Genomic DNA, 114,620 nt, shown 5'->3' with positions numbered 1-114,620 from the left:
GGACTTTTAAATCGCTTGGCGCGATTTCGAATCTCGCCCGAACCGCCAGTTATACAAAATTCCTGAAGCGAGGTAAGTTAGTTCGCCAAAATAATTTCAGGTGGCTTCCACTCCCCCTCACCTGGCGGCAAGATGGATGGAGGAGTCTCTTTTGGCCAGTAAAGTCGCATAACAATATAGGTTGGACCATTGGGTGCTGGCAGCCAATTTGCTTCTTTCGACTTACCTGGCGATTTATTTTGAATGTAGATCGTTACCGATCCATCAGCATTCTTCCTTAACCCCGGCAGCATTGGAGAGTTAATTAGATAGCGATTGATTGGATTTTTGATTAAGAGTTGCGTCTTGCCATCGTAGATCGTGATAGACCAAAATGCATTCACGGGTGGAAGCTGATCCTTTGCAAAAGTGAGCGTGTAACTGTGCTTACTGCCATCAAGTATTTCTCCCCGGCTATCCATCCGAGTCAATGGATACATGGCTTCAACTGAATCGTTTGCATAGATGCCGGCTTTTGCAACAGCAGCGCGTTTTAGCCAATCTCCATTGAAGAAAGCACGATCCCCACCAGCTAGGCCACCTACTCTCCAGCCATTAAAGTCTTTACCTCCATTTGCAGCCATTTTTTCAATCTTCTCTTCGCCCTCTTTCATGGCTAAAAGAATTGCAGCTTTGTGTTCGGACGAGAGGTCTTTGAACTCAAACTTTCTGCCAGGTCCAATACCAATGCTTGCCAATTTTTCGCGGATGGTATTTTCCTCTGGACCAGCAGGTGCGTACTGAAGCGCAAAGCTTAAATATTCAAAGAAATTAGTTTTTACCATCTCCTTATTGACCTTTGGAAAATCAATCGCCGGGGCAGCAGCTAGAGCAGGTTGTTTGAGATAATCAGAAAGTGGTTGTGCTTTATATCCACTTTGTACCTTAACTACATTGGGCATATCTGCTGCATTGAAAAGTTGAGTGCGATAGATTGCTGCAGAAAATTGGGTTGATGAACGAAAGACTTTTTTAATACCCGCGGGTGCTTCACCCTGCCAATCGGGCCCAACTACCATATAGTCGCCAGCCTCATTGCCAGTAGCACGGCTACCGATATAACCATAATTAAAGGTATTGCCATCACATAACATCACTGCGTAATAACGCTTTTTATCAACTGCAGGAACCGATAACACCATCGGCTCTGATCTCAAATCCATAAAAACAATCGAATACGGAGTATCGCTATTGGGTGAAACTACTGTTGTATCTTTATAGGTAAAGACACGCGCCTCATTATTGATTTTATTAAAGGGGGCTTTGAACTGTCCTGAATCACGATCAATCGCGTAGTCATACATGACTGCATAGTTCATGACGATCGGAAGTCCGTAGATGAACCCTTCTTCCGCAATTACCTTTGTCTCTTCAAGACTTGGCACAGGAATACCCGCTACGGTATCTTTCTTTTCTGCTTGAGAAACGGCATCACTCTTATTGCCGCATCCAACACTCATTGCAGCCACGATGACCGTAATGACTAATCCAATAAAAGCTGAAATTTGGCGATTTTTCATGATGCCATCCCTCTTTTTCTCAAGCCATCTGCTTGATACCTCTGCATATAAGCAGCGTCACCCACCCTCATAAAGCGGTGGGTAGACGCAGAAGAAACCTAAATCACTACCGCTAGTCAGTAACACACTACTTTTTAGCGCTAGCGCCAGCGTTGTACTGATAGTTACCTTCCAACTGATCGAGAACGATAGTGTTAGGTGGGCTGGAATCAGCAGTCGACGTCAGAGTCATATCCTTGTCCAACTTGCGCGATCTGAATTTCCATCCCTCCGGCAAGGTCAGGCGTTTGCCAAGGGTTGGCAGGCTTTCGATGGTGTTCTTGGGGTCAATTTTCAGAGACAAGCTAAACATGGTGTACACAGCGCCCTCTGGAGTGACCAACTCATACACTGTTTCGCCTGCATTGAAGAAAAAGGCATTGGTTCGCTTAGAGATCAGCGGTTTATAGGCAGGGAGCGTTCCGGTGACGGCCTTGCTCAGGTCAGGAGTTTCGAAGAGGCCGAGCACGCGCAAGGGGATCGTGGAGATCACTCTCTCTTTGCAACCATCCCAGGCTGTCCCCGTGATGCTGTTCGCTACGAGGCGGCGCGGACCATTAAAGAGGACTCCATCACTCCCGTATTTCTTTTTCAATTCATCTGCATTCAGCGCACGAAAGCGAGCATCCATTACATCGTTGGGCGCCTCCAGGTCCTTGCCAAGAGAATTGTAGTAATAGCCGATCCCACTGCCGTTAGCCTGGCGACTCATGAATAGTATTTCGTAGAATGCCTTACCGCGCCAATTCTCAATCTTGATTGGGCAGGGATCCGTCAGGCCAACTTTCTGGTCTGCCAAGGCCGGCGTCATACCAACTAGCAGCATAAGCATCAGGGCAACTACTTTTACAGTCATGTCTGTAATTATCTTCATTTAGCTCTCCCGTAAGAAGGTGATGTAGCGCTGGATGTGATAGGTACATATTACTTAAAATCAGAAATAAATCCACCCTTTTAATGCTAATTGGACTTGGCGGAAGAGGTGGTACAAAAAACTAATGATGGTCGCTTATTGGCCGATAGCGGTCCATTGACACCAAAAGAAAAGCCATCCTACGGGATGGCTTTGGTAACGATTGTGGCATTAATTACCGCCATTACTTACTTTTTGGCGGTGTTCATACCCAGTATTGAGTAAGCCGGGCAATTACCGATCACTCCAGTGATGAGAGGAATGATACCAATCCATGCCCATGGGCCAGTAATACCAAAGCCAGCTAAGCCCATTAGCGTTACGCCAACAGTCATTCGCAGAACGCGATCAGTGTGTCCGATATTGCATTTCATAAGAATCTCCTTGCTTTACTTGGCAGCTTTGTCGTTTGTTTTAGCTAGGCGCTGTCTTAATGCCTCATATAAGCATACGCCACTTGCAACAGATACATTCAAACTGGATACAACGCCTTGCATCGGTATTCGAACCAATTCATCACAGTTTTCTTTGGTGAGGCGACGCATGCCCTCGCCTTCAGCTCCCATCACAATGCCAATAGGGCCTGTGAGATCGATGTCATAGATTGATTTAGTAGCTTCGTCATCCGTTCCAATCAACCAAACACCCGCTTCTTGCATTTCTTTCATGCTGCGAACGAGGTTGGTCACCGTAATAACTGGCATCACTTCTGATGCGCCACTAGATACCTTGCTAACGGTGGCATTAACCGATGCAGAACGATCTTTAGGAACTACTACGGCATCTACGCCTGCACCATCTGCTACACGCAAACAAGCACCAAAGTTATGGGGATCAGTAATGCCATCTAAAACAAGGAACAGCGGCTTCTTCTGAGCACTCTCAGCATCTTCAACTACTTCAGTAACTGTACGTGCCACAGTCATTTTTTCAGCCAAAGCAACAACACCCTGGTGGCGATCATGGCCTGTCAACTTATGCAGACGCTCGGCATCAGCTGCGTGCAAGCGCTCACCAAGAACTTCTTCTGCTTGCTTTAAAAAATCACCCATACGTCTATCGCGACGGCCAGAGTCAAAGTACACAGACTTCAAGCTATCTGGGTCGACTCGTAAACGCGCTTGTACAGCATGAAAACCTACTAATATTTGTTTCATCTTATTTTCTTGATCTTATTGTTCTATTTAATTTTTACTTGCGGCGCGCTTTAGTGCTGCGAACTGGAGGCTTACTGCCTGCAGGTTTACCGACTGCCCTGCCTGGCTTGGCGGATTTACTACTCTTACCGTTTTTACTATTGGCTTTACTCTTAGACTGGTTAGCCCCCAGAGTCCCGGCAGATTTGGCTGCATTCACATTGATGCCGCTTGGCTTTTGTGGAACCTTGTTGTCAGAGCGGCCTCTTTGAGGGGCTGCTTTTTTATTAGGTCTACCTGTATCGGTTGCCAATAGCAATTGACGGCGATTGGAGGAGCCGCCTGGCTCTGCGCCAACGGATTTGACAAGACTAAATTCAATCTTGCGCGCATCGAGGTCAACCCGGCTGACCAATACATGCAAACGATCACCTAAGCGATAACGAATACCAGTCCGCTCTCCGCGTAACTCTTGGCGCGCTTCGTCATACTGGAAGTAATCTCCGCCGAGCTCAGTGACATGCACCATGCCTTCGACAAAGAGATTCTCTAACTGAATAAATAAACCAAAGTTCGCAACGCCGGTGACAGTACCAGCATATTCTTGACCTAAATGGTCGCGCATGTAGTAACACTTGAGCCAAGCTTCTACATCACGTGAAGCTTCATCAGCACGACGCTCATTAGATGAGCAATGAACGCCCAATTGACCCCAGATTGGTAATGCGGCATTAGCCCCTTTAAGTGGCTTAGAGCCTTTGGCTGCCCCTGCTTTAACATCGCTTTGGGATTTCTTGGCATTGACTGCATTCTCACGACCTTTACCTTTACGTGGCAAGGTGAGATTGAGTGGAACTTTCGGTGGCAATACGGGTACGTATGGTTTTTTCTGGAGAATCGACTTAATCACGCGATGCGTTAGCAAGTCTGGATAACGACGAATCGGGCTAGTGAAATGTGAGTAAGCTGGGTAAGCCAAGCCAAAGTGGCCTTCATTATCCGGCTGGTACATCGCCTGCTGCATAGAGCGCAATACAACTGACTGCAGCATATTGGCGTCAGGTCGATCTTTAATTTCACGCATTAATTTAGCGTAGTCACGTGGCTTAGGCTTTTCACCACCACCCAATGACAGGCCTGAGGTTCTCAGGACTTGGCGCAATGTCACCAACTTCTCTTCTGATGGCTCACCATGCACACGATAGAGACTCAGGTGCTTATTTTTTTCAATAAAGTCAGCCGCACAAACGTTAGCAGTCAACATACACTCTTCAATTAAGCGGTGGGCATCGTTACGAAGACGGGGCTCAATGCGCAGAATCTTACCAAGCTCATTACTAATGATTTGTGTTTCAGTTGTTTCAAACTCAATCGCACCCCGCTTCTCACGAGCAGCCAACAGAATCTTATAAAGAGAATATAGATTACCCAGTAATGGGCGGAACTGAGCGAAGCGGGTTGCCTCTGGACCCTTACTATTGGAAAGAATCTCCCAAACAGTATCGTAAGTAAAGCGTTGTGCTGAGTGCATTACCGCTGGATAAAACTGGTAAGCCAAAACAATACCGTTGTTATCTACAACGGAGTCGCACACCATACACAAACGGTCTACACCCGGATTCAGCGAGCAAAGACCATTCGAGATCTTCTCTGGAAGCATAGGGATTACGCGTCTGGGGAAATACACTGAAGTAGCGCGTAATAAACCCTCGTCATCCAATGGCTGACCTGGCTTAACGTAATGAGACACATCGGCAATCGCCACAATCAAACGCCAAGCCTTAGTTTGGCCGTACATAACTGGCTCGCAATAGACGGCATCATCAAAGTCTCGAGCATCAGCGCCGTCAATAGTGACTAAAGGCACATCACGTAAATCAACGCGACCTTCTAGATCGGATTGCTGGACTGTATCTGGCAATGCCGCAGCCTCTTTCATGGCAGCAGCAGAAAATTCATGGGGCACGCCGTACTTACGGACTGCGATTTCGATTTCCATACCAGGATCATCGATCTCGCCCAAAACTTCAACTACGCGACCAACTGCTTGGCGATAGCTATCTGGGTAGTCAATAATTTCAACGCTAACAACCTGACCCAACTTGGCCTGCCCTTGACCTTTTGGCGGAATCAAAATGTCATGACCGATGCGCTTATCTTCTGGCGCAACAATCAGAACACCATTTTCATTTAAGAGACGACCGATCACTACTTTGTTAGCGTGCAGAACTACCTCGACAATTTGCCCTTCTGGGCGACCACGTCGATCCGTTCCCAATACTCTGACATTGACTCTGTCGCCGTGCATGACGCGTGACATTTCTCTTTCTGACAGAAAGATATCCTCGCCACCATCATCGGGAATGACAAATCCAAATCCATCTCGATGCCCCTGAACTGTTCCTAAGCGGTCAGCCTCACGTGGCATCAAGTCTTTTGCTTTACGCATTTAATTCCTTCGGCAATACATGCCCTGTATATATCAACTGATATCTATTTTTGTTATGAATAAGGCTACTGTATCAAACCACCAAGCCTGAAGGGGAAAAGCCAAATGGGGGTGGAAATAACCTCAAAACGCTCATCCCCCTATAATAAGGGCATGCCCAGGTGGCGAAATTGGTAGACGCACCAGCTTCAGGTGCTGGCGATCGTAAGGTTGTGGGGGTTCGAGTCCCTTCCTGGGCACCAAATACACCTACAAAGACCTATATGGGGCCTATAGCCCCATTTTCAATAGTCAGACGCTTTCTAGCATCCAAAGAAAAACCGCCCGTAGGCGATTTTTTAGTGACCCATTGAATGATTAATGACTATGAATGGTTTTCAGGGTTGCATCACCTAAATTTTGATGCTCACTGGGATCAATTGCAGAAACCTCTTGAATAAATTTAGCAAGGTCAATTTTTTTACCACCAACCCAAGTCCCTTGAACTTTAACCTTTTCCAGAATTTCACTGGGCTTAACAGTAGTTAAATCAGTAGAGAGCTCAACAATATCTGCGAACTTCCCAACCTCTAGAGATCCAACCTCCCGATCACGTTTTAATTGATAAGCCCCATTAATCGTCACCGCTTTGAGCGCTTGATCCATCGTGGCTGCTTGATTTTGGCCATGGACCCTTCCTGAATCTGTCGTGCGGGTAACCATACTCTGGATATTAAGCAGAACGTTAGGAGGGGTAACAGGGCCATCATTATGAAATGATGGGTGAACATCTGCTTTAAACGCATCCGCAACGCGCACCCACTCGGAACCATGCGCTGAATCAAACATAGTGCCATCGAGCAAATCCCCCCAGTAAATATATTGAAATGGTCCTAGGGAGACCGTAACACCCAGATTCGCTGCCCGTTTAAATTGATCTGCTCGAGCAGCACCAAGATGCTCCACTCTCCAGCGATGATCCGTGCCTGACAAATTGTATTTTGTAAGGGCATATTCATATGCATCCAATACAACATCAAACCCAATATCCCCATTGCAATGAAAGGACATCTGATAACCTAGCGGCGCATATTTATCAAGAATTTGATCTAACTGTAAGCGGGTATAGTTCATGCCTTTTTCGCCAAGCGGCCCAAGAATGATATCCGCTTGACGGGTTGTTGGATTATCCAAATAACCAAAGCTTTGAGCGACATTACCGAGCCAAGGAGTCCCATCAGCCCAAAGCTTAATTCCATTCTTACGCACCATATTCGCGTCAGGCCAAGTAACTTGGCTAGCAGCATCAGGCTCTGTAGACATATGGTAGACACTTAAACGAAGTGGTGCATCGGGAACTGATCCAAGCGCTTGGTAGGCTTTGTACTGGCCAGTGCTATAAGTCATCTCCGAGGAAGATGTAATGCCAAATGAGGACATGTAGGCATACCAATTCGCACCAGAGAGTAATGGATGAGGAATTGCCTTTGGTATAAAAGGAACCCCCACTGCAACCATGCCCGGCACTTCATTGGCAACACCATTAGAGGTGCCATCTTTATTGCGCCCAAAACTGCCGCCCACTGGATCTTTTGGTGGCTTACCGCCGGTCCACCCCAATGCTTTCATAACTGCAGTATTAAAGTAAACAGCATGGCCGGAGTTATCAAACACGAGGATTGGGCGACCACTTGGAGAAAGGGAATCCAAAATTTTATTTGTTGGAATTGGCGCCTGTTGCAATAAGCGATCAACACCGTTAAATATCAATGGAATCCCAGGCTTCGCTTCTCTATCTTCCTTGATAATTTTTGCTTGAACGCCTGCCCAGGTTTTATAGCCGACATACGGAGCCACCCAATATGCCGGTGACTGAGTGAGAACACCACCCAATAAAGGGTGGCTATGTGGCTCAACAAAACCCGGCATTAATACTGTAGCGCCCAAATCTTTAACATTAGCGCTGGGTGCCGAAGCTTGGACATCCTTAAGCGATCCAATAGCTGTGATCTTTTTAGTGCTGGTATCGAAGGCAATTGCTTCTGCGCGTGGTTTTTTATCATCCATGGTGATGATGTTTGCAGCTTTAAGGACCACAACCTCTGCACAAGCAAACAATGGAACCGAACATGCCACAAGAGCAGCAATAGATTTTGAAATACTCTTACGATTGGCTGTTTTCACGGAAACTCCATTTGTTTATTTTTGTTCGGAAATTATGCCAGTTAGAAATCCTTTATATAACCCTCCATAAGCCTAAATGGCTTTAATATAGGGTACTTACTAATAAGTCTTTCCCACATTGACCAATCAATTAAACCCCTCCCTACTCAAAAAAGAGAGCAAGAAAGCCAAAGGCATTAGCCTCTTTTCAGCAACTGCTCTGGGCATCGGCGGAATGATGGGTGCTGGGCTATTTTCTCTCTTGGGCACTGCTAGCGCTCATGCTGGCTCATACATTCCCCTGGCATTTTTGTTGGGGGCTATTGCTGCCTCATTCTCAGTCTACTCATACGCCAAATTGGGCGCTACTTTTCCTAGTAGTGGAGGCGCTGCTACTTTTACAGTAATGAGCTTTGGGCCTGGAGTTCTTTCTGGTGGCCTCAATATATTTCAATACGTTTCCTATCTGATTGCAGCCGCACTCTATGCCGCTGGCTTTTCTGAATACGCCAATACTTTGCTAGGCGGAAATTTATCTCCACTTGAAGTCAAGCTTATGGGTGCCGGTATTGTCATTTTTTGTGCCGGCATTAATTTGCTGGGTACCGATATTGTTGGTACTGTAGAAACTCTGGCTATTGGATTTGTGACACTTGCTCTTTTGCTGTTTTCCGCTGAGGGCATTCATGTGGCTGATGTTGGCGCGTTCAAAATGTCTAGTTGGTCTATCAATGGGATAGCTATTGCCACTGGCATCTTGTATATCAACTATCAAGGCTTTGGGGTTGTGACTAACTCTTCTAATGCTATGCATGCACCCCATAAAGAATTACCTCTTGCCATGTTTTCAGCCCTGATTTTGGTAACGATTGCCTATGTACTAGTGAGCACCGCAGCAATACTGCTGCTTTCCCCTGCTCAAATGGCGCTATACAGCGGTCACGTTTTGGCCGATGCAGCCCAAATCGTCGCTGGCAAAGCAGGCTTTGTTGTGATTGGTGTATCTGCCCTTCTGGCCTGTGCAGCTGCACTCAACGCCACCATCTTTGCTGCATCCAATATTGCGGCCGATATGACACGCAAGAGTTCAGTCTCAAAGGTCTTAAGTGACGAGGTCTTAAATACAGAGTTTCGTGCATTAACCATATCAGCGATCTTGGTGATTGGTTTGGCTCTGGCATTTCCATTAGATGTTGTTGGCAAAATGGCCAGCCTTGCCTTTTTATTGGTATACGCTGCTATTACTTATGGGCACATTCGCGTACGAAACCAAACAGGCGCCAAGCTTTGGCCACTCTGGGCGGCAATCATCATTAATTTGAGTCTGTTTGCTACTTTATTTATCAATGTGATCGAGACAGCTCCGAATAGCGCAATCGCTTTAGTAATTGCCTTAATAGGATCTTTTGCGATTGAAGCAACTTCTCGTAAATTTCTGAGGAAGAAATTAAAGCCCCATTGAGCGGTGCAAGATTTTAGATTTCATCTCCGCCCACAGGCTCTCAAAATCTTCAGTCTTGTCTTCTGATAGCTGAATATGCTTAAAGAGGCCTCCAAAGATAATGGAGCCCTTCTTCACCAAGGTCTTATCAAACTCACCTAAGGATATCGGCTTATCGTCCATATCCCTGGTCAGCTCAGCTGAGCAGACAATCGCATCTGCATCATCCCGGTCAATGACTGCAAACTCAATGAACTGTTGATTCTTTTCAACGATTACTAAAGTGCCACGCGCATAGCAAACCGCCTCATGTGCTTGCGCAATATATGCAAGAAATTGATTCTGTTCATCGTCACTCTTCATGGGGAGATCATCAATAAAGAATAGGTATTGATCTCCCTCGCTGTTTACTAAAGTAAATACCTTTGGAACAACTCCATGCCCTAAAGCTAAATTACGGTAATAAGAAGAAATTTCTACGGCGAGATTTTCAGAAAATAAGTGCATATTGATTCAGGTAAAAATTACTCTTTACGAGTTTTGATAGATTCGATAATTTTATAGAATGCATCTGGTTGAACGGAGTTCTGCCCTTTAAAAGGCTGATCTGTTATCACCAATAGGGAGATTAAGGCCCCCATCGTGATCGGCAGAATCTTTAAGCCCAGGAAGAAGGAATCCGAAGGCATAAATAAAGTGTTAATCCCCATCAATGCAAACATACATATCAGAATGACCACCCAAAATAGTCCAGGCAAACGAATATTCGAGCGCTCAATACGAGCCTCCCTACTCTCGGCCACTTCTTCAGACTTTTTGATGATGTCGGTGTACATTGCAGTCTGACGATTGGTGTGAGGCTCAATCGACATTAGCTTCCTAGAAATCCCCCGCCAGAGCATATGGGTTTTAGAGCTACCCCCACCTTTTTGCAATAGAGGCCATTCCTCATTAACGATAGAGTTCATGTACTCAAACAACTCCACACGAATAGGTGCTATTGATGGGTCACCGAATCGAGTCAACAGGCGATCTAAGTTGTTAATACGGCCAGCTTCTTGCGAAACCAAAGTCTGAACTTCGCGAAAATTACTTTGCGCCTGATTCAACAGGAAACCAATGAGTAAGCCGCTTAAAGTAATGATAGACCCGAAGAGACTTAAACCCAGTCTCGTACTGTCCTGCGTTGGCGCAAAGATAGGTAACGATTGCAATAAGCGCGGCATCGAATCTAGCAACCCAACAAAAAAGAGAATGAGCAACAGTAGAATTTGGACATTACTTCTCCGGTATATCCAATTAAAGAATGCGTCTTGGTAGGAGGTGTTTTTCATTGGGCCTAGCTAGCTATATATTTCTTCAAGAAATTAAGAGTTCGCTCCCAAGCCAACTGTGCTGCATCAGCATTGTACTTAAGAGGCGCTAAGCCACGGGCATCTGATTTGGGATTAGCAAAAGCATGTTTAGTGTCATGGCGATGAAATTCAAAATTCACACCAGCTTGTTTTAGTTTTTCCTCTAGCTGATCCACGCCCGCTATTGGAAAGAACTCATCATGCAAGGCCCAGTGTCCCAACATCGGCTTTGTAATAGCTTGAGCATTCACATACTCCAATGGAGGGTTGCCGTACCAAGCAATAGAAGCATCCAGCTCAGGCACATTACATGCCGCAAGAACTGTTAAGGCGCCTCCCATGCAAAAGCCAGTCACGGCAACCTTTGCACTACCAGTAGCTTTTAAGTACTGAACGGCCCCGCGAATGTCTTGTCCAGCAGCATCGCTAAAATTCAGGTCGCCCATTAAATGTTCTGCTTCATTAGCCTCTAGAGCCAATTTACCGCGATACAAGTCAGGCACTAACGCACGGTAACCTGCATCAGCGAAACGATCCGCTACAGCCTTTACCTCCTCATCAAGACCCCACCACTCCTGAATGACAACGATGCCAGGGGCGTTCATCCCATTGCTTGGCTCAGCCAAATATCCTTTGAGAATCTGTCCATCAGGTCTTTTAATTTCAATCATGAGATCACCTTATATTATTTAGTTCTTATGCTTTTTTCTTGTCAGAATGAATATATCCCACCAGCCAGAATGTCAGCAATCCACACATTACCGCACCATAGCCCACCAAGTTGTAATGCTCCATCTTGCCGTCTGGCGTAATCGTAACAACCAAGCCGGCCAAAACAGAGGCAATTCCAGAGGCCAACATCTGAGTAGAGCCCACTAGGCTCATAAAGGTTCCCCGGATCTTAGGCTCCACAAGCTGACTCACAATCGCCATTGCTGGAATCATACGTCCTGAAATCAGAATGAAAAATGATGTTGAGTTGATCAGGACAACCCAAAGCGGGACTGGCACAAGATTGGTTGTCACTATCAGAGGAATTAAGCTCACAATCGCCAGAATTCTAAATACCCGCACTTTGCCGTATTTGTCAGCCATATGGCCTATCAATCTTGAGCTCATTAAGGTGGCAATACCACCACATAGATAGATCAATGAAATATAGGAATTAGCCACGCCGACATTGGAGGTGAGATACAGAGCAATATATGGAATCACAGAGAATCCGGTGATCATAATGAGGCCCATAAACACAAAAGCGCGTGCATGTTGGTGAGCAATCAGAATGTCATAAATTTGTTTAAAACGACTACCCTCTTGAACATGATGCAAGTGTCCAGAAATTTTAGGGATATAGCGATATCCAATGAATAGAATCAATATGGAGATCACGCCAATAAACATAAACGGAGCGCGCCAACCTAGAAAGCTAATATGGTTTGCCAAGAACAAACTCAAGGGCACACCTGCAACAGTTGAAACTGAGAAAGCAGCCATGACCGTGCCCAGTGCCTTACCTCTGCGCTCAAAAGGAATGGAATCAGCCACAATCGTCTGCACCAAAGACCCTAGAATGCCTCCAAAGGCACCTGCGCATGCACGGGCGATAAATAGCATGTGGTAGTTGGGAGCAAATCCACAAGCTATTGTTGCAATGATGAAGCAAACATATAAACGCAGAAGTAATTGCCTCCGCTCAAATCGGTCGATGTAATAGGTGGCAAATACTCCAGCGATCGCAGCAGCAAAAGTATACGAAGACAGCAGCAAACCAAATTGATGCGTATTAATGGAAAGCGCCGTAATGAACTGGGGTCCCAAAGGCATCATGATCATGAAATCTAAGATGTGGGTGAACTGAATACCCGCCAATGAAAACAAAAAGAAGCGCTCTTGCTTCTTCGTTTCGGCTGTGTGAGGGGCGCTATTCAAGGGGTGCTTTACTAGAGATAATCAATATGACATTATCAACCTTGACAGGAAAATCTGCTTGTCTTGAACCGACTAAAATCTTACTAAATACATGTCAATTACTATCGATCTCATAACTCAATCGAATTTAGCAGGAATCCCACTGCTTCCGCTATTTAGGGATTCTCTTTATGGAATATTTGGCCTCATCATGATTCTTTTTTTTCATGGGGGCAGCATTAACTTCATCATCATGCGCTTTGAGAGATTGACCGATCAGAACCTGTCTAAAAAGCAATTTAACCGCGTATTTTTTCACTTCTATTTCACTTTTTTCTTTATTGCCTTGGTTCACATGATAGAAATTATCATTTGGACGATCTATATTCTTGAGCTCGACCTAATACACGAGGGCATTAAAACCCTCATCTTTGTCGGGAGTTGCTACACAACAATTGGCTTTATTGAAGATATCTTGCCAGCAGGCTGGAAAAGTCTTGCCTTCTTCATCTCCTTCTCAGGATTATTTTCTATGGCTTGGACTACCTCAGTCATGATTGGGATGACCAACTCGTACAAAACAGCCTGGAATCTAAAGCATCATCAGAGAGATCCTAGCGCCTCTTAATGTAGTACCCATATACACAACGATTCCCACCCCTTGAGGGATCGTGCGTATCGTGAATCACGCCATCAATAATTGCGGTGAGATGTTTAGAAACCTTAGCAATCAGTATTGCTTTGGGTAACTCCTCGGGGCGTAGGTGAACCTGACAGCCTGCTCCCACCTTCATAGTGGGCACCCACTCAAAGCCCTGGGCTAGGATGTAGTCATGAAATACATTACGGTGATTTCCATTCCTGGGTGATGAACCTTTGGCATTTAGCCTTTTTGCAAGGCGATCATTTCTTAGTTGTGCGTAACTCTCATTTGCCAATCTTAAATCCTCATAGATGCGCATATAAGGCAGACTTGTAGCAATGGCAATAGATCTCACAACACAGTCCCCTGCACCACCTTTAAAGCCAGCCGCCTCCCTCCCGCCATCATCAAACTGAAATGGGAACCTAGAATGCGGCTTGGAGAATGGGTTTAAAAATGAAAACATTTGACGGTGCCCAATAAAAAATGGATTTGCTTTTTGGGCAAATCCATTCTTACTTAAAGCATCAGCTAAATTACTTGGCGTGTGCCTTCTTTACCTCTAAGCGCCATGCATGCAACAAAGGTTCTGTGTAGCCGTTAGGCTGCTCAAGACCTTTGAAAATCAGATCGCTAGCTGCTTTATAGGCATATGAATCTTGGTGGTTAGGCATCATTGGCTGATACAAAGCATCGCCAGCGTTTTGACCATCTACTACCTTAGCCATACGTTGCAAGCTCTCGTTAACCTGATCAGCAGTCACAATGCCATTGAGTAACCAGTTAGCGATATGCTGGCTGGAGATACGCAAAGTCGCACGGTCTTCCATCAAGCCTACGTTATGAATATCAGGAACCTTGGAGCAACCAACACCTTGATCAATCCAACGAACCACATAACCCAAGATACCTTGGCAATTGTTATCTAACTCTTGCTGAATTTCCTCCTTAGTCCAGTTAGCCTTTTCAACCACTGGAATAGTCAACAAATCATTGATTAGCGCTTCAGCCTCAGCAGCCGTATCAAGCTTTTCCATTTCTTTTTGGAGTTCAGCCACGTTTACTTGGTGGTAGTGAAGCGCATGCAAAGTTGCCGCTGTTGGTGATGGCACCCAAGCAGTATTTGCGCCTGCTTTAGGATGAACGATCTTCTGTTCAACCATGGCCTTCATCATGTCTGGCATTGCCCACATACCTTTACCGATTTGAGCGCGGCCACGCAAGCCACAATCCAAACCTGCAAATACGTTACGACGCTCATAAGCGGATAACCACTTGCTGGTTTTCATATCGCCTTTGCGCATCATTGGGCCTGCATACATCGCTGTATGCATTTCATCGCCAGTACGGTCTAGGAAGCCAGTATTAATAAAGGCTACGCGCGCACCGGCAGCAGCAATAGCTGCCTTGATATTGGCGCTCATACGACGCTCTTCGTCCATGATGCCCAGTTTGACGGTGTCGGCTGGTAGGCCGAGTAATTTCTCAACACGACCAAAGAGCTCGCCCGCAAAAGCCACTTCTTCTGGGCTATGCATTTTTGGCTTCACAATGTAAACAGAACCCTTGCGAGTATTACCAATAGCTTGGCTTGCTGGACGATTGATGTCGTATAGGGCAATCAATACAGTCACTACCGCATCCAAGATACCTTCGTAGATTTCTTTACCTTCGCCAGTAATGATGGCTGGGTTCGTCATTAAATGACCAACGTTACGGAGGAATAAGAGTGAACGGCCATGCAAAGTTACCACGCCGTCTTTTGCATCAACAGCACCGATACCAGCTTTGTACTTGCGGTCTGGGTTCAATGAGCGAGTAATAGTCTTGTCACCCTTCTTCACTTCTTCAACTAAAGTACCCTTTAAGATGCCTAGCCAGTTTTCATAAGCAAGAACCTTGTCGTCACCGTCAACGGCAGCAATAGAGTCTTCCAAATCCAAAATAGTGGAGAGCGCAGCCTCGAGGACAACATCATTGATGCCGGCAGGATCACTAGCACCAATAGTTTTGGTCTTATTGATTTCAATATCAATATGAACACCGTTATTACGCAACAAGATAGAGCTTGGAGCTGCCGCCTCACCCTGGTAACCAACAAATTGCTTCTCATCCGCCAAACCTGTTGTAGTGCCGTCTTTTAACTTAACGGACAGCTTATTGCCGTCAACAGAGTAAGCAACTGAATCACGGTGAGAACCCTTAGCCAAAGGTGTAGCCTGATCCAAGAAATTGCGAGCGTATGCAACTACTTTTGCGCCACGAATTGGGTTGTAAGCGCCAGTCTTGGTTGCGCCATCCTCTTCTGAGAGAACGTCAGTGCCGTAGAGGGCGTCGTATAAAGAGCCCCAACGTGCATTAGCAGCATTCAACGCATAACGTGCATTAAGTACTGGAACCACTAATTGAGGGCCAGCTTGCAGAGCCAACTCATCATCTACATTCTGGGTTGTCGCAGTAATTTTTCCTGGCACATCAACTAAGTAGTCGATCTCCTTCAAAAACTTACGGTACGCAGGCATATCCTTTATTGGGCCTGGATTGGCTTGGTGCCATTTATCCAAATCCAACTGAATGCGATCGCGCTTTGCGAGTAAGGCATCATTTTTTGGCGTGAGGTCTTTAACGATCTCATCAAAACCTTTCCAAAAATCGGCACTCTTAATACCAGTACCCGGAAGAACTTTGTCTTCGATGAATCGATATAAGGGAGTTGCCACCTGGAGGCTATTGCAAGTAGTACGCGCAGTCATGTTGTAAACCTTTGTCTCTAAAGCGAAAGTTAATAAATATAGTTAATTGAATATTTTCCATCAATCCTGGAAAGGATGCTGGAGGAGAATGGTTTCGTCACGCTCTGGGCCTGTAGATACCATTGCAATCGGCTTACCAGCCACTTCCTCGATACGTCGGAGAAACTTTTGAGCCTCAGCAGGCAACTTATCCCACTCGCGAATACCAAAGGTTGTACCCTTCCAGCCCGGGAAATCCTCATAGATAGGCTCGCAACGGGCTACTGATTCCGCGCCACGCGGCAATACATCTAACTTCTTGCCGTCAAGGTTGTATCCAACGCATAAGCGAATAGTTTCAAAACCATCAAGGACATCTAGCTTAGTAATACAAAGGCCGGATAAGCCATTGATCTGAATTGAGCGCTTCAATGCAGCAGCATCTAGCCAGCCAGTACGACGTGGACGACCGGTTACCGAGCCAAATTCTTTACCCACTTCAGCCAAACGCACGCCAATCGGATCCTGTCTTGCAGGATTGTCATGGTCATACAGTTCACTTGGGAATGGACCTGCACCAACACGCGTGCAATACGCCTTAGTAATACCTAAGATGTATTGCAAGGAGTCTGGGCCTACGCCTGAACCAGCAGCAGCATTACCTGCTACACAGTTACTAGAAGTCACATAGGGGTAGGTGCCGTGATCGATATCGAGCAATGTGCCCTGCGCACCTTCGAATAGAAGGTTTTGACCAGATTGCTCGGCAGCATACAAAGCACTGGACACATCCACCACCATTGGTTTGAGACGCTCTGCATATGACATTGCTTCGGCTAAAGTCTTCTCATAGCTGACTGGCTCCGCGCCATAGTAATTCGTGAGCATGAAATTGTGATATTCCAAGTTCTCACGCAACTGCTCAGCAAATTTTTCTGGGTAGAACAAGTCTTGCACACGCAAAGCACGGCGAGCCACTTTATCTTCATACGCAGGTCCGATGCCACGACCAGTGGTGCCAATCTTTGCCTCGCCGCGCTTCTTCTCGCGAGCATGATCAATGGCTACGTGATAAGGCAAAATTAAAGTGGTTGCTTCAGAAATTTTGAGTCGAGACTGGACATCTAAACCAGCGGCCTCGAGCTCGCCGATCTCTTTAAAGAGCGCCTCTGGCGAAAGCACCACGCCATTACCGATATAGCAAATAACATTTTTATGCATGATTCCGGAAGGAATCAAACGCAGAATAGTCTTCTTGTCGCCGATGATTAATGTATGGCCAGCGTTGTGTCCACCTTGAAAGCGAACTACTGCTTGCGCATGGTCAGTCAACCAATCCACTACCTTACCTTTGCCTTCATCACCCCACTGGGTGCCAATGACAACGACGTTACGACCTTTTGCTTGCTGCTTTGAAGACATATTGAAATCCAAAAAGATAATTACAAAATAAGTTAATTGTTTACTGCTTTATTCGCTGCTTTAATTCATTTTTTACTGCTTTTTCTTCACTTCCCAAGAGCTAGCTTGCTTCACAAGCTCTCGATCACATTCATATTCGGCAGCTTCTAATTTCATACCTGCTGGAGCCTGAATAACCACCTCACCAGACTCACGCAATCTTGCAATTGCTTGGCTCAAAGCTTCATCCTCAACCCATGGGGCAATAATTGCCATCTTGCGCACATTCATGGGTGACAGGTTTGCTAAAGTTAAAAGGTCTAAAGAAAATCCAGTTGCAGGACGAGAACGACCAAAGGCCTGACCAACATGGTCATAGCGACCGCCTCTAGCAATCGGTTGAGGTAATTGGTCAACATAAGCTGCGAACATCACACCACTGTGATATTGATAGCCACGAAGATCCGCCAAATCAATGCTGAGCTCTAGGTTGACAGATAACTTCGCTGCAGCTAAAACCAAACGCTCCAGGTCTGCCAAAGCTTGGTCAATTGCTACGTGCTTAGGCAAATCTTTCTTAGCCTTTGCCAATACTTCAGCACAAGGGCCATTTAACTCGGTCAAGGCCATCAGTGCTTTAGCAACATTTGCAGGTAAGCACGCCGCCCACTTACTTAAGCGAGGACGATCTTTGCTTTGCAACAATCCATATAAGGTCTCAATGGTTTCTTTATCTAAGTTCTGACCATCTAAGATGCCCGCAAGAATGCCAGCGTGGGATAAATCCAGATAGACTTTCTTTAAACCCGCAACTGAAAGCGTTTTGAGCAATAAGGTAATAGCTTCTAGATCCGCTTCCCAAGTCGCGCAACCATAAATCTCGGCGCCCAACTGCAACTCTTCGCGCGCTGAACTCCCAACTGGTGTGCGAGCGTGCGCAACAGATCCGGCATAACAAAGACGAGTAACGCCATCACGATTTAAGAGGTGCGCATCAATGCGGGCTACTTGAGGAGTTATATCTGCACGCAGACCTAAAGTACGACCAGAGAGTTGATCCACTAATTTAAAGGTCTGCAAATTAAGATCGGAACCAGTACCGGTCAACAGAGAATCTAAAAACTCCAGAATCGGAGGTGCAACTAACTCATAGCCATAGGATTGGTACAAATCCAAAATAGCACGACGCAATGACTCAACTTTGCGAGCCTGCGCAGGCAAAACGTCTGCAATATCTTCAGGAAGTAACCAGCGATTCATGATGTGGACTATTCGCTTTCTTATTTTTTGTGCAGGAACTTGAAGAACTCACCATTGGGCTCAACCACCATAATGTCCTTCTTGTCCTTGAAAGAACTTCTATAGGCTTCTAGGCTTTGATAGAACTGGGCAAACTGAGGATCGCGCCCAAATGCTTCCGCATAGAGTGCTGTCGCTTTAGCATCTCCAGCACCTTTAATCTTTTGGGCATCGCGATAGGCTTCTGCCAAGATCGTATCGCGTTGACGCTCTGCATTCGCACGAATCTTGTCGGACTCTGCAGCACCCGTGGAGCGGAGCTCATTGGCTACACGCTTACGCTCTGCTTCCATACGACGATAAACAGAATCACTGATTTCTGCCAAGAGGTCAACACGCTTTAAGCGCACATCCACAATCTCTACACCGATATCATCAGCATCATCGGCGACTTTTTTACGAATACCCTGCATCACCTCTTCACGCTGATCAGAAATTAACTCACGCACAGTGCGTTTGGTGAATTCTTCATTCAGGGCAGAACGAACCAATTGGGTTAAGCGGTCCTGAGCTAAGCGCTCGTCACCTTTGAAGCTAATAAAGAACTTACGTGGGTCAACAATGCGCCACTTCACATAAGAATCTACTAATAAGTTTTTCTTCTCAGCAGTAATGAAACGCTCTGCTTCTGGATTATCGATTGTCAAAATACGGCGATCAAAGAAGCGCACGTTTTCAAATGGCGCTGGGAACTTTATTTGTATGCCCGGCTTCTCAATCACGCGAACAATCTGTCCGAATGAGAACACCACGGCGAACTTACGTTGATCAACGACAAATATGCTAGAAGACAAAACATAAATCAGCGCAATGAAGCCAATACCTGCTGCAATTAAACGATTGGCATTCATTATCTGGACTCCCGATCACGACTACGGAGACCATCACGTTTATCGGTAGAGTTATTCATAGCTGGCGCTGGTGTTGCAGGAGCAGCACTCGAAGTTTGGGCTGGAGTATTTACTCCCGTGGCACCACCAACTGTCACGCTACCAGTTGGAGTATTGGCACCAGACTGATTTGCTTGTGTATTTGCTGCTTGAGCGCTCTCAGCGCTCACCTGTGCAACGATCTTGTCGAGCGGGAGATATAAGAGACTGTTGCTCTTAGTGGTATCAACCAGGATTTTGGTAACGTTGTTATACATCTCGCGCATGCTATCGATATACATACGATCACGCGTTACTTGTGGTGCCTTTGCGTACTCCACCAGGATTTGCTTAAAGCGTGTGGCATCGCCCTCTGCGGTAGCAACTACACGAGCCTTGTAGCCTTCTGCCTCCTGAATCAGACGGGCTGCAGTACCTTTAGCACGCGGAATAATGTCATTGGCATAAGCCTGGCCTTCGCTCTTCAAGCGCTCTTGGTCTTGACCTGCTTTTACTGCATCATCAAATGCAGCTTGAACTTGTTCTGGTGGCTGAACATTTTGCACAGTCACACTGGTCACATAAATGCCAGTCTTATAGCTATCCAAAATCTTCTGAATCGAATTAGCCAAATCAATACCAATCTTTTCGCGACCCTCATACAACACGGTATCCATTTTGCTGCGGGCAACAATCTCACGTACCGCAGTTTCTGCCGCTTGCACAACTGCAGTATCAGGATCACGATTATTAAATAAATAATCCGTAGGATCCTTGAGGCGGTATTGAACAGCAAAACGCACATCAATGATGTTTTCATCTTCTGTGAGCATGGAGGAATCTTTTTGGTTGGTAGCCTTGATCAATACAGGGCGACCCACTTCTACAGAGCGAACACCTGAGAGATTGACAGTCTCTTCAGCCTGAATCGGCCAAGGCATGTGCCAATTAATACCAGGCTTAGCGGTGTAATCGTATTTACCAAAAGTTAAGATAACGCCGGCCTGCCCCTCTTGAATAATGAAGAAGCCGCTGCAGATCCACACAAATAAGACCAGCGCCCCAGCAACCAGAATGCTTGCTTTCGATCCAAATGGATTGCTGAAATTAAAGTTAGGCGTATTGATGCCGCCATTACCGCCATTTCCACGTTGCGAAGGTGGAGGAATATCAGTGCTGTTTGGTTTATTTGCTGGCTTACTAGCGGGACCGCCTGTTGTACCTGGGGTTTTCTTGCCGCCAAAGATGCCGGCAATTCTGTCGTTGAAGTCGCGCCATAGCTCGTCCAAGTCTGGTGGACCGTCAGGCTTAGCTGGCTGATTCGTTGGTTGAGTATCTACCGGCTTATTAGTTTCTGGATCCGCTTTTGGAGCTTGTTCATTTCCCTGCCCATCTTTGGCATCTTTAGATCCACCAGAATTGTGGCTATTGCCCCAACCTGGATCATTGACCGAAAAGAGGTCGAGAAATTTACGCATCATTAGAAAAATAGCTTCGCTTGGCAATCGGATTAAATTCAGAAGTTTCTGGTCGTTCGGGTAAGGGCTCTAAAAACTCATCCGGGGCCAATTGCTTCTTGGCACGGTTGTGCTCGACCCTTATTCTATCAGTCATTTGGGAGCATTCGGCCAAGGCTGAACGGAGTAAATCAAGGCCCAAGCCCGTCTTGGCCGACAGGAAAACCTGGCTCGGAAAGCCCTGCCCATCCCGCTCTAAAACGGCCCCACGGGTGAAGGTTTGAGGCATCTGGTCAATCTTATTCATGATCTCGATACGGGGGATATCATCCGCCCCAATTTCCTCCAAAACCGCCTCAACTTCGGCTTTTTGCTCTCTGGCGACAGGGCTACAGGCGTCAATGACATGCAAAATGAGGTCGGCATGGATGGTTTCATCCAAAGTAGCCCTAAAAGCCTCTACCAGCTGGTGAGGCAAATCCCGGATAAATCCCACTGTGTCCGAGACCACAATGGAGCCAACTCCGTCCAAATGGACTCTTCTTGAGGTGGTATCCAGGGTCGCAAATAACTGGTCAGCGGCATAAGTCCCGGCTTTGGTTAGAGCGTTAAATAATGTCGATTTACCAGCATTGGTATATCCCACCAAGGAGACTGAAAATACATCCCGACGATTTCGGGAACGTCTTTGGGTTCTTTGCTGACGCTGCAGCTTTTCAAGCTCATTTTCCAAGCGCTTCGCTTTAGTGGCTAACATCCGGCGATCCAACTCCATCTGCGTTTCACCAGGGCCGCCACGCACACCAATACCGCCACGTTGACGCTCCAAGTGACTCCAAGCTCTCACTAAGCGTGACATGCGATAGCGGACTTGTGCAAGCTCAACTTGAGTCTTACCAATATGACTTTGCGCTCTTTGACTAAAGATATCCAAAATCAAGCCTGTGCGATCCATCACATGAAAGCCAATGTGGCGCTCTAAATTACGTTGCTGAGTTGGGGATAGCGGGTGATTAAAGATGGCAAGTTCTGCGCCTTGCTCCTCCATCACCCTCTTGAGTTCGTTAGCCTTGCCCGAACCAATAAATAAGGCGGGGTCAGTTTTGCCCTTGCGTCCAATAATACTGGCTGCAGGTATAGAGCCGGCGCTGTCAGCCAAAAGACTGAGCTCAGCCATGCTATCCGCAAAATCCTCGCGTCCTGTATCTACTCCAACCAGAACGGCGCGCGCCGCATCTACTCCAGTTTTATACAGGGCTAGCTTCTTCCAAACGGAAATCAATCGCACGAGCAGGAACGATCGTGGAGATTGCATGTTTGTAAACCATCTGTGTCACGGTATTACGCAAGAGGACAACATATTGATCAAAAGATTCAATATTGCCCTGTAACTTAATACCGTTTACAAGATAGATCGAAACAGGAACATGCTCTTTACGTAAAGCATTGAGAAAAGGATCCTGAAGTAATTGAATTTTGTTGGGGTTGCTATTACTCATACTGCTCCTTAATTATTTTTTGCTTAATTACTTTTTTTGGGAGTCTTGCTTTTTTTATTAAATACCAATTCACTACAAACCTGCACTGCAAATCATTTATTACAAACTAATCACTCAGCCCTCTATATTGGGCTGATTTTCAAAAAAATCAAGCCCATTTCGAATGAAAGATAAAACTCAGCTCAAATTAACGCTTTTTGCCTTTTTTACCCTTATCCGCTTCTACGTAGGGGTTTTTGGCGGTATTCATCTGAATACGCAGAGGCGTACCGCGTAATTTAAAGACATCCCTAAAGCGACCTTCTAAGTATCGCTTGTAGCTATCCGTCACCCCGCTCAAGGATGTGCCATGAATGACCACAATTGGAGGATTCATGCCCCCTTGGTGGGCATACCGCAATTTAGGACGGCCCATACCAACGCGTTTAGGCTGTTGATGCTCAATTGCCTCTTGCAAAATACGGGTTAAGCGTGGGGTTGGTAGTTTTGCCATTGCAGCTGCATAAGCAGAATCCACATCCTTAAAGAGCTCCTTAAGGCCTGTACCCTTTTTAGCGGAGATTGGGTGCACATTTGCAAAATCGAGGAAGCGTAGCTTTTGTGCAATCTCTAATCGAGCACGCTCTTTTACATAGGCATCCAAGCCATCCCACTTATTCACTGCAACCACTAAAGCGCGGCCAGCTTCCACAATAAATCCAGCGATGTGCGCATCTTGTTCAGAAATATCTTGCTGAGCATCTAACATCAAGATCACCACATTACAGTCAGCAATCGCTTGCAATGTTTTAACAACAGAAAACTTTTCAATTGCTTCAAAAACTTTTCCACGGCGACGTAAACCTGCAGTGTCAACCAAGATGTAAGGCTTGCCATTCCGTTCAAATGGAACTTCGATCGCATCACGAGTGGTGCCCGGCATATCAAATGCAATGACGCGCTCTTCACCGATTAATTTGTTAATCAATGTTGATTTGCCAACGTTAGGGCGCCCTACTACGGCGATCTTCATTGGACGATTTGGATCGTTAGCCAATTCATCTTCATCTGGCTCTGCAATACCAAGGGAATCTAATGCGTCGTCGATCAAGCCACGCACACCATCACCATGCGCTGAAGAAATTGGGAACGGCTCGCCTAAACCAAGCTCATGGAAGTCGGCTGTGACAACGCCAGCCTGCATGCCTTCTGTTTTATTAACTGCGAGGATGACTGGTCGGCCAGTCTTACGTAAGAAATCCGCGATGACGCGATCTTGTGGCGCCATACCGAGGCGACCGTCAACCAAGAAAATCACAATGTCAGATTCAGCAACGGCTTGCTTAGTCTGCTTTGCCATCTCAGCAACGATACCGGTCTTGGCTACTGGCTCAAAACCACCGGTGTCTACGCAAATGAAAGCGCGTTCGCCGATACGGCCTTTGCCATAGTGTCGATCCCTGGTTAAACCAGAAAAGTCCGCCACCAATGCATCACGTGAACGCGTTAAGCGATTAAAGAGAGTCGACTTTCCCACATTGGGACGGCCGACGATAGTGATAACTGGATTCATTTTGGACTGTACGCCGCTATTTTTCCACCTTGAGATTGAACCAAGATGAGGCCACCTACCGCAATGGGGGCAGCCGAGATTGGACTACTGTCGTGACGAATACGCGCAACCATCTCGCCATTCGCCTGTGAAAATGCATGGATATAACCTTGAGCATCGCCCATAAGCAACACCCTACCCACCGCAAGCGACTCACCAACATCACGGAATGTCAGCTGTGTGTTTTCCCAAACTTGAGTACCGTCTTTTGTTGCAAAGGCGGTGACATAAGACTTATCGTTTGCTGAGAAAACCATGTCGGTGCTTTGTGAGGTACCGGTATAACTTGAATAGTCTTTGAACCATAAAAGGTTGCCTGTACGAGCCTGCCCGCAACCAATGCGTCCTTGATAAGAGACTGCGCAGAGGATATCGCCTTCCATACTTGGTTTAGCGGTGACATCATTCAAGCGCTCAATCTCTGAGAAGCCCTTTGGAAAAGAAACGGGTGTCTCCCACACTAAGCCGCCATTAGCAATAGCAATCATGCCAAAGCGCCCACCAGTGAAACCAGTAACGATGACTTCATTGCCAATAGCCAGCATGCCGTAGCCGACACGTAATGACAATGCAGCCTGTTGACGCTGATAAGTCCATTTTTTAGCGCCCGTTAGCGCATCCAGTCCAATGAAGCGATTGTCTAGCGCACGCACTACGACAACACCACCGGCTACCACTGGCTCACTTAATACTTCGCTACCAACACTGACATTCCACATCGGCTTGCCAGTGTCGTCATAGGCGTAGACCATGCCTTTGGTGCTCACGGCTACAGTAGTGCGGCCATCAGAGCCAGGACCAATAGCCAAACGTTCAGGAACGGATACTGACCAGACCTTATTGCCGGTTGCTAAATCAATCTTTGCCAAGTTCCCACCATGAGAGGCTACATATACCGCGTCGCCAGCAACAATAGGATGAAAGTTAAATGATTCAGATGAACCAATGCTGGTTGACCATACGGGCTGCAAATCAAATTGATTAGTAACGGTCACTAAATCAGCGGGTTTCCTTACCCTGGAGCCACCAGAGCATGCAGCTAAAGCAATTACCACGGCACCCAATACCAAGGCGGCGCCTAAGCGCATCGGTAAACGCTTCATTTCTTTAGTCATCACTGAGCAACTCCTCCAACCGCATCTAATTTAACCTTGAGAAGACGACGCGCCTCTTCAGGAAATTCTTTTGCTTGGTCTAATTTTTTCCAGGCTTCTTGATAGCTTACTTTAGCTTGCTCATTTTTCTTTTGCGCCAAATACCAATCACCACGACGCTCAAGCCATAAAGATTCAAAACCAGCAATCGGTTTCTCATTCAAAATTTGATCGGCCTCTGCAAAATCTTTTTCACTGCCCTGCTCAATCAATAGAGTTACTAGGCGTAATTTCGCCAATCCAAGATAACCATCATTGGATGCATTTTTTGCCGCCCAACGCAAATACTCCAAAGCTTTTGCGCTATCGCCTGCATCCGATGCAATTCGTGCAGCGATCAAACTAGACATGGCTGCGTAAGGAGTACGGCCAAAATCTTTTTGTAAATCATCTGTTGCGCGCAGAGTCTGGTCTTTATCACCTTTAGCAATGGCACCTACCATCGTTTCATAAAGCTTAGAGGCTTCGAGTGCCTGACTATTACGCCACCATTGATATCCACTGTAAGCAGCATACGCAAACAAGGCAACCGTAACGACCCCAGTAATGAGGTTACGGTACTTTTGCCAAAACGCTTTGAATTGGTCTAATTGTTCTTGTTCTTCTAGATCTAAAGGCATGTCAATCCAAACTCATTTAATAGGTAATTAGTGTGTATTAGCTTAATTCTATTCGGAGGCGCCTACTAAGGCATCAATTGCCGCCCCCAAGACATCATCCAGAGGCACGGACTTTTGCTCACCCGTACCGCGCAAGTCCTTGAGTTGCGCCTCATTCTTGGCTAATTCATCAGGCCCAATAATGACCGCAAAGGCGGCCCCACTACTATCCGCCTTCTTCATTTGGGACTTAAAGCTGGCCGATTGACCGTCAGGGGGACAGAATAAGATGGTATCGATTCCAGCGCTCCGCAAGCGTTCGGCGATGATCATGGCAGCGGTCAAAGTATCGCCACCTTGATGCAATACAAAAATATCGCATTGGGCCTGAGCTTCTGGCAATGATCCAGAAATCTTCATGAGTTCCAGAACCCGCTCCATACCCATAGCCCAACCACAAGCTGGCGCAGCTTTGCCACCCATACGCTCAATCAATGGATCATAGCGTCCACCGCCAGCAATAGTGCCTTGAGCACCTAATTCATCAGTCACCCACTCGAATACAGTGAGGTTGTAGTAATCAAGACCGCGAACTAAACGAGGATTAATTTTACAGGGGATGTTATTCGCTTTAATTAATGCCTGTACTGCATTGAAATGCTTCAGCGACTCTTCGCCCAAGAAATCCAATAATTTTGGTGCGCCTTCAATCAATGCCTGCATCTCTGGATTTTTAGAATCCAATATACGCAAGGGATTGGTAGTGAGACGACGCTGTGAATCTTCATCGAGCTGCGATTGATTTTTCTCAAAGTAAGCTACCAATGCGGCGCGGTGCTCGGCACGCTCAGGAGCCTGGCCTAGGGAGTTTATTTCTAAACGGACGCCCTTCAAACCTAACTCATCCCATAAGCGCTGACCCATGAGAATGATTTCAGCATCAATATCAGGTCCGGCAAACCCTAAGGCCTCAATACCAAACTGGTGGAACTGGCGATAGCGACCACGCTGTGGGCGCTCATGACGAAACATCGGTCCGGTATACCAAAGACGCTTAGGTCCTTCGTATAGCAAGTTATTTTCAATTACAGAACGTACTAAAGCGGCAGTACCCTCAGGACGTAAGGTGAGTTGCTCGCCATTTAAGCGATCCTCGAACGAGTACATTTCTTTTTCGACAATGTCGGTAACTTCTCCGATACCACGTTGAAATACTGCAGTTGCCTCAACAATGGGTGTTCGCAAAAACTCATAGCCGTAAGCACGAGTCAAATCACGTAATACATGCTCAAGATGAGCCCACTGCGCAGCATCTGCTGGCAGTAAATCATTCATACCGCGCACGCCATTTATCTTTTGCGTTTTCTGGACTTTGGTTTGCTTGTTCTCATCAGTCATTTTTATTATTCGTCTTGTTAAAGCTTGGCAGCGTAGTTTTGTTTGACATAGTCATCTACGATCACCTGAAACTCTTCGGCAATTTTCTCACCACGCAGCGTTTTGACTTTAATTCCATCGACAAACACTGGCGCCGCAGGGGTTTCACCCGTTCCTGGCAAGGAAATACCAATATTGGCATGCTTACTCTCGCCTGGGCCATTCACGATACAGCCCATCACGGCGACGTTCATATTCTCTACGCCAGGATGGGTTTTCTTCCAAACAGGCATCTGTTGACGCAAATAAGACTGGATATTCGCTGCCAACTCCTGGAAGGTAGTGCTGGTAGTTCTTCCGCAACCTGGACATGCAATCACCATCGGCGTGAAATTACGCAAGCCCATGGTTTGTAATATTTCTTGGGCAACGATAACTTCATTTTCACGAGGAGCGCCTGGATCAGGCGTCAATGAAACACGGATCGTATCGCCAATACCTTCTTGCAACAAAATACCCATTGCTGCTGTTGAAGACACGATACCTTTGCTGCCCATACCTGCTTCAGTTAGACCCAAGTGCAGCGGATAGTCAGAGCGACGAGACAAATCACGATACACAGCAACTAAATCTTGAACATTGCTGACTTTGCAAGAAAGCAAAATTTGGTCAGGATTCATACCAAACTCAACCGCTTTTTCTGCTGACTGCAAAGCCGACTGAATCAAAGCCTCAATCATCACTTCTTGAGCGGTTTTTGGATTTGTCAGGGCTGCATTGCTATCCATAATCGAAGCCAGAAGCTCTTGATCCAAGCTGCCCCAATTCACACCAATTCGAATAGGCTTGTCGTATTTGCAAGCAGCTTCAATCATTTGTGCAAATTGTGGATCGCGCTTGGCGCCCTTACCCACATTGCCTGGGTTGATGCGGTACTTGGAGAGGGCTTTAGCGCACTCCGGAAAATCGTTTAATAAAGTATGGCCGTTGTAATGGAAGTCGCCAATCAATGGCACCAAAACATCCATCTTGTCTAACTGCTCACGAATATAGGGAACTGCGGCAGCTGCCTCTGGAGTATTGACAGTGATACGCACCATCTCCGAACCAGCGCGAGCTAATTCTTTTACCTGAATTGCAGTACCCACCGCATCCGCAGTATCGGTATTAGTCATTGACTGCACGCGCACCGGCGCATCTCCACCAACGGTAATGATGTTGGTTTTCCAGGCAACGGTTGCTTGACGCGTTGCACGCTTAGGGGATGGACCTAGCGGAAGTGGTGGCAATGAATGATTAGAGCGCATTAGGATCTATGGGTTGGGTTCTAATTATTACTTCAGCTTTTTGAGCCACTCAATGGGATGCTCGTTTGGCCCCAGATTGGTATCTTGATCAAACTCTTCATCCGGCTCAACCTCGGCGAGTTCAATCTCGGCATTGTGAACAGCGCGTTCACGCACACGAGTGCGATCTACAACATCTCCTGCCAACTGACCGCAGGCGGCTGCAATGTCATCACCGCGTGTCTTTCGTACAGTAGCCACCATGCCCGCATCTAAAAGGATGCCAGCAAAAGCATTGACGCGTTGCGCTGATGAGCGCTTGAGACCGGACTCTGGGAAAGGATTGAATGGGATGAGATTAATTTTGCACTTAATGTTTCTGAGTAAGCGCACTAATTCTTTTGCTTGGATGTCGGAGTCATTCACGCCATCGAGCATGCAGTATTCAAAGGTCAAGAAGTCCCTCGGCGCAAATGGCAAGTAACGTTCGCACGCATCAAGCAATTCACGTAAAGGATATTTTTGATTGAGTGGCACCAATTGATCGCGTAATGCGTCATTCGGTGCGTGCAAAGAAACTGCCAACGCTACTGGGCAATCTTGTGCGAGACGATCAATCATCGGCACTACACCTGATGTGGAGACTGTCACACGACGGCGTGATAAACCGTACGCCCTATCATCCAGCATCAAGCGCAATGCAGAAACCACGTTGTCATAGTTGAGCAAGGGCTCACCCATGCCCATCATCACCACATTAGAAATCACTCGACCAGTGTGCTCCCAACCTGGCGTTGGAAACTTTTCAATGCGACGAACTGCTTGTGGGTCATTGCGCAAAAGATGCTCAGCAAACCAAAGTTGTCCAATGATTTCGCCAGAAGTCAGATTGCGTGAGAAGCCTTGGTGCCCAGTTGAGCAAAAACGGCAATTGACTGCACAGCCCGCCTGAGAAGAGATACACAAGGTGCCTCGATCATCCTCAGGAATAAACACAGACTCGACCGCATTACCAGCGCCCACATCCAATAGCCACTTGCGTGTACCGTCATTGGCGTGCTCATCTTTGATAACGGGGAGGGAAAGTACTTCAGCTTTATCTAGCAAAGTTGCCCTAAAGCTTTTTGCTAAATCACTCATATCATTAATGTCAGCTACACCGCGTTGGTGTATCCACTGCATGAGTTGCTTTGCCCTAAAGGGCTTTTCATTCAACCCCGCGACATACGCTGCCATTTGGTCAGCGTCAAAATCTAAGAGATTTACGCGCGGGGAGGTCACTGCGCCTACTTATAAATTAAATAGGTTGTTCGTTAGCAATCGTTGATTAACGATTGAAAACATTCATGCCAGGGAAGAAGAATGCAACTTCCACAGCAGCTGTTTCAGGAGCATCAGAACCGTGAACCGCGTTTGCATCAATGCTGTCAGCAAAGTCAGCACGGATTGTGCCTTTTTCTGCCTTCTTCGGATCAGTAGCGCCCATCAAATCACGATTCTTAGCAATTGCGCCTTCGCCTTGCAATACTTGAATCATTACAGGACCAGAAATCATGAAGCTCACTAAATCTTTGAAGAAAGGACGGTCTTTATGAACGCCGTAGAACTGCTCAGCTTCATTTTGTGACAAATGCGCCATTCTGGAAGCAATGATCTTCAAACCAGCGGATTCAAAACGGTCATAGATTTTGCCGATGACGTTTTTAGCGACAGCATCAGGTTTGATAATAGAAAGGGTGCGTTCAATTGCCATGCAAGACTCCAATAGTGATTTCAAAGGTATTTGCTAGGTGAGGTCAATAAGCCGCCCCACTCCAGCGACCCCCGAATTATACATTGCCTGACCGTATTTACCCCTATGTCTGTAGGGCTAAGCCCTTGAATTTACAGGGCATAAGCCTTTAATTTGTAGGTCTTTTCTGTGGGGGCTTGAAATTAGGGTGTTTTGTCTATACTTAAGCTCAACAGCCCTTCATGGGCTCTTGTATTCACTATGAAAAGAAGGAGTCAATATGAGTGATCTGAACTCTTACGGCTTTGGCCAAACCGGCTCAATTAGCACCGTCCAAGTACGCAATCGCGTACTCCGCAATACTTACGCCCTTTTGGCGCTCTCCATGGTTCCAACTGTGATTGGCGCCTGGCTTGGAGTTGCTATGGGTCTAGACCTGTTCTCTGGCAGCCCCTTTATTGGCTTCATCGTCTTCATGGCCGTAGCCTTTGGTTTCTTCTGGGCAATTGAAAAGAATAAAGATTCCGGTGTTGGCGTCCTCTTGCTTCTGGGCTTTACCTTCTTTATGGGCATCATGATGTCCCGTTTGATTGGCTTCACCCTCAACAGCTATAGCAATGGTGCGACCCTCATCATGCTGTCCTTTGGTGGCACCGCTGCCATCTTCGCCACGATGGCAACTATTGCCACTGTAAGTAAGAGCGACTTTGCCGGAATGGGCAAATGGCTCATGGTTGGCGTGTTACTCCTAATCGTTGCCTCATTGGCGAACATCTGGTTGCAATTGCCAGCTTTGATGTTGACTGTGATGGTGTTAGCCATCGCCATCTTCTCAGCCTTTATCTTGGTTGATGTGCAACGCGTCATCAATGGTGGCGAGACAAACTACATCATGGCTACATTGGCTATTTATTTAGATGTGTATAACGTCTTCACCAACTTACTTGCCCTCTTGGGTATTGTTGGTGGTAATAGAGATTAAGGGAAATTAAGACACGCTAAAACTTTAGTGTGTTGTTCTCATCAGGCGCCTGCGGGCGCCTTTTTTACTGCTGCTATTTAGTCTGTTTGTTTAGCTAAATAATTAAGTCGCTACAAACATGCTCACAGCATAGGATAGCGCAACCAAAATCAATAAGATTGCAAAACTATCTGAGGCTTTCATGACGCTCTCCAGAAGATAAAAAGTTGGGCAGCAATACATCACTGCACAAGCTCAATCTACTCTTCTATAAGACATGATTTTGAGGGCGCCGCACCAGCATCAAGCTAAATGCACTAAATATGGGCAATACTTACGGAAAATAGAACTAAATTAGGAGTTTGTGGGGCTACAGACGAACAAATACGGCCATAGACTCCACGTGGGAGGTGTGGGGGAACATATTAATTATGCCCGCACTACTCAATGTGTAGCCCGCCTGATGGCACAAGATCTCCACATCCCTCGCCAAAGTTTTAGGATTGCAGGATACGTAAACAATACGTTTTGGCAACAATTCACTTTGCGAAATATGCAACTCTGCTAGCGCCTTACAAATCTCCATTGCACCCTCGCGCGGCGGATCCATTAACCAGCGCTCTGCTTTGCCCCACGATGCAATCGTTTCTGTTGTAACTTGAAATAAGTCGCTTTGCATAAAGCTAGCTTTATCAACGAGTCCGTTATGTTCTGCATTGGCTTTAGCTCGAGTTGTCAAACTCTCTAAACCCTCGATCCCCAAAACTTGTTTTGCTTTTCTGGCAAGCGGTAATGTGAAGTTGCCAATACCGCAAAAGAGATCCAATACTCGATCCGTTTCTTTGACTTCAAGCAATCGAATCGCCCTGCTCACCAATGCACGATTCATCATATGATTTACCTGTGTGAAATCCGCAGGTTTAAAGGGCATCTCAATTTCAAACTCAGGCAGCCGATAACAAAGTTTGCCGGTCTCAGGATAAAACGGCGCAACAGTCTCAATCCCCTTGGGTTGGAGCCATACCCAAACCTGGTGCTGATCAGCAAACTGTCGGAGACGTTGCTCATCCTCAACAGTTAAAGGTTTAAGATTGCGAAACACTAAAGCGGTGACTGGTTTTGATTTCTTGGGATCATCCGAGAGGGCATCTTCCGGCTCGCCTACCGCAATCTCAATCTGCGGCATACGGTCAACAATCGATAATCCCATCACTAACTTGCGCATCTCGGGCAATAAGTCTGATACGTGCTTAGGCAAAATTTCACAAGCTAGCATGTCAGCTACATAGCCACTCTTACCCTCATGAAAACCAATCAGTACCGTACCTTTTTTAATGGAGCGATTGACAGCGCTTAGACGTGCTCGGTGACGATATTCCCAAGTAGGCCCACCCATCGGGCGCAGAATTTCTTGCGGCTTTACTTTGGCAATGTGTTGCAAGTCATCCTCAAGTACACGCTGCTTCATCGCTACTTGCGCCCTGATATCGAGATGCTGCATGGTGCAGCCACCACACACACCAAAGGCTTTGCACTTAGGTTCCGCCCTAAACACGGCGGGTTTCAGAATGTCGCGTACTTTGGCTTTGCTAAAGCGCGCTTTATTACTGGTGATGGTGTAAGTGACCAACTCGGTTGGCAGCGCGCCTTTAATAAAGATCACCTTACCGCTTTGACCTTGGGCGGTCTCTTCCTCATTAGGGGCTAGACGTGCAATTCCCTGGGCATCCAAATCCAGTGCTTCGACTTTAATTGGCTCAGTCACCTCAATATTGACTGGCTTATCTCCCCTACGCATCCGCAGAAAAACCTTGGAGATATTCTTGCCACTGACTGCCATTAGGCTCTTTAGATTCTTTTTCTAAATAAGCCTTAACAAACTCAATTTCTTCTTGATATTCAGCATGAGAAAAACCGCCACGCAGCAATTGAAAACGACAGTACATGAGATAGGTATTGACCACATCAGTCTCACAGTAACGGCGGATATCATTAATCTTGCCATCTTGATACGCAGGCCATACCTGACTACCATCCATACCCATCTTGCCCGGGAACCCGCAAAGCTTTGCCAATCCATCTAAAGGGGCATTTGCACGACCATTAAATTTAGCCAATAGATCCATCATGTCGAGATGACGCATGTGATAACGACTGATGTAGTTATTCCACTTAAATTCTCGGCTATCAGAATCCTGGCTCTCGCCCATCTCCCAATAACGAGGGGCTTGTACATGATTCGCTAAAGCGCGATAGTGCAACACAGGTAAATCAAAGCCGCTGCCATTCCAAGAAACCAATTGAGGGGTATATTTTTCGATGAGATCAAAGAAGGCTTGTATTAAGACCTTCTCATCATCCTGCGGAGCGCCAAGAGTGCCCACTTTAATTTGTGGCAAGCCCTCTTTAGTAGTTCTGCGAATCACACAAGAAATGGCAACAATCTTTTGTAGAAATAGTGGTAGAAATTCACTACCGGTCTTTTCTGCGCGCTCAGCCATCACTTTGCTAGCAACCTCGGCATCACTCATGGAGTCCGGCAAATTTTCTAGGCGACGCAATCCAGCTACATCAGGGATGGTTTCAATATCGAATACAAGAACGGTCGCCATGGCGCCTACCCTAGACCGACAACATTACTGCAAGTACGGCGTTGGATTAACTGGTTTGCCGTTAACGCGTAACTCGAAGTGGAGCTTAGCTGCAGTAGTGTCTGTATCGCCCATCTCGGCAATCTTCTGACCCTTACGAACGGTATCACCCTCTTTTACCAAGAGCTTACTGTTGTGGGCATAAGCAGTGAGATAAGTGTTGTCGTGCTTAACAATCACAAGGTTGCCATAGCCACGTAAACTATTACCTGCATAGACTACCTTGCCATCAGAGGCGGCGAGAACTGGCTCGCCGACCTTGCCGGCAATATCAATCCCTTTATTGGTCTCACTGAACTCACCGGTAACCTTGCCTTTTGCAGGCCAAGATAAACGAATGCCTGGCTCAGCAACTACCTCGTTTTTTGCTGGCTCTGGAGTGGAGACTACTGAATCTGATTTTTCGGACGATGGTTTTTTCTCAGCCACTTTTGCAGTCTTGGTTCCTGCTGGTGCTTTAACCATAATCAAGTCACCCACTTCAATCACATTCGGATTAAAGCTAGGATTAGCTGCCTTGTTCCACTGCACTACATCACGTGGTGCCTGACCATGGTCCAATGCAATGCGCGCCAAGGTGTCACCTTTTTTAACGCGATAGTAACCAGGGGGCGCAGGCTCACTTGAGCCGCCACTACGATCAGTCACGCTAGCAGGCTTAGTGCGAGGTGTAGAACATCCAACCACCAACATCAAAGATGAGGACATGAGCGCGGCGAGGAAAAGCTTCAATAAAGTGGATGGCATCAAATTGGGTTCTGAATTGGTGAATTCATCATAAATCTCATACTACCCCTGATTGTAAGGGTACAAAAAAGACCCCGTCCAGTACAGTTCTTTGATAGCGCTGGGAACTCATTCTTTCAACCATCACCAGTTGCTGCTCTTTGTCATTTTTGGCGACTGGGGCTACTAGGCGCCCACCTATCGACAGCTGATCTAGCAAGGCATCCGGAATACCCAATCCAGCTGCAGCCAAAATAATCCCATCAAATGGAGCAGCCTGTGGCAAACCCAAAATACCGTCACCGTATATCAAACGAAGGTTGTTAATGCGAAATGGGCGCAACTTAGCTCTTGCCATGTCATGCAGCGGACGAATACGCTCAATTGAGTAAACCTCGTCTGCTAATAAACTCAGTACCGCCGCTTGGTAACCGCAACCGGTACCAATCTCCAATACTTTGCCAAGTTTATGTTTAGGCTTGTGAAGCAACTCAATCATGCGTGCCACTACTGATGGCTTAGAGATAGTCTGCTCATGTCCAATTGGTAACGCAGTATCTTCGTAGGCTTGCGCGTGCAACCCAGGATCCATAAAAGCATGGCGAGGAACAGTAGCAATTGCCTCCAATGTTTTACCGTGCTTTACTCCGCCAGCATGTACTTTTGCTGCTAGGGCCTGCCGATAAGCAGCAAAGCGTTCGGTCGGAGCTTTCAACCGCGATCCCAACCATTCGCGCGCATCGCCGCCAAGCGAGCATGGTGCGTTAAATCCAATTGCATTGGCGTAATCGAAATACATCCCTCAGCAATCGCATGAAAGTCCGTGCCCTCTGAACCCTCTTTAACATCACCTGCAGCACCGATCCAGTAGATCTTCTCACCACGTGGACTATCCTGCACCACCACTGGTTGAGAGTGATGGCGATTACCGAGGCGCGTTACACGCCAGCGATACAAATCGGCATAAGGACGATTAGGGATGTTGACGTTCAGTAGCGTTGCCGTACCCTCAGTACGAGCCAAGGCAGAAACCAACATTTGGGCTACTACATCATGCGCTGCTTTAGCGGCATCTTCAATGCGATTCCAGCCGCGATCAATTTGCGAGAATGCAATGCCTGGCACACCAAACATCACACCCTCAACTGCGGCAGCAACAGTGCCAGAGTAAAGCGTATCTTCACCCATGTTCTCACCTTGATTGATGCCAGAGATCACTAGGTCAGGTTTCTCATCCAAAAATCCTGTCATGGCAACGTGCACGCAATCAGTTGGCGTGCCATTGACAAAGAAAAATCCATCACGCTCGCCACCTGCAACACGATGAATCGACAATGGTCTAGATAATGTGAGTGAATTCGAGGCGCCGCTATGGTTCTGCTCAGGAGCAATCACGGTAATACGACCCAAGGGGCGCACCGCATTCACTAAAGCCAATAGGCCAGGAGCTAAATAGCCATCATCATTGGAGACCAAGATGTGAGGTTGACGATTGCTCATGGCTGTTGAGTGCTTTCCGTTATTCAATATTTAGATATTACTTGCTGGCATTGTTAATGCGCGACCTCTGAACCAACCATAAATTACAGGCAATACTAAGAGCGTCAATACGGTAGTTGTCACCATGCCACCCACAATGACCAGAGCTAAAGGACGTTGCGCCTCAGAGCCAATCGAATGAGATAAGGCCGCTGGTAACAGACCCAAACCAGAAAGAGCCGCCGTCATCAATACCGGGCGAACACGGAGTGAGGCACCCTCGACCATGATGTCTTTCATCTGACCATGCTCGGTGGCGGCTGTTTTATTAATAAAGGAAATGAGGATCACGCCATCCTGGATCGCAATACCAAAGAGCGATAAGAATCCAAAGAATGCAGAGATGCTTAAGGTCTCACCCGCCAAGTGCAATGCAATCACACCACCAATGGCAGCAAACGGCACATTAATCATCACAATGAAAGCATCGCGGAAGTTGCCAAACGCACTTACTAACAACAAGAAGATGCCCATTAACGCCAAAGGAACAATCAACATCAGTTTTTTCTGAGCTTGTTTCATCTGATTAAACTGACCATCCCAGCTAATGGAATAGTTCGGCGGCAAAGTAATATTCTGCTCCACCAGGAACTGCGCATCTTCAACGGCGCTACCTAGGTCGCGGTTACGAACGCTAAATTTAATCGCAATGTAGCGCTTGCCTGCTTCACGGTAAATAAAGAATGGACCATCCGTTAAGCGCACAGTCGCCACCATTGACAGCGGAATTTTCACTCCATCTGGAGAGTCGACTAATAAATGCCCAATATCGGATACATCATTACGACTGCCTTCATTAAGGCGAATAGCAATGCCGAAGGTCTTTTCATCTTCGAGCAAGTTTGTGACAGCAGCACCACCAATGGCATTTGCCACCACCGTCTGAATATCATTCACATTAATGCCGTAACGCGCAGCCTTATCACGATCAATTTGAATATTTAACGTTGGCTGACCAAGCTCTTTTAGGATGCCCTCATCAGCTACACCACGAACCTGTTTGAGCTGATCTATCACCTCGTGGGCCTTTTGATCAAGCACATCCAGATCGGTTCCGTAAATTTTGACGGAGTTCTCACCCTTAACACCAGATAAAGCCTCGTTGACGTTATCTTGAATATATTGTGAGAAGCTATAAGTAATGCCGGGAATCTTATTCAGTTCGGTTTCTAAATGCGTAATAAGATCCTTCTTTGAAGTGCCACTTGGCATCTTGTCAGGACTCTTTAGATACAAACCATATTCTTGGTTGAAAACGCCAGTGGAATCAGTACCATCATCCGGGCGACCGATTTGCGCTGCAACCTTATCAATCTCCGGTTGCGCCATAAAAGTTTCGCGCAACTGATCTGCAACCTTGACCGAGTAATCTAGATCCACAGTATTCGGCAAGGTGACACGTAGCCAAATATTATTTTCCTCCAGTGTTGGTAAGAATGCGGTTCCCAAACGGGTCATGCTCAAGAGAGTTAAACCAAGGACAAATACTGCTGCTGAGAAAACTGTTAATGGACGATCCATCCACTTTCTTAGCAATGGCTTGTAGCCATCCAAAATCTTAGTAATAAATGAAGGTGGTTTGTGGTGCAAGTTTTCACCAAATACCAATGAAATCATTGCGGGCAAGAAGGTCAAACTCAAAACCATTGCAGCAATCAGAGCAAAGCCCATCGTAAAGGCCATCGGTTTAAAGATAATGCCCTCAACACCGCCCATAAAAAATAATGGGGAATAGGCCACGATGATGATGCCAGTCGAATAAATCATGGCACGTTGAACTTCACTAGTGGCCATGATGATGCTTTGATTCAAGCGCTTACCGCCCTCTTCTAAGTGACGCATGACGTTCTCAGTCAAAATCACCGCCGAATCAACAATCACACCAAAGTCAATCGCACCCAAGGAAATCAAATTGGCTGGCACGCTCCACAAATGCATTTGAATGAATGAGACGCACAAAGCCAATGGGATAACCGCAGCCACCACAGCAGCTGCACGAATATTACCCAAGAAGAAGAACAGAACTGCTAACACCAGCGAGATACCAAAGAACAAGGTGTGCTTAACGGTGCCAATAGTGATGTCTAAGAGTACCTGGCGATCATAAAAAGGCTTTACCTCGATGCCAGGGGGCAGGACATGCTTATTAATATTTTCAACTGTGCTACGGACGCGAGCCAAAACCTCAGTTGCATTCTCACCGCGACGCAGGTAAACAATACCTTCAACAGAATCAGGGTTGTCATTAAATTGGAACATGCCCAAGCGTGGAGCGTTACCGATTTCTACTCGCGCAACATCGCCGATGCGAATAGGTACGCCATTGTTGATAGTGATGACCACCTGCTTAATGTCATCAATGTTCTTGAGAAGGCCTACACCGCGCACCACAAACTGTTGCTCACCACTAGGAAGTAAACCGCCACCAGTATTGCTATTAGCATTCGTTAAAGCATCGATCAACTGGCTAACAGTTACGCCCTTTGCCTGAAGGCTCTCAGGACTCACAATCACTTGATACTGACGAACCTTGCCACCAAAGGAAGAGACGTCCGCTACACCAGGCGTTTGTTTGAGCTCTTTATAGATCTCATAGTTTTGTAAGGTCTTGAGCAAGGTTGAGCTTGCATAGTCTGAGCGCACCTCATAGCGCATGATCTCGCCAGTGGCATCTGAGTCCGGGCTAATACTGGAAGTAACGCCAGGCGGAAAGCTGACGTTTGATAAGTTACTAATGAAAACTTGACGTGCCTTAAATGGATCGGCTGTGTCATTAAATTTAAGCGTTACAACAGATAAGCCAAATAGCGATACCGAACGAAACGCTTGTAATCCAGGAATGCCAGCTAAAGCATTCTCTACTGGAATGGTGACTTGCTGCTCAACTTCAGTAGTACTTCTACCAGGCCACTGGGAAATTGCTTGGATTGTTAATGGCGCAACGCCAGGATATGGCTGAATAGGCAACTTGCTTAGACTGAACATACCAAGTCCAAGCAACACGATCGAAGCAAAAATCACCAGAACGCGCTTCTCGATTACCCCTCGAATAAAGGAGGTGAAAACGCTCACTTAGTCCTCCTGCTTCGCAAAGCGGTCGTTTAATAACACAGCGCCTTCAGCCAATACTTGCCAGCCCTGCTCTATGCCTTCGGTAATTGCAAAGCTCTTGCTATTTAAGTCGTAGCCTTTTACTGGCACACGCCGGTATGTCTCCGAGCCAACTTTGATAATGGCATAACGATTTTCACGTACGCGAACAATCGCCGATTGCGGCACTACAACTGCATCAGCCGTACCAGTAGTTAACGATCCGTAAGCATACATATCTGGGCGCAAGAGGTCATCCGTATTCTCTACGTCTGCACGAATTAATAAAGCGCGAGTTTGAGGATCAATTGTGGGTGCAATGTAATTTGCGGTAGCTACAAATTCTTTATCCGGGTATGCCTCAAGATGCAAGACCATTTTTTGACCCTGTTTAATCATCTTAAAGTCTTGTTCGAAAACATTTCCTAAAAACCATAACTGTTTAGGATCAGCCAAAGTCGCAATTACATCACCTGAATTGACGGCAGATCCAGGTTCAACGTTACGCTTTACCACTACACCCTTCAAAGGGGAGCGCATGATTAAGTTACTCGTAGTTTTACCGGTAGCTTCAATACTCCTAATATCGCCATCACCCGCACCTAAGTTTCTCATGCGATTAGCAGCAGCTTGTTGAGTAATGCGGGCATCGCCCAACAAATCACTCATTGTTTTACTTGTCTCGAGAACTTTTGCTGTCTTGGAGGAAAGTAAATACTCTTGCTGCGCTGACAAGAACTCAGGACTATACATTTCTACGATTGGCGATCCAATATCCACCGGGGCGCCATCGAAAGCATAGATCCGCTCAACTCTTCCAGGGGCGCGTGCTGACAGAACTTTCGATTTCTCCGCATTAAATGCTAAACGCCCAGGCACTTTGAGGTTTACAGGTACCTGTACTTTTTCTGCTGCCTGAAATACATAGATAGCTGGATTCAGGGTTACGCCAGGAAGCTTTAATTCCAATATGCCACTACTCTCTACTTTTAGCGCCTTATCAGAAGTCTCCACTTTTACCGAACGATTCACATTGGTAACGCGACCCAGCACAATGCCCACAGAGAGAATGGCAAAGGCAAAGGCAGCAAGGCGAACACGATGGCGATTCTGTGGTGATAGGTTCCAGTACAAACCTCCTAAGCCAGCAGCGGCTACTTTTGCATGGCTTGCGCCATGATGTGCGCCCTTATGCAAAATAGGCTTTGCCTTTTCATACCAATGCTTTAGAAACGAAAGAATTTTGTCTTTCAAAACTACTCCTTAAAAGGGTTCTTTGCCCGCTGAAACCATTAATACCGCTTGAGCCTGCAATAGATTGCTTTCAGCCTGAGCCAATGCAATCTCTAAGTTACGCAATTGCGTTTGCGCAGTCAATAAATCATTAAAGCCTTGACCGTTATTGGAATACTGAATTAATCCTACCTTGTAAGCAGCATCTGCTTGTGGTACTTGGCGATCTTTCAAAAACTGGGTTTGATTCTTAGCCTGCTCATAAGCAGCATAAGCAGTATTCACAGCGAGCACGATTTGCTGACGATTAGAAATATTGCCTGCCTCAGCAGCCGCTTGATTGCGCTGTGCCTGTTCTACACCGTACTTTTCCTTGGTAAAGAAATACAAAGGAATGATGAGGTCTAACTCCAACTGATAGAACAGTGCGCCATTGTTTGCGGAAAATGGGCCGCGCGGTGTGTAGGATGAACCAATCACTTGGAAGTCTGGCAAATAAGCCTTCTTTGCAAGGTCCACGCCTTTGCGTGCAGCATCCAATTGCAATGCAGAGCTCTTCAATGAAGGGTGACTACTTTCGGCGTAGTCCTCTAATTCAATTAAGGTTGGAACTCCATTTATCGCACGACGAACATCTCCACGTAAAACCAGCTTTTCACGAGAGTGCCGGCCGACCAAGGTGTTAATGTTATTCAAAGCAACATTGAGCTGGCGCTCCACATTGAACTGATCTGCCTGTGCTGCACTTTGTGCGACTTGAGCATTTAAGAACTCAACATAAGCTGCAGCGTTATTAGCGTAACGCGCCTTAGCCACATTCTTGATCATCTCTAGGCGGATGACGGATTCTTTTAGCACTTGCAACTGCTTTTGAGCAGCAAGGGCGTTGTAATACAAGGTTGAGAGCTGAGCACCTAACTGTAAGTAAGTGGACTCTGAGCTTGCCAAGAGTGCTTCAGCATTGGTATCCGCAATGTCTGCTGCGAGACTCTTCTTGCCTGGAAACTGAAAAGGTTGCGCAATCGAAATAGCATTGTTACTACTGATACCTCCAGGATATTGCTGTGATGGTGCATTTGCCCCACCCAAGGCAAGCGGAGAATTCACCGGCATACCTGACCACACCAATCCGACCTGTGGATTAGCTGGTGCATTAATTTGTGGAACAGTTGCCTTGGCAGATAAGTAAGACTCACGCAATGAAGATAATTGCGGATTGTTCACTTTGAGCTCATTCCAAAGCTGGCGCAAATCCATCTCGGTTGGCCCGGATGAAATAGGCTTGGTATAAATTTTTGGAGTGTTTGCTTTTGTGACTGGAGCAAACATTTCGCTCGTCTTAGAGCTAGCACCAAGTTGCGCACCAATAGATGGTGGCGCCGCCAATGAAGTATCACCCGATTGAACGGTCACGCTTGCTGGAGCGCTATCTGCAGATGACTGAGAAAACGCTGAAATAGAAAAGGTAGAAGTGCAAACAACAAAGGCTGCCATTGCAAATGGAGTCACTCTTTTGAGCGGTGTCGCTACGCTAGTTTTGTGTTTGCCGAGAATCAACAAAAGCGGCTGCCTCTAAATCAATAAAAATGCTGTTTTTATAGCCCCAGATGTGGATTTAGAGCCAGTCCAAAGCCGTTTCCGGGGGTTTTAAGGATTATAGGGTACAAAAGCCAAAAGTCTAATTATTGAGAATCTCTATCTTATTGATTCTAAAGATAATAATTATGGCTAAAGTCAGCAAAACCCCTAAAACTCAGCGTGGATCCTAAAAGAGAGGATGTTTACGGGTCCACGGGCTGCGTTATAGGCCGGATTATTAATATGTTGGAAGTTCAAACCTGCCAGAACATTTTTAATCACAGTCGCGTTGTAATACACCTCAACAATACGCTCTGGACGATAAGAAATTGTCTGTCCTGGACCGGCATAGTCGCCAATAAAGTAAGACACCCCACCCGACTGTAAGTAATTCTTTCGATAGCTTGATAAACCGTTTTGCATCATCGAGATGCCAATCGTATCTTTTGGACGACTCCAACTTGTCCCGTTCAGACCCATACCTATTGATAAGGAATTATCTGCCTCAGTAAAAGACATCGTCTCAGTATGACCATCAGACGTAAAGGCGCGCCCATAGATACCAAGATCCTTGGTTAAAGCCTGTTCGCCATTCACACCAATACCAGTTTTGTATTGATAGTTGTTACGCACATTGTTAATGGCTTGAGTGCCTTGCGCATTATTGGCCACTACATAGTTTGTCGCATCCTGAAAGCGTGCCAAGATCATTTTGTTGCGATAAGCAAGTACGCTCACTTTGCCAGGTAAGTCGCTAATATGATGCTGACGTTCTACTTCAACTTGATCGCCATAAGTATTAAAAATCTGCCAGTTCAAATCACGGCTATTCGGGGTTTTTGGGGCAAGCATACGAGATGCTCTCATCACCCAATTACCGAGGTACCACTCACCCGCTAAGCCTGTGCTGTAGCCGCGCGCATCGGCCGCATAGTCATATGCCAAATAGGTCATATTGCCCCAGTTCATAAATTGCACACGGGGATCTTTAGCGTAACGACTGTCATCAAAAATATCTAAAGTGGAGAACTGGCCAGCAGTCACTACTACGCGATTACTACTTACAGTTTGGGTAATTTGATTAGCTTCGTTTTCGAGAACAATCTTATCGCCCTCTTGATTGATTGTCTGACGCAAAAAAGCACGGGCAGAATAAAACTTCGCTTGAGCACCGTTTGCTTTAGTTGCTTCACCGTTGGTAAATCCACCAAGGCCAGTTAATCCAGAAAAAGGTACGCCAGAAATAACTTCTGGGTTGAAGTAGATGTCAGTATTCGGCGCTAAACGAGCGCCAAAGAATAACGTTCCCGACCAGGTATAACTCATTGACTTGAGCGCAGACATACTATTTTGTCCAGAATAGCTGGACGTGAAATTGTTGTAACGCTGGTTGATGTAAGTAGTTTGACCATGAATGTTTACTGGCAAACCAAACAACTCTCCTTCTGTTGGCAGGCCTTGAATCGCCTCCGCAAAACCTGCAATTTGGTCAGCGCCTGACCCCGCCCTCTGCGCGAACGCAGTTGCTCCGAAGACTGTGCAAATAATGCTCAACAGGAGGAGTAGATAAATCTTGCGGGTCATTCACAATTTCTAATGGGGTTGCCACTGCAATGCAATGGCAACATGCCGATGGAGAAAACTAGGCAAACACAGCTTGAGATTGAAGCTCAAGGGTGGTGCAGACAGAATTATCCCCAATATGGAGCAATTTACCTAGTCTTTATGTCCTAGAGATGACAGATCAGGGAAGAATCGCTGATAGATTGGGCTCGCACTAGTCTTGGGTGTGCCCTGAAAACAACTCAGGGAGCACTCAGAAGAATTAACGACGATCCATTAAGGCGCGAGCTAAGGTGCCAGCATCCACATACTCAAGCTCTCCACCTACTGGGATGCCTCGTGCAATACGTGTGACCTTAATACCCTTGGCTTTAAGTACTTCACCAATATAGTGGGCAGTAGCCTCACCTTCACTCGTGAAATTCGTAGCCAAGACTACTTCTCGTATAGCTACTCCGGTATCGGGAGACTCAATTCGATTGAGCAGTCGATCAAAGCCGATTTCGTTTGGGCCCATGCCATCGAGTGGTGAGAGACGACCCATCAATACAAAGTAATTACCTTTAAAACTGAGCGTCTGCTCCACCATCACTTGGTCAGCAGGCGTTTCTACTATACAAAGCAACGAAGGATCACGGCGACCATCGGAACAAGTACTGCAAACCTGCGTTTCTGAAAAGGTATTGCAACGCGCGCAGTGCCCTACTGTTTCAACTGCCTCACCCAATGATTGAGCGAGTACTGCCGCGCCATTACGGTCATGCTGTAATAAATAGAACGCCATGCGCTGCGCTGACTTGGGGCCTACCCCAGGCAGAACGCGTAATGCCTCGATCAATCGACCGAGTGCATCTTGAGGTGCTTCTATGCGCGCCATTAAATATTCAGGTTCGTATTTAACAAAATTGAATTAGAACGGCAACTTAAAGCCTGGAGGCATTGGCATGCCAGCAGTGGCGCCAGACATCATCTGGGCACTTGCCGCTTCTACTTGTTTGAATGCTTCTGTGTAGGCAGTCACGATGAGGTCTTCCAACATCTCGCGGTCATCCATGGCACCTGGATCAATCTGCACACGCTTGAGTTCATATTTGCCAGAGACAGTTACTTTTACTAAGCCACCGGCAGCTTGGCCAGTTACTTCCAACGCAGCTAACTCGGCTTGCGCAGTTTTCATCTTCTCTTGCATCTGCTGAGCCTGTTTCATGAGGCCCGCAAGTCCACCTTTCATCATCGCTTTATTTCCTTAGTGGTATTAATTGTGATTTATGAATATTGATATTGAATTAAAGAGGCTTAACAGAACCGCCAACTACTTTGGCACCAAACTCTTTTTCTAATTGCTGAATAAATGGATCGGCAGCAATCATTTGCTCCGCATTCATTCTTTTCTCTTGATGAATCTGGGCATCCACCTTAGCAACAGTCTTGCCCTCTACTTCACCCTTTTCAATCACGATCTTGACGGGCTTGCCAAAGTGAGCGGTGAGCGCGTCAGCCAAGCGACCAACAGAAGCTTCTGAAGCTAACTGCGGCATCGGCGTGAGGATAGTTGCACGCACCCCTGCAGCTGAATCATTCCAATCTTGCAACTCTGTCTGAAATGCTAACTGCTGCACCATCCCTTTAACGGGTAACTGACGCATCAAGGCATGCCAATCAGGACGCTCGGCAGAACTGGCTGCGGAAATTTGTGCAGCCGGTGCTGACGGTGTCGATACTGGAGCGGCAGGCGCAGCTGCTCTTGCAGCAGGTGCTGGTGCAGATGCTTTAGGAGCCGGGGCCACTGGACGAGCAGTATTTACTGGCGGAGCCGATGGAGATGATGGTGCTGAAGGAGAATTGCCTCCTCCACTGCTATTGCTTCCGGGACGAAACGCCAACATACGTAACAGCGTCATGGCAAAGCCAGTTTGCTCATCCGGTGCCAGCGATAAATCTGGGCGGCTAGTAATCGTGATTTGATAGAAGAGTTGCGCTTCTTCTTTTGTGAGCTGGCCAGCTAAACGACGAATCTCGCCTGCTTCTGGCCAATCTTCTAAAACAGATTCTGGAACAACTTGCGCTGCTGCAATTTTTTGCAACAGGCTTGAAAGATCTTGCAATGCTAATGAGAAAGACATACTGCGCTCACCCATTTCGTTTGCGACTGCGAGCAGGCTTGCACCATCTTTAGCAATCAAACAATCCAAAATGCGGATGAGATAAGCATCATCTAATGTGCCGAGCATGCCACGTACAGATTCTTCGCTAACTTTGCCAGCCGCATAGGCAATAGCCTGATCAGTTAGCGATAAAGCATCGCGCATTGAACCTTGAGCTGCCTTGGCAAGAACACGCAAGGCATTGACTTCGCATTCCACTTTTTCTGCAGCAAGCACTTTTTCTAAATGCTCAACGATGAGTGGTACTGGCATTTGCTTGAGGTTGAACTGCAAGCAACGAGACAAGATAGTTACTGGGATCTTTTGTGGGTCAGTAGTCGCCAGAATAAATTTGACGTGCTCTGGCGGCTCTTCCAAAGTTTTGAGCATGGCATTAAAGGCATGATTGGTGAGCATGTGCACCTCGTCAATCATGTAGACCTTATAACGCGCATTGCTGGGTGCGTAAGCTGCTTTTTCTAGGAGCGCAGCAATATCATCAACACCACGATTGCTTGCAGCATCCATCTCTATATAGTCAACAAAACGGCCCGCATCGATTTCCATGCAGGCTGGGCATTTTCCACAAGGCTCTGAAGTCATCTTGCCGGAACCATCGGATCCCGTGCAATTGAGGGCTTTAGCCATAATTCGGGCAATCGTGGTCTTACCTACTCCACGGGTACCCGTAAAGAGCCATGCGTGGTGCAGGCGACCCTGATCCAAAGCATGGGTTAAGGCCTTAACCACATGGTCTTGGCCGACTAATTCAGAGAAGGTTTTGGGGCGCCACGAACGGGCTAATGCCAATGCTGTCATGTCTTACATTCTAACAAGCTAAAATGGAATTGGATGGGCCTCCCCGCATGGTGGGTTGGATAACCTGGTCAGGTCGGGAACGAAGCAGCCAAACCCAATTTCTGCCAGTGCCGGGGGTTTGGCTCATCCACCCTCCCCCAGGAATTCAGAAGATCTTCAGAACCCTGAAAATTCCCCAAATTATCCAAATAATCAGCAAAACCAGAACAGTTCGTGCATCCAGCGAGATTCTGAATAACTGCAGCTGTTTATGGGAACACTCAATAGACACTCGCAAAGCTGATCCCCTCTATGTAGAAAGATTCAGCGTAGAGGTTTTAGATGACGATAAATAGTGAGTCCGGATGATTTAAGCGTAAGAAGAGAGCAATCTTGGTGCAGCATTACCTCCACCAAGAATTGAGCCTCTATTTAAATTGCATCAGTTGTTTTTATTTTTTAAAGCCTCTTCTAGCTGATTGATTTTATTTTGCATTGCAGTCATCTTTGCATTAAGCGCACCAACGTTTAAGAAAGTCTCATCGGCAACTGGCGCTTTGAGGTTGTTACCCCAGCCCAGCCATGAAGAGTCGTATACCTTGACCTTCTTAAAGCCCAAAGACTTCAGCACTGTGGCAGTCTCAGAAGCCCGCACACCACTTTGGCAATAGACCACGGTTTCTTTATCAGGATCGAGATTGGCATACAGTTTTTTTAGATCTGTTTGATTTTTTAGCGCCATGCCAGAGTTATCGGCAACTTGTTTCTTGCCTAGCTTGATCGCAGTTGCTGGGTCTTGCCAATTGTCCTCGAAGGGGATATTGGTGGCATTGGGAATATGGCCACCCCGAATCGTCCGCACATCCTTACCCGAGAACTCGTCGGGCGTTCTGGCATCAATGATTTGCACGGATTTCGACTGGGCAAGCTTGAGCATCTCCTCATTACTAACAACCAATTGAGGCTGCGGTACTAGCACTACCGATACTGGTGGTAAAGTTTGGCGCTCTTTTTGAATTGGTAGGCCAGCTTGTTTCCAGCCATCAATACCATCATGGTAAATCTGCGCGTCCTTTCCACCAAAATAATTAATGGTGTAAAGGCCAAAATAAGTATATGGATTGCCGCGTGCGCCATAAACCACAACATCTTTATTTACATCTAAACCAGCAGCGTTAAAAATCTTTTGAATTTGTTCTGCAGGGATGTAGTCTTCTTTATTTGGGTCACGCAGTACATTACCGATCTCACCAATATTAATCGCACCTGGGATGTGGCCATCTAAGTAACTTTTTTCATCGCGTACATCCCAAATAATCGCACCGCGAGCAATTGCCTGCTGCATTTGATCTGTTTGAATGATGGCTATTTTTTGCTGGGCAAATGCCATGGAAAAAATGGACGCCAATACGATTGCCAATAGTGATTTCACGATACTTCCTTGGATTAAATATGAGTGAATAAGCGATAAATTGATGATAAACCAACGCCTACCCACAAGCGATCTCCGTAAAAAACGAGCAATTAATATGGTTTTGGGTATGTGGCTTTTATTCAATATCAATTGAGCAACTTAATTCGAGGCACAATAGTATGATTCAATCCCAATAGATCCCTATGCCCCAAGCCATTATTTTTGATGTAGAAGCAACCGATAAAAACGATGCCGTCATTATTGAAGCTGCTTCATTAGATGTCACCTCCCTTAATCCATTTGAAGTGGGCAATCCTTGGGTTCAACGTTACAACCCAGGTAAGCCTATTAGCCTAGGTGCACTTGCCACTCATCACATCATGGATGAGGAATTGATCAACTGTCCCGCAAGCAGCTCTTTTAGATTGCCGGCCGGAACTAAATATCTCATTGGCCACAATATTGATTTTGATTGGGTTGCGATTGGCAGTCCTGAGGTCAAGCGCATTTGCACTTTGGCACTGGCGCGTAGTCTGTGGCCTGATTTAGATAGTCACACGCAAAGCGCTCTGCTCTATTACTTTGAACGCAATACTGCTAGAGATCAACTGCGCAATGCGCATAGCGCCTTAGCCGATGTATGGATCTGCTCAAAAATTGTTGCTCAGATTATCGATAAGTTACACCCCGTTTCTTTGGATGCTTTATGGGAGATGTCCGAGAAAGCCAGAATTCCAAAGACCATGCCTTATGGCAAACATAAGGGTGAGCTCATTAGCCAAGTGCCCAGTGATTACAAGCAATGGCTACTACGCCAAGACAATGTCTCTGGTTATTTGCGCAAAGCTTTAGAAGCCAATTAATCAAGCCTTGTAGCACCCCATCAACCCGCCCATTTGACAGGCTAAATCTTCCTACATCAAATTCAGTAATTCCTGATGTAATATGTGTATCATTATTGGTACGCTATATGGATGAAGACCCCCATACTAGAAGTGCGTTTTTTTAAAACAGAAACAAATAACGAGCCCGTTAGAAATTGGCTTCAATTGCAGACTGTCAAGGATAAAAAGCGAATAGGTGAGGATATTAAAACCGTTCAATTTGGCCGGCCTCTTGGAATGCCTCTTGTCAGACACATTGATGGCGAAATTTGGGAGATTCGGTGCAGACTCAGTGGTGGTATTGCGAGAGTTCTTTTTGTACTAGAGAACAACATCATGATATTGATTCATGGATTTATCAAGAAACAGCAAAAGACACCCAAGCAAGATTTAGATTTAGCAAAAACTAGAGTAAAGCAGTTAAGGAGATCGGTATGAAGAAAAAGCATATTGGCAGCAATTTTGACGAATTCTTAAAAGAAGAATCCCTGCTCGAACACTCAACTGCCGTAGCAGTAAAACGTGTCATAGCCTGGCAAATTGAGCGTGAAATGGAGAAACAACAAATCACCAAAACCTCTATGGCTAAGAAAATGCATACCAGTCGCGCAGCTTTAAATCGCCTGCTTGATGAAAGCGACACCAGCCTCACATTAATTACACTAGCCAGTGCAGCGACTGCCCTGGGAAAGAGAATTAAGCTTGAACTAAAGGCTGCCTAAAAAGAATAAGGGAATAAGGAATCCGTGATTTCCTTATTCCCCTTCCAGGCCTACTGCTTGTTCTTTACTGATATTTACGATTAAAGACTTGTTTTGTTGCGCTTTCATGACGCTTAGTATTTTTCAATACTGCGCAGTAAGACAAAACCATGATGGCTACGAGAGAAATTCCGTTGAAGTTGTTTAGTAAGTCCATTTGCTTCTCCTTTATGCGTTATTACTTGTTATTTGCTAATTAATTTGTTACTGAATTTTTTACCTGGCTACCGGTAACTCATCCCACCTCGTGGTGTAGTTCGGCGACCGATTGTTTGATCTCATCTGCCACTCTTCTTTAGTGCCATTGGTTCCTGCGGCCGCAGATCTGATGAATGCATTGCCAAAGCGCGTGTTGATCTCATCTACCGCTTTCATCAAATGAGCAGACTTACCTTTAGTCTCGATATCCTCAAACAAGGATTGCTGAGCTGTTGGCTTATCGCTAATCAGATTGAGGATGACGCCCGCCTTCTTGTAGCGGAAGTTGGCTTGATAGATTTGCTTGAGGCCTGCCAATGCTGCATTGGTTAAGGTCAGAGTGTTATCTGTTGGATCCGCTAATGGAATCGTGGCGCTTTGATGATACTGTGGCTCGTTTTGTTTAAACGGATTGGTCTGAATAAATACGGTGAGCGCGCCCGTAGTGCTATTTTGGGTTCTGAGCTTTTCAGCTGCACGCGCTACGTGAGTGGCAACCGATTCCGCAAGCTCTACCTGGCTAGTCACCAACTTACCAAAACTGCGGGAGGCAATAATTTGTTGTTTGGCTGGCGCTACTTCTTCTAGTTGCAAGCAAGATGTGCCGCGCAACTCATAACAGAGGCGCTCCATCACCACGCCAAACTGTTGACGCATGGCTTGTGGTGAGGCTTGCAAAAGATCAAATACGCTCTGAATGTTTTGGGCTTTGAGTTTCTTGGCAATTTGTTTACCAACCCCCCAAACCTCGCCCACTTCAGTCTCGCTCATCCACTGATAGCGCTCTTCTTTGGCCATAGCGTTGACATCACATACGCCAACGAACTGCTTATGTTTCTTAGCCAAGTGATTGGCTAACTTAGCCAAGGTCTTGCTGGCACCAATGCCCACGCAGACTGGCAAGCCAGTGGTATCTTTCACTTCCTGTTTAATCTTTTGACCCAATTCAATCGTGTCTTGATATTGCTTTAAGACTGTCTCGATTTGTAAAAAGCTCTCGTCGATGCTGTAAACCTCTAGGTTTGGCGTGAACGCTCTCAGCACTTGAACTACACGACTACTCATGTCGCCATACAAGGTGTAATTAGACGAGTAAGCCTGAATGCCATGCTGCTTGGCCAAGTCCTTCATTTGAAACCAAGGCGTTCCCATCTTCACGCCAAGCGCTTTGACTTCAGCACTACGTGCTACAGCACAGCCATCGTTATTAGATAACACGACCATCGGCACTTCTTCCAACTTAGGCTGAAATACACGTTCACAAGAAACGTAGAAGTTGTTTACATCCACGAGTGCGAAGAGCGGAGTTGATATGGTTTGTGAATTGGAGTTCATCTCACTTCCCGTTTCTGCCACTGGCATTGCTGTACTTACGCACTACCCCAACCACTACACCCCAGATTTGCAGCTCGCTGCCTTCATTAAAGGTAATGGGTTGATAGTTTGGGTTTTCTGGCTGGAGCTCAATACGGCCGCGCAACTGATAAAGGCGCTTGATGGTGTACTCGCTATCCACTACCGCGACCACGATATCTTTATGTTTTGGCTTAAGGGCTTTATCAACGACGACCTTGTCGCCATCGCAAATCCCCGCGCCCAGCATGGAATCCCCCTTCACGGTAAACATGAAGGTAGCTGGCTTGTTCTGGACAAGGTAATGGTTCAGATCGAGGCCGTCTTCGGCGTAATCTGCCGCTGGACTAGGGAATCCAGCTGACATCCGATGACTTAGGAGCTTGAGCTCATAGGCGGCAAAATGGCCTGCCAAGGCTTGTGGTGCCTGGCTTAGGGTTACTTTTGCGGGTTTCATTACTTGCGTCATAGTCATTAATATACTGTATGTTTATACAGTATATGTAAAAACCGTAAAAATGGCCTTATTTTTGTTGTTTTGGGGCTATGAGTCCCTCCCACCCCCTCTTTTTTCTCGGCCTCCCTAGTCATAAACCCCGAGTTGACCCTACTCATATTGCCCCCCAAGGAATTGCATAATGGTTCTAGAAGTTACTGCGGAAGTGATCCAGTGGCTCATATAAAAAGAACAGTAGGAGACATATGAAGACGTATAAGATCGCATCCATCCCAGGTGACGGCATTGGCAAAGAAGTAATCCCGGAATGCGAGAAGGTATTGAATGCCTTAAGCAAAAAACATCCTGAAGTCGCTTTTGAATTTGAGCACTTTGATTGGGGTGGCGACTACTACCGCAAGCACGGCATCATGATGCCCGAGGATGGTCTCGAACCTTTGCGTTCTAAAGATGCGATTTTGTTCGGCTCAGCTGGCGACCCTAAGATTCCGGATCACATTACTTTGTGGGGCTTGCGTCTCAAAATTTGTCAGGGCTTTGATCAATATGCAAACGTACGCCCTACGCGCATTCTTCCCGGGATTGAAACACCACTACGCAATTGCAAGCCAGATCAGCTTGATTGGGTGATTGTGCGCGAGAACTCTGAAGGCGAATACTCTGGTGTAGGCGGTAGAGCCCATCAAGGCCATCCCATTGAGGTTGCCTCTGATATGAGCATCATGACGCGCGTTGGCGTTGAGCGCGTACAGCGCTTCGCTTTTAAGTTAGCGCAGTCACGCCCTCGCAAGCACATCACCGTGATTACCAAATCCAACGCACAGCGCCATGGCATGGTGATGTGGGACGAGATTGCCAATATTGTTGCCAAAGATTTTCCGGATGTCACTTGGGATAAAGAGTTGGTTGATGCTGCTACTGCGCGCATGGTCAATCGCCCCGAATCTTTGGATACCATCGTTGCTACCAATTTACATGCAGACGTACTCAGTGATTTGGCAGCTGCATTAGCCGGTAGCCTAGGCATTGCGCCTACTGGAAACCTCGACCCAGAGCGTCGCTACCCATCCATGTTTGAACCGATTCATGGTTCTGCTTTTGACATTATGGGCAAAGGTCTTGCCAATCCAATTGGCACCTTCTGGTCAGCAGTGATGATGCTCGACTTCCTGAGTGAGAAAGCGCTCGGCGCAAAGTTAATGGCAGCCATTGAAAAAGTAACGGCCAATCCTAAGTTGCACACTCGTGATTTAGGCGGCACCGCCATGATGAGTGACGTTACCAATGCAGTCATTGAGGAGATCTCCAAATGAAGCTATTTAAATTGCTAAGTAGATTGCTGAGTATTGGCCTGGTCTCACTTGGCTTGTTATCCGGCGCGCATGCTCAACCCTTCCCCGACAAAACCATTCAGTACATCATCCCCTTCCCGCCTGCCGGGGAATCCGATTTAGTCGCACGTTACCAAGCCGACATCTCTGCCAAGAAATTTAAGCAGCCCATGGTAGTGATGAACCGTGCTGGTGCTGGTGGCGCATTGGTATGGAGCACTATGAATACCTATCCTGCCGACGGCACAACGGTAGTGGGTGTGAATATTCCACACACCATCTTACAGCCGCTACAGGAAGGCATTCAGTACAAGACTGAAGATATTAATGCGATCTACTACTACCACTTCACCCCTGATGCTTTGATGGTTTCCGCAGATAGTCCTTACAAGACCTATCAAGAATTTATTGCGGCTGCCAAAAAAGATCCCGGCAAGATGACGCTTGCTGGATCCGCACAGTTCTCAGCCAACCACATGGCAGTCGAGCGCCTCAATAAACTGGCTGGCGTCAAAATTACTTACGTTCCCTTTAAAGGCACGGGCGATTTGATTACCGCCCTGATTGGAATGCACGTTGATGGCGCGATGGGTTATCTACCTTTGGCTATTCAGCAAAAAGGAAAAGTGCGTACGCTAGCAATTGCTACTGAGAAACGTAATCCCGCTCTACCAGACGTGCCAACCTTTAAAGAACTGGGATTGAACTGGGTAGACGGCGCTTATCGTGGCGTTGCCGTGCCCAAAGCAACTCCGCTGATATTGCAGCAAAAGATGTCTGACTACTTCGCACAGCTCAATGCCGATCCCGAGACTAAAAAGAAATTGGAAGATGCTGGCTTTGTGATTGTGGATGTTCCTCTAGCAAAGATGCCGGCATTCATGAAAGAGAAAACAGCTCAAGCCATGGATGATGCCAAGAATGCAGGGATGATTAAGTAAGACTTTAACTTCCTTAAATAAAAAACCACCGCATGTTCGGTGGTTTTTTATTGGGCGCTTGCTTTCTGTTTTAGCAAAAAGCAAATGCCAGAATCGCGGGATCATCCAGAAATGCATTGGATAGGTAAACGCTAGCTCGGAAGAACCAGGGCTGCGCAACTTCTACTAGCTCGAGAATGAAGGGGAAACGTTCCATATTCCAATGATAGTGCTTCATGCCCTTCCTAACCACTCCTTTATTGGATTTCCCATAATTTTTGTAGTTATATTAATTCATTGGTGTTATGATTTAACGTAACTACAATATTTCCGATGAAATTCACTTATGATTCGGCAAAAAATGATTTAAACCTTTCAAAACATGGCCCACCCCTTTCAGATGCAAAGCTACTTGATTGGAATGCCTCCTATAACTGGGTCGACCAAAGAAAAGATTATGGTGAAGAAAGGCGCATTGCCCTGATTCCAAATAATCAACGCGTGTATTGCGTGGTTTATGTTGAATCAAAAATAGCAATCAGAATTATTAGCCTAAGAAAAGCAAACGCCCGTGAGGTAAATTTTTATGAAGAAAAAACTAATTAGACCGAGTGCCAAAGAGGATGCTGCAATTACCAAGGAAGCCCTATCCGATCCTGACAACCCGCCCATCACAGAAGAAGAGTGGAATGAAATTAAACACCGAGCGGTTCGGGGCAGAGGGAGACCCTTAGGCAGTGGAGCTAAAGAGCAGGTTACCCTAAGAATTGATAAGGAAACTTTAGATTTTTATAAATCCAAGGGGGAAGGCTGGCAAACTTTTATCAATCAAGTCCTTGGTGAAGTGAAAAGAGAATCCAAATCAATATCTACTGTTGAAAAGAAGTTGAGCAAAGGCGCTTTAATGACCAACAAATTCAAGGCTGCAGCTTAAGGATTTACCTTACTTCGACTATCTCACCCTTAGACGAAATCAAGTAAGCCTTGTTTGGCTTGTCTTTTCTAATTCGGGTTAACTCAGCCTGGTAGCCCTGTAACTGCTTGCGGTACTTTTCATATTTCTCGCTACCCACCTCTGGGATAGTGAGCTTGTAATCGATGATGGCCAAATGATCGTCAAGCTCCACCAAACGATCCATGCGATAGCTCTTGCCATCCTTGCTAGCGATATCTAGTTCATTCCACGCCTGCAGCCATTCACCCGATGTCAGGTAGCGTTTGAGCTCAGGTGTCTCTAATACTTTACTAGTACGAGTGAGTAGCGCTTTCGCATGTTCCTGATCTACAGCAAGCCAATTCATGAGCTCTTGCTCGCTTGGCATAGGTGGCTTTGTTTCATTACTGGAATCTGGGGTGAGGAACTCGAGTAATTTATGGAAGTTCGTACCTTCTTCCAAAATTTCTGGGTCGGGATCTTCTGCCCGCTCGCCCTCGCCTGCAAATACTTCAACTGTGACGCCGCTTTCGATATCAGACAACATTTGCGCATGACTTTCTTGTGCGGGATTCCAGTCCAAGACAAAATCCTCAACCGCGTTTGCTTGCATAAGTTTAATAGCCTCAACCTCTTCTGTGGCTACAGCTTGCTGATTTACCTGGTAAATGGCCAACCCAACATTACTCGCCTTCCCATACCAAGATACTTTATCCAAGCCGCTAGGATTGTTGACGGTTGGTTTTTGAGCATCACCACTAATCCATAAACCTTGTCGCGCACGGGTCATTGCAACATAAAGCAAGTTCCAGTTTTCTTTTTCACCAATTTGCTTCTCCGCTTCATTGATTTCACTGCGTGGGCTTGTCAATGTTTTAGACGTAAATAACGATAGATGTGATGGCCCCTCTTCTTGCGGAGACCAGTCTATCAACACTCCGCTGTAATCCACATTGGTATCGGTATTATTTGCATCGAGAATAATGACAAAGGGTGATTCCAATCCCTTGGCACCATGAATAGTCATCAAGCGCACACGCTTATGACGATCCTCCTCTGACATCTCGCTCCCTTCATCTACATCAACCAAGTTGTCATCACTTGCCGCATCCACATCACCTTCATCGGGGGTTTCATCATCATCCCCGCGGCGCTTAATGTTAATTTCCTGAATAAAGCGACTCAAGCTAGGGTATTGACCACCGTCTTGATTGAGCGCCACCTCTAAGAAGGCGTCCAGGTTTGCCAAGACCTGTGGTCGATCGAGATCCTGACAGACCGCAGCGTATTTCAGGCGCACATCACCCTCTTGGTAAATACGATCAAGCAGGTCATGAACCGGCAAGCGCTGACCTAAAAGATGCCAATGCTTTAAATAACGCGCAGCCACTTGCAGCTTGGCATCCCTACTGTCTTGCAATGCATCCCACCAGGAGCGGTAATGGCCAGAGGTCATCGCCACTGCCAATTGCTGCATTTGTTTCTCTATAAAACCAAAAATCGGGGTTCTAAGCACCTGCGCCAATGGCAAGTCATGGCGAGGGGTTACTAGCACAGTCAGCAAAGCAATCAGGTCGTCTATCTCAAGAGTATTGAGCAGACCGCCTAAGCGTGGACTCTCATAAGCAAGCTTGACATCACGCAACGCTCTTTCGTATTGAGGCAAATATTTACGACGCTTTACCAGCAACAGGAAATCACTCGCCCTGGCCTCGCGCCACATTTCCTCCCCCCCCTCTTTATCTGCCACCTTACGCGTAGCAATAATTTCTTTAATGAGGCGCGCAACCAACTCACCCTCACGTTGACGCTGAATCACTCCAACAGTTTCACTTGAATCCGCAATGGCGCCATCAAAAGCGCTGCCTTCTCGTAACTCTTGAATTTGTTCCACATAAGGAATCAGCGGTAGTAAATAAATTTCGCCTTGTTGAGCATAAACGTCGATGGGCTTGCCCTCATCAGGAGCAGCCCAAAGCGTTTGCTGTTCTGAGTATGGGTAATCGGGGGGAACTTGCTCGCCCTGAAAGATTGTATTTACCGCTTTATTGATTTCACCTGCATTACGGCGCGTTTTATCTTGTTCAATGTAAACGGCGGCATGGTATTGATGCAAAAACTGGGCTGCACTTACAAATAATCTCGGATCAGCGCGACGGAAGCGATAAATCGATTGTTTGGGGTCACCCACAATAAAGACTTTTGGTCTCTCATCACCTTCGCTATAACCTGCCAACCAAGCTCGCAGAATTTGCCATTGCAGCGGATTGGTATCCTGGAACTCATCAACCAATATTTGCTTGTATTTAGCATCTAAGCGAGATTGAAGGTAGGCAGCATTAGCGGCATCGCTCATCAGCAAGCTGACACCAAGCTCTAAGTCATCGAAATCACGCACGCGCATATTTTCTTTTTGAGCGTTGGCGTGCGCCATCATGGATTGATTTAGAGCAAACCAGGCTTCATTGATTGCAAAGATATCCTGCTCTGCTTGCCATAACAGGTATTCCTCAAAAGCATGGCCCCAATTCTGCTTAATGGCGATGTGCTCATCAATGCGATGAGCCTCACCCATCTTCTCAAGATATTTCTTCGCTTCTCCTAAAGCCTTGTCGTTATTGCTACGGTATTTTGGTTCCTTGGTTAAGAAAGTGGTTTGAAAATTAACTGCAACCTCAAGTACATCGCCAGCATTCTCTTTGCAGGCGATTGCAGGAACCAAGTATTTCAGAAGATCGCTATCTTTTGCGCTACTATTTTCAAAACAGCGTGCTAAAAACTGTAAGTCTGCCAGCGCATTAGGCGCATTCCACTGAGCTAGTAATGGATTGGATAGATTCAGTTTATTTAGGGATTGCTTCAAGCGCTCTATTGGGGTGATACCCGCTTGATCGCATTGCTTAGCAAAGAAAGTCCATGCACCTCTCTGTTTAAAGAGGCTACTTTTGCCCATTAAAAGTTTTTGCGTCTCGTGTGAGCCCAAATACTTCAGCAAAACATCGTAATGCGCTTTCAATTCTGGAGTGAGATCACCCCACCAATCATCAAGACACTCCTCTTGCAGTCGCTTAGCATCTTCACGCAACTTAAACCCTGGCTGAATGCCCATTGATACTGGAGCTACGCCCAGTAACCTGCCAAACCAACCATGAAAGGTATCAATCACAATTGGTTGTGGGTTTGCCAGCACCTGCTCATAAAGTGCTTTAGCCTTGGGTAGATATTTTTCGGCCTGCTCTTTTTCTATACCCCGAGCGGTTAAGTCTTTCATCAAAGAGACATCGTCACTTTTTGAAAATTGTTCAAGTAATCCATATAGGCGGTCACGCATTTCTTGCGCCGCTTTGCGTGTAAACGTGAGTGCGAGCATCTCTTGTGGCTTCACATCATCAAGCAATAGTCGCACCATCCGCGCCACCAATAACCAAGTCTTGCCACTGCCTGCGCAAGCTGACACAATGACCGAACGCTGTGGATCACAAGCAAGCTTCTCTGAATAAGGCTGCTTCTCTGGCAACGCGTTAATCTGATCGCTCACCAAATCCCCTTCCTGCAAATGCCTCTTGCTTCGCAGTATTGGCATACCCCTTCAGGAGCGAATGCTTGCATGGGCTTTTTAGCCCAAAGCTGCTCTACATCTTCTGTAATTTGCTCGGAAAACTGTTGCATCATTTCTGGCATATCAACCACCTCTTGGCTGCGCAGTGCTTTTTGCTCGCCTTTAGAGATATCCGCCTTCAAGGCCACCCATTCGGCTTGCTGAACCTGATGTCCAGTCAGCTTATGACTTTCTTGACCTTCATTGGCGGCCCGTGCGTAGATTAATAGCTGTGGGTCATCCAGAATATGCTCGGCCCTAACTTTGACTCTCTCAAAACGTTGATTTTTATAGTCAATCACTGAGGCAAGCTTGTTGTTATCTACATTGATGTCATAACGATCGGCATAACCCTCAATACGAATGATCTTAGGATTGCCATCTATATCCTTAAATGGCAAATCAAAGCCAACTTTGACTTCGCCATCGAAATATTGCCAACCCGCTAACTCACGTTGCAACTGCCAATCTACAAAACTAGGAATTTGTTTTTGCCAATCCCTTAAAGCACCCATCACTCTTGCATCGCCCTCAATCAAAGAAGCAAACGCTTGCTCTGAATAAACGCTTAAGACTTTTTCCATCCAAGCACGTCTTTGATCTGAATTGGTATTTAGAGCGGGATTGGTGTGCTCTTGGGTTTTGAGTGCTTGATAGAAACGCTTGAGCAGTTTATGCAATGTCTGTCCCGCCAACGAAGCGTCAAAGCCCTCATCAAACTCTTTGTTCTTGCGTAAACCTAGCAGGCTGCGGACGTAATAGCGATATGGGCAATCCCGCAGAGCCTTATAAGCGCTGGGACTCATCGATAGCGGCATGGGTAGATCTTCTTCAAAATGCGCAACCGCCATCTTCATTGGTGCAGCTTCAAAAAAGCGCTTGCTCAATTGAGTTGTTTTCGCTTCCCACTCAATTTGATTTTGTAAACGCTGTATCCAAGCGGAAGGTCTCAGCGGCTCCCCATTATTGCTTTTACTTTGCCAAAGTAAATCGACATTGGTGCACGACACCAGTAGCTGCGAGAGATCCCTAGCCTGCTGTACAAACTGCATTGCTATCGTCGAGGTCTTTAATAGCTGATTAAGCGCATCTGAAAAAAATAATGGTGGCTCGGAATATGCTGGTAAATGTTGTTCATCGCAACCCACTACAACCACCGCTTCGAAGTCACGCATACGTGTAGAACTCAACGGCAAAATACTCAGCGTCGCTTTAGCCTCTTTGCCAGCCTCTTGATAACTAGCACCCTCAATGACGGTTTTAAGCAAACTAAGCCACTCACTCAAGCGAATAGGCGCCTCCTGATACTGCGTCTTACTTAAATCAAATGTCTTGAGGACATCTAGCAATTGCTTGCCAGCTGAATCTTTCTCAAGGCTTTGAACCATGCCAGTTGTCTGGAGATTGGCCTGCAGGTGAGCATACGCTTTACTGCAATCCACCTTGAGTGTTAACCACTCATGATGGCGCTCTCTGACAAACTGTAATAACTCAAATAATGCGGCACCGGGTAAAGCACTAGATGTTTTTGCTGCGTTCTCTTGCGCGCCCTCTATGGCCAGGTGAAAGGTTTTCCAACCGGACTCTGCCTTGCTACCTACCAGGATATCTTCAAGCTCTGCAATGAGTCCAATGCAGACTTCTGCATCTCGATTCAAAATCCTTCCAAGATCTAAAAAAGGATTCTGCAAAAACTCAAGCAAGACTTTTGCACTGGGCCCATCTTTTGGCGCTTTAATAAGTTCTAACCAACTATTGAGTGCAGCTGCAGCGCGCGTAGTGGATAATTTCCAACCAGTTTCGTCTCGAATGTTGAGTGCTGGGCCTAATCTTGAAAGTAGTGCGCGCACCCTTCTGGCCACCAAGCGATCTTGCGCAACAAGCGCCAGCTGAGTTTTGCCATCAATCAGATGTTGCTCTATTGTTTTGGCAGCAGCCCACGCAAGTTCTTCAAAGCGTTTAGCTGCAATCAGGCGCCAACCCTTGCTATGGGCTTGCCTAACATTCCTGAGCGCCTCTGCCTGCGCATCACTAGCACCAATTGTCTCTGCCCATAAGCCCACATCACTCCAACTCATCCTTGCCTCTACCACAGGTGCATGTTGAGCATACTCGGCCAGCAGAGTTCCGATGATCTCTTGATCGATGGGAGTCGGATCAGCAGTCTCTACCCATATCAGAGGTCTTGCGGGATCTGCCTTCTTAGCAGCTTCAAGATGAGCCGCCATTGCAAACTGATTACGAAATGCTGGATCGCTCACGCTCGCGGTGTAACGCCAAAATGTGAGCAAGACCTTAGTCTCTTGATCAACAACCTTGCGTGCCATTCCTGAGTAGACTTTAGCAACAGTACTATCGAGCAAATCCTGCGCCTGACTCAGACAGATCTCGCCGAGATTACTTTTCTCATTCCGATTATTTTGAATGAATTCATGAATCTGTTTTTGCAGTTGTGGACTCACTGCAGTTGATAAGGTGTCACATGCTTCAACGATTGCCTGCGCTAGACCCCATGCACCAGATTCTGTTTCGGCTTTAAACCATGACTGCAGATCTTTGTGTTTGCGCAAAGTGGCATAGACCCCCAACCACCTCTCTAAATCACTTTGCTTCTTCGGAAACTTCCATGCGCCAGGTGCGGCTTCTAACCAATCCGTAAAACTGATCACTTGAGGTAAGAATGCGATGTTGATTGGAAGATCTTTGGGTCGATTCAATTCAAGGGCTGCTCTAACCCCGATTAATGGTCCTGCAGTACTGAGAACTACTAGGGGGCGCTGATTGGTTTGCACTGCACAATCCCAGATGCCTTTTGCCAATTGGGTAAGCGCTTGGCTATTGGGCGTAATTGCCCAAGCCTGTAGCTGCTTTTGGTCAGAAAGAATGGGGAACGGCTGGGACATTAATTGGGTAATTTATCTATTTTGAGCAGAACGTTCCGCTTATTGCTAATATAAGCGTTGTAACGCAATAACTAAATAACTCGCTAAATAAGTCTAAATAAGGAATTTTCATGAGTGCCGGCATTAAATATGTAACTGACGCCTCTTTCGAACAAGACGTCCTCAAGTCCGATAAACCTGTTCTGCTCGACTTCTGGGCTGAGTGGTGCGGTCCTTGCAAAATGATTGGTCCGATCTTGGAAGAGCTCGCTGGCGAGTATGGCGACAAGATACAGATCGCAAAAATGAACGTAGATGAGAACCAAGGCGTACCTGCCCAGTTCAATATTCGCGGCATTCCTACCCTAATTCTCTTCAAAAATGGCACCGTGGCTGCTCAAAAAGTAGGCGCCTTGGCTAAATCCCAGTTGACTGCATTTATTGATAGTCATCTGTAAATAGTCGCAGACCACAGGTTCACCAGCTGAGCCTGTGGCTTTTACCGCTTTAAACGCTTGTCACACCCATTTTTTGGTGTAGTATTACTCAAACGCACTAATCAGTGCTCCGATTTTCAGCAATTTACCTCCCCCTTCTTTTAGCAAATTCCAAAATTCTGTTTTTCCACATCTGCGTGATCTAAATCAGCGCAGCGATACCTCAAAACAAATTCCCAAATTCAAATTCCTCAACACCCGAGAACCACATGCAATTAACTGAACTCAAAGTCCTCCACGTATCCGCTCTGCTTGAAATGGCAGCTAGCTTGGAGATTGAAAATACTCAACGGATGCGCAAACAAGAATTGATGTTTGCCATTTTGAAAAAGCGTGCGAAGGCTGGCGAAACCGTTTTCGGTGACGGCACTTTGGAAGTGCTGCCCGACGGCTTTGGCTTCTTGCGCTCCCCTGAAGCCTCTTACATGGCTTCTCCTGACGATATTTATATCTCCCCCGCACAGATTCGTCGTTTTAACTTGCACACTGGTGACAGCGTTGAAGGTGAAGTTCGCACCCCTAAAGATGGTGAGCGTTACTTTGCTTTGGTAAAGGTAGACAAGATCAACGGTTTGGCTCCTGAAGCCCTCAAGAACCGCATCATGTTCGAGAACTTAACGCCGTTACACCCGAATCGCGTGATCAGCTTAGAGCGTGATATCAAGGCCGAAGAGAACCTTACTGGCCGTATCATCGACATGATCTCCCCGATTGGTTACGGCCAACGTGGCTTGATCGTGGCCTCACCAAAATCAGGTAAGACCGTGATGATGCAGCATATTGCTCACGCGATTGCTGCCAATAATCCCGAAGCAATCTTGATCGTATTGCTCGTTGACGAGCGCCCTGAAGAAGTAACTGAGATGCAACGCTCCGTTCGCGGTGAAGTCGTTGCCTCTACCTTTGATGAGCCAGCAGTACGTCACGTTCAAGTCGCCGAGATGGTGATTGAAAAAGCCAAGCGCTTGGTTGAGATGGGTAAAGATGTGATCATCTTGCTTGATTCGATTACTCGTCTTGCGCGCGCATACAACACTGTGGTTCCTTCATCGGGCAAAGTACTCTCTGGTGGTGTGGATGCCAATGCATTGCAACGTCCAAAACGTTTCTTTGGTGCCGCCCGTAATATTGAAGAAGGTGGCTCATTGACGATCATCGCAACGGCTCTGATTGAAACTGGTAGCCGCATGGATGACCTCATCTATGAGGAGTTCAAGGGCACTGGCAATATGGAAGTTCATCTTGAGCGTCGTTTGGCTGAGCGTCGTGTTTATCCATCGATTAACCTCAACAAGTCTGGCACCCGCCGTGAGGAGCTCTTGGTTAAAGCTGAGAACCTCCAGAAGATCTGGGTATTGCGTAAATTGCTGGCTGATATGGACGATATCGAAGCGATGAACTTCATCGTGGATAAGCTCAAATCGACCAAAAATAATGGTGAATTCTTCGACTTAATGCGTCGCGGAGGCTAACTTAGATACCCTCAGGGGCTATTTAAAGGTAAAAAGGGGCTGTTTTAGCCCCTTTTGCACACCAAAACAGCGCTTTGTTATTGATTTCATGGCATAATTTCGCCTTTACCGCTTTTAAAACCTGGGAAAGTATTTCAGCCAATTTGGCTCAAACGGCTCCCCGCTCATAGGACTCAACATGAAACCTGGCATTCACCCCGAATATCGTGAAATCGTCTTTGTAGACGTTTCCAATAACTTCAGCTTCAAGACTCGCTCCACTATGTCTACTAGAGAGACAATCAAGTGGGAAGATGGCAATGAATATCCATTAGCCAAGATCGAGACTTCATCTGAATCACACCCTTTCTACACTGGTACCCAGAAAATTATGGATACCGCTGGTCGTGTTGAGAAATTCCGTCAGAAATTCGGTACTAAAGCTGTTGCCAAAGCTACCGGTGATGGCGCTGCTAAAACAGCTGAGAAAAAAGCTGCTGCTGCAGAAGCTAAAGCTGCTGAAAAGCCAGCTAAGAAGAAGGCTTAAACCACTTCTATTCGCGGGGTATGTTAAATACCTGCTCTGCGAGATAATCAAGGCAGCGTTTGCTGCCTTTTTTATTTTGAACTTCACACATGGTCAAACTTACTGCCGCCGCCACTAAATCTATTCCGCGCATTATTATTTTTGCGCTGACCTTAGTTTATGGTTTCGCCGGCCTCTTCTTTCGGGACCCCTGGAAGAATGAGGATGCCATTGGGTTTGGTGGCATGTGGACACTCTTTCGCGGCAACTCCTTAGACTGGATGGTGCCCCACTTAGCTGGACGCGACATCTCTCTGGGCGCGCCCTTGCCTTATTGGATGGGTGCCACACTCATTGAGTGGTTTGGTCCATTCATTGGCGCCGCTAATGCTGCACGCTTATACGCAGCCATCTGCTTCTTCTCTGCTGCACTAGCAATTTGGTATGCCACTTATTTATTAGGTCGTCGTCGTGAAGTGCAGCCGATGGCACTTGCTGTTGGTGGTCAGCCAGATTTAAAGAGCTACGGCATGACCTTAGCTGATGGTGCACTGCTCATTTTCTTAGCGTGCGTAGGTCTAGCGCAACGCGCTCATGAAACAACGCCAATGATGGCGCAGTTAATGGGTATTAGCATTGTTCTTTACGGTACGGTGCGCGGCTTAGATAAACCTTGGCAAGGTGGTTTGTGGACTGGCCTTGGTATTGTCATCGTCGCCCTCTCGAGCAATCTCACACTCAGCTTAATCATTGTTACTTCGACCATCATTGCGGTCATTGCTAGTAATGCAAAGTTGCGCTTTCGTTGGACACTTACTAGTACCGTTTTAGGTTTAATTGGTTTTGCTATTTGGCCTCTGATTTGGTATTTAGCCGATCTGCCAGTGCAATGGCGTCACATCGCTGAAGAAGGCTGGCGCAATGTACCGGAAATGCGCGCCACCCCCTCGATCGATTCACTGGGTTTCTTGAGTGTGAACTTCTGGGCTTACGCGTGGCCTGTCTGGCCACTCGCAATCGTTTCTCTTGCTCACTGGGGGCGCATTAAAGAATCCGGCGCATGGCGCGCACCACATCTTTGCATTCCTCTAAGCTTATTCATTGGTAGCTTAATTTATGTTCTGTTCCGCCTCGAGGCTAACGAACATGACTTAATGATCTTAATTCCAAGTCTTGCGATCATTGCCGCATTTAGCTTGCCCATTCTTAAGCGGAGCGTCATCAGCTTCATTGATTGGTTTGCAATGTTCAGCTTTACGCTGATCGCTCTGGCTATTTGGATTATTTGGCTAGCAAAAGTCACTGGCTATCCAGAATCTACAGCCGCCAATATTGCACGCCTACTTCCTGGATTTTCAGGTCAATTTAACGTCTTAGCCTTTATCGTGGCTCTCGCTACTACAGGCGTATGGCTTGCAGTAGTTCGCTGGAGAACTTCTCGAGCCCCAAAAGAAATTTGGCGCTGCCTCATCATCTCAGCATCAGGGACTACTTTGATGTGGGTTCTGCTGATGTCTTTATGGCTACCAACCATTAACTATGCTAAAACCTATCGTCAAGTTTCTGCACGATTGGCGCAAGTAATCCCCACTGGTGGCGGCTGCATTGACACTAGTAACTTAGGCCCTGCACAGCTCGCCTCTTTTGAATACTTCTCCAAGCTGAACTTACGCGATGATCCGAATTGCCCATGGATGCTGACCCATAGCCAATCCGAAGCAAAGGCGTACGCGCAACTGAATAATAAAAAGCTCACACTGCTTTGGGAAGATCGTCGTGCTGCCGACCGTGACGAACGCCTGCGCCTATACGAAGTTATTCCGGAATAAATCGTGCTGCACTTTAAACTATCGCGCCTTCGCGAGGACATCCCATCTTTACTAAAACTAGCTGGGCCACTATTAGTTGGTCAGCTTGCTGTAATCGCATTTGGCGTGCTCGATACCGCTATGACGGCGCGTTATTCAGCCGATGATTTAGCGGCACTGGCAATGGCATCTGCCATCTTCATCAGTATTTATGTAGGACTCACCGGAGTGATCTCGGCTCTTGCACCAATCGCAGGGCAACTCTTTGGCGCAAAGCGTTTTTCAGAAATCGGTGAAGAGGTGCGGCAAGCGGCTTGGCTTGCTTTAGGTCTCACTATTTTGGGCTGTTTCATTCTCCTCAATGCAGATCACTTGCTGGCCATATCGCGAGTTAATGACGCTATTGAAGGTAAAGCGAAGTTATATCTCAGCATCCTGGCAATCGGCTTACCAGCGAGCATGGCCATGCGCGTATTGATGGCACTGCACAATGCAGTGTCTCGCCCTACCGTTATTACTGTTGTGCAAATTATTGGCCTGGCACTCAAGCTGCCCCTAAACCTACTCTTCATTTATGGGGGCTTAGGCATAGAGGGTATGGGTGGGCCAGGCTGCGCTGTAGCTACTGTCATCATTAACTGGTCTTGGCTACTCATGACTCTAGGCTTTGTTGTATTTGATCGCTTTTATAAACCTTTTAAGATCTTTGCCCGCTTCAGCCTGCCAGATTGGCGTCGTATCTGGACATTATTAAAGCTTGGTGCACCCATTGGCTTTAGCTATCTGATTGAAGTAACCTCTTTCACGTTTATGTCCCTATTTATTGCCCGCCTTGGAACTACCGCATTAGCGGGCCATCAAATCGTAGCCAATATGGGAACTGTCATCTACATGGTGCCACTATCTCTCTCCATTGCGACCATGACCTTAGTGTCGCAATCTATTGGTGCCAACAAGCCTGAGCGTGCCGAAGAGATCGGTTGGTCATCCGTCTTTTTTACCACTACGCTGTGCATCACTATTGGTATCGCAGTTTGGATTTTCAGGATTCAGTTGCTGGACTTATACGATCCACCAGCAGAGGTGAAGGTGTTCTCTATCCCCCTCTTCTTATTTATAGCCTTCTATCAAGTATTTGATGCCCTTCAAGTTACCGCAGCATTTATTCTGCGGGCCTATCGCATTGCTTTTTTACCGATGGTGATTTATGCAGGCTCACTTTGGGGCGTAGGCCTTGGTGGTGGCTACCTCATGGGTTTTAATGTATTTGGTAATACACCGACATTCCTACAAGGCGCCAATGGCTTTTGGGCTGGCAACAGCTTAAGTCTGGGCTTAGCTGCGTGCTTTTTGCTCTATCTCTTTAGAAGAACGGCGGAGCGCTATCAGAAGACGCATCCGCCGGTACAGGTTTAAGGCAAACTACTTTGAGTCTCTTACTTATAAACCTTCAAAGTAGAAGCATCGTCATTTAAACGGGTTTTGAGATTACGCAACTGCCCTGCCGAACCAGGGTTGTTAGTAATAAAGTTTTGATCAGCCAGATGCTTGCGTACATCTTCGGCTAAATCCAATGAAGCCAACTTCATTAGCTTTGCATTACTTGGTTTATATCCAGTATCCCTGCCATCAATTTGAACATCCTTACCTTCACCAGAAGCTACAAATGATGCAACTATTTGCGTTGTCTTGGTATCAACAATATTAAAGTCCACCGTTACCTCAAGCGTCATCTGTTGTGAGGTAGATTTGGTTCCAGGAATATCAGATACGTTATCCGTACTGGAAACTTCAGCCAACACACCATATAAAACATAGTCTGCATCACCGAAATCGCCAGCCTTGATCCGCTTAACAATATCAAAGTACTCATCGCCTTGATTAGGGGTGGCTACGGTAGCCTTGGCTTGAACCACTTTATAGCCAGACTTAATCAACAGGCCACGAATGGGATTGGCCAAGTAACGCAATTCTCCATACTCATTATTGGCTTGATATCCCGACTTCTTCATGCTTTGGGTATTAGCACTTGAAGAGCTGTTACTTGGAGCTGTTGTATCCGTCACAGGGGCTGTCGCTTCACCTGGACTGGTAGTCTTAGGGTCGGCCAAATTAGTGAACTTCACTGGGAACGCAGATGAATTTGTCCCGCCAGTAATGGCGGACGAATTGGCTTTATCCGCATCTACCTCAATAGTCTTGGGCACAATCGTAGAGGAAATGTTGTTATCTGTTGTCGTTCTGGTTTCTTCGACAAACGTTAAGTTTTTTCCTTCTTTCTTAAAGTAGATATCCGTGACTGCAATTGACTTGGAATCGGTCTTTAAAGCCTCAGCACTGATGACGGGATTTTTGGGTGGGTCTGCTGGCACTTGGCCAATATACGCAGATTCCATGGGAGCAGGCGGCTTGCTAGCGCAGCCAGCCAAAAAAACCAGACTCACCCCCGTACAAGCTAATAATATTTTTTTCATGTATTGCTCAATTCTTTATGGTGTTGAGTTGCGTATTAGCGCGTAGCAGTCTTACGAATCTCTTTTTCATCAGCCCACTCGAGCAAACCAGATTCATTGTTAATGAGATTCAGATTAAATACGTAATAAACGTCTTTCACATCCTTGGTGTTTTTGACAATAGAAGCAATCGATCCTTCGATACGATATTGAGCGCCCTGCATATTGCCGGTCTTGGCAATCGTGCTGTTTTTATATAAACCTGACTGATTCTGACGCTTGAGTTCTTCGGTCTGATTTTGCATTTCAGAAACGCTCACTGCAAATCGCACTTGACCACTCTTCATTAACTGCGTGCGGATCTTATCGGTAATTACACGCGTATCGATATATTCAGAAGTTTTATTCTTCACATCTGCAAGCGTCACAATAGGGGCATCTTTGCTTCCAGAGATAGCCTTAGACTGGAGCAGTGATCTTGTCATGGCCTCGGCAATCATCTGTAGATCAGTTGATCCATAGTTCGCATTAACGGTCTCTACCGCCTTAGCATCACCATAACGAACCTGCGGTCCTGAGCATGCAGCCAAAGTAGCTACTGACAAAATGATGGCGGATAAATGGATGGTCTTCATTTTCATTTTTAAGTCCTAATATCTTCTAATAACGCGATTTATTTGTATTGATTTAATTCAAAACGAAAGTCAGTAGCATCTGGCGTTGGGGCGATTCCAATGATAACGGTCGACTGCCCCTTACCTACTGTTACAGGCTTCCAAGGCTCTTCATCTGTAACGGCCATACCGTTTTTACCAATCCACTTGAATCGATAAGAAACGAGATTGGATTTACTGTCATTCTGAATGGTTACCTGCGCAGTTAACACACCATTGCGCATCAAACTACGCATATCAGTAATTTGAATGCTATCCGTATCACCCATGCGTACCGTCATGTCCTTCATAGATGGCGTTGAGCTACATGCGACAAGAGCAAGTGCCGTCATCAGGATTGCGAGGTATTTTTTCATCTGGGTCTTTCCTAATTAAAAAGCTGCTGAAAGCTATTCAACAGATTGGGTGACTCGTAAGGCTTCACCCCTTCCATATTACCGCTAGCGGGGATAGTGTTGGGGGTGGCATTGGGGTTAGGGTTTGAAATAGGCGCCGCAATCACGGGAGTTGCCTGTGTCGCTAAAGGGGTAGTTGTTGCCGCTGTTGATGCAGACTCTTCGGGCTGTGGATCCTGAAAGCCTCCCCATAATTTATTAAGACCCGCAAATGCCCCTTCAGATGGCTTTGGCTCAACGAGAGCGGGTATTGAGTTTGATGGCGGGATGGCGGCGGAAGATGCGGCTATTGGAGCGCTAGCAATGGGATCTTTAGGGGGAGGAAGTGCTGCGGGATCATTGGAGGTCAGTACAGTTGCCCTATTTCTGAACATGCGGATATAAACCACGTTGTACCCACCTAACAAATTAACCGTTTGGGATACAGTCACTCCAGACGGCAAAGTATATTTCAGAACAGTAGGTCCAATCGGCAAACCCATTCTGGCCATATACGTTTGCGCAGGCAAGGTTGACCAATGACGCACATCAGTCACATTGATTGCTTGCAAGCTATAGCCTGTAATCATTCCTGCAATGGCACCAATAAGTGCAGCGCTACCATTGTTCTGATTGTTTTGGTTATTCTGACTCCGCTTATTCGCCGCTTGCTGTGCAGCTCGATCTGCTGCATATTGTGCGGCCAAAGAGACCAAGGCTCTAGAGGACGCTCTTAAAACATAGGCTGGCATCTCATCACGCAAGTTCTTGCGAGCCATAGCATCAATATTAGCAACCAACTCTGGATTAGCCACTTTATCGCCTAACTGAACCATGGTTGGCCTGAAACGCTCAGTAGATTTTTCGATTACCGGGAAGGTTAAGGTCACTAACTTTGGGTTGCCGCCCAGATTAAAAGACTGACTGATTTGATAAGGAATAATTTTGGGCATGTAGCCCGTATCAATAATGATCAAGGTATCAGAAAACCCTTTTTTGCCTTGATTGGCAATATTGGAGTCTAGCTTAGCAATGCTGGTTTTAAAGAAGTTAACTTGTGGTCGTAACTCAATTGCCAAGCGATAACCTGGCGCAGCTAGACTTGCCTCTCCTTGTGACTCATGAATAAAACCAGACAGGTAATATGCTGCGGGGTTCTGATACGAGTTCTTGAGGCTACGCGTTTCCTCGTCATCCAATAGATTGATTGGGTAACCGCTGATACTTTCAATACGGCTTGATGCACCTTGAGTGTTGGGATTATTTTGCTGCTCCCGCTCTACCTTGGAGACTGAGGCCACCCTACTCTGTATCAACTCTTCAATAACCTTCTCACGCTGCGCCATCTTTTTGGCTTCCACCATGGCATCATTCCAGCGCCCTTGAGAGATGTGGTTTAAAGCGATGGTCTGACTTAATAAACTCACTTCATAAGGTTTAGGGTCATACTCGCTACTAAAACCCTCAGACAAAACGTAGCCGCTTGCTCCTGAAAAAGAGCGTCTGAGCTTGTCGCTGGTGGTGACCTCCCAACGACTGACTAATTGATCTGCAGCCAATAGGTTTTGGGTGCTATTGGGAATCTGGGTGGGACCTTGCAGTCTTTGCACTTCGCCCAGCTCCATGTAATACAGAGTATTTTTATCCTTGAATGCACCCTGAATAGCTGCTGTTGTATTTTGCAGATCACCATTTTTAAACTGCTCTTTGGACTCATTCATTTTGATTTGCTGAGTCTGTGTAGCACAACCCACCAACAAACAGGCAGCTAAAGTCATGCCGAATTTAGAAATGTCTAATACTAAAAATTTAGGCAAATTGAGGGGTTTATGAAGAAGAGGGGGAAATAAGGGCCACATACCTTTAACGCTTTAAAATAGGCTTGGGCTGACAAGAACATAGAGTTTTATTACTCTAATTTTGCACCCGATTGCTGTACTACCCTGCCCCATTTGCTTGCTTCGGAGGCAATCAACTTAGAAAGGTCTTTTGGACTACCTGGAGCGGGGTCCAGGCCACCAGCCAAGAGCTTGGATTTGACATCGGGATTGTTCAAAGTTTGGCGCACCATTTGATTTAGGCGTTTTTGAATATCAGGCGGAAGGTTTGCCGGTGCCATCAATGAAAACCAAGATACAGCCTCAAAACCGGCCAAACCTTGCTCGGCTAGAGTGGGAATCTCGGGGGCGGCATGTGAGCGCTTCAGTGTAGTAACTCCCAAGGCTTGAACTTCCCCCGCCTTAATTAAAGCCAAGGAGGAAGAAAGATTATCAAAGAGCATAGAAATGCGACCACTGAGTAAGTCGGGCAATGATTGTGCTCGCCCCTTATAAGGAATGTGACGGATTTGAACACCAGCCATTTGCTTAAATAATTCACCTGACATGTGCAATGAAGTACCAACACCTGAGGAGCCGAAAGTAAGTTGATCTGGTTTTGCTTTTGCCAATTCAATTAACTCATGAAGATTGTTAACGCCCAGCTTCTTATTAACAATCAATACATTTGGTGTGCTTGCTAAAAAACTAATGGGTGTGAAATCTTTCACAGGATCGTATGAGATCTTTTCATACAGCGCGCCATTAATCGCATGAATGCCTACCGTGCCAATTAATAAGGTGTAGCCATCGGGGTCGCTCTTGGCAACCAAATCAGCACCAATATTGCCACCATAGCCTGGGCGATTCTCTACCAGCACCGTTACACCTAAATTTTGCTGCCAATTTTCCGCTAAAACACGCGCCAATATATCTGGAGCACCCCCGGGGGTAAAGGTTACAACGATGCGAATAGATTGTTTTGGCCAGGCAGCGTTTTTCTGAGTTGTAGTTTGCGCATGAACGGTAAAGCCAATGGCCCACAACACAGACATAAAGAGAAAGCTCTTCAGAACTTTAGAGAATGGCATGCTCAAAAATGCAGAACTAGACCAGGCGGTCTAAGTTAAAAATTAAAGCGAGAGCGGAGCCACAACCAGCCCTCATACTTCACCGGGTCGTCAGCACAGGGGCCAATACCGCACTCCAATAACGTGGATACGAGATTCCCCAAAACCAAGAGAATGAAAGCAATAACAAGTGCATTAGCAAACCATGAGCGGGAGCGCACTTCACGATTGGGAAGCATTAAGAGAATTGCCAGGCCCATTAACAAGCCGGTATACCCAACATAAGCCCAAGTATAAAAATGCAACTCTAAAAATGTTTTTCCAAATCCTTTATCGCCCGGCAGAATATGTAAGAACACCTGACGAAGAGAAACCATCATTCCAACCAGGCCGCCAAGGATGCCCCATCCATAGTGGGATGAATGAGCGCCAAAACGAATATTCAGCACCAAAGCAAAACCAATAATCACAAATCCAACGCGCTGCATTAAACACAAAGGACAAGGCAGCTCACCAAAGTAGAGTTGATCTACAAAAGCATAGGAAAGCATGCCAACTACAGCCAGCAATGCAAGCTGATTGCCAAGTGCGGCTAGGGAAGGTAGAGAATGCTTGCTCACAATCAATTACAGACTGATGTTGAGATGGTCGGTAGCGTGAAAACGGAACCAAACCAGAAGAATGGCAACGGTAATTGCCAAAACTGTTAAACCTGCAAGACGCTTCTCAAACCAAACCAAAACAAGTCCGATAAAAGCCGTCAGAAAAGGTAGAAACATATACATAAGGGAATTCTAGCGCAGGACCCATCAGGTGGGGGCAATTCTGCAAATTCGGGGCCCAGGGAAAGGTCTTTTGTTTAGAATGGGCTAATGGCTACCAACCCCTCTCCTCCCTGCCTAGATTTAACGGTTGACGGGAATATGGCAAGGGTTACTTTTAATAACCCCGCCGCGCGTAATGCACTCACTTGGCTGATGTATGAAGAACTTAAAAGGATTTGCGACTCCTTGGCCCAGAATCCCAAAATTCGAGTGGTCATATTTCGAGGCGCAGGAGATAAAGCGTTTGTTTCTGGAAGTGATATTCAGCAGTTTGTTGAACTCAAAGAGAATGAAGCGTATGAAGTTGCGGTTGATCATATTTTCTCCTCACTGCAACAACTACCCATGCCAACGATTGCCATGATTGAAGGTTTAGCCGTAGGGAGTGGTCTGCTAATGGCAACTTTCTGTGACTTTCGGATCTCGACGCCGGATGCGCGTTTCGGTATACCCGTGGCCAAGACTTTAGGGAATTGTTTGTCGCCAAGTAATTTGTCTTGGCTTACGGCTCACCTAGGAACTCCAACAGTGAAGAAGATGCTTCTGACTGCGGAACTCATTAAGGCGCCAGAATTATTAGCCTCAGGATACCTCTATCAAACGGCAGAGTCTGCAGAAATCCAATCTGTTACCAATGTGCTCGCTCAAAAATTAGCGACCCTTGCTCCTATCACGCAAAAAGCCAGCAAGCTGACATTGACACGTTTACTCCAAAGCAATCTTCCAGACTGCACAGACCTGATGCGAGAAGCCTATAACAGCAAGGACTTTAGAGAGGGGGTGAACGCTTTCTTGGAAGGTCGTCCACCTGAGTGGATGGGGAAATAAGTAAGGCCACTGGACTAGCCTTTAGAGTTTAAAAACTCCACCACGATTTTCAAAAACTGATCGGGCACCTCAACGTGAGGTACGTGTCCCACATTTTCAACTGGTACTAGCTTTGCATTCGGAATGGCTGCTTGCGCCTTCTTACCTAACTCCGGAAAGTTACCTAAAGACTTCACTGCCTCTGGCGGTGCAAAACGTCTACCAAATACCGTACGATCCTTTTGACCAATCACCAATAACACCGGCATCTTTAATTGTGGCAAATCATTAACCACTGGTTTTTCAGCAATCATTTGGTATGTCAGCACTGAAGTCTTTGCATAGGCCGGATAGTCCGGACCTTTTTGTACGCGCACATAGACCTCTACAAACTTTTCATAAGCAGGTTGCCAATTTGGGAAATAACTTTGCAGAAAGCGGCGATAGCTCACCTCCGTTTGCCCCATCTCTAGCTTGAGCAAATCATCATTCTGCTGCGGAGGGATGTCTTTGCTGTAATCCTCAAGCCCTAAAGGGTTCTCCAGCACTAGCTTTTGGACGGCTTGTGGGTATAAGCGCGCAAAACGAATACCCACCATGCCACCCATGGAATTGGCTATGACTGAAACCTGCTTGATATTGAGAGACTTCAGTAAGTCTTGCGTATTGGCAGCTAAATCATCAAAGTGGTATGCCACATCTGGCTTAGAAGACTTTCCGAAGCCAATCTGATCAGGAGCAATCACACGATAGCCAGCTTTAGATAGGCCAGCAATCGTTGTTGCCCAATAATCACTAGAGAAATTCTTGCCATGAAATAACACCACCACACCCTTTTGCTTTCCTAAGGCCGCAACATCCATATACATCATACTTGCTGCTTGCCCCTGTAAAGAAGTTTTAAATTCTTTGAGTGGGTATGGGTAAGGCCATTTGCTGATTCGCAAATCTAAAGGAGCTGCATCAGCATAAAGACTGGCAGGTGGAGTTGATGAGGTCTTCTCAGTATTAGCGCATGAAACCAAAAAAACAGGTGCAACTAACGCTGCACCAATCAGCAATACTTTCTTGAGAAAACTTGTCATCAATCTGACCTTCTTTTTGATTTAGAGAATTTTTGTTTTTAAGTTTGGTAAACCGGAAACACTACCTTCAAGTACATCCCCTTTTTTAACTGGGCCAACACCTGCTGGCGTACCAGAGAAAATTAAGTCGCCTGGTTCCAAGGTAAATAAGGTAGATAGATAAGCAATCGTGTCAGGAACATTCCAAATCAACTGATTAAGATCGCCCTCTTGACGAACTTCACCATTCACTAAGAGCTTAACGGCGCCTTTGGCAGGATGACCGCACTGACTGGCTGGTGTGATCTCACCGCAAGGGGCAGATTGATCAAATGCTTTGCCGGTATCCCAAGGACGTCCCATCTTCTTAGCCTCACCTTGAAGATCGCGCCGAGTCATATCCAGACCAACTCCGTAACCATAGACATGCTCTAAGGCTTTGTCTGCAGGGATATTTTCACCGCCTTTACCAATAGCGACCACCATCTCAATTTCGTGGTGAACATCCTTTGATAAATTTGGATAAGCCATGTCTTTGCCATCAGTCACAATTGAATTAGCAGGCTTCATAAAGAAGAATGGTGGCTCTCGATCAGGATCATGACCCATCTCACGCGCATGATCGGCGTAGTTTCTACCAACACAGTAAATACGATTCACGGCAAAGCGACGAGTGTCACCCGTGACAGGTAATGAAATTACTGCTGGGGGATCAATCACGAATGCTGAAGACATAAAAACCTTTCTAAGAATTTTGATGAATGGGTGCTTTATTTCTGATGTTTAGAAGTATGACGCAATTTCAATAACAGGATGCTAAGCGCTAAGGCAAAAGTAAGTGCGTTGGCTAGGATGAGGGGCCATTTTTCAATAATGAGGCCATAAACCAGCCACAAACCCACCCCCGCAGTAAATAAGGAGTACATCCCCAAGGAGATGCCCGATAGGTCTCTGGTGCGCCAAGACTGTATCGCCTGAGGTAAAAAGGCAATGGTAGTCAAGAATGCAGCGCAATATCCAATAATCTCTATTTGGTGAGGCTCTAGGTTCATTTATTCATTGTAATAAGAGAAATTTGCAGTTCATTGACGCAGCGCATGAATTTTTAATCTGTAGATAATAGAAAATCGTAACTCAACCCACCATTAAAAATACAAAATGAGACAACATCTAATTCGAGGCTTTGGCTTACTCCTTTGCAGTAGCCTGATCACCGCTCCACTGTTGGCGCAAACCAATAGCCCTGCTATTAAAAATTATCCTGACAAGCCTATTAGGCTAGTTATTCCATACCCGCCAGGTGGTGCTACTGATGTGATTGGTCGCATCATGGCGCAAGAACTCTCCAAATCACTAAACCAGCAGGTGGTTCCCGATAATCGCGCAGGCGATAGCGGCAATATTGGCGCAGATATGGTTGCAAAGTCGCCTGCTGATGGCTATACGCTCTTAATGGGAGCTCTCACTTCACACTCTATCAACGCAAATCTTGATAAAGATAAGATTCGATACAACCTCGAAAAAGATTTCACACCAGTTGACGTGGTAGGAGTGGTACCTCTGGTGTTTGTAGTGAACCCTTCAGTCCCTGTAAAGAATATGAAAGAGTTCATTGCTTACGCAAAAGCGAACCCGGGCAAACTTACTTTCGCATCATCTGGAGCTGGTGCGCCACAACGTCTTGCAATGGAAATGTTTCGCTATCAACTGGGTTTAGATTTATTGCATGTACCCTATAAAGGTAGTGGCCCCGCTATGACCGATCTAGTGGGCGGTCAAGTGCTTACGATGTCTGAAACAGTTCCAGCAGCTCTGCAATTTATTCAAGCCGGTCAGTTAAGGCCTTTAGCTGTGACAACCGCAAAACGCATTAGCCAATTGCCAGATGTACCAACGGTGACTGAAGCCACAGGCTTACCAAACTTTGATGTGGTGAGCATGTTTGGTATTTTGGCTCCTGCAGGAACTCCTAAGCCAATCATCGATAAGCTGAGCGCAGACATCAAGGTTATTTTGCAGCGCCCTGAAGTGCAAGAACGCATGTTGGCAGCAGGTGTGTATGTGAACTATCTTTCACCAGCAGATTCCAGCAAGCGCATTACACGCGAAATGAATATGTGGAGCAAGGTCATTAAAGACTCTAATATCAAGCCTGATTAAGACTAAAAGGCTAATTTAATGGAATGGAAAAAATCGCTTTAAGCGTTAATGAATCCGTACTATTAGAAAAGCCCTTACCCACCCCAGCCTGAAAAGAAAGTGGTTTGCCTTCGTAGTACATCATCAAAAAACCCAATTGCTGGGTATTTTGATAGTTGATGGGCTGACCGAGTTGATTCAGGTTGGAGTAATACTCCACCCCCAACGCCAACTCAGGCGTCACCTCTCTAGATAAGCGAGTTGCCGTGGAAAAATACGGCGACTGATGCACGTAGGGTTGCGAGAGCGGCATATCCACAATCGGATTAAATGAGAAAAGCCATTCATCAAAATGCTTACCGACAATGAAGCGCATTTCACCGTTGTATCTAGATTCATCAAACTGGGGTTGCACGTTAGCCAACTCTAGATTTGCGCCTGCGAAAAAAGAGTCGCCCTTATCTTCGCGTATTGGCAACCATTTCAAGCGCACTTTCGTTGCCGCATATTGAAATTTGTTGTCATAGTTCACATAAGAGATGTATAGGCCAGCCTCTAGATCGTGGCCTAAGCCATAAGCAAACTCTGGAGTAACCCGCACACCATTGTTATTCATCACCTCTCCTGGATAGGAGGGATTTTGAATGCCTCGGGGAGTGCTGTTTAAATGCACCTCTAGACTTGCTTCACCTTTGGCATTAATTTCGTCATCGTAGACCTGAATCTCATCCTGCAGGACCGCCATACTAATAGATGGCGAGAGGATTAATGCGGTTAATAGCATCCCTTGGATAAGCGCTGTCTTGAAGGGGTGAGCTGGCATCTGCATGATGCGTGAGTTTAACAAGAATTAGGGTTTTTTGACGCGCTCACTCCAAAGCTGCCATGGGCGACCAATGGTTTTTTCAATCGTTTCCTGTGCAGTGACAGCCTCACCAGGACTAAGGTATTGCACTTGACCCATCTTCATTGCTTCAGACTGAATACTCGCATTCTGAATTGCGTACACCGTTCTAAAGACTGCTTTCTTAATAGAGTCTGCTCCTGCAGCGTATCCATGACCGCGCATCAAAACAAAATATTGCAACCCCATGGTTTTAGATAAAGCATCACCCAGCTCTCCATTGCTAACAAACATATCCGTATCGGGATTGGGCTTAGCAAAATTTCGGATTTCGAAAACAGGCGCGCCCTCACCCAAGAATGCACTCATGTGATAGACGGGCTTGAGCGTGGTGCCTGTTAACCCATACGGCAGAATGGGTGCAGCATGGCCATGAATAACCGAATTAATATCTGGGCGATTTTTCAGAACGCCACTGTGAATAAAGCGCTCGCCATAAGCCACTCGCATATCGCCGTTTAAAGCTTTGCCATTCATATCAAATTCCATGATGTCTTCAACTTTGACAACGGATGGCGCAACGCTTCTTGCTAAAAAGAAGGTATTGGGATTGGTTGGGTTACGAACACTGATGTGGCCATAGCCATCTACTGCATTTTGGTCATACAAAATATGATTCGCAAGGACAAGTTCCTCAATCGCCGTTTTCACTGCTGGATTTTGATCCATCTGCTCCTGAACAGTTGTGGCATGTGCTTGGGCAAAAAGCAGAATCATAAAAGAGGAAAGGAATTGTTTTTTCATCATTCAACCTTGCCAATTTTTCTCACAACTTCACCCATTTGGGAGGATTCCTTATCCCAGTAGGTCTTAAATTCAGGCGCATCCATATATTGAATTGGACTTCCAGCTCCATTGATCACAGTGCGAACCCGCTCATCATTCGCAGCCTGCTTTGCAGCTTCACGCAACTTATTGGTAATGTAGTCGGGGGTTGCGCTAGGCACAAATAACCCAGCCCACTGAGAGAACTCAACCTTGACACCCATTTCTTTAAAGCTAGGTACTTCAGGCATGCTGGCTAACCTGCCATCACCCCAATGAGCCAATGCGCGCACTTTGCCCGCCTTAATTTGCTGAACGATTGAAGAAGGTCCAGTTGCAATCGCATCTACTTGGCCACCTAATAAACCCACAATCGCTGGCCCCGCACCTGTATACGGAATATGAACCATGTAGAACTTCTCGGAAGACTTGAGCATCTCCATTGGTACATGCATCGTGCCGTAATTGCCCGACGATCCAAAATTGTATTTACCGGGATTGGCTCGCATTGCCGCTACAAAAGATTTGTAATCTTTCCATGGGCTATCCGCCCTCACTACCAAAACTGTTGGGTCCGCAGTAAAGCGTGCGATCGGCTTGAGTTGATTAAGTTGAAAAGATTGCTCTCTTCCTACCACTTTATCTGCCTCAGGAATAATTGAAATGGACGATAGGGCCATCAAAATCGTATAGCCATCAGGCTTTGCTCTGGCTACTGCTGCCATGCCAATGCCGCCGCCAGCCCCAGCTTTATTTTCTACAATCACTGGCTGACCTAAGCTACGAGATAGCGCTTCTGCAACCGGCCTACCAACAGTATCAGCAACCCCGCCCGGCGGAAATGGCACAACCATAGTGATGGGCTTTGTAGGCCAGGGTTCTGGTGCCTGCGCAAATATGCTCTGAGAGGCCAAGCAAGCACATAAAAAGGCTAAGGCAGTAGCAAATGAATATTTTGATCTCATTTTTTGTCTCAAATACGTAAATTAGTTATTATTTGTGTTCTTTATCCTACTACAAGATTCATCACAATAAACAGGGGTTAGCGTAGCAAAAACCCCAGCCGGAGACAGTAATCATGAGATATGCAGCATTTGTTTTAGTCAAAGAGCCCACCGAAACCCGTGTCGGAATTGTGTCTGCTGATGGCAAGACAGTTCAAGAGCTCGACTTAGGTGTTGACGTTAGTGAAGATGGCATTATTGCCATTCTTAAATCTGACCTCGCAGGTAAGCTCCCAAAACCTATTTCCACGCATGCGTTTAGCGACATCCGTCTACTCGCTCCTGTACCTAGACCGCGTCGCAATATTTTCTGCGTCGGTAAAAATTATCATGAGCACGCTAAAGAATTTTCTAACAGCGGATTTGATGGCAGCGCTAAACCTGGAGAAGACATTCCAAGCCATGCAATCTTCTTCACGAAGCCACCCGAGTCTGTAACCGGCCCTAACACTAACGTCATCATCCCCACTGCCGTATCCACCTGCATCGATTACGAAGCGGAACTCACGATTGTGATCGGTAAAGGCGGCAAAGGCATTAGCGAAGCAGATGCTATGAAGCACGTCTGGGGTTACACCGCTATCAATGATGTGACCGCACGCGACTGGCAGCAAAGACATAAGCAATGGTTTTTAGGAAAAAGCTTTGATACCTTCTGCCCTATGGGTCCTTGGGTCGTTACAGCAGATGAAGTCGATGCCGAAAACATCCCAGTCAAGTGCTGGGTCAATGGTGAATTACGCCAAAACTCCAATACCAAAGATCTGATTTTTGATATTCCCAATATGATCGCTACGGTCTCTGCAGGCATCACACTCTACCCAGGAGACTTGATCGCTACCGGAACTCCTGTCGGCGTTGGCATCGGCTTTAAACCTCCTAAGTACCTAGTGAACGGCGATGTTGTAGTCGTTGAGATGGGTGGCATTGGAAAGCTTGAGAACACTTTTATTGCTGAGTGAAGCAGATTAAGTGTTTAAAAAACTTACTAGCCACTGATAAGAAAAGCCACCCTCGGGTGGCTTTCTTTTTGATAAACAAACCCTGGAGTGATCAAGCCAACGTAAACTTTAAATCTCCGAGTTTTTCTACTGAGCTTACGATCTTATCGCCCTTCTTCAGCCATACCTGCTTGTCTTTTGGCATACCAGCAATAACGCCTTGCGGTGTGCCAGTGAAGACGATATCTCCCGGCTCTAATGTCCAGTAGGTGCTGATGTAAGACAACATTTTTTGAGTGTTATGAATGAAGTCTGCAGTATTGGAGTTCTGACGCAACTCACCATTTACCCAAGTCTTTACCTGAAGCTTATTGGGGTCACCCACTAAGTCAGAAGTAACAAAGTAAGGTCCAATTGGGGCGTATTGATCTAAGGTCTTACCAATCATCCATTGCCCACTCGGCAATTCCAGCTGCAAATCACGTGATGAGAAATCATTTGAGGTGCAATAACCGGCCACATAATCCAAAGCAGCCGATTCGGGAACATTGCGCATCTGCTTGCCGACAACAATCAACAGCTCAGTTTCATAATCTAGCTTGTAAGAAACTGATGGTGGTGGAATTTGCAATAAACAGTTGTGAGCCGTAAGACTATTGTTGTACTTATTGAATAGCGGCGGTACTCGTGGATGAGCCATACCAACCTCATCCGCATGCGCACGGTAATTTAAACCAACGCAAACAATCTTTCCAGGGTTTTTAAATAGGCGCCCGAAAGTGATGTCGGATTCCTTTAAGTAAGGCACGCCAGATTTATCGGCGCTTGCTAATACCTTATTAAATCCCGCAGCATTACCCTCTTGCAATAATTGATCTAAGGTAGTCGGTGCTGCAATCTTCATTTTCTTAGCTACAGCACGAATATCGATAACACCTTTTGGGGTAACCACACCCAAGGTTTCTGTTCCATCCGCATTTTGGATCGAGAGAATTTTGCTGTTTTTCACCATCTCACGTGGACCAGTGTAAACCTCCCCTCCCCATACTGAGGTGGGATGAGCTGAAGCCTCCTTCATTACACCCATAGTAGAGGCAGCTACTAAACCGGCTCCAGCAGCTGAAGCAGTCTTCATAAATTGGCGACGTGAACTCATCTATATCTCCTTGTGTTGTTATCTATTTTTTAACTACAAAAGGAATACTACCGCACCCTTTTATGCGGTGCCGCAGCAAATATAGATATCAGCAGGCTTAACCCAGACCCAGATAAATAGCTAAGTGATAGGTAATAAAGGAGGCGATATAGGCCAAGCCAAACAAGTAACTCAGCATGATGATGGGAATCTTCCAGCCACCCGTCTCGCGCTTTACTGCAGCAATGGTAGATAGGCACTGAGGGGCAAATACAAACCAAGCTAGTAGAGATAGAGCAGTGGCTAAAGACCAGCCATTGGAGATTAAAGGAATTAGTGCATCAGCCGCGTCGACGCTCGAGCTAGATAGCGCATAAACCGTTGCCAATGAGCTCACCACAACTTCACGAGCTGCCATGCCTGGTACTAGAGCAATACTGATTTGCCAGTTAAATCCAATCGGCGAGAACACCTGCGCTAAGGCCTGCCCCATCATTCCAGCAAAGCTGTATTGAATCGGTGATCCTGTTGCGCCCTCAGGCGGGAACGGAAAGCTAGATAACACCCACAAACCAATAGTCATCAGCAAAATAATTCCGCCAACACGACGCAAAAAGATTTCTGCTCTTTGCCACAAGCTAATTGCTAAATTACCTAAGCGAGGCAAGTGATAGCTTGGCAACTCCATCATGAGCGCGTTCATCCTAAATTGCTCACTCGTAAAGCGCTTCAGAATCCAGGCCACTGCCATCGCGCCCAAAATTCCAGCGAGATACAGCAAGAATAAAACCAGGCCTTGTAAATCAATGCCAGCCCATAGTTTTTGCTCTGGAATAAACGCTGAAATTAATAAGGCGTATACCGGCAGACGTGCAGAACAGGTCATCATGGGCGCAATCAGAATCGTCACCATGCGATCGCGTGCATTAGAGATGCTTCTAGTCGCCATAATTCCGGGAATGGCACAGGCAAAACTGGAGAGCAGAGGAATGAAGGATCTACCGGATAAGCCGACAGAACCCATCACTCTATCTAGCAAATAAGCAGCCCTTGGAAGATAGCCCGACTCTTCTAGCAAAAGAATAAAGAAGAACAAAATCAGAATTTGCGGCAAGAAAATCACTACACCACCTAAACCCGCCAAAATTCCATTGATCAATAAACTACGTATCCATCCATTAGGCAATACTTCGACGATCTGAGCACCCAGAAAGTCCACTGCAGATTTAATCAGGTCCATGGGTAACGTAGCCCAACTGAATACGGCCTGAAAAATACAAAAGAGTAAGGCCACCAAAATGATGGGGCCAAAAACAGGATGAAGCAATACCGCATCTAAGCGATCACTCAATTGATCGGGAATGATTTGATCTAGCTTGAGGTTTTGCAGAATTCGTTGAACTTGAATATTGTCAGATTCAGTATGGGCAATATGAGAGGCCACATTCTCTAGGGTCGCATCACTAGTACCTGTGCGTAAGCCATTGAGATTGCGCCAGTCTAGATTCGATAAGAACTGCTTGATTTCATCAGCGCCATTAGACTGAATGCCAATACTAGTGAGCACCGGCAAACCCAATTCACCTGAAAGTGCGGCAGTGTCTATGTGCAGGCCTTGACGCTTAGCAATATCAAGCATATTAAGTACTACGATACAAGGCAGTCCCAAGCGCTTTGCAGCAAGTACTAAACGCAAGTTACGACGCAAATTCATGGCACTCAATACGCAAATGACTAAGTCAGGACGTTTTTCACCTTCAGCTCGACCAAGCAGTACATTGCAGGTAACACGCTCATCTAAGGATCTTGGATACAGGCTGTATGCACCAGGCAAATCCAGCAGGCGAATATTTTTGCCAGACTCGAGAGATAGGCGCCCTTCTTTGCGCTCTACAGTAACGCCCGAATAGTTCGCCACCTTTTGACGACTGCCAGTCAGCAAATTGAATAATGCAGTTTTGCCACAATTGGGATTACCCAATAAAGCTACGAGTGGCTCACTCGAGAAAAAATGAACTTTAGATTCAGACATGTGAAATGGCATCGACCGTGATCATGCGAGCTTCGGCTTGACGCAATGCGAATGTGGAGGCTCCGACGCGAACCATATACGGACCCTTACCAAGCAAACCTTTACGAAGAACAGTCACCTGTTCACCAGGTAAAAACCCAATATCTTCCAGCTGCCCCTTAATTTGAGGGGCACCCTTAGGCGCGTTAACAGCGCTGACTCGGTAAAGAACTTGCAAATCAACCTGGTCCAAATGCATGGAGGATTGTCACTTTTATCAATAAATAGGAACGATTCTCATTATATACCTTATACTTGAGAATGGTTCTCATTTACATATACACTCATTTATGAATAATACTTATACAAAACAGTTACTTATCAGCATTTTCTTATTGTTAAATTTGACAAATATCTCCTATGGAGCAAGCAACGATATCCAGATTTCAATTAAAAATGGACGATTTTTACCATCAGAAATCGATGTCCCGGCTGATACCAAAGTAAAACTGACGATTGAAAACCTAGATGACACTCCAGAGGAATTTGAAAGTTACGACCTCAACAGAGAGGTATTGATCAAGGCCAAAAGCAAGGCCTCTTTCTACATCGGACCTTTAAGTCCTGGCATCTATAAATTTGAAGGTGAATTTAGCCCTGAAACCGCTCAAGGTGTAGTGAGGGTTAAATGATGATGAGAAATAATTTAATACAAGGCTTGTGTTGCCTCACCCTTCTTTCTGTCAGTGCATTAGTTCATGCTGGAGAATACCTAAGTGGGCCGGCAGATTACATCTACTCCCCAAGAGTGGAAGAAGGTGAAAGAGAGATCGATACCAAGTTTGGAACCCAGACTCCGAGAAGCGGTGAAGACAACAGACAATCAGGCGCTTCCATTGGATTTGGATATGGCGTGAGCTCCTGGTGGTTTACGGAGATTTATGGAAAAGTCATTTGGGATGGCACTAACTCCCAATTTGATGCTGTGGAGTGGGAGAATAAATTTCAATTAACGGAAACTGGAAAATATCCTGTTGATATCGGCTTCTTGCTTGAGTTAGAGCGCCCTCAAAATCGCAATGAAGGCTATGAAGCCAAATACGGTTTCTTATTTCAAAGTGAATGGAAGAAGTGGGTCGCCAATCTCAACGTCTTGATGCAAGGACATTACACGGGCACTGAAAATCAGGGGACCTATTTCGGCTACCAGGGCCAGGTGAAGTACCGCCTTCAGCCAGAGTTGGAGCTTGGAGCCCAGATTTACTCTTGGCTAGGACAGGTCAATAACTGGAATACCAATGAACAACAACAATCTAGTGCGGGGCCGGCCATTTTTGGAAAAACCAAACTAGGTCGTAAAGAAGCCTTGAAATACAACGTAGCCTACCTCTGGGGAACCACCACCGCATCACCAAAAAACACCATCAGAATGCAGGTAGAGTACGAATTTTAAGAACAAGAGCTCAATCTCTGCTATGTTCTTATTAAATACAACCTTTTACCCATTCTGCCTAGCCTCTTATGTACCTACCAAAACATTTTTTAGTTGAAGATCAAGCGGTATTAGCCCAGCTGATTTCTGAATATCCATTAGCGACTATCGTTGCTAATCTGGATGACCATTTTGAAATCAACCACCTACCGCTCATGCTGAGCTCCGACAAAACCAAGCTTTACGGACATGTCGCCAGAATGAATCCACTCGTTAAAGTTGCGAACAGTAACAATAAATCTATTGCAGCAATCTTTAATGGACCGAATGCGTATGTGACCCCATCTTGGTATCCATCAAAACAAGAGAGTGGGAAAGTAGTTCCAACCTGGAACTATGCTGTGGTTCACGCGGAAGGCAGCATCAAGTTGATTGAGGATGCGCAGTGGTTGAGGAGTCATGTCTCACAAATGACCAATCTTCATGAGCCCACCTATCAATCCACCTGGAAGTTAGATGATGCTCCGGAAGAATACGTGCAGATGATGCTCAAGGCCATCATTGGCATCGAGATTGAGGTCGGTAGTTTGGTGGGTAAATTTAAGCTAAGCCAGAACCGGCCGGCCGAAGACTATGACGCAGTAGTAGGACAACTAGAGAAGTCGCCACAAGAAGCCTTACAAGAGATGCTGAAGTTCATGAGAGCACCCAAGTAATTAGCAACTAAGGCGTGGTGTAACCATACCTTTGCAGAATGGATTTGGCCTGATGCCCCTGCATAAAGCGATACAAATCCACTGACTCTTGAGGCGCGCCCTTGATTAACACCATGCGCTGTTTAATGGGTTCATATAATTTTGTATCAACCAATAAGAAGCTCGTTTGCTTTGTCACCTCAGGCGACTTCGCTAGAGAAAGTGCAGTAAAACCAATATCCGCTGCGCCGCTCATTACATAAGTTGTAGCGGCCCCAATATTGTCCGCATAAACAAGCTTATCTTTAGCGAGATCCGAAAGCCCCTCAGCTTTTAAATACTGAACCGCGGCTCTACCGTAGGGTGCAAGCTCGGGCTTTGCGATCGCTATCTTATTCGCCTTACTAATAGCCTTGGCTATATCTGTCTTGCTATCCAGCAAACGAATACCAGAAGAAGTTTTAGTGAGGATGGCCAACTTACCTATAGCGTAAACCACCCCTTCATCTGTTGTTCTGCCATTACTAAACAGCTCTAGTGGGAACTGCTCATCAGCAGCAATAAATAAATTAAACGGCGCCCCATTCATGATTTGTGTGGCGAAGTTACCAGACGAACCATAGACCACCCTGAGCTCGGACTTACCCGTGGCTTTATATGCAGCAGCAATCTCGATAAATGCATCTTTCATATTGGCAGCGACGGCAATAGTGGAAGTTTGCGCAAAGGCAGTGCCAAAGGAAAAAAGGAATACCGAAAATAAAGTCAGTAGGCGCGTGGTGCTCATGAAATCCATTCTAGTGGATTGATGTTTGTTTGGCGACCCAAAATAAAACTATAACCATTCCTGAATTTGTCTATTTAAACTGACCGCCTTATATCCCGGCGTCTCTCCAGAAGCGCTTCGTATCTTCCGAATTAACTTTGATGATTCTGATTGCGCAGTCATTTCTTTATTCATGGCGATAAAGAAAATTTCATCCTTGAGTGGCACAAAACCCAGGCCATTTTCCAAGGCAATATTCTTTACCCCCAAACCTACATCTGCTTTTCCAGCCAAAATGGCATTGGCGACAGCAGAGTGGGTAAATTCTTCAGCCAGGTATCCATTAATCTCAGCGGGATCAACACCCTCTTCCATAAGCAGAGTATCCAATAGGAGTCTCGTTCCAGAACCAATCTGGCGATTAATAAAGCGAACTTTTTTGCCAACCAAATCTTCTATAGATCGAATATTCAGAGGATTTCCCTTCTTCACAATCAAGCCCTGGGTTCGCTTCATCACTGGATAAATCTCAATGTCATTTTTTGTTAAGCGCTGATAAATTGCTTTTGAGCTCTTCTGATCAGAGACGTGATATCCAGCAATGTGCGCTTCATTATTCAGCAGTCTCTCCAAAGATTCCCCTGAACCAGCAATTTTTAGATCTACCCCACTTACTTCACTAGCCGCTTTTTGAATCACCGAATCGCTACTGGAGAAAAATTTCCAGCGAAGACTTTCTGACTTTTGTATTTTCTTAATTTCTTTTAGCAAAATGTCATGATATTGAGCATCATGCTTCAAATATCCTGCCTGCATATTTTCAATAAATTGAATTAAAAATTCACCAAACTCAGTCAATATTGATCCATGACCCTTGGTCCTAGCAATTAGCGGCATACCCAAAGTTTCTTCGGCCTGATTTAACTTGCCCCAAGCACCCCTGTATGAGGTGCCCGATTTTTTGCTGGCAACCACCAAGGAGCTGCCCCGACCAATATCTTTTAACAACTGAGATAGCCATATCAGGTCAATGGAGCTTTTTCCATCAGCCTTGGTTTTAACGATGAGGGTTGGTCGCACTTCAATTTGCATGTGTAATCTTTTGCATATTCAATAAGTATTAATGTATGCGATCATACGACTTTAATCAACCACTTTGAGCTTGACCATGAATAAAATGATTCGCAGACTTCTTCCCGCTATTTCAATAGCCCTCTCCATATTCGCCACCCAGGTTTGCGCCCAAGAAAAAAGTATTGTGGTCTCCTCCACCACTTCTACTGAGCAATCTGGCCTCTTCAATTACATGCTGCCTATCTTTAAGATGAAGACTGGTATAGAGGTTAAGGTTGTAGCCGTTGGAACTGGTCAGGCATTAGATATTGGCCGCCGCGGTGATGCAGATGTGGTGTTTGTTCATGACAAATCTGCCGAAGAGAAGTTTGTGGAAGAAGGTTTTTCTACTAAGCGTTACGAAGTGATGTACAACGACTTCATTCTCATCGGACCTAAATCAGATCCCGCAAAAATCGGTGGTGGCAAAGATATTCAAGTGGCACTCCAAAAAATTTCTGCAGCTCAAGCCCCATTTATTTCGCGCGCAGATAAAAGTGGCACACATGCTGCAGAACTTCGTTACTGGAAAGGAGCGGGCATTACCCCCTCCTCCAGCCAATCTTGGTACAAGGAAACAGGTTCAGGTATGGGCCCCGCCCTTAATACCGCCTCTGCTATGAATGGCTACATTTTGGCTGACCGCGGCACCTGGCTCAGCTTTAAGAATCGTGGCGATCTAGTCATCCTTGTGCAGGGAGATCCAAAGCTATTCAATCAATATGGTGTGATGTTGGTTAATCCAGCCAAGTTCCCTCATGTGAAAAAGGTCCAGGGTCAAGAATTTATTGATTGGCTCATCTCAAAAAATGGGCAGGACGTCATTGCTAGCTACAAGATTGATGGCGAGCAACTCTTCTTTCCGAACGCTAAAAAATAATCTAGTCCCATCAAGCAAAAAGCCCGCATCTGCGGGCTTTTTTACAACCGGCCTACTGACCAGTTATTTGCTGCTTATTTCATACTTACTTCTTAGGTGTTACAAAGCCAATAGCTGTGTCGTCAACAAACTCAACCATGACATCATCACCAGCTTTGAATTTCTCAAGACCAAGAACAGCTGGATCTACTTTAACTTTTTGCTTCTCGCCGCTTGGTAATGTGAAAGTCACTATACGCGTCTTTTGATCAATGGTTGAGATCTTTACAGTTGCATAAATAGTATCAGTTGTTTCCTCAAATGGCTTAGCTGCACCCTTACCAGCAATAACCACAGAGCGTACACCTGAGACACCTGGTTTTTGATCTTTACCAACAGCAGTTAGGCCAACAGCAACTGCTTGAGCATGCTCAACCAAGAACACATCGCCTTTTTTAACCTTATCCAAATCATTGACGGATTTAGCAACATTCATCTGCGCCAAGTTACCATTAGCATCTTTCAATACAACGATACGCTTCTTTGCATCCACTGAATCAACGGTTGCGCTCAAAACGACAACGTCAGCAGCCAAAGGCAACATCTTTGCAGGTAGTTGCGCAAAAACAGAGCTTGCAAAGGTGACGCCCACTGCAGCAAACAAACCAGCTAATAAAGATTTCTTCAAGATAACTCCTAGTTGAGTAAAAGGTTACGGGTGGGCCCAATATAGAGCCACAATTCATTGTAACCATTGAATGAGGCACTTTTTGTACGTTGTCGAACTATGCTGATCCCCGCATTTATTTGGTACATTGGGCAAAGATTGGCGCTTGGAGATACTGAGAATCTTGGAAATACTGATAAAACCATGGACAGAAGCTGAAATAGCAGCCTTTTTGGTGCGCCAAGAGGTATTTATATGGGAGCAAAAGGTTCCAGCTGAGCTTGAGTTAGATGAATTCGATCCCTCTGCCACCCACGCACTAGCCCATCTAAATGGGCGCTGTATTGGGACTGGAAGATTAGTAGATTTAGGCGGCAGACAGGCTCAAATTGGACGCATGGCTGTCTTGACGCAATTTAGAAATCAGGGAATAGGAAGAAAAATTCTGGAAAAGCTGATTGACCTCGCTAAATCTCAAGGGGCGGAGTCTATCGTTTTGCACTCCCAAGTAGCTGCCATCCCCTTCTATCAAAAACTAGGCTTTAAACCTGAAGGCCCCATATATGATGAGGCAGGCATGCCCCACCGTAATATGATGCTTATATTGCCAAACTAGCTTACCAATCGATGACAACTACCCACAACCCAAACCCTGCTTTATTTACTTACACCCATCGAGTCTGTTACTCCGATACAGATGCAGCAGGTTTTGTCTATCACGGACGTTATCTCGAGATTTTTGAACGTAGTCGCGCAGAATGGCTTGCCCAACGAGGCTTAAGCCCCACCAAGCTGGTTAATGAACTCAATATCGTAATGCCCGTGCGTGAACTCACTATGAATTTCTATAAGCCAGGCCGCTTGGATGACATTCTTTATATTGATCAGGCGATTGAGCATCGTGGTCGCACTCAAATATCAGTGAAACAAACAGCACAGAGAAAAGTTCTTGGCAGCGAAGATTTAGAAATCATTGCCAGCGCGGTATTACATATCGTCTGCGTTGATACCAACTCACTCAAACCCAAGGCATGGCCTGATGGGTTATTTCTTGCTGAGTAAAATTAGTATAGGAGCGGAATATGCCTGATGGAAAGTTACTAACCTTTGTTAAAGAACTCAGCTTGCTGCTCGAGCAAAAGCCAACCGAAGAGATCGTTTTTACTGAAGGCAAGAAAATATTAAAGAAGCTGATTGCAGTAGATGATTGGTTACCAGAAGAATTCACTAAACCTCACCCGCAGTACTACCAGCAATATCTCCTCTATGCAGATCCATTGGATCGCTTCTCTGTAGTGAGTTTCGTTTGGGGTCCGGGTCAAAAAACACCACTACACAATCACACCGTTTGGGGAATGATTGGTCAGTTGCGCGGTCAAGAAACAGGCACACCCTACTATCGTCAAGCAGATTCCAGTTTCAAAGCAGGTAATGCATGCGTCAGTCTGCCTGGGCACGTTGATACCGTATCGCCAGATACTCACGACATTCATGTGGTCGAGAACAGCTTGAGTGATAAAACTTCGATCAGCATTCATGTGTATGGTGGCAATATCGGCCGCATTCATCGCTCGGTATTTGATCCTGCAACTGGTGCAGAAAAGTCATTTGTATCCGGTTATGCCAATACTGTCGTGCCAAACCTCTGGAATCCAGCGTAATTCTTTAATTAACTGGCTTTTGGGGTTGATGACTTAAAATAGAGGCTCTTACTGCAAACGCTCTAGCGTGGCAGCTCACCCCATTGGCCGGGATAGTCGTTTAATTGAATACGGGTCAATACTTTATTGGCCCCTATGTTATTTACAGATCTTGGTTTATCAGAACCCATTCTTCGCGCTATTGCTGAAGAAGGCTACACCAGCCCTACCCCAATTCAAGCAAAATCGATTCCTGCCGTTTTAAAAGGCGGCGATCTTTTAGCTGCCGCACAAACTGGCACAGGAAAAACGGCTGGCTTTACGCTTCCAATTCTGCAACGCTTAAGCAGCACCCCTAAATCTAGCGGCAAAAGATTATTACGAGTTCTCATTTTGACTCCCACTCGTGAGTTAGCCGCTCAAGTCCAAGAGTCTGTTGTGACTTATGGAAAATATACTGGCTTGAAATCTACTGTGATTTTTGGCGGAGTTGGCGCTAATCCGCAAATCAAAGCCATTGCTGGTGGTTTGGATATTTTAGTAGCTACGCCAGGTCGACTGCTTGACCTCATGTCACAAAATTGCGTATCGCTAAACGACATTGAGATTTTGGTTTTAGATGAAGCCGATCGCATGCTCGATATGGGCTTCTTACGAGACATTAAAAAGATCTTGGCTGCCTTACCTAAGAAGCGTCAGAATCTTTTGTTCTCGGCCACCTTCTCTACCGAAATTAAACAATTAGCAGATGGCTTGCTCAATTCGCCTGAGTTGATTGAGGTAGCCCGTAGCAATAGCGCCAATGAAGCGATTGCCCAGTTGATTCATCCAGTAGATAGAACTAAGAAGCATCCTCTACTAGCCCATCTCATTAAGACTAACGACTGGAAGCAGGTGCTGGTCTTTACCCGCACTAAGCATGGTGCGAATAAATTAGTGACTCAATTAGAAAAGGATGGCATTACGAGTATGGCCATTCATGGCAACAAAAGCCAATCTGCTCGCACTAAAGCCTTAGCTGATTTCAAAGCCGGTAAGTTAACTGCATTGGTTGCCACCGATATTGCTGCACGCGGTATCGACATTGACCAGCTCCCTCACGTAGTGAACTACGATCTTCCAAACGTTTCTGAAGATTACGTACATCGTATTGGACGTACTGGTCGCGCAGGCTCAAATGGCGTAGCAGTTTCCCTAGTGTGCGTTGATGAACATCAGATGCTCAGAGATATTGAAAAACTCATTAAACAAAAGTTGCCGCAAGAGGTGATTGCCGGCTTTGAACCAGATCCAAATGCCGTGGCACAACCGATTCAGCTGCGCAGTCAGCAACACCAGCAATCTCGCAAGCCAAGGCCCGCTGGGACAGCTGGAGCTCCAGCGAAGAAGGCTCCTGCCAAGCGTAGTAGCCCACCTAAAAGAAGTTTTAATCGTTAATTAATTCTTTAAAATACTAAGCTTATTTTTTTATTACTACCCCGTTAATCTAATATGACTACATCACGCCGCTCAGCCATCAAAACCATTGTTGGCGCATTAGCGTTGCCAACGCTCAGCCCAATTGCCTCTGTATTTGCTCAATCTTCACTCGAGTGGACTACATACGAGATCGTGACTGAAGTCAATTTAGAGTCGCCTAAGGGCATCGCACAAAGTTGGGTTCCATTACCTCTCGTTTTGGATACAGATTATTTCCGCACTATCGCTATCCGCTTAGAAGCGAGCGATCCTAAAGCGACAACCCAAATGTATGAGACTCCGGATAAGCAAGCCCGCATGGTTTGGACCAAATGGGATGCTGCAGCAGGCACTCATAGCGTCAAAGTTTCTATTTTGGTAAGCACTCGTAATCGCAACCTAGAGCTCTCAGCACCAAATCCAGCACTCAAGCTCTCTAAAGCCGACCAACGCTTTTGGACTCGCCCTACTAAATACCTCCCCACCGATGGCATTGTGAAAGCCAAAGCGCAAGAGGCACTTGCCAAATTGCCAGCCAACGCTAGTGATGTTGATAAAGCCAAAGCAATCTATAACTGGGTGGTGGATAACACCCATCGTGACCCAAAAACACGTGGTTGCGGTCAAGGCGATGTCAAGCTCATGCTCGAAACCAATAACCTTGGCGGCAAGTGCGCTGATATCAACGCCGTTTTTGTAGCGTTAGCACGTTCAGCTGGCTTACCAGCGCGTGATGTCTATGGCATTCGTATTGCCGATTCTGCGCGCGGCTATAAGAGCTTAGGTAAGTCAGGCGATATTACTAAAGCGCAACATTGCCGTGCTGAGTTTTATGCATCAGGTTATGGCTGGGTACCCGTTGATCCAGCAGACGTTCGTAAAGTAATCCTTGAAGAAACTGGTGGTCTAGCTGTGACTGATCCAAAAGTGATCGCCATTCGTGATTACCTCTTTGGTAATTGGGAAATGAACTGGATGGCCTATAACTATGACCATGACATTGCATTGCCAGGCTCCAAGCTCGGCAGTAAAGGTGATATTCCATTCCTAATGTATCCACAGGCTGAAAATAATGAAGGCCGGTTCGACTCTCTTGATCCGGACAACTTCAAGTACAAAATTACTAGCAGACGTATTGGCTAATGCTTCATTGAGAAATTGGATGAAGTTATTTATGTACAAGCCAGCCCGAGAATTTTCTCTTGTGCTGGCTTTTTCTTTTCTGACCTTATTTAGCCTTTCGACTAGAGCAGAGTGGCGTATGCCAGCTCAGCTTGGGCTCCCATCAATAGCCCCATCTCTACAGCTAAATAACCTCTCTGGTAAATCAGTAGATCTATCCAGCCTCAAGGGTAAGGTTGTTGTGGTGAACTTTTGGGCCAGTTGGTGTGAACCTTGCCGAGAAGAATTTGAAGAGCTTATCCAGTTACAGGAAAACTACGACTCAAAAGGCCTTGTCGTTTTAGCGGTTAATCTTGCTGAAATGAAACCACGTGTCATACAGTTTTTAAAAGGCAACGGCTTCTCCGAAAACAGTCTTGAAATCTTGTTTGATCGCAATAGCATTGCCTACAAGTCCTGGAAAGCCCGTGGATTACCCACCACCTTTCTTGTTAGCAAAAGCGGCAAAATTGAAGGGGTTTGGATTGGTGCTATTGAGAACGTTGATGGCAACGAGGTCAAGGGGAAAATAGAATCCCTGCTACGCCAATAAACAAATTCCGTTCTGCATCTGATACTCTCGCTATATGAATACCGTGAACACAGCAAATTCCCCTACCGAACCACGCCTTACCTCCCTTTCTCACGGTGGAGGTTGCGGCTGCAAAATTGCTCCTGGCGTTCTTTCTGAAATCCTCCAGAACGTACCTCAACTGCCCTTTCCAAAAGAGTTGCTCATTGGCATTGAAACATCTGATGATGCCGCTGTTTATCAGATTAATGAGTCTCAGGCGATCGTAGCCACAACGGATTTTTTCATGCCGATTGTGGATGATCCGTTTGATTTCGGAAAAATTGCCGCTACGAATGCGATCAGCGATATCTATGCAATGGGTGGCACACCCCTATTCGCACTTGCCTTGGTCGGCATGCCAATTAAGGTCTTATCTAATAAAACCATTGCACGAATTCTAGAAGGTGGTGCTGAGGCTTGTCGTAGCGCCGGCATTCCCATTGCTGGTGGTCATACGATTGATTCTGTTGAGCCTATCTATGGACTAGTAGCCATTGGCATCGTGGATCCCAAGCGTGTGAAGAGTAATGCTAGCGCCAAACCGGGAGATGTATTGATTCTCGGCAAACCATTGGGTGTCGGCGTTTTATCGGCCGCGCTAAAAAAAGATCTTTTGGGGCCAGATGGCTATCGAGAGATGATCTCCAATACCACTAAGCTGAATTCTGCCGGCCCTGATTTAGCCAAACTATCTGGTGTACATGCATTAACAGATGTGACTGGATTTGGATTGGCCGGCCATACCCTAGAGCTCGCACGAGGCTCCAACTGCACAGCGCATATTGATTGGAGCCAAGTGCCCCTGCTATCGAATGTACAAAAGCTGGCTGATGATGGCATTATTACCGGCGCATCAGATCGTAACTGGCTTAGCTACGGCGATGAAGTAGGCATTCCTGCAGATTTCACACTAGCTCAACGTGCTTTATTGACCGACCCCCAAACTAGTGGCGGCTTATTGGTATCTTGCAGCCCTGAAAGCGTTAAAGAAGTATTGGATATATTTAATCAACATCAATTCCTAGGTGCGCGCGTCATTGGCCAAATGAGCAAGCGCCAAGGAATACCGCTGGTTGTTTCTTAGGACAACTCTTAATTTATTTTTTTAAATTAAATACGCTTGAGAAATCTAGCTGGCCATTACCTGCTTTGCTATGACTCTCATAAAGCTGTTGCGCTAATTTCCCAAGGGGAACACTAGCATCTAGATCTTGTGCATTCTCAACTGCCAGCCCCATGTCTTTGAGCATGAGATCAACGCCAAAACCACCAGCGTAACTTTTTGAGGAGGGCACGTTTTCCATGACACCTGGACATGGGTTATATAACTCCAAAGCCCAGTTGCGGCCCGAACTCTTAGACATAATGTCAGACAAAACTTTAGGGTCCATGCCATTGGCGATGCCTAAGCGTAGCGCCTCACTTGTCCCCAACATCTGAATACCTAAGAGCATGTTGTTACAGACTTTGACCGTCTGCCCCGCTCCATTGCCCCCAGCGTGAAAGATGTTCTTGCCCATCATCTCCAACAAAGGACGTGCGCACTCAACAGCACTTGTTTCGCCGCCGACCATAAATGTTAAGGTGCCCGCTTGCGCTCCCGCCGTTCCACCTGAGACTGGCGCATCAACCATAGCAAAGCCTTTGGCTTTAGCGGCGGCAGCAACGGCCTGCGCCACCTTTGGTGAAATCGTTGAGCAATCAATAAGCAATGTTTTAGGGTTCGCGCTTGCCAACAAACCGGCATCACCAAGATACAAGCCCTCCACATGACGAGAGGCGGGTAGCATGCTGATCAAAACATCGGCATCTTTTGTGGTGTCGTTTGCATTTGGTGAAACGCTACCCCCTGCAGCCGCAAAGGCATCAATCTGACTTTTTACTAAATCGAAGCCTGTAACTTGATGCCCTGCTTTTAATAAGTTCAGGGCCATTGGTAAGCCCATATTGCCAAGCCCAATAAATCCGATTTTCATATCGCCCTTAATTTCTGAATATTGTTTATTGTTTTCTAGAGGCGAGATATTTGACGCCCTCAGGCCCATAGGACTCAGAATGCACCTCTTTAAATCCTAGCTCAAATACATCGCCAGCCTTATAGGTCCTGCTCTCCCTATGTATGACGATATCGATATTGCCTTCAATTACTAGCGCCCTCACTTCAAATGGATGCTCGTGATTACCAAGCCCTCCGTTAGGGGCTTGCTGAACCTCTACTGGCTCAGGAAATCCTTCGCGCTCAAGCAGTAGTTGAAATTGCTCTGTATTCATGGTCTAACTATAGCGTGGATATACTCTCTTAGCATGAGGTAATTTATATAAGGGGGCATGATGGTAAAGGTCATTGGGCTGATGGAGTTGATGGATCAAAGCGCTTTTGAACAATATCGCTCTCAAGTTGGGCAAACGGTTGAGCTCTACAAGGGCTCTATCAAGAACCGTGGCTCAGTTGCAGAGCTGTTCTGGAATGAATTAGGAATTGCGTCCTTCAGATCTTTTGTGGAGCTCGAGTTTCCCCAAGAGGAAGATGCTCATGCTTGGGCCAACAGCCCCGAATATCAAATGCTAGTTCCTGTTCGTAGCAAGGCAATGAAATTAACCTTGTTTAGTGTTGTCATCTAAAGATCTCTTAACTTCGTATCCAACCAATAAAAAAGCCTAGCTCGTAAAAGCTAGGCTTATCAATCAGTCTGGAGTGAGAATTACTTCTTAGCTTCCATTGCCTCTTTAGCAGCAGTGATTTCTTTACGACGCTCTTTGCAGGCGCCAGCGATTTCTTGCAAGGCCTTACGTGCGCGAGCAGCAGATGCCTTAATACCTTTTTCAATAAATTTTTCGTTTTCAGCTTTGTATGTTTCAAAAGCAGCCAACAATGTATCGTGTTGTGACATCTCGTCTCCTATTAACAAATGAATATTCATACTGACAGCCGGATCAGTATATCCCCATAAAAACCATAGAAAATCGCCCCCTAAATCAGGGATAACTCTTATATCGGCGGCTTCAGCCAAAATAGCTCCATAACTCTTATAAATAAACTGGAGACTCCAAAATGTTCAGATATACCCTGGCAATACTGGTTGGCGCCCTCATTGGACTGTCCGCCAATGCCCAAACAAGCTCTTGGCCGACCCCCAACAAGCCGATTACCTTTATTAATCCCTTTCCCCCAGGCGGTGCTGTGGACGCCTTTGGGCGCCCCTTGGCAAAGCAGCTTTCAACCCAACTAAATGACGCCATCGTGGTTGATAACCGAGGTGGCGCAGGGGGAACCCTGGGTGCTGCAGTTGCAGCAAAAATGGCGCCAGATGGCTATACCTGGCTTCTTGGTGCAGTGCATCACTCCATTGCCCCAAGTATGTACACAAATCTCTCATATGACATCACCAAGGATTTTGAGCCCGTCGCAATGGTTGCTAGCGTCCCTCACGTCATTGTTGTAAATCCAAACAAGTTTCCAAAGAACGATCTGAAATCCATCATGGAAGAGATTCGTAAGCATCCAGGAAAATATAACTACGCCTCTACAGGCAATGGGACTTCGCAGCATTTAACAGGCGAACTATTTAAGTTACAGAATAAATTGTTTATTACCCATATTCCTTATCGTGGAACAGGACCGGCCCTTCAAGACCTTGTTGCAGGTCAAGTGGATATGATGTTTGATACCTTAGCAGGTGCAGCACCGTTTATTAAAAATGGCCAACTCATTGCAGTTGCGGTTGCAACTTCCAAAAGAGTGGATGCATTTCCAAACGTGCCAACTGCTCAAGAGTTAGGAATCTCTAATTTCATCGTATCTAGTTGGTACGCTCTGTGGGCAATCAAGGGAACACCCAAAGACATTGTCGACAAAATGAGCGCCGAAACGCAGATAGCCCTTGCTTCACCCGATATCAAGGAGCGCTGGGCAGCTATGGGCGCAAGCGTACCCAAAATGACACGCCCCGAACTGACCACCTTTATCAACCAAGAAGTCGTGCGCTGGGGCGAGGTAGTCAAGAAATCCGGTGCTAAGCTAGACTAAAAGACAATTATTCAATTAAAAATACAAGAGACAGTATGACCATTAAAACCAAAAATCATTCATTCGTTCGCAATAAACTTCTCAACAAAGAAGAAATTGCATTTTTAGATGTCCGCGAGGAAGATCCTCATGCGCATGAGCATCCCCTCTTTGCCGCAAACCTGCCTCTTTCCAGAGTAGAGATTGATGCTTATGCAAAGTTGCCAAAGAAAAATACACCTATCGTCACCTTGGATGATGGCGAAGGTTTTGCTCAATTAGCTGCGCAACGCTTAATTAATCTTGGCTACACCGATGTATCGGTTTTCGAGGGAGGCGTTCAAGGTTGGAAAGCAGCTGGCGGTGAAGTATTTAAAGATGTGAATGTTCCCAGTAAATCATTTGGTGAGCTTGTAGAATCCAAGGCCCATACCCCCTCTTTATCAGCGCAAGAAGTCAAACAATTAATCGATAACAAAGAAGATGTCGTTGTTGTTGATGTGCGCCGCTTTGATGAATACAACACGATGAGTATTCCGACGGGTATTAGTGTTCCGGGCGCAGAGCTGGTTCTGCGCCTTCCAGAGTTAGCACCCAACCCAAAGACGAAGATCATTGTGAACTGCGCAGGCAGAACTCGCAGCATTATTGGCACGCAGTCACTGATTAATGCTGGCATACCAAACGAAGTCAATGCGCTACGTAACGGCACAATTGGCTGGACACTTGCTGGCCAAGACTTGGATAAGGGGCAAAGCAGAAAGTTTCAGGAAGTGAGTGAGGACACAAGAAATGAAGCGGCAGTCCGCGCCCGCAGTGTTGCTGATCGAGCCGGCGTTAAGCGCGCTAGCCTGGGCGATGTACAGACATGGAAAGCACAATCTGATCGAACTACTTACTTCTTTGATACGCGCACTCCCGAAGAGTATGAAGCAGGTCATCTACCTGGCTTTAGATCAGTGCCAGGAGGGCAGCTTGTACAAGAAACGGAGATGGTTGCCCCGGTTCGTGGTGCACGGGTAGTTTTGGTAGACCCCAGTGGTGGTGGAGTACGCGCCAATATGCCCGCATCTTGGTTGGCGCAAATGGCTTGGGATATCTATGTTCTTGATGGAGTCAATACCTCCGATCTCACAGAAAAAGGTATTTGGAAGGCGCCCCTACCCGCTCTTCCAACAATTGAAAGCGTAGATGCCGCGTCCGTTTCTAACTGGCTTAAGAGTGATAGCAATACGATTGCCATTGATTTCAGCACCCATGCTAACTACGTTAAAGGACATATCCCTGGAAGTTGGTATGCCCTTCGATCACAACTGGCAGAAGCAATGAAAAAAATTCCTCAGGTAGATCGCTATGTCATTACCAGCACACCGGCTGAATTAAGTCTTTTTGCCGCTCAGGAAGTGCAAGCTTTGACTAAAGCCGAGGTACTCGTTTTAGAAGGCGGTAATGCCTCTTGGATAAAGGCAGGAATGAATTTAGAAAAAGGTCCGAGCCATTTAGCCTCGCCTCCTCTGGATCGCTATAAGCGCCCCTATGAAGGTACTAGCGTAGATCCTGCAGCGATGCAGGCATATCTTGATTGGGAGTTTGGTTTAGTGGAACAACTGGGCAAGGACGGAACCCATCACTTCTGGGTACTCTAAGTCCTTGCTGTTGTTCTAAAAGCTTACTGAGTTAATCAGTTAAACAATCTTATTGCGGATGATGCCGATGCCAGTGATGTTTGTTTCCATCACATCACCTGGCTTCATAAACTCCTGAGGAGTTCTGCCTGCGCCAACCCCAGATGGTGTGCCAGTCGCGATGATGTCGCCAGGCAACAAAGTAAGACTACGTGACAACTCAGAAATAATGACCGGAATCTTGAAGTACATCTGCTTGTAACTGGCGTTTTGTTTCTCAACACCATTTACACGACAGATAATGCGTGTGTCATCTAAATTGACGCCGCCGGCAGTCACTACCCATGGGCCCATTGGACCATGACCATCTAAACTCTTACCCTTGAACCACTGACCAGAGTGACGCTTTTGTTGAACATCACGAGCAGTTGTGTCGTTATAAGCTGAATAGCCAAACACATAGTCCATGGCATTCTCTTCAGAGATATTCTTACCCTTTTTGCCAATGACTACCGCCAGCTCAGCCTCCCAGTCGATCATGGTTGAGTAGCTGCCGTCATAAGGAATATTGTCGAACGGGCCATTCATGGTTTGCGTGCCTTTAGTAAAGAGCACGGGAACCTTTGGATACTCCTTCACTGCAGTGTCGGCACGATGCTTGAGACCCTCTTCAAAATGGTCCAGGTAATTCCAGCCCACGCAATAAATATTGCTTTGTGGCTTAGGGATAGGCGATAACAAAATCACATTATTCACATTCGCTAAATTACTTCCACGACCTTTAAACAATGTTGCCAACTCCAGCAAGCCTTTGTTGCCAGAAGCGGCTAATGAAATCATGGAAGTAGGATCGAACGAGAGCTGTACTTTTTGACGAGCCGCTTCTGCGGGGATATCAATCACCATACCGTCATTGGTAACCAAACCCAATCTTGAGGTAGCGCCCATTTTAGGTAAATAGTTGGCAATTCTAAGGCCCGCTTTACCAGTCAATGGCTCAACCACAATCGGCGGCTGACCATCAGTAGCAGCAATTGCATTAGAAATAAACATACCGCTCATAGCAGCAGATGCACCCAATTTAAGCGCATCTCTCCGATTTGTATCCACAGCGTCTCCTTCAATATTTTTGTTTTAAATGTCTTATTAAGACTTATTCGTTGTTTATTAAACAATCTGCCGTAAATATTAATACCAAACCCGTTTCTTAGGCCAAATTTTGGAAATATCGCTATCCTCTAGGGGTGCAGCCCTTGAGAATCCCTCCCCAAATTCGCCCAGTTGTCTGGCTTACGATCCTTCTCGGGCTAAGCGCCTGCGAACGAGAGGTCTATACCACATGGAGCTGTAACTCCCCTTCTGAACCCAAGATTTCCATGGTGCTGCGAAAGGCTCAAATGGAATTTAAGGAGGCGAAGCTGGATTATTGCGGTAGTTTGGGCACCCAAAGCTACTTTGATGAAAAATGCTCAGGTCAAACCAATCAATCGAAGACCATATTTTCTCCCTCCTCAGGATTGCTTTTGATCAATGGTCAAGAATTCCAGTGCACTGCCTTATAAAAAGAATGGGAATGCATTGCTGATGAATCGACTTAGCCCCAAGAAATTACTCCTTACTAAATGGACAGCAGTTAAGCCGATTGCCAAGCAAAAGCATTTCTTGGTGAGCAAAGTAATTCTGCCAGAACCGCCAAACGAGAAAATTGAGTTCGTCGAAATTGAGGCGATCTACTCGAAGCAAACTACGCAAATTGCTTGGCGTGACCTCACCAATAGCGAGCTATGGCTACAAGGCTGGAAATAAAAAACCGCCCCAGTTCTGAGGCGGTTTGGTTTTAGCCTAGTCTAATCAGGTCTATTCATCAGCCCTCTTCTTGCCACCAGATTTTTTAACCAGGTCATCAATATTCTTTTCAGCAGTCTCGGCTACTTGGTTAACAATACGACGCCCTTCTTTGAACATGTTTTGCCCTGTCGTTGACATCTCATGAACTACCTTTGATAGCTTGTCAGCATGTGCTGGCATTTTATTTTCAGCATCCTCAAGCCAAGTTACCAAAGAGCTACGAACCTTTTCAAGATGCTTCTCAGTTTCATCAGCAGCACCTTCGCCGAGATCTTTTAAAACTGCTTTTACCTTCTTTTGATATGCGGCTGCACGTTTCGCAGTTTCTTTTGCAGCTTCTTCCTGCAAGTCTTTTAATTTAGCTAAATCGTTCTTAGCAGCTGACTTGGCGCTATCGAGGGCATTTTTCATGCCCCACTCAATCTCAGCCATATGATGCTCACTTAATTTTTTTGCTGCCTCAAGCAAAGTATGTGAGTAATCAAATAATTCTTTTGCTTTTTCACGCTGCCATTTTTGAAGTTCTTTTGCATCCATTTTTACGCTCCTATAAACAAGGGTTAATAAAGCTTTAGCATTTAACTCTATACCGAAATAGACGAACTGCCAATTCCCCGAATTTACCGCATTAAAATGACAAGATGAGTGAAAAAATAACCATTTATGAGTCTATAGGCGGTATAGACCAAATTGACGCATTAGTAGATCGTTTTTACGATTTAATGGCTCTAGAACCCCATTTTGAGGATCTAAGGTCCATGCACCCTCAGGACCTTTCCGGCTCTAGGGAAAAACTCAAGTTCTTCCTCACCGGCTGGATGGGTGGTCCTGATATCTACTCACCTAAATATGGCCACCCAATGCTAAGGGCTCGACATTTGCCATTCAAGATTGGCCTAAAAGAGCGAGATCAATGGCTTGCTTGCATGTATAAGGCCATGGAAGATTGCGGGATTGACGGCAACGCTGCCAAGCAATTAGAAGAATCTTTTTTCAATACTGCCGACTGGATGAGAAATCAACCCAACTAATTATTCGATTAGTCGAGCTTTGCCCCTGCTTGTTTAACAGCCTTCGCCCAGCGCGGCATTTCTGCCGTAAGAAACTTAGTAAATTGATCGGCGTTTAAATAGGCGGGATCGGCACCCTGATCAATCATTTTTTTCTGGACCTCTGGTGATTCGAGTGTTTCCTTAAATGCCTGGCTCAACTTGTTCACAGCCTCAGGCGGAGTTCCTTTAGGTGCCAAGATTCCATAAAACCCAACAACCTCCAGATTGGCAACTCCAGTTTCAATCACCGTAGGAACATTAGGCAAAGCGGGATTACGTTTTGCACTACTAACAGCTAAGGCCTTTACTTTTCCCTGTTTGGCGTAATTGGCAGCCTGCGGAACAGACTCCGCCATAAATTGCACATGACCCGCAATCAAATCAGTAAAGGCAGGGGCGCTCCCCTTAAATGGAATGTGCACCATAAAAATTCCGGTCTCACTTTTAAGCATCTCTGGAACTAAATGAGAAATTCCGCCATTACCAGCAGAGCCATAGTTCAGCTTTCCCGGATTGGCTTTTGCATAAGCCACAAACTCTTTCAAGGTGTTTGCCTGAACATCCTTATTCACAATTAATGCAAGAGGTTGCTGGGCCGTTCTGGCAACAGGCTGAAAATCTTTTAAGGTGTCGTATGGGGGCTTGGTATAAATCGCAGGGTTAATGACCATCGTTCCCGTATTTGCGAGCAGCACGGTATATCCATCGGCGGGAGATTGCGCTACAAACTGAGCGCCAACTGCACCCCCAGCTCCAGCCTTGTAATCCACAATGACGGTTTGCCCCAAAGAAGATTGCAGCCTATCAACCAAAAGACGAATATGGGCATCCAGAGGACCGCCAGCAGGAAAGCCAATAATGATCTTGATGGGCTTGTCAGGATAAGCTGCTTTAGCGGGATTAATCGCCAAAAACGCAAATGCAATAAGCAAAAATATCCTGATAACTTGTATGGGCTTGTACATTAAGGGCTGCATTTAATTTACTTAGATACACTTTACCTTAAGACCACATTTGCAAAGTAGAAAATGATCGAAAGCACGATGCAGCTCCTGAGTGATCCCAATGCTTGGATTGCCTTTCTGACGCTCTCTGCCCTTGAAATTATTCTCGGCATTGATAACATCATTTTTATTAGCGTTATCGCCAACAGACTCCCTTCTGAAATTCGGGAGAAGGTTCGCCGCTTTGGTCTTTTGTTTGCGCTTGTCACCCGCATCCTTTTATTACTTAGTCTATCGTGGGTAATGGGTCTCACAAGCCCCCTCTTCAGCATCTCCGACCACCTGATTAGCGGCAGAGATTTAATCTTATTGCTTGGTGGCTTCTTCCTAATCTGGAAGGCTTCTAAAGAAATTTATATTGAAGTAGAGGTGGGTGAACATGGTGCTGAGCAAATTGATTCTCAAGGGAAAGACGGCGCCAAGTCAATGCTCTCTTTATTTATTGGCTCTGTTTTACAAATTGGCTTACTAGATATTATTTTTTCCCTAGATAGCGTGATAACAGCAGTGGGTATGGTGGACCAAATTAGCGTCATGATCGCAGCAGTCCTTGCTTCAGTTCTCATCATGCTCATTGCCGCTAAGCCTATAGGGGATTTTGTTCAGCGCCACCCCTCTATTAAAGTACTAGCCTTATCATTTCTAACGGTTGTAGGCGTAGTACTGATCGCGGAAGGAATGGGCGTTCACATTCCCAAAGGCTATGTCTACGTTGCTATGGCATTTTCTTTATCTGTTGAGCTTTTAAATATCCGCTCACGTGAAAAGAAAAAACAGTCAAAGTAAGTCCTGATTTGCGAGCGTCTTATAGAGATTGTGCGCACGCAAAACCGCTTGCCCATGCCCATTGGAAATTGTGCCCGCCCAAATGACCAGTGACATCGACACACTCACCAATGAAAAATAGCCCTTGGTGTTTACGCGACATCATCGTTTGTCCGTCGAGCTCTTTGGTATCTACCCCGCCCAACATCACCTCTGCCTTTTTCCAACCCAAGGTACCCGCAGGCTTTACAGACCAGTTCGTGAGCAGCTCCTTAAGAGCTTGACGATCTTTTTTAGAGACTTCGGCCCACTTGCGGCCCATTAGATTGCACTGCTCTGCAAATGCTTTAGCTAAGCGCTGAGGAAGCACAGAAGCCAAAATCGTTTCAGTAAGTTTTAAGCGATTCTCTTCGTTATTAAAGAGTTCATCACAATTAAATCCTCCAGGACGCTCAATTGCACCGAGCCAATCGATATGAATAGGTTCGCCCTCTTCCCAATAACTGCTGGCCTGAAGAACGGCAGGTCCTGATAATCCCTTGTGAGTCAGAAGCAAATCCTCATTGAATCTACAGGCGCCATATCGATGGCCCTTAGAGCCGGAGGCAATCCTGATTGGGACAGCTAGACCAGCTAATTCACTGAGATCGCCGAAGTTATCTGCAGTAAATGAGAGCGGCACTAAAGCGGGCCTAGAATCAATCACATTCAATCCAAACTGCTTTGCAACATCCAAGGAATAGGCAGTGGCTCCAATGGCGGGTACTGGTAAACCACCCGTCGCCATAACGACTGACTTGGATTTTTCAGTGCCAGCATTCGTTTGGATGACCCATCGATCACCTTCTTGCTCAATCGCTTGCACAGTGACCGGATGACGAATAGTCACATTCCCCTTGGCGCATTCTGAAAACAACAGATCAATAATTTGTTTGGCAGACTCATCACAAAATAATTGGCCTTGGTGTTTCTCATGGTAATTAATACCATGAGATGTTACTAGCTTGATAAATTCCGTTGAGGGGTATTTAGCAAGCGCACTTTTTACAAAATGCTGATTGAGAGATAAGAAGTTAGCTGGGTTGCTATGGAGATTGGTGAAGTTGCAACGGCCACCGCCGCTAATACGAATCTTCTCGCCCAATACCTCAGCATGATCCAGTACAAGTACTTTTTTGCCTAACTGGCCAGCAACTCCTGCGCAAAATAAGCCCGCTGCTCCACCACCGATAATGATGGCATCCCAAGTTTTACTCATACATTACTCAAAACGATCAATGATGTCAGATGAGATGTTAAGTTTTCTCATATGAAGCTTGGTATAGGCTTGGCGGAAGTTCTTAGTCATGGAGATCATGACTGAAGCGGTCCATGCGAAGGAGAACATTCCAGAAAAAGCGATGATGACAGCTAGCATTTTCCAGCCATCTGGAAGAATGTCCTCCATAAATCCCATTGCCGTATAGGTACTGCCACTAAATAGAATGCTTTGCCCCAATGCAGGCAGCAATTTGAACGCGTACAAAGCAATGCCCCAAATCACTATTTCAGCAATGTGAGTCAAGAATAAGCAGAAGATACTCACATAAAAACAGAGAGCTACGGCAGAGTATTTCTTCTCAGCCAAATACAGAAAAGTTTTCACTTCATAGCGCTTGGCAATCTGCAGTAACGCTACTCCATGAAAAACCATGATCAACAAGAGCATGGCGGCACCCAAAAGATAGCCCGGAAGATCTAGAGATGTAGCGATACTAGTTTGCGAGGGATTCATAGGGGAGATTTTACAGGTGAGTGTGTTAACCCAGTTGATACCAATCCCGAATCACCTGCCAAGTCTCCTGAGCGCTCTCAGAGAAGTAAATAGTTTGCATATCCTCCTCATTAATCACGCCAAACTCCACCATGTGATCAAAGTTAATCATTTCATTCCAATATTCTTTGCCCACCAGAATCACGGGAATGGGGACGACTTTTTTAGTCTGGATCAGTGTCAACACCTCAAATAATTCGTCACAGGACCCAAACCCACCAGGAAAGGCAACGATCGCTCTGGCGCGCAACATAAAGTGCATCTTGCGCAACGCGAAGTAATGAAAGCGAAAACTTAAGCCGGGGCTGACATAAGGATTGGGGTGCTGCTCCCTAGGCAGGCTGATATTAAAACCGATGGTTTTATCACCCGCCTCAAATGCACCTCGATTAGCGGCCTCCATAATCCCGGGGCCGCCCCCTGTGCAAATATGAAGTTTATTAAAGTTGCTCTCTTGAGTGGCGTTGTAATGAGCCACTAATGACCCAAATTCTCGGGCTGACTCGTAGTACTTGCTATGTAAGAGCGCTTTACCAGCAATAGCTATCTCCGCTGGAGTCTTAGCTTTTTCCTTCAGGGCAAATGCTTCTGCATGACTAACAAAACGAGTTGATCCGAAAACCGTAATCGTATGTTCAATACCATGCTCCTTGAGTAGGATCTCGGGCTTTAATAGCTCCAATTCAAAACGAATGCCAATCGTTTCCCTGCGAGACAAAAAAGCCTCGTCACCAAAAGCAAATTTATAAGAATCCTCAGAATCTTCTTCTGATATTTGATTCTTATGTAAATTTAAAAACTCAGTAATTGTCTGCGAGTTATTAATGGGGAGTTTTGGACTCATGTTGCAACCTTTTGACATCTATTTAGGCCCATCTTACTCTGCGAACTAAATCAGTATTAACACCTAGATTAGCCAAGGATTTGAGGGCTTAGGGCTTATCAGGATTTACCTAGCAATTAAGCCGAGTTAAGATTGCCAGAATTTCAACTAAATCGAAGGAAAAGCAATGAGCAACCGTTCAATCATCATCATGGTGCTAGTTTTAATTGGTGCCACCGCCTACCTACTCCTTAAAGGCGACGGCAACGTTGATATGGGCGGCGAAAAGCATGGTGCAGAAGCTGCTCATATGGAAGAAGCTAAGAAAGATGCTCCTGCTGCTGCCCCAACAGCACCTGCTGCTGCTCCAGCGGCTGATGCTAAGAAGTAATTTCTTCTTTTGCCGATAAAACCGCGGCCCGCCGCGGTTTTTTTATCTCTATATTTTGATGAAGCCGATTTTCTCCTCGCTCCTATCTCTTACGCTTTTGTGCATATCGCAACTTGCTATTAGTCAATCATCCAAGCCCATGAAAACCATTGATCAGCCCACCTTATCTTCTTTTGCTCCAACTGGTGTTTTGCGTGTTGGCATTAATTTAGGAAATCCGGTCCTTGCTAATGAAGATCCAAATTCAAAAAACTTGTATGGAGTGACGATAGATATTGCCAATGAGATTGGAAAACGCATTTCATTGCCCGTGCAATTAATCCCCTTTAAATCGGCAGGTGCAACAGTAGATGCAGTGAAGACTGGAGAAATTGACTTAGTCTTTGTGGCGATTGATCCAGTCCGGGGCGCAGACATCAGCTATACCCCAGCCTATATTCAAATTGAAGGCGCTTATATGGTGAAAGCTTCGTCACCTTTAAAGGCGAATGATGAAGTGGATACTGTCGGCAATGAAATCGTAGTAGGAAAAGGTAGCGCCTATGATCTTTACCTTACGCGTGAGATTAAGAATGCCGCCGTTCTGAGAGCTGCGAGCTCACAGGCAGTGATTGATGACTTCATGTCTGGAGCAGGCAATGTTGCGGCAGGTGTCAAACAGCAGCTAGAAAGTGATGCTAAGCGCTATGAGGGATTGCGCATGCTACCTGGTCGATTCATGGTGATTAATCAGGCGATTGGGATTCCGAAGGCTAGAGCCAATTATGAAAGTACAAACACCTATTTAAGCAATGTCATCGCAGAACTCAAGCAGTCTGGGTTTGTAGCAGACGCTATGAAACGTCACAATATCCAAGGCGCAAAAGTAGCCGACTAAATAAGATAATTGGGTTAGCACTGATAAGAATGCAAGCGCTCCGGAATTATGACCTTAGTCCAATGCAATTCATCCCTGATGCATTGAGCTAAAACTGATGATGACTCTGGTTCACCATGCACAACAAAGACAGCACTTGGTTCCCGCTTGAATCCTCTAAGCCAGTCTAGTAAACCCGCCTGATCAGCGTGAGCAGATAAACCACCAATTGTATGAATCGAGGCCTTTACCGGAACCTCCTCACCAAATAGTCGAACCTTCTCCACCCTATCCACCAAACGTCTACCCAGACTTCCATATGCCTGAAATCCAGTGATGACAATGGCATTTTGTTCGCGCGGCAAATTACTGGCTAAGTGATAAACAATACGGCCAGCATCGCACATGCCACTCGCTGAGATAATGATTGCTCCACCTTTAATTTTATTCAAGGCCTTTGACTCTTCCACATCCGCAATAAAGCGAAGATCCACAGCCTCCGGGTTATTTTTGTACCATTCAAAAGTAGCTTGAGACTGACCATCCAATTGGGAGAAAAAGTGCTGGGTGAGATGTGTCGCTGCAGTAGCCATGGGTGAGTCAACCCAAATGCTCAAATGGGGTAGACGCCCTCTTCTTACTAAGTCGATTAAGAGAAATAAAATCTCTTGGGTGCGCCCTACTGCAAAAGCAGGCATTACTACGTTGCCATGCGCGGTCATAGTTGAGGTAATAACCTCAACTAACTCATCCTCGGTATCTTGCAAGCTGCGGTGTAATCGATCTCCGTAAGTAGATTCAACCACAACAACATCAGCCTCTTGAATTAAATCAGGGTCAGGCATTAAGACTTTACCCTTCATGCCGATATCACCTGAAAATACACAGCGCTTTTTCTCAAGCTCATCTTCTGCAATATCGATTACAGCAATAGCAGAACCCAAAATATGTCCGGCATTATGAAATTCCAACTGGATTCCAGGCATCAACTCTAATGACTGCCCATACTCCAAAGTCTCAAACTGGGTCAGAGTCATTTCAACTTCCTCCCTGGAATACAGGGCAACAGGCACCTCTCCACGCCACTTTCCAACCTTGATTTTTCTCTCGGCCCTTTCTACGTCGGCGCGCTGCAAATGGGCGCTATCGAGTAAAAGAATTTTCAATAACTCGAAGGTAGCATTTGTGCAGTAAATCGACCCAGTAAAACCTTGTGCGCATAAACGAGGTAACAAACCACTGTGGTCAATGTGCGCGTGCGTTAGCACCACGAAATCGAGATCTTTTGGTGAAAATGGTAAAGGCTCGAGATTCTTATTTGTTGCCTCACGCCCACCCTGAAACATGCCATAGTCAACCATGAAACGCCTTGGCATGCCAGATAACATGACCCCAACCAAATGGCGAGAGCCTGTTACCTCACCTGCCGCACCAAGAAATTGGATCTTCATGTGTTCAGCATACTCTTTCCTATAATTTGCTCAAGACCCCTGAAATCAGAGCGATACTATTCATATGACCATCAAACCAGCGACCCTTGACGCCCTTAAATTGGTTAGATTTCTTGAGCGTGAGGCTTCAGAACATAAAGGTAATGCAGGAAAAGTTGTTTTAATAGGTGGCGCACCAGGAATGGCGGGCGCTCTCATTTTGGCGGGCAATGCTTGTTTACATCTTGGCGCCGGATGGACCATCTTAGAAATTCTAGATCCTGCTTCAGCACGCGCAGATATCGATCACCCCGAGCTCATGATTCGCCTTGCGACAGACGGTATTCGTCAAATACTGAATGCGACTCAACCTGATGTTGTTGCTATTGGCCCAGGCCTTGGCAAATCCCCTTTAGCAATTCAATGCCTAGGTGCAACACTTTCATACCCTAACATTCCACTAGTAATTGATGCTGATGCGCTCAACTTAATCAGTGAATCTCCCGAGCTACTCGAGAAACTACAAGTTCGGAATCAAGCACTTCCAGGGTTGACTGTTCTCACCCCTCACCCCGGCGAAGCGGCAAAGCTTTTAATGACCACCACAGAAAAAGTGCAATCAGATCGTGTGGGCGCCATTCAAAAGTTAGTTGAATTAACCCAATCGATCGTCGTTCTTAAAGGGCAGCACACCCTGATTGCCTCCCCACTTCATTCGACGGTTCAATGTCTTGCCGGAAATCCCGGCATGGGTACCGGAGGCATGGGGGATATTCTGACGGGAAGTATTGCCGCAATCGCTGCTCAAGGAATACGCCATCAATTGGATCTATGGCAAGCCACCGCTATTGCAGTTGAGTTGCACGCCAGCGCAGCAGATAGCTTAGTGAGCAAAGGGATTGGTCCCGTAGGTCTTACTCCCACAGAGACCATTTTAGAAATGCGAGCGCTTCTCAATAAGCTGTTATAAATCGTTATGCATTCAGCAAGCGCAGCACATCATCACCGACGTTACCTCTATGGCATTTTGATGGCCGGAGTAGGCTCTATGCTATTTTCTGGCAAAGCTATTTTGGTCAAACTTGCTTTTGGTTATGGAGCAAATGCGGAGACTCTTCTAGCCTTACGTATGCTCATGGCTCTCCCCTTGTTCTGGGGGATCTTTTGGTGGGAGTCGCGCCGTAAGAAGATGGACCCCATCACCTGGCTTGATCGTGCTAAATTATTTTTCCTCGGATTTTTAGGTTACTTTTTATCCAGCTACATTGATTTCCTGGGACTTCAATACATCTCGGTTGGCCTGGAGAGAATTGTTCTTTACCTCACACCAACTATTGTTTTATTAATCTCGTATTTTGTTTTAAAGAAACCCGTATCTCAACTACAGTGGTTCTCACTCATCGTTGGCTACATTGGGGTTTTTATTGTCTTTATTCAAGATGCCAGCTCCACCGGCATTGGCGCTTGGTTAGGTATGGCTCTCGTATTCGGCAGCGCCTGCTCCTATGCGGCCTACATGATTGGCGCTGGAGAAATGGTGAAGCGTATTGGTAGCGTGCGCTTAGTTGTCTACGCCAGCTCAGCCTCGGCATTTTTGAGCATAGCGCAGTCGACTATCCATAACCCGCTAGCCATATTTGAACAAGCCCTGCCCATTTATTGGTTTAGCTTACTCAATGCAAGTTTGTGCACCGTGATCCCAATGCTGCTGATTATGATCGCCATCAATCGCATCGGATCTCCACTAGTAGCTCAAGCCGGAATACTTGGCCCTGTCTCCACCATCTTTATGGGATATCTCATTCTGGCAGAGCCAATCACTTGGACGCAAATTAGTGGCATGACTTTGGTGATGGCCGCAATGTGGTTATTAGTGCGCAATGATGCGCCAACAAAAAAGTCACCAAATCCCAAAGGGTCTGATGACTTTGATGGTGCGGAGCCCCTCAACTAAGGGGGACTCGTTTAAGCGTATTACTGAGCTGCGGCGTCAGCTGCTGCTTTAGCTTTCTTTTTTGCTTTCTTTTTTGCTTTTTTCTCAGCCTTCTTTTCTTTCTTTGCTTGTTTCTTTGCCTTTTTATTAGCAGACTTCTCAGTCGGAGCAGCAGCAGGGGAAGCCACTGGAGCGGCGGCAGGGGAAGCCACTGGCGCCGTTGCAGGAGCTGGATCAGCAGCCATCACAGAGATGGGAGCAATACCAATAGCAGCAGAAATCAGGGTTGCCAGGCTCAAGCGAGCGATACGAGAAATCATGTAATTCTCCAAGATAGTTTGTGGATAATTTAATAATACTCAAAAATTTGAAAAAAATGCTTCATTTTTAAAAGGTTGCTCATGAGTGATTTCCCAAAAGATATTTTTACCGAGCCCCAGGGCTACTCCGTCAATACCCTAGAACAGCTTGGACCCTTGACTGGCATGGCTGGCATCTGGGAAGGTGTTCGTGGCTTAGACGTAAAACCCAAAGCAGAAGGGCCTAAGAAGCAAGCTTATGTTGAGAGAATTGAGCTCCAACCAATTGATCCCCAAACCAATGGCCCTCAGCTTTTTTATGGCCTGAGATACCATACCCACATCACCAAACCCGATCAAGTAAAGACCTATCATGACCAAGTGGGGTATTGGTTATGGGAGCCCGTAACTGGCAACATCATTCATACGCTGAGTATTCCTCGGGGCATGATTACGATGGCCTCTGGTAATGCCGCTGAAAATGCAAAGCAATTTGAATTGCATGCAAAAGAAGATGATCGCTGCGCAGGCATCTCATCCAATCCATTTTTAGATTACGCCTTCAGAACGGTTGAGTTTCGTATTCAGGTTTCCATTCACGATGATGGCACTTGGTCTTATGAACAAGACACGGTGATGAAGATTAAAGATCAAGCAGCGTTATTTCATCACGTTGATAACAACACTCTGCACAAGATCGGAGAAGCCACCCCCAATCCCCTGGCTAGATAAAAGTAGTATCACCCTAGAATGCAATAAAGGCCATCAGATGATGGCCTTTATTTCTTAATGCTGAACTACTTTATTTGACTACGCAGGCTGCGCTTCTGTCTCGGTAATTTTTTCTAACGCAGTTGCAAGATGTCCAACGGTGCGGTCAACATGCGTTAATTTTTCCAGACCAAACAAGCCTAGGCGGAAGGTCCGGAAATCTGGACGCTCATCGCATTGCAACGGAACGCCCGCTGCGGTTTGTAAGCCCAGGGCAATAAATTTCTTACCAGATTGGATATCAGGATCTTTAGTGAAGCTCACTATTACACCTGGAGATTGATAACCTTTGGCCGCCACTGAAGGGTAACCCTTAGATACCAATAGATCGCGGACTTTCGTACCCAATTCAATTTGTTTGGCTTTTAGTGCTGCAAAACCAAGTGACTGTGTTTCTTTCATCACATTACGCAAAATCTTTAAAGCGTCAGTAGGCATAGTCGTGTGATATACGTGGCCACCTTTTTCATAGGCCTCCATAATCTGTAACCATTTTTTCAAGTCCATAGAGAAGCTAGTGCTTTGAGTTGAGTCAATGCGTTCACGGCCTCTTTCACCCAGCGCAATCAAGGCGCAACATGGTGAGCTGCTCCAGCCTTTTTGTGGCGCTGAAATCAACACATCAACATTACATGCCTTCATATCAACCCACATTGCGCCAGAAGCAATGCAGTCCAATACAAAAATACCATCCACTGAGCGCACTGCCTCGCCAACGGCTTTAATGTAATCATCTGGAAGGATGATGCCAGCTGAAGTTTCAACGTGCGGTGCAAAAACAACCGCAGGCTTTTCTTTCTTAATAAATGCTACTACCTCTTCAATCGGAGCGGGTGCAAAAGCGCCTTGAGCAGAGTTATCCACTTGGCGACCTTTTAAAATGGAGATGTCTTTGAAAGAGCTATCCAAATCAAAAATTTGCGTCCAGCGATAACTAAACCAGCCATTGCGTAATACCAGGGATTTCTTATTGTTAGCAAATTGGCGGGCTACAGCTTCCATACCAAACGTTCCGCTACCGGGAACGATGACTGCAGAGCTAGCGTTATAAGCGTCTTTAAGGACACTCGATATGTCGACCATCACGCGCTTGAACTCTTCAGACATGTGATTTAAAGAGCGGTCGGTATAAACGACTGAGAACTCTAACAAACCATCTGGATCAACATTGGGGAGTAAACCTGGCATAGTAATTTCCTAGGGATTTCTGTGATTAGCCCTAAATGATACCGATTTAAGGCTTTCTTGGGGGCCGGAACCCAAAACCCCTCTTAAAAGGGCATTTTTGCCAGTTTTGGCAGACTCACCTTCCCCTTTTGGAGGAGATAACAATACCCGCAACAATCAGGGTAAAGGCGAGCCCATGAAACAGTTGGGGAGGCTCACCCAGCATAGCCGCTGATAAAAGCGCAGTAAATAAGGGTATGAAATTAGCAAAAAAGGCGGCAACCGTAGGCCCTGCTCCATTCACACCCAGACCCCAACAACGATAGGCAATTAAGGATGGGCCAATTGCAACAAAGACAATTAAAGAGGCGGTCCACCAATTCAGATCCAGAAAAGCATGACCGGCTGCAATTTCAAAACCATCAAAAAATCCCGTCCACAACAAACCCACTGTTACTTGCGCCATTAAAAATTCAGCCCATGGCCATTGACGTTCTGAACTAGAGCCCGGACGACTCAACATCCAACTGTAAAAAGCCCACAAGATTGTGGCCAACATAATTAAAAGATCGCCCACTACCATTTGCATAGTCAGTAAGGCTGCTAGATCTC

The 114,620-nt window shown here is 46.1% G+C and carries 115 protein-coding genes, 1 tRNA gene, 1 other RNA gene and 1 pseudogene (1 of these 118 running past the window's edge); 42 read left to right on the top strand and 76 right to left on the bottom strand.

Annotated elements, in window-relative coordinates:
- Positions 1-77: 77 nt before the first annotated feature.
- The 5 genes from FD963_RS03890 to rnr all read right to left on the bottom strand — a co-directional run bounded on the left by FD963_RS03890 (position 78) and on the right by rnr (position 6,096).
- Positions 78-1,559: a DUF1254 domain-containing protein gene (locus FD963_RS03890; RefSeq protein WP_215363174.1), complete on the bottom strand. Its 1,482-nt coding sequence runs from the start codon at positions 1,557-1,559 to the stop codon at positions 78-80.
- Between the two features lie 127 nt (positions 1,560-1,686).
- On the bottom strand, positions 1,687-2,472 hold the full coding sequence (locus tag FD963_RS03885; RefSeq protein ID WP_215363171.1) for a hypothetical protein: 786 nt from the start codon (positions 2,470-2,472) through the stop codon (positions 1,687-1,689).
- Between the two features lie 227 nt (positions 2,473-2,699).
- Entirely contained in the window at positions 2,700-2,885 is a 186-nt protein-coding gene (locus FD963_RS03880; protein WP_215363168.1) for a DUF2892 domain-containing protein, read from the bottom strand.
- A gap of 15 nt (positions 2,886-2,900) precedes the next feature.
- Positions 2,901-3,668 (bottom strand): 23S rRNA (guanosine(2251)-2'-O)-methyltransferase RlmB, encoded by a 768-nt coding sequence (rlmB, locus tag FD963_RS03875; protein ID WP_215363166.1) that lies wholly within the window; start codon positions 3,666-3,668, stop codon positions 2,901-2,903.
- A 34-nt stretch (positions 3,669-3,702) separates the two neighbouring features.
- Complete coding sequence (gene rnr, locus FD963_RS03870; protein ID WP_215363164.1) at positions 3,703-6,096, bottom strand: ribonuclease R; 2,394 nt, start codon at positions 6,094-6,096, stop codon at positions 3,703-3,705.
- Positions 6,097-6,251: 155 nt separating this feature from the next.
- Between rnr and FD963_RS03865 the strand changes: the two genes are divergently transcribed.
- Positions 6,252-6,338 (top strand) — tRNA-Leu (locus tag FD963_RS03865).
- Positions 6,339-6,453: 115 nt separating this feature from the next.
- On the opposite strand, the gene FD963_RS03860 is transcribed toward FD963_RS03865, so the two are convergent.
- The gene (locus tag FD963_RS03860; RefSeq protein ID WP_215363162.1) at positions 6,454-8,259 is read right to left on the bottom strand and encodes an amidohydrolase; all 1,806 of its coding nucleotides are present in this window, start codon (positions 8,257-8,259) and stop codon (positions 6,454-6,456) included.
- A 118-nt stretch (positions 8,260-8,377) separates the two neighbouring features.
- Between FD963_RS03860 and FD963_RS03855 the strand changes: the two genes are divergently transcribed.
- Complete coding sequence (locus FD963_RS03855) at positions 8,378-9,700, top strand: APC family permease (protein ID WP_215363161.1); 1,323 nt, start codon at positions 8,378-8,380, stop codon at positions 9,698-9,700.
- Here the strand turns inward: FD963_RS03855 and FD963_RS03850 are convergent.
- The 4 genes from FD963_RS03850 to FD963_RS03835 are packed head-to-tail and all read right to left on the bottom strand — an operon-like array spanning position 9,686 to position 12,963.
- Positions 9,686-10,186 carry a hypothetical protein gene (locus FD963_RS03850; RefSeq protein WP_215363159.1) on the bottom strand — a complete coding sequence of 167 codons (501 nt, stop codon included), beginning with the start codon at positions 10,184-10,186 and terminating at the stop codon, positions 9,686-9,688. The genes FD963_RS03855 and FD963_RS03850 overlap by 15 nt on opposite strands.
- A gap of 17 nt (positions 10,187-10,203) precedes the next feature.
- Positions 10,204-11,013, bottom strand: coding sequence for a DUF4239 domain-containing protein (locus FD963_RS03845; RefSeq protein ID WP_215363156.1), 810 nt, complete (start codon positions 11,011-11,013; stop codon positions 10,204-10,206).
- 5 nt (positions 11,014-11,018) lie between these two features.
- Positions 11,019-11,705 carry a dienelactone hydrolase family protein gene (locus FD963_RS03840; protein ID WP_215363154.1) on the bottom strand — a complete coding sequence of 229 codons (687 nt, stop codon included), beginning with the start codon at positions 11,703-11,705 and terminating at the stop codon, positions 11,019-11,021.
- Between the two features lie 25 nt (positions 11,706-11,730).
- Positions 11,731-12,963: an MFS transporter gene (locus tag FD963_RS03835; RefSeq protein WP_215363152.1), complete on the bottom strand. Its 1,233-nt coding sequence runs from the start codon at positions 12,961-12,963 to the stop codon at positions 11,731-11,733.
- 91 nt (positions 12,964-13,054) lie between these two features.
- Between FD963_RS03835 and FD963_RS03830 the strand changes: the two genes are divergently transcribed.
- Complete coding sequence (locus tag FD963_RS03830; protein ID WP_215363149.1) at positions 13,055-13,570, top strand: hypothetical protein; 516 nt, start codon at positions 13,055-13,057, stop codon at positions 13,568-13,570.
- Here FD963_RS03830 and FD963_RS03825 read toward each other — a convergent pair.
- The 15 genes from FD963_RS03825 to ndk all read right to left on the bottom strand — a co-directional run bounded on the left by FD963_RS03825 (position 13,557) and on the right by ndk (position 30,602).
- Entirely contained in the window at positions 13,557-14,051 is a 495-nt protein-coding gene (locus FD963_RS03825) for a hypothetical protein (protein ID WP_215363147.1), read from the bottom strand. The two genes, FD963_RS03830 and FD963_RS03825, sit on opposite strands and share 14 nt — an antisense overlap.
- Positions 14,052-14,121: 70 nt before the next feature.
- Positions 14,122-16,338: a malate synthase G gene (locus FD963_RS03820; RefSeq protein ID WP_215363145.1), complete on the bottom strand. Its 2,217-nt coding sequence runs from the start codon at positions 16,336-16,338 to the stop codon at positions 14,122-14,124.
- 60 nt (positions 16,339-16,398) lie between these two features.
- Entirely contained in the window at positions 16,399-17,739 is a 1,341-nt protein-coding gene (locus tag FD963_RS03815) for an adenylosuccinate synthase (RefSeq protein ID WP_215363143.1), read from the bottom strand.
- A 72-nt stretch (positions 17,740-17,811) separates the two neighbouring features.
- Entirely contained in the window at positions 17,812-18,978 is a 1,167-nt protein-coding gene (locus FD963_RS03810) for an ATP phosphoribosyltransferase regulatory subunit (RefSeq protein WP_215363141.1), read from the bottom strand.
- A gap of 20 nt (positions 18,979-18,998) precedes the next feature.
- Complete coding sequence (gene hflC, locus FD963_RS03805) at positions 18,999-19,868, bottom strand: protease modulator HflC (protein WP_215363139.1); 870 nt, start codon at positions 19,866-19,868, stop codon at positions 18,999-19,001.
- Positions 19,868-21,367, bottom strand: a complete 1,500-nt coding sequence (gene hflK / locus FD963_RS03800) for an FtsH protease activity modulator HflK (RefSeq protein WP_215363137.1) — start codon at positions 21,365-21,367, stop codon at positions 19,868-19,870. The genes hflC and hflK overlap by 1 nt, the downstream gene beginning before the upstream one ends.
- Positions 21,357-22,520 (bottom strand): GTPase HflX, encoded by a 1,164-nt coding sequence (gene hflX / locus FD963_RS03795; RefSeq protein ID WP_371818494.1) that lies wholly within the window; start codon positions 22,518-22,520, stop codon positions 21,357-21,359. Before hflX ends, hflK begins: the two co-directional genes overlap by 11 nt.
- 70 nt (positions 22,521-22,590) lie before the next feature.
- Entirely contained in the window at positions 22,591-22,842 is a 252-nt protein-coding gene (hfq, locus tag FD963_RS03790; RefSeq protein ID WP_072582173.1) for an RNA chaperone Hfq, read from the bottom strand.
- A gap of 187 nt (positions 22,843-23,029) precedes the next feature.
- The gene (gene der / locus FD963_RS03785; RefSeq protein WP_072582172.1) at positions 23,030-24,394 is read right to left on the bottom strand and encodes a ribosome biogenesis GTPase Der; all 1,365 of its coding nucleotides are present in this window, start codon (positions 24,392-24,394) and stop codon (positions 23,030-23,032) included.
- Positions 24,391-25,548, bottom strand: coding sequence for an outer membrane protein assembly factor BamB (bamB, locus tag FD963_RS03780; RefSeq protein WP_215363134.1), 1,158 nt, complete (start codon positions 25,546-25,548; stop codon positions 24,391-24,393). The genes der and bamB overlap by 4 nt, the downstream gene beginning before the upstream one ends.
- Positions 25,548-26,207, bottom strand: a complete 660-nt coding sequence (locus FD963_RS03775; RefSeq protein ID WP_215363131.1) for a tetratricopeptide repeat protein — start codon at positions 26,205-26,207, stop codon at positions 25,548-25,550. The genes bamB and FD963_RS03775 overlap by 1 nt, the downstream gene beginning before the upstream one ends.
- Before the next feature lie 48 nt (positions 26,208-26,255).
- Positions 26,256-27,584 (bottom strand): histidine--tRNA ligase, encoded by a 1,329-nt coding sequence (hisS, locus tag FD963_RS03770; RefSeq protein WP_215363128.1) that lies wholly within the window; start codon positions 27,582-27,584, stop codon positions 26,256-26,258.
- A 17-nt stretch (positions 27,585-27,601) separates the two neighbouring features.
- Positions 27,602-28,870 (bottom strand): flavodoxin-dependent (E)-4-hydroxy-3-methylbut-2-enyl-diphosphate synthase, encoded by a 1,269-nt coding sequence (gene ispG / locus FD963_RS03765; protein ID WP_215363125.1) that lies wholly within the window; start codon positions 28,868-28,870, stop codon positions 27,602-27,604.
- A 27-nt stretch (positions 28,871-28,897) separates the two neighbouring features.
- Positions 28,898-30,085, bottom strand: a complete 1,188-nt coding sequence (gene rlmN / locus FD963_RS03760; RefSeq protein ID WP_251367349.1) for a 23S rRNA (adenine(2503)-C(2))-methyltransferase RlmN — start codon at positions 30,083-30,085, stop codon at positions 28,898-28,900.
- Between the two features lie 91 nt (positions 30,086-30,176).
- Positions 30,177-30,602, bottom strand: coding sequence for a nucleoside-diphosphate kinase (gene ndk / locus FD963_RS03755; protein ID WP_071465494.1), 426 nt, complete (start codon positions 30,600-30,602; stop codon positions 30,177-30,179).
- Between the two features lie 259 nt (positions 30,603-30,861).
- On the opposite strand from ndk, the gene FD963_RS03750 reads away from it, so the two are divergent.
- Positions 30,862-31,563, top strand: a complete 702-nt coding sequence (locus FD963_RS03750; protein WP_215363120.1) for a Bax inhibitor-1 family protein — start codon at positions 30,862-30,864, stop codon at positions 31,561-31,563.
- Positions 31,564-31,912: 349 nt separating this feature from the next.
- On the opposite strand, the gene rlmD is transcribed toward FD963_RS03750, so the two are convergent.
- The 12 genes and pseudogenes from rlmD to dnaX all read right to left on the bottom strand — a co-directional run bounded on the left by rlmD (position 31,913) and on the right by dnaX (position 46,885).
- Positions 31,913-33,340: a 23S rRNA (uracil(1939)-C(5))-methyltransferase RlmD gene (rlmD, locus tag FD963_RS03745; protein WP_215363836.1), complete on the bottom strand. Its 1,428-nt coding sequence runs from the start codon at positions 33,338-33,340 to the stop codon at positions 31,913-31,915.
- A complete protein-coding gene (locus FD963_RS03740; RefSeq protein WP_215363118.1) occupies positions 33,333-34,154 on the bottom strand; it encodes a 3'-5' exonuclease in 822 nt (273 codons plus the stop codon). The genes rlmD and FD963_RS03740 overlap by 8 nt, the downstream gene beginning before the upstream one ends.
- A 24-nt stretch (positions 34,155-34,178) precedes the next feature.
- Positions 34,179-34,901, bottom strand: coding sequence for a peptidoglycan DD-metalloendopeptidase family protein (locus FD963_RS03735; protein ID WP_251367311.1), 723 nt, complete (start codon positions 34,899-34,901; stop codon positions 34,179-34,181).
- 76 nt (positions 34,902-34,977) lie between these two features.
- Positions 34,978-35,601, bottom strand: a pseudogene (locus tag FD963_RS03730) (protein-L-isoaspartate(D-aspartate) O-methyltransferase); the annotation flags it as partial.
- Positions 35,602-35,630: 29 nt separating this feature from the next.
- Positions 35,631-36,419, bottom strand: a complete 789-nt coding sequence (gene surE, locus FD963_RS03725; protein WP_215363112.1) for a 5'/3'-nucleotidase SurE — start codon at positions 36,417-36,419, stop codon at positions 35,631-35,633.
- Positions 36,420-36,449: 30 nt separating this feature from the next.
- The gene (locus FD963_RS03720; RefSeq protein ID WP_215363110.1) at positions 36,450-39,530 is read right to left on the bottom strand and encodes an efflux RND transporter permease subunit; all 3,081 of its coding nucleotides are present in this window, start codon (positions 39,528-39,530) and stop codon (positions 36,450-36,452) included.
- The gene (locus FD963_RS03715) at positions 39,531-40,802 is read right to left on the bottom strand and encodes an efflux RND transporter periplasmic adaptor subunit (RefSeq protein WP_215363108.1); all 1,272 of its coding nucleotides are present in this window, start codon (positions 40,800-40,802) and stop codon (positions 39,531-39,533) included.
- A gap of 9 nt (positions 40,803-40,811) precedes the next feature.
- Complete coding sequence (locus FD963_RS03710; protein WP_215363106.1) at positions 40,812-42,341, bottom strand: TolC family protein; 1,530 nt, start codon at positions 42,339-42,341, stop codon at positions 40,812-40,814.
- Positions 42,342-42,527: 186 nt separating this feature from the next.
- Positions 42,528-43,943 carry a carbohydrate porin gene (locus FD963_RS03705; RefSeq protein ID WP_215363103.1) on the bottom strand — a complete coding sequence of 472 codons (1,416 nt, stop codon included), beginning with the start codon at positions 43,941-43,943 and terminating at the stop codon, positions 42,528-42,530.
- A 241-nt stretch (positions 43,944-44,184) separates the two neighbouring features.
- Positions 44,185-44,799, bottom strand: a complete 615-nt coding sequence (gene recR, locus FD963_RS03700; protein ID WP_215363101.1) for a recombination mediator RecR — start codon at positions 44,797-44,799, stop codon at positions 44,185-44,187.
- A gap of 33 nt (positions 44,800-44,832) precedes the next feature.
- A complete protein-coding gene (locus tag FD963_RS03695; protein ID WP_215359808.1) occupies positions 44,833-45,156 on the bottom strand; it encodes a YbaB/EbfC family nucleoid-associated protein in 324 nt (107 codons plus the stop codon).
- 52 nt (positions 45,157-45,208) lie between these two features.
- Positions 45,209-46,885 carry a DNA polymerase III subunit gamma/tau gene (dnaX, locus tag FD963_RS03690; RefSeq protein WP_215363099.1) on the bottom strand — a complete coding sequence of 559 codons (1,677 nt, stop codon included), beginning with the start codon at positions 46,883-46,885 and terminating at the stop codon, positions 45,209-45,211.
- Positions 46,886-46,917: 32 nt separating this feature from the next.
- On the opposite strand from dnaX, the gene ffs reads away from it, so the two are divergent.
- Positions 46,918-47,016, top strand: an RNA gene (gene ffs / locus FD963_RS03685) — signal recognition particle sRNA small type.
- Between the two features lie 290 nt (positions 47,017-47,306).
- Here the strand turns inward: ffs and FD963_RS03680 are convergent.
- The gene (locus FD963_RS03680) at positions 47,307-48,296 is read right to left on the bottom strand and encodes a sulfurtransferase (RefSeq protein WP_215363097.1); all 990 of its coding nucleotides are present in this window, start codon (positions 48,294-48,296) and stop codon (positions 47,307-47,309) included.
- 185 nt (positions 48,297-48,481) lie between these two features.
- On the opposite strand from FD963_RS03680, the gene FD963_RS03675 reads away from it, so the two are divergent.
- The 3 genes from FD963_RS03675 to FD963_RS03665 all read left to right on the top strand — a co-directional run bounded on the left by FD963_RS03675 (position 48,482) and on the right by FD963_RS03665 (position 49,884).
- A complete protein-coding gene (locus tag FD963_RS03675; RefSeq protein ID WP_215363095.1) occupies positions 48,482-49,141 on the top strand; it encodes a putative quorum-sensing-regulated virulence factor in 660 nt (219 codons plus the stop codon).
- 111 nt (positions 49,142-49,252) lie between these two features.
- Positions 49,253-49,600, top strand: coding sequence for a type II toxin-antitoxin system RelE/ParE family toxin (locus FD963_RS03670; protein WP_215363094.1), 348 nt, complete (start codon positions 49,253-49,255; stop codon positions 49,598-49,600).
- Complete coding sequence (locus FD963_RS03665) at positions 49,597-49,884, top strand: XRE family transcriptional regulator (protein ID WP_215363092.1); 288 nt, start codon at positions 49,597-49,599, stop codon at positions 49,882-49,884. Before FD963_RS03670 ends, FD963_RS03665 begins: the two co-directional genes overlap by 4 nt.
- A 64-nt stretch (positions 49,885-49,948) precedes the next feature.
- Here the strand turns inward: FD963_RS03665 and FD963_RS10380 are convergent, their stop codons facing one another.
- Genes FD963_RS10380 through FD963_RS03655 form a run of 3 tightly spaced genes read right to left on the bottom strand, consistent with a single transcriptional unit; the run spans position 49,949 to position 51,949 of the window.
- Positions 49,949-50,080: a hypothetical protein gene (locus tag FD963_RS10380; RefSeq protein WP_255407106.1), complete on the bottom strand. Its 132-nt coding sequence runs from the start codon at positions 50,078-50,080 to the stop codon at positions 49,949-49,951.
- Positions 50,081-50,139: 59 nt separating this feature from the next.
- Positions 50,140-51,456: a Y-family DNA polymerase gene (locus tag FD963_RS03660; protein WP_215363090.1), complete on the bottom strand. Its 1,317-nt coding sequence runs from the start codon at positions 51,454-51,456 to the stop codon at positions 50,140-50,142.
- 1 nt (position 51,457) lies between these two features.
- Entirely contained in the window at positions 51,458-51,949 is a 492-nt protein-coding gene (locus FD963_RS03655) for a LexA family transcriptional regulator (RefSeq protein ID WP_215363088.1), read from the bottom strand.
- Between the two features lie 227 nt (positions 51,950-52,176).
- On the opposite strand from FD963_RS03655, the gene FD963_RS03650 reads away from it, so the two are divergent.
- Together FD963_RS03650 and FD963_RS03645 are read left to right on the top strand one after the other, a co-directional pair.
- Entirely contained in the window at positions 52,177-53,244 is a 1,068-nt protein-coding gene (locus FD963_RS03650; RefSeq protein ID WP_215363086.1) for a tartrate dehydrogenase, read from the top strand.
- Positions 53,241-54,203 (top strand): tripartite tricarboxylate transporter substrate binding protein, encoded by a 963-nt coding sequence (locus tag FD963_RS03645; RefSeq protein ID WP_215363084.1) that lies wholly within the window; start codon positions 53,241-53,243, stop codon positions 54,201-54,203. The genes FD963_RS03650 and FD963_RS03645 overlap by 4 nt, the downstream gene beginning before the upstream one ends.
- A 70-nt stretch (positions 54,204-54,273) precedes the next feature.
- Here the strand turns inward: FD963_RS03645 and FD963_RS03640 are convergent, their stop codons facing one another.
- Positions 54,274-54,420, bottom strand: coding sequence for a hypothetical protein (locus FD963_RS03640; protein WP_215359793.1), 147 nt, complete (start codon positions 54,418-54,420; stop codon positions 54,274-54,276).
- Positions 54,421-54,515: 95 nt separating this feature from the next.
- Here FD963_RS03640 and FD963_RS03635 point away from each other — a divergent pair, with 95 nt between their 5' ends.
- Complete coding sequence (locus FD963_RS03635) at positions 54,516-54,788, top strand: BrnT family toxin (RefSeq protein WP_215363082.1); 273 nt, start codon at positions 54,516-54,518, stop codon at positions 54,786-54,788.
- On the top strand, positions 54,769-55,116 hold the full coding sequence (locus FD963_RS03630) for a BrnA antitoxin family protein (protein WP_215363080.1): 348 nt from the start codon (positions 54,769-54,771) through the stop codon (positions 55,114-55,116). Before FD963_RS03635 ends, FD963_RS03630 begins: the two co-directional genes overlap by 20 nt.
- A 4-nt stretch (positions 55,117-55,120) precedes the next feature.
- On the opposite strand, the gene FD963_RS03625 is transcribed toward FD963_RS03630, so the two are convergent.
- Together FD963_RS03625 and FD963_RS03620 are read right to left on the bottom strand one after the other, a co-directional pair.
- Entirely contained in the window at positions 55,121-58,654 is a 3,534-nt protein-coding gene (locus FD963_RS03625; protein WP_251367310.1) for an exodeoxyribonuclease V subunit beta, read from the bottom strand.
- Entirely contained in the window at positions 58,651-61,617 is a 2,967-nt protein-coding gene (locus tag FD963_RS03620; RefSeq protein WP_215363078.1) for a PD-(D/E)XK nuclease family protein, read from the bottom strand. Before FD963_RS03620 ends, FD963_RS03625 begins: the two co-directional genes overlap by 4 nt.
- A 110-nt stretch (positions 61,618-61,727) precedes the next feature.
- On the opposite strand from FD963_RS03620, the gene trxA reads away from it, so the two are divergent.
- The 5 genes from trxA (at position 61,728) to FD963_RS03595 (ending at position 67,294) form a co-directional block, all read left to right on the top strand.
- The gene (gene trxA / locus FD963_RS03615; RefSeq protein ID WP_062309025.1) at positions 61,728-62,054 is read left to right on the top strand and encodes a thioredoxin TrxA; all 327 of its coding nucleotides are present in this window, start codon (positions 61,728-61,730) and stop codon (positions 62,052-62,054) included.
- A gap of 248 nt (positions 62,055-62,302) precedes the next feature.
- On the top strand, positions 62,303-63,565 hold the full coding sequence (rho, locus tag FD963_RS03610) for a transcription termination factor Rho (protein ID WP_011903147.1): 1,263 nt from the start codon (positions 62,303-62,305) through the stop codon (positions 63,563-63,565).
- A 178-nt stretch (positions 63,566-63,743) separates the two neighbouring features.
- Positions 63,744-64,091 carry a type B 50S ribosomal protein L31 gene (locus tag FD963_RS03605; protein ID WP_072582141.1) on the top strand — a complete coding sequence of 116 codons (348 nt, stop codon included), beginning with the start codon at positions 63,744-63,746 and terminating at the stop codon, positions 64,089-64,091.
- Positions 64,092-64,180: 89 nt separating this feature from the next.
- Positions 64,181-65,899 (top strand): glycosyltransferase family 39 protein, encoded by a 1,719-nt coding sequence (locus tag FD963_RS03600; protein WP_215363076.1) that lies wholly within the window; start codon positions 64,181-64,183, stop codon positions 65,897-65,899.
- Positions 65,900-65,902: 3 nt separating this feature from the next.
- Positions 65,903-67,294, top strand: a complete 1,392-nt coding sequence (locus FD963_RS03595) for an MATE family efflux transporter (protein WP_215363074.1) — start codon at positions 65,903-65,905, stop codon at positions 67,292-67,294.
- A 20-nt stretch (positions 67,295-67,314) separates the two neighbouring features.
- Here the strand turns inward: FD963_RS03595 and FD963_RS03590 are convergent, their stop codons facing one another.
- The 7 genes from FD963_RS03590 to FD963_RS03560 all read right to left on the bottom strand — a co-directional run bounded on the left by FD963_RS03590 (position 67,315) and on the right by FD963_RS03560 (position 73,051).
- Complete coding sequence (locus tag FD963_RS03590; RefSeq protein WP_215363073.1) at positions 67,315-68,352, bottom strand: hypothetical protein; 1,038 nt, start codon at positions 68,350-68,352, stop codon at positions 67,315-67,317.
- A 35-nt stretch (positions 68,353-68,387) separates the two neighbouring features.
- Entirely contained in the window at positions 68,388-68,972 is a 585-nt protein-coding gene (gene lpoB, locus FD963_RS03585) for a penicillin-binding protein activator LpoB (protein ID WP_215363071.1), read from the bottom strand.
- 32 nt (positions 68,973-69,004) lie between these two features.
- Positions 69,005-69,361, bottom strand: coding sequence for a YcfL family protein (locus FD963_RS03580; protein WP_215363069.1), 357 nt, complete (start codon positions 69,359-69,361; stop codon positions 69,005-69,007).
- Positions 69,362-69,372: 11 nt separating this feature from the next.
- Positions 69,373-71,196 (bottom strand): COG3014 family protein, encoded by a 1,824-nt coding sequence (locus tag FD963_RS03575; protein ID WP_251367305.1) that lies wholly within the window; start codon positions 71,194-71,196, stop codon positions 69,373-69,375.
- 92 nt (positions 71,197-71,288) lie between these two features.
- Positions 71,289-72,287: a tripartite tricarboxylate transporter substrate binding protein gene (locus tag FD963_RS03570; RefSeq protein ID WP_215363067.1), complete on the bottom strand. Its 999-nt coding sequence runs from the start codon at positions 72,285-72,287 to the stop codon at positions 71,289-71,291.
- A 35-nt stretch (positions 72,288-72,322) separates the two neighbouring features.
- The gene (locus FD963_RS03565; RefSeq protein WP_215363065.1) at positions 72,323-72,886 is read right to left on the bottom strand and encodes a disulfide bond formation protein B; all 564 of its coding nucleotides are present in this window, start codon (positions 72,884-72,886) and stop codon (positions 72,323-72,325) included.
- A 6-nt stretch (positions 72,887-72,892) separates the two neighbouring features.
- Positions 72,893-73,051: a DUF5993 family protein gene (locus FD963_RS03560; protein WP_158009030.1), complete on the bottom strand. Its 159-nt coding sequence runs from the start codon at positions 73,049-73,051 to the stop codon at positions 72,893-72,895.
- Between the two features lie 87 nt (positions 73,052-73,138).
- On the opposite strand from FD963_RS03560, the gene FD963_RS03555 reads away from it, so the two are divergent.
- Positions 73,139-73,918: an enoyl-CoA hydratase/isomerase family protein gene (locus FD963_RS03555; protein WP_215363063.1), complete on the top strand. Its 780-nt coding sequence runs from the start codon at positions 73,139-73,141 to the stop codon at positions 73,916-73,918.
- 14 nt (positions 73,919-73,932) lie between these two features.
- Here the strand turns inward: FD963_RS03555 and FD963_RS03550 are convergent, their stop codons facing one another.
- The 3 genes from FD963_RS03550 to FD963_RS03540 are packed head-to-tail and all read right to left on the bottom strand — an operon-like array spanning position 73,933 to position 76,013.
- Complete coding sequence (locus FD963_RS03550; RefSeq protein WP_215363061.1) at positions 73,933-74,982, bottom strand: alpha/beta fold hydrolase; 1,050 nt, start codon at positions 74,980-74,982, stop codon at positions 73,933-73,935.
- 21 nt (positions 74,983-75,003) lie between these two features.
- Entirely contained in the window at positions 75,004-75,696 is a 693-nt protein-coding gene (locus FD963_RS03545; protein ID WP_215363059.1) for a fumarylacetoacetate hydrolase family protein, read from the bottom strand.
- A 35-nt stretch (positions 75,697-75,731) separates the two neighbouring features.
- Complete coding sequence (locus tag FD963_RS03540) at positions 75,732-76,013, bottom strand: SemiSWEET transporter (protein WP_215359765.1); 282 nt, start codon at positions 76,011-76,013, stop codon at positions 75,732-75,734.
- 106 nt (positions 76,014-76,119) lie between these two features.
- Between FD963_RS03540 and FD963_RS03535 the strand changes: the two genes are divergently transcribed.
- Positions 76,120-77,121, top strand: a complete 1,002-nt coding sequence (locus FD963_RS03535) for a tripartite tricarboxylate transporter substrate binding protein (RefSeq protein ID WP_215363058.1) — start codon at positions 76,120-76,122, stop codon at positions 77,119-77,121.
- Between the two features lie 10 nt (positions 77,122-77,131).
- Here FD963_RS03535 and FD963_RS03530 read toward each other — a convergent pair whose 3' ends face one another.
- The 3 genes from FD963_RS03530 to FD963_RS03520 are packed head-to-tail and all read right to left on the bottom strand — an operon-like array spanning position 77,132 to position 79,734.
- Positions 77,132-77,929, bottom strand: coding sequence for a transporter (locus tag FD963_RS03530; protein WP_215363056.1), 798 nt, complete (start codon positions 77,927-77,929; stop codon positions 77,132-77,134).
- Positions 77,930-77,950: 21 nt separating this feature from the next.
- A complete protein-coding gene (locus tag FD963_RS03525) occupies positions 77,951-78,751 on the bottom strand; it encodes a class II aldolase/adducin family protein (RefSeq protein WP_215363054.1) in 801 nt (266 codons plus the stop codon).
- Positions 78,748-79,734: a tripartite tricarboxylate transporter substrate binding protein gene (locus tag FD963_RS03520; protein ID WP_215363052.1), complete on the bottom strand. Its 987-nt coding sequence runs from the start codon at positions 79,732-79,734 to the stop codon at positions 78,748-78,750. The genes FD963_RS03525 and FD963_RS03520 overlap by 4 nt, the downstream gene beginning before the upstream one ends.
- Before the next feature lie 113 nt (positions 79,735-79,847).
- Here FD963_RS03520 and FD963_RS03515 point away from each other — a divergent pair, with 113 nt between their 5' ends.
- Positions 79,848-80,735, top strand: a complete 888-nt coding sequence (locus tag FD963_RS03515; protein ID WP_215363050.1) for a fumarylacetoacetate hydrolase family protein — start codon at positions 79,848-79,850, stop codon at positions 80,733-80,735.
- A gap of 91 nt (positions 80,736-80,826) precedes the next feature.
- On the opposite strand, the gene FD963_RS03510 is transcribed toward FD963_RS03515, so the two are convergent.
- From FD963_RS03510 to FD963_RS03500, 3 genes are all read right to left on the bottom strand, one after another.
- Positions 80,827-81,870: a fumarylacetoacetate hydrolase family protein gene (locus FD963_RS03510; protein WP_215363048.1), complete on the bottom strand. Its 1,044-nt coding sequence runs from the start codon at positions 81,868-81,870 to the stop codon at positions 80,827-80,829.
- A 97-nt stretch (positions 81,871-81,967) separates the two neighbouring features.
- Complete coding sequence (locus FD963_RS03505) at positions 81,968-83,881, bottom strand: ferrous iron transporter B (RefSeq protein ID WP_215363046.1); 1,914 nt, start codon at positions 83,879-83,881, stop codon at positions 81,968-81,970.
- Complete coding sequence (locus FD963_RS03500; protein WP_215363044.1) at positions 83,874-84,119, bottom strand: FeoA family protein; 246 nt, start codon at positions 84,117-84,119, stop codon at positions 83,874-83,876. The genes FD963_RS03505 and FD963_RS03500 overlap by 8 nt, the downstream gene beginning before the upstream one ends.
- Before the next feature lie 91 nt (positions 84,120-84,210).
- On the opposite strand from FD963_RS03500, the gene FD963_RS03495 reads away from it, so the two are divergent.
- The 3 genes from FD963_RS03495 to FD963_RS03485 all read left to right on the top strand — a co-directional run bounded on the left by FD963_RS03495 (position 84,211) and on the right by FD963_RS03485 (position 86,008).
- The gene (locus FD963_RS03495; RefSeq protein WP_215363042.1) at positions 84,211-84,552 is read left to right on the top strand and encodes a cupredoxin domain-containing protein; all 342 of its coding nucleotides are present in this window, start codon (positions 84,211-84,213) and stop codon (positions 84,550-84,552) included.
- On the top strand, positions 84,549-85,313 hold the full coding sequence (locus FD963_RS03490) for a hypothetical protein (RefSeq protein ID WP_215363040.1): 765 nt from the start codon (positions 84,549-84,551) through the stop codon (positions 85,311-85,313). Before FD963_RS03495 ends, FD963_RS03490 begins: the two co-directional genes overlap by 4 nt.
- Before the next feature lie 68 nt (positions 85,314-85,381).
- On the top strand, positions 85,382-86,008 hold the full coding sequence (locus tag FD963_RS03485) for an FMN-binding negative transcriptional regulator (RefSeq protein ID WP_215363038.1): 627 nt from the start codon (positions 85,382-85,384) through the stop codon (positions 86,006-86,008).
- A gap of 7 nt (positions 86,009-86,015) precedes the next feature.
- Here the strand turns inward: FD963_RS03485 and modA are convergent, their stop codons facing one another.
- Together modA and FD963_RS03475 are read right to left on the bottom strand one after the other, a co-directional pair.
- Positions 86,016-86,774, bottom strand: coding sequence for a molybdate ABC transporter substrate-binding protein (gene modA / locus FD963_RS03480; RefSeq protein WP_215363036.1), 759 nt, complete (start codon positions 86,772-86,774; stop codon positions 86,016-86,018).
- A 48-nt stretch (positions 86,775-86,822) separates the two neighbouring features.
- A complete protein-coding gene (locus FD963_RS03475; RefSeq protein ID WP_215363034.1) occupies positions 86,823-87,845 on the bottom strand; it encodes a substrate-binding domain-containing protein in 1,023 nt (340 codons plus the stop codon).
- 85 nt (positions 87,846-87,930) lie between these two features.
- Here FD963_RS03475 and FD963_RS03470 point away from each other — a divergent pair, with 85 nt between their 5' ends.
- A complete protein-coding gene (locus tag FD963_RS03470; RefSeq protein WP_371818493.1) occupies positions 87,931-88,746 on the top strand; it encodes a substrate-binding domain-containing protein in 816 nt (271 codons plus the stop codon).
- 85 nt (positions 88,747-88,831) lie between these two features.
- On the opposite strand, the gene FD963_RS03465 is transcribed toward FD963_RS03470, so the two are convergent.
- On the bottom strand, positions 88,832-89,413 hold the full coding sequence (locus FD963_RS03465) for a hypothetical protein (protein ID WP_251367299.1): 582 nt from the start codon (positions 89,411-89,413) through the stop codon (positions 88,832-88,834).
- A gap of 163 nt (positions 89,414-89,576) precedes the next feature.
- Here FD963_RS03465 and FD963_RS03460 point away from each other — a divergent pair, with 163 nt between their 5' ends.
- The 7 genes from FD963_RS03460 (at position 89,577) to selD (ending at position 95,309) form a co-directional block, all read left to right on the top strand.
- Positions 89,577-90,008: a GNAT family N-acetyltransferase gene (locus FD963_RS03460; RefSeq protein WP_251367298.1), complete on the top strand. Its 432-nt coding sequence runs from the start codon at positions 89,577-89,579 to the stop codon at positions 90,006-90,008.
- 11 nt (positions 90,009-90,019) lie between these two features.
- Positions 90,020-90,454: a YbgC/FadM family acyl-CoA thioesterase gene (locus FD963_RS03455; protein ID WP_215363030.1), complete on the top strand. Its 435-nt coding sequence runs from the start codon at positions 90,020-90,022 to the stop codon at positions 90,452-90,454.
- Between the two features lie 20 nt (positions 90,455-90,474).
- The gene (locus tag FD963_RS03450; RefSeq protein ID WP_215363028.1) at positions 90,475-91,053 is read left to right on the top strand and encodes a hypothetical protein; all 579 of its coding nucleotides are present in this window, start codon (positions 90,475-90,477) and stop codon (positions 91,051-91,053) included.
- A gap of 135 nt (positions 91,054-91,188) precedes the next feature.
- Positions 91,189-92,469, top strand: coding sequence for a DEAD/DEAH box helicase (locus FD963_RS03445; RefSeq protein ID WP_215363026.1), 1,281 nt, complete (start codon positions 91,189-91,191; stop codon positions 92,467-92,469).
- Between the two features lie 54 nt (positions 92,470-92,523).
- Positions 92,524-93,633 carry a transglutaminase family protein gene (locus FD963_RS03440; RefSeq protein ID WP_215363024.1) on the top strand — a complete coding sequence of 370 codons (1,110 nt, stop codon included), beginning with the start codon at positions 92,524-92,526 and terminating at the stop codon, positions 93,631-93,633.
- A 31-nt stretch (positions 93,634-93,664) separates the two neighbouring features.
- The gene (locus tag FD963_RS03435) at positions 93,665-94,204 is read left to right on the top strand and encodes a TlpA disulfide reductase family protein (RefSeq protein WP_251367294.1); all 540 of its coding nucleotides are present in this window, start codon (positions 93,665-93,667) and stop codon (positions 94,202-94,204) included.
- 34 nt (positions 94,205-94,238) lie between these two features.
- The gene (selD, locus tag FD963_RS03430) at positions 94,239-95,309 is read left to right on the top strand and encodes a selenide, water dikinase SelD (protein WP_215363021.1); all 1,071 of its coding nucleotides are present in this window, start codon (positions 94,239-94,241) and stop codon (positions 95,307-95,309) included.
- A 13-nt stretch (positions 95,310-95,322) separates the two neighbouring features.
- On the opposite strand, the gene mmsB is transcribed toward selD, so the two are convergent.
- Both mmsB and FD963_RS03420 read right to left on the bottom strand, forming a co-directional pair.
- Complete coding sequence (gene mmsB, locus FD963_RS03425; protein ID WP_251367292.1) at positions 95,323-96,201, bottom strand: 3-hydroxyisobutyrate dehydrogenase; 879 nt, start codon at positions 96,199-96,201, stop codon at positions 95,323-95,325.
- Positions 96,202-96,226: 25 nt separating this feature from the next.
- Complete coding sequence (locus tag FD963_RS03420) at positions 96,227-96,496, bottom strand: cupin (protein WP_215363017.1); 270 nt, start codon at positions 96,494-96,496, stop codon at positions 96,227-96,229.
- 60 nt (positions 96,497-96,556) lie between these two features.
- On the opposite strand from FD963_RS03420, the gene FD963_RS03415 reads away from it, so the two are divergent.
- Positions 96,557-96,847: a DUF1330 domain-containing protein gene (locus FD963_RS03415; protein ID WP_215363015.1), complete on the top strand. Its 291-nt coding sequence runs from the start codon at positions 96,557-96,559 to the stop codon at positions 96,845-96,847.
- Positions 96,848-96,927: 80 nt separating this feature from the next.
- On the opposite strand, the gene FD963_RS03410 is transcribed toward FD963_RS03415, so the two are convergent.
- The gene (locus FD963_RS03410) at positions 96,928-97,116 is read right to left on the bottom strand and encodes a hypothetical protein (protein ID WP_028819023.1); all 189 of its coding nucleotides are present in this window, start codon (positions 97,114-97,116) and stop codon (positions 96,928-96,930) included.
- Positions 97,117-97,277: 161 nt separating this feature from the next.
- Between FD963_RS03410 and FD963_RS03405 the strand changes: the two genes are divergently transcribed.
- A complete protein-coding gene (locus FD963_RS03405) occupies positions 97,278-98,252 on the top strand; it encodes a tripartite tricarboxylate transporter substrate binding protein (protein ID WP_215363013.1) in 975 nt (324 codons plus the stop codon).
- A gap of 35 nt (positions 98,253-98,287) precedes the next feature.
- On the top strand, positions 98,288-99,877 hold the full coding sequence (locus FD963_RS03400; RefSeq protein ID WP_215363011.1) for a rhodanese homology domain-containing protein: 1,590 nt from the start codon (positions 98,288-98,290) through the stop codon (positions 99,875-99,877).
- Between the two features lie 39 nt (positions 99,878-99,916).
- Here the strand turns inward: FD963_RS03400 and FD963_RS03395 are convergent, their stop codons facing one another.
- Positions 99,917-100,966, bottom strand: coding sequence for a fumarylacetoacetate hydrolase family protein (locus FD963_RS03395; protein WP_215363009.1), 1,050 nt, complete (start codon positions 100,964-100,966; stop codon positions 99,917-99,919).
- A 474-nt stretch (positions 100,967-101,440) separates the two neighbouring features.
- Between FD963_RS03395 and FD963_RS03390 the strand changes: the two genes are divergently transcribed.
- Positions 101,441-101,662: a TIGR02450 family Trp-rich protein gene (locus tag FD963_RS03390; RefSeq protein ID WP_215363007.1), complete on the top strand. Its 222-nt coding sequence runs from the start codon at positions 101,441-101,443 to the stop codon at positions 101,660-101,662.
- 51 nt (positions 101,663-101,713) lie between these two features.
- Here FD963_RS03390 and FD963_RS03385 read toward each other — a convergent pair whose 3' ends face one another.
- Positions 101,714-102,241, bottom strand: coding sequence for a phasin family protein (locus tag FD963_RS03385; protein ID WP_215363005.1), 528 nt, complete (start codon positions 102,239-102,241; stop codon positions 101,714-101,716).
- Between the two features lie 104 nt (positions 102,242-102,345).
- On the opposite strand from FD963_RS03385, the gene FD963_RS03380 reads away from it, so the two are divergent.
- On the top strand, positions 102,346-102,735 hold the full coding sequence (locus FD963_RS03380; RefSeq protein ID WP_215363003.1) for a group II truncated hemoglobin: 390 nt from the start codon (positions 102,346-102,348) through the stop codon (positions 102,733-102,735).
- 8 nt (positions 102,736-102,743) lie between these two features.
- On the opposite strand, the gene FD963_RS03375 is transcribed toward FD963_RS03380, so the two are convergent.
- Complete coding sequence (locus tag FD963_RS03375; protein ID WP_215363001.1) at positions 102,744-103,721, bottom strand: tripartite tricarboxylate transporter substrate binding protein; 978 nt, start codon at positions 103,719-103,721, stop codon at positions 102,744-102,746.
- A 63-nt stretch (positions 103,722-103,784) separates the two neighbouring features.
- Between FD963_RS03375 and FD963_RS03370 the strand changes: the two genes are divergently transcribed.
- Positions 103,785-104,546, top strand: a complete 762-nt coding sequence (locus tag FD963_RS03370; protein ID WP_215363000.1) for a TerC family protein — start codon at positions 103,785-103,787, stop codon at positions 104,544-104,546.
- 19 nt (positions 104,547-104,565) lie between these two features.
- Here the strand turns inward: FD963_RS03370 and FD963_RS03365 are convergent, their stop codons facing one another.
- The 3 genes from FD963_RS03365 to FD963_RS03355 are packed head-to-tail and all read right to left on the bottom strand — an operon-like array spanning position 104,566 to position 107,182.
- Complete coding sequence (locus tag FD963_RS03365; protein WP_215362998.1) at positions 104,566-105,783, bottom strand: aminoacetone oxidase family FAD-binding enzyme; 1,218 nt, start codon at positions 105,781-105,783, stop codon at positions 104,566-104,568.
- 3 nt (positions 105,784-105,786) lie between these two features.
- Positions 105,787-106,299: a hypothetical protein gene (locus tag FD963_RS03360; RefSeq protein ID WP_215362996.1), complete on the bottom strand. Its 513-nt coding sequence runs from the start codon at positions 106,297-106,299 to the stop codon at positions 105,787-105,789.
- A gap of 25 nt (positions 106,300-106,324) precedes the next feature.
- A complete protein-coding gene (locus tag FD963_RS03355; RefSeq protein WP_215362995.1) occupies positions 106,325-107,182 on the bottom strand; it encodes an LOG family protein in 858 nt (285 codons plus the stop codon).
- Between the two features lie 166 nt (positions 107,183-107,348).
- Here FD963_RS03355 and FD963_RS03350 point away from each other — a divergent pair, with 166 nt between their 5' ends.
- Both FD963_RS03350 and FD963_RS03345 read left to right on the top strand, forming a co-directional pair.
- Complete coding sequence (locus tag FD963_RS03350) at positions 107,349-107,552, top strand: hypothetical protein (protein ID WP_072582947.1); 204 nt, start codon at positions 107,349-107,351, stop codon at positions 107,550-107,552.
- A gap of 139 nt (positions 107,553-107,691) precedes the next feature.
- Entirely contained in the window at positions 107,692-108,429 is a 738-nt protein-coding gene (locus tag FD963_RS03345; protein WP_215362993.1) for an ABC transporter substrate-binding protein, read from the top strand.
- Positions 108,430-108,443: 14 nt separating this feature from the next.
- On the opposite strand, the gene FD963_RS03340 is transcribed toward FD963_RS03345, so the two are convergent.
- A complete protein-coding gene (locus FD963_RS03340) occupies positions 108,444-109,859 on the bottom strand; it encodes an MBL fold metallo-hydrolase RNA specificity domain-containing protein (RefSeq protein WP_215362992.1) in 1,416 nt (471 codons plus the stop codon).
- Positions 109,860-109,923: 64 nt separating this feature from the next.
- On the opposite strand from FD963_RS03340, the gene FD963_RS03335 reads away from it, so the two are divergent.
- Both FD963_RS03335 and FD963_RS03330 read left to right on the top strand, forming a co-directional pair.
- On the top strand, positions 109,924-110,808 hold the full coding sequence (locus tag FD963_RS03335; protein ID WP_215362990.1) for an NAD(P)H-hydrate dehydratase: 885 nt from the start codon (positions 109,924-109,926) through the stop codon (positions 110,806-110,808).
- Between the two features lie 6 nt (positions 110,809-110,814).
- Positions 110,815-111,792, top strand: a complete 978-nt coding sequence (locus FD963_RS03330; RefSeq protein ID WP_215362988.1) for a DMT family transporter — start codon at positions 110,815-110,817, stop codon at positions 111,790-111,792.
- A 20-nt stretch (positions 111,793-111,812) separates the two neighbouring features.
- On the opposite strand, the gene FD963_RS03325 is transcribed toward FD963_RS03330, so the two are convergent.
- Positions 111,813-112,091 (bottom strand): protein tyrosine phosphatase, encoded by a 279-nt coding sequence (locus FD963_RS03325; RefSeq protein WP_215362986.1) that lies wholly within the window; start codon positions 112,089-112,091, stop codon positions 111,813-111,815.
- Between the two features lie 81 nt (positions 112,092-112,172).
- On the opposite strand from FD963_RS03325, the gene FD963_RS03320 reads away from it, so the two are divergent.
- Complete coding sequence (locus FD963_RS03320) at positions 112,173-112,802, top strand: FABP family protein (protein WP_215362984.1); 630 nt, start codon at positions 112,173-112,175, stop codon at positions 112,800-112,802.
- Positions 112,803-112,880: 78 nt separating this feature from the next.
- Here the strand turns inward: FD963_RS03320 and FD963_RS03315 are convergent, their stop codons facing one another.
- Both FD963_RS03315 and FD963_RS03310 read right to left on the bottom strand, forming a co-directional pair.
- Positions 112,881-114,029 carry an aminotransferase class V-fold PLP-dependent enzyme gene (locus FD963_RS03315; RefSeq protein WP_215362982.1) on the bottom strand — a complete coding sequence of 383 codons (1,149 nt, stop codon included), beginning with the start codon at positions 114,027-114,029 and terminating at the stop codon, positions 112,881-112,883.
- A gap of 115 nt (positions 114,030-114,144) precedes the next feature.
- Positions 114,145-114,620 carry the 3' portion of a DMT family transporter gene (locus FD963_RS03310; RefSeq protein WP_215362980.1) on the bottom strand. Its footprint extends 427 nt past the window's final position, so the window shows 476 of its 903 coding nt (coding positions 428-903); its start codon lies off the right edge, out of view; the stop codon is at positions 114,145-114,147.

Origin of the sequence: Polynucleobacter sp. JS-JIR-II-50 (genome assembly GCF_018687895.1) — a bacterium.
GTDB lineage: Bacteria > Pseudomonadota > Gammaproteobacteria > Burkholderiales > Burkholderiaceae > Polynucleobacter.
Note: the sequence above shows the minus strand (reverse complement) of the source record. Positions and strands in the feature narration are given on the sequence as shown.

Coding starts and splice junctions, on each gene's coding strand:
- FD963_RS03890 (WP_215363174.1), bottom strand. CDS start 1,559: ATGAAAAATCGCCAAATTTCAGCTTTTATTGGATTAGTCATTACGGTC.
- FD963_RS03885 (WP_215363171.1), bottom strand. CDS start 2,472: ATGAAGATAATTACAGACATGACTGTAAAAGTAGTTGCCCTGATGCTT.
- FD963_RS03880 (WP_215363168.1), bottom strand. CDS start 2,885: ATGAAATGCAATATCGGACACACTGATCGCGTTCTGCGAATGACTGTT.
- rlmB (WP_215363166.1), bottom strand. CDS start 3,668: ATGAAACAAATATTAGTAGGTTTTCATGCTGTACAAGCGCGTTTACGA.
- rnr (WP_215363164.1), bottom strand. CDS start 6,096: ATGCGTAAAGCAAAAGACTTGATGCCACGTGAGGCTGACCGCTTAGGA.
- FD963_RS03850 (WP_215363159.1), bottom strand. CDS start 10,186: ATGCACTTATTTTCTGAAAATCTCGCCGTAGAAATTTCTTCTTATTAC.
- FD963_RS03845 (WP_215363156.1), bottom strand. CDS start 11,013: ATGAAAAACACCTCCTACCAAGACGCATTCTTTAATTGGATATACCGG.
- FD963_RS03840 (WP_215363154.1), bottom strand. CDS start 11,705: ATGATTGAAATTAAAAGACCTGATGGACAGATTCTCAAAGGATATTTG.
- FD963_RS03830 (WP_215363149.1), top strand. CDS start 13,055: ATGTCAATTACTATCGATCTCATAACTCAATCGAATTTAGCAGGAATC.
- FD963_RS03825 (WP_215363147.1), bottom strand. CDS start 14,051: ATGTTTTCATTTTTAAACCCATTCTCCAAGCCGCATTCTAGGTTCCCA.
- FD963_RS03820 (WP_215363145.1), bottom strand. CDS start 16,338: ATGACTGCGCGTACTACTTGCAATAGCCTCCAGGTGGCAACTCCCTTA.
- FD963_RS03815 (WP_215363143.1), bottom strand. CDS start 17,739: ATGTCTTCAAAGCAGCAAGCAAAAGGTCGTAACGTCGTTGTCATTGGC.
- FD963_RS03810 (WP_215363141.1), bottom strand. CDS start 18,978: ATGAATCGCTGGTTACTTCCTGAAGATATTGCAGACGTTTTGCCTGCG.
- hflC (WP_215363139.1), bottom strand. CDS start 19,868: ATGAATGCCAATCGTTTAATTGCAGCAGGTATTGGCTTCATTGCGCTG.
- hflK (WP_215363137.1), bottom strand. CDS start 21,367: ATGATGCGTAAATTTCTCGACCTCTTTTCGGTCAATGATCCAGGTTGG.
- hflX (WP_371818494.1), bottom strand. CDS start 22,520: ATGGCTGAGCTCAGTCTTTTGGCTGACAGCGCCGGCTCTATACCTGCA.
- hfq (WP_072582173.1), bottom strand. CDS start 22,842: ATGAGTAATAGCAACCCCAACAAAATTCAATTACTTCAGGATCCTTTT.
- der (WP_072582172.1), bottom strand. CDS start 24,394: ATGAATCCAGTTATCACTATCGTCGGCCGTCCCAATGTGGGAAAGTCG.
- bamB (WP_215363134.1), bottom strand. CDS start 25,548: ATGACTAAAGAAATGAAGCGTTTACCGATGCGCTTAGGCGCCGCCTTG.
- FD963_RS03775 (WP_215363131.1), bottom strand. CDS start 26,207: ATGCCTTTAGATCTAGAAGAACAAGAACAATTAGACCAATTCAAAGCG.
- hisS (WP_215363128.1), bottom strand. CDS start 27,584: ATGACTGATGAGAACAAGCAAACCAAAGTCCAGAAAACGCAAAAGATA.
- ispG (WP_215363125.1), bottom strand. CDS start 28,870: ATGCGCTCTAATCATTCATTGCCACCACTTCCGCTAGGTCCATCCCCT.
- rlmN (WP_251367349.1), bottom strand. CDS start 30,085: ATGGCAGCGTATGTCGCGGGGTTGAATGAAAAGCCCTTTAGGGCAAAG.
- ndk (WP_071465494.1), bottom strand. CDS start 30,602: ATGGCAATTGAACGCACCCTTTCTATTATCAAACCTGATGCTGTCGCT.
- FD963_RS03750 (WP_215363120.1), top strand. CDS start 30,862: ATGAGTGATCTGAACTCTTACGGCTTTGGCCAAACCGGCTCAATTAGC.
- rlmD (WP_215363836.1), bottom strand. CDS start 33,340: ATGCGTAGGGGAGATAAGCCAGTCAATATTGAGGTGACTGAGCCAATT.
- FD963_RS03740 (WP_215363118.1), bottom strand. CDS start 34,154: ATGGCGACCGTTCTTGTATTCGATATTGAAACCATCCCTGATGTAGCT.
- FD963_RS03735 (WP_251367311.1), bottom strand. CDS start 34,901: ATGTCCTCATCTTTGATGTTGGTGGTTGGATGTTCTACACCTCGCACT.
- surE (WP_215363112.1), bottom strand. CDS start 36,419: ATGAGCAATCGTCAACCTCACATCTTGGTCTCCAATGATGATGGCTAT.
- FD963_RS03705 (WP_215363103.1), bottom strand. CDS start 43,943: ATGACCCGCAAGATTTATCTACTCCTCCTGTTGAGCATTATTTGCACA.
- recR (WP_215363101.1), bottom strand. CDS start 44,799: ATGGCGCGCATAGAAGCACCTCAAGATGCACTCGGTCGATTGATCGAG.
- FD963_RS03695 (WP_215359808.1), bottom strand. CDS start 45,156: ATGATGAAAGGTGGACTTGCGGGCCTCATGAAACAGGCTCAGCAGATG.
- dnaX (WP_215363099.1), bottom strand. CDS start 46,885: ATGACAGCATTGGCATTAGCCCGTTCGTGGCGCCCCAAAACCTTCTCT.
- FD963_RS03675 (WP_215363095.1), top strand. CDS start 48,482: ATGCCCCAAGCCATTATTTTTGATGTAGAAGCAACCGATAAAAACGAT.
- FD963_RS03670 (WP_215363094.1), top strand. CDS start 49,253: ATGAAGACCCCCATACTAGAAGTGCGTTTTTTTAAAACAGAAACAAAT.
- FD963_RS03665 (WP_215363092.1), top strand. CDS start 49,597: ATGAAGAAAAAGCATATTGGCAGCAATTTTGACGAATTCTTAAAAGAA.
- FD963_RS10380 (WP_255407106.1), bottom strand. CDS start 50,080: ATGGACTTACTAAACAACTTCAACGGAATTTCTCTCGTAGCCATCATG.
- FD963_RS03660 (WP_215363090.1), bottom strand. CDS start 51,456: ATGAACTCCAATTCACAAACCATATCAACTCCGCTCTTCGCACTCGTG.
- FD963_RS03655 (WP_215363088.1), bottom strand. CDS start 51,949: ATGACTATGACGCAAGTAATGAAACCCGCAAAAGTAACCCTAAGCCAG.
- FD963_RS03650 (WP_215363086.1), top strand. CDS start 52,177: ATGAAGACGTATAAGATCGCATCCATCCCAGGTGACGGCATTGGCAAA.
- FD963_RS03645 (WP_215363084.1), top strand. CDS start 53,241: ATGAAGCTATTTAAATTGCTAAGTAGATTGCTGAGTATTGGCCTGGTC.
- FD963_RS03640 (WP_215359793.1), bottom strand. CDS start 54,420: ATGAAGCACTATCATTGGAATATGGAACGTTTCCCCTTCATTCTCGAG.
- FD963_RS03635 (WP_215363082.1), top strand. CDS start 54,516: ATGAAATTCACTTATGATTCGGCAAAAAATGATTTAAACCTTTCAAAA.
- FD963_RS03630 (WP_215363080.1), top strand. CDS start 54,769: ATGAAGAAAAAACTAATTAGACCGAGTGCCAAAGAGGATGCTGCAATT.
- FD963_RS03620 (WP_215363078.1), bottom strand. CDS start 61,617: ATGTCCCAGCCGTTCCCCATTCTTTCTGACCAAAAGCAGCTACAGGCT.
- trxA (WP_062309025.1), top strand. CDS start 61,728: ATGAGTGCCGGCATTAAATATGTAACTGACGCCTCTTTCGAACAAGAC.
- rho (WP_011903147.1), top strand. CDS start 62,303: ATGCAATTAACTGAACTCAAAGTCCTCCACGTATCCGCTCTGCTTGAA.
- FD963_RS03605 (WP_072582141.1), top strand. CDS start 63,744: ATGAAACCTGGCATTCACCCCGAATATCGTGAAATCGTCTTTGTAGAC.
- FD963_RS03600 (WP_215363076.1), top strand. CDS start 64,181: ATGGTCAAACTTACTGCCGCCGCCACTAAATCTATTCCGCGCATTATT.
- FD963_RS03590 (WP_215363073.1), bottom strand. CDS start 68,352: ATGAAAAAAATATTATTAGCTTGTACGGGGGTGAGTCTGGTTTTTTTG.
- lpoB (WP_215363071.1), bottom strand. CDS start 68,972: ATGAAAATGAAGACCATCCATTTATCCGCCATCATTTTGTCAGTAGCT.
- FD963_RS03580 (WP_215363069.1), bottom strand. CDS start 69,361: ATGAAAAAATACCTCGCAATCCTGATGACGGCACTTGCTCTTGTCGCA.
- FD963_RS03570 (WP_215363067.1), bottom strand. CDS start 72,287: ATGCCATTCTCTAAAGTTCTGAAGAGCTTTCTCTTTATGTCTGTGTTG.
- FD963_RS03560 (WP_158009030.1), bottom strand. CDS start 73,051: ATGTATATGTTTCTACCTTTTCTGACGGCTTTTATCGGACTTGTTTTG.
- FD963_RS03555 (WP_215363063.1), top strand. CDS start 73,139: ATGGCTACCAACCCCTCTCCTCCCTGCCTAGATTTAACGGTTGACGGG.
- FD963_RS03550 (WP_215363061.1), bottom strand. CDS start 74,982: ATGACAAGTTTTCTCAAGAAAGTATTGCTGATTGGTGCAGCGTTAGTT.
- FD963_RS03545 (WP_215363059.1), bottom strand. CDS start 75,696: ATGTCTTCAGCATTCGTGATTGATCCCCCAGCAGTAATTTCATTACCT.
- FD963_RS03540 (WP_215359765.1), bottom strand. CDS start 76,013: ATGAACCTAGAGCCTCACCAAATAGAGATTATTGGATATTGCGCTGCA.
- FD963_RS03535 (WP_215363058.1), top strand. CDS start 76,120: ATGAGACAACATCTAATTCGAGGCTTTGGCTTACTCCTTTGCAGTAGC.
- FD963_RS03530 (WP_215363056.1), bottom strand. CDS start 77,929: ATGCAGATGCCAGCTCACCCCTTCAAGACAGCGCTTATCCAAGGGATG.
- FD963_RS03525 (WP_215363054.1), bottom strand. CDS start 78,751: ATGATGAAAAAACAATTCCTTTCCTCTTTTATGATTCTGCTTTTTGCC.
- FD963_RS03520 (WP_215363052.1), bottom strand. CDS start 79,734: ATGAGATCAAAATATTCATTTGCTACTGCCTTAGCCTTTTTATGTGCT.
- FD963_RS03515 (WP_215363050.1), top strand. CDS start 79,848: ATGAGATATGCAGCATTTGTTTTAGTCAAAGAGCCCACCGAAACCCGT.
- FD963_RS03510 (WP_215363048.1), bottom strand. CDS start 81,870: ATGAGTTCACGTCGCCAATTTATGAAGACTGCTTCAGCTGCTGGAGCC.
- FD963_RS03505 (WP_215363046.1), bottom strand. CDS start 83,881: ATGTCTGAATCTAAAGTTCATTTTTTCTCGAGTGAGCCACTCGTAGCT.
- FD963_RS03500 (WP_215363044.1), bottom strand. CDS start 84,119: ATGCATTTGGACCAGGTTGATTTGCAAGTTCTTTACCGAGTCAGCGCT.
- FD963_RS03495 (WP_215363042.1), top strand. CDS start 84,211: ATGAATAATACTTATACAAAACAGTTACTTATCAGCATTTTCTTATTG.
- FD963_RS03490 (WP_215363040.1), top strand. CDS start 84,549: ATGATGATGAGAAATAATTTAATACAAGGCTTGTGTTGCCTCACCCTT.
- FD963_RS03485 (WP_215363038.1), top strand. CDS start 85,382: ATGTACCTACCAAAACATTTTTTAGTTGAAGATCAAGCGGTATTAGCC.
- modA (WP_215363036.1), bottom strand. CDS start 86,774: ATGAGCACCACGCGCCTACTGACTTTATTTTCGGTATTCCTTTTTTCC.
- FD963_RS03475 (WP_215363034.1), bottom strand. CDS start 87,845: ATGCAAATTGAAGTGCGACCAACCCTCATCGTTAAAACCAAGGCTGAT.
- FD963_RS03470 (WP_371818493.1), top strand. CDS start 87,931: ATGATTCGCAGACTTCTTCCCGCTATTTCAATAGCCCTCTCCATATTC.
- FD963_RS03455 (WP_215363030.1), top strand. CDS start 90,020: ATGACAACTACCCACAACCCAAACCCTGCTTTATTTACTTACACCCAT.
- FD963_RS03450 (WP_215363028.1), top strand. CDS start 90,475: ATGCCTGATGGAAAGTTACTAACCTTTGTTAAAGAACTCAGCTTGCTG.
- FD963_RS03445 (WP_215363026.1), top strand. CDS start 91,189: ATGTTATTTACAGATCTTGGTTTATCAGAACCCATTCTTCGCGCTATT.
- FD963_RS03440 (WP_215363024.1), top strand. CDS start 92,524: ATGACTACATCACGCCGCTCAGCCATCAAAACCATTGTTGGCGCATTA.
- FD963_RS03435 (WP_251367294.1), top strand. CDS start 93,665: ATGTACAAGCCAGCCCGAGAATTTTCTCTTGTGCTGGCTTTTTCTTTT.
- selD (WP_215363021.1), top strand. CDS start 94,239: ATGAATACCGTGAACACAGCAAATTCCCCTACCGAACCACGCCTTACC.
- mmsB (WP_251367292.1), bottom strand. CDS start 96,201: ATGAAAATCGGATTTATTGGGCTTGGCAATATGGGCTTACCAATGGCC.
- FD963_RS03420 (WP_215363017.1), bottom strand. CDS start 96,496: ATGAATACAGAGCAATTTCAACTACTGCTTGAGCGCGAAGGATTTCCT.
- FD963_RS03415 (WP_215363015.1), top strand. CDS start 96,557: ATGGTAAAGGTCATTGGGCTGATGGAGTTGATGGATCAAAGCGCTTTT.
- FD963_RS03410 (WP_028819023.1), bottom strand. CDS start 97,116: ATGTCACAACACGATACATTGTTGGCTGCTTTTGAAACATACAAAGCT.
- FD963_RS03405 (WP_215363013.1), top strand. CDS start 97,278: ATGTTCAGATATACCCTGGCAATACTGGTTGGCGCCCTCATTGGACTG.
- FD963_RS03400 (WP_215363011.1), top strand. CDS start 98,288: ATGACCATTAAAACCAAAAATCATTCATTCGTTCGCAATAAACTTCTC.
- FD963_RS03390 (WP_215363007.1), top strand. CDS start 101,441: ATGAATCGACTTAGCCCCAAGAAATTACTCCTTACTAAATGGACAGCA.
- FD963_RS03385 (WP_215363005.1), bottom strand. CDS start 102,241: ATGGATGCAAAAGAACTTCAAAAATGGCAGCGTGAAAAAGCAAAAGAA.
- FD963_RS03380 (WP_215363003.1), top strand. CDS start 102,346: ATGAGTGAAAAAATAACCATTTATGAGTCTATAGGCGGTATAGACCAA.
- FD963_RS03375 (WP_215363001.1), bottom strand. CDS start 103,721: ATGTACAAGCCCATACAAGTTATCAGGATATTTTTGCTTATTGCATTT.
- FD963_RS03370 (WP_215363000.1), top strand. CDS start 103,785: ATGATCGAAAGCACGATGCAGCTCCTGAGTGATCCCAATGCTTGGATT.
- FD963_RS03365 (WP_215362998.1), bottom strand. CDS start 105,783: ATGAGTAAAACTTGGGATGCCATCATTATCGGTGGTGGAGCAGCGGGC.
- FD963_RS03360 (WP_215362996.1), bottom strand. CDS start 106,299: ATGAATCCCTCGCAAACTAGTATCGCTACATCTCTAGATCTTCCGGGC.
- FD963_RS03355 (WP_215362995.1), bottom strand. CDS start 107,182: ATGAGTCCAAAACTCCCCATTAATAACTCGCAGACAATTACTGAGTTT.
- FD963_RS03350 (WP_072582947.1), top strand. CDS start 107,349: ATGAGCAACCGTTCAATCATCATCATGGTGCTAGTTTTAATTGGTGCC.
- FD963_RS03345 (WP_215362993.1), top strand. CDS start 107,692: ATGAAAACCATTGATCAGCCCACCTTATCTTCTTTTGCTCCAACTGGT.
- FD963_RS03340 (WP_215362992.1), bottom strand. CDS start 109,859: ATGAAGATCCAATTTCTTGGTGCGGCAGGTGAGGTAACAGGCTCTCGC.
- FD963_RS03335 (WP_215362990.1), top strand. CDS start 109,924: ATGACCATCAAACCAGCGACCCTTGACGCCCTTAAATTGGTTAGATTT.
- FD963_RS03330 (WP_215362988.1), top strand. CDS start 110,815: ATGCATTCAGCAAGCGCAGCACATCATCACCGACGTTACCTCTATGGC.
- FD963_RS03325 (WP_215362986.1), bottom strand. CDS start 112,091: ATGATTTCTCGTATCGCTCGCTTGAGCCTGGCAACCCTGATTTCTGCT.
- FD963_RS03320 (WP_215362984.1), top strand. CDS start 112,173: ATGAGTGATTTCCCAAAAGATATTTTTACCGAGCCCCAGGGCTACTCC.
- FD963_RS03315 (WP_215362982.1), bottom strand. CDS start 114,029: ATGCCAGGTTTACTCCCCAATGTTGATCCAGATGGTTTGTTAGAGTTC.